The sequence below is a fragment of the Acidovorax sp. 22279 genome (assembly GCF_052045435.1).
GTDB classification, from domain to species: domain Bacteria; phylum Pseudomonadota; class Gammaproteobacteria; order Burkholderiales; family Burkholderiaceae_C; genus Acidovorax; species Acidovorax delafieldii.
Genome location: NZ_JBQEOV010000015.1, coordinates 1 through 111,903, shown reverse-complemented (window position 1 = coordinate 111,903; position 111,903 = coordinate 1). Strand labels below are relative to the sequence as shown.

The window sequence follows — 111,903 nt, the reverse complement described above, 5'->3', positions numbered from 1 at the left end:
CTGCGCTTTGCCGTGCTGGACCGCGACCAGACCGCGCTGAGCCGCGCCTACACCCTGAACCTGGCGGGCTCGCGCTACTTCACCGAGCAGCCACCGATCACCACCTATGCCGAGCTGGACGCGCGCATGCGGTCCGCCGAGATATCGCTGGCGCTGGAGATCCCGCCCGGCTTTGCCCGCGACGTGGCACGCGGCCAGCCGGTGCAGATCGGCGCCTGGGTGGATGGCGCCATGCCGCAGCGTGCCGAAACCGTCATCGGCTACGCCCAGGGCCTGCACCAGCAATGGCTGGTGGAGCAAAGCCGCAGCCGCACGGGCGTGGTGCCCCGGGGCCTGCTGGAGGTGGAGCCGCGCTACCGCTACAACCCCGACGTGCGCAGCCTGCCGTCCATGGTGCCTGCCGTGATCCCGCTGCTGTTGCTGATGCTGCCCGCCATGCTCACGGCCCTGGCGGTGGTGCGCGAGAAAGAGCTGGGCTCCATCATCAACCTGTATGTCACGCCCACCACGCGCACCGAATTCATGCTGGGCAAACAGCTGCCCTATGTGCTGCTGGCGCTGTTTAATTTTGGCCTGATGTGCCTGGCGGCGGTGACGGTGTTTGGCGTGCCGATGACGGGAAGTTTTGCCACGTTGACATTGGCCGCCGTGGTGTTCAGCCTGTGCTCCACGGGCATGGGCCTCCTGGCCTCCACCGTCACGCGCAGCCAGATTGCGGCGATGTTCTTTGCCATGGTGGGCACGATTATTCCGGCCGTGCAGTTCGCCGGGCTCATCAACCCCGTGTCGTCCATGACGGGCTTTGCGCGCCGGTTCGGAGAGGCCTACCCGGCCAGCCACATGTTCACCATCAGCCGGGGCGTGTTCAACAAGGCGCTGGGCCTGCAGGATTTGCAGGCCGAGTTCTGGCCCATGCTGGTGGCGGTGCCGGTCATCGTCGGTACTGCGATCTTGCTGTTACGCAAGCAGGAGACCTGACATGGCGCTGCGTGGACGGTGGTCGAACATCTTTCGGTTAGGCATCAAGGAGCTGTGGAGCCTGTGGCGCGACCCGGCCATGTTGTTCCTCATCGTCTACACCACCACGCTGGCGGTGTATTCGGCGGGCATGGCGCAGCCCGAGACGCTGTACCACGTGCCGATCGCCATCGTGGACGAGGACGACTCGGCCTTGTCCCAGCGCATCGCCACCGCGTTCTACGCGCCCCAGTTCACACGCCCCGCCATGATCAGCATGCGCGAGGTGGACCCGGGCCTGGACGCTGGCCGCTTCACGCTGGTGCTGCACATCCCCGCCCATTTCCAGCGCGACGTGCTGGCGGGCCGGGTGCCGCAGGTGCAGCTCAACATCGACGCCACGCGCATGGGGCAGGCGTTTGCGGCCAATGGGGCGGTGCAGCAGATCGTGCAGCTGGAGGTGGCCGAGTTCGTGCAGCGCGACCGCACCGTGGCCGAGCAGCCCATCGAGCTGACGGTGCGCGCACGCTTCAACCCGGCGCTCAACCCTGCGTGGTTTGGGTCGCTGATGGAGTTGATCAACATCGTGACCATGCTCTCCATCATCCTCACCGGCGCCGCGCTGATCCGCGAGCGCGAGCACGGCACGGTGGAGCATTTGCTGGTGATGCCCGTCACCCCCGGCGAGATCATGCTGGCCAAGGTCTGGGCCATGGCGCTGGTGGTGCTGGTGGCTACCTGGGTGTCGCTCACGGCGGTGATCCGCTGGGCGATTGGTGTGCCCATCGAGGGCTCGGTACCGCTGTTTCTGCTGGGGGCCACGCTGCATCTGTTTGCCACCACGTCCATGGGCATCTTCATGGCCACGGTGGCGCGCAGCATGCCGCAGTTTGGCTTGCTGATGGTGCTGGTGATGATGCCGCTGCAGATGCTGTCGGGCGGCGTCACCCCGCGCGAGAGCATGCCGCTGTGGGTGCAGTACGGCATGGCCCTGGCGCCCACCACGCACTTCACCGAGCTGGCCCAGGCCATCCTCTACCGGGGCGCAGGCTGGGCGGTGGTGTGGCCGTCGCTGGTGTGGCTGCTGGGGATTGGGGCGGTGCTGTTCAGCCTGGCGCTGGCGCGGTTTCGCAAGACGATTGCGCGCATGGCCTGAATGTCAGGATGACTGTGTTTGCTATCGAATATATAGCTGCCAACGCATGATCCACTAGCGCTTGAGGCTAGTTGGACGCAAAATCCACGCTGCCGGGCCGCCCCAGCAGGTGCAGCTGCGCCACGGGCGCCGGGCTGCTGGCCACCCGCTGGCCACGCCGCCACACACCCAGGCGCGTGGCCCGCAGGCGGATGGCGTCCACCGGGTTGCGCGCATGCAGTAGCACCAGGTCGGCATGGCAGCCGGGGGCGATACCGTAGCCCTCCAGCCCCAGCAGCTTGGCGGGATTCACCGTCACCGCATCAAAACACTGCCGCATGGCGGCCTGGCTGGTCATCTGGCCCACATGCAGGCCCATGTGCGCGGCCTCCAGCATGTCGGCGCTGCCGCCGCTGTACCAGGGGTCCAGCACGCAGTCGTGGCCAAACGCCACCGTCAGGCCTGCAGCCATCAGCTCGGGCACACGGGTCATGCCCCGGCGCTTGGGGTAGGTGTCGTGGCGGCCTTGCAGCGTGATGTTGATGAGCGGGTTGGCCACCACGCCCAGGTCGGCCTCGGCCATCAGCGCCATCAGCTTGCTCACGTAGTAGTTGTCCATGCTGTGCATGGAGGTGAGGTGCGAGCCCGTCACGCGGCCCTGCAGGCCCAGGCGCTGGGTTTCGTACGCCAAGGTTTCCACGTGGCGCGAGTGCGGGTCGTCGGATTCGTCGCAGTGCATGTCCACGCGTTTGCCGCGTTCGGCCGCCAGTTCGCAGAGGATCTTCACGCTCTCGGCCCCTTGGGCCATGGTGCGCTCGAAGTGCGGAATGCCGCCCACCACGTCCACACCCATGTCCAGCGCGCGCTTCAGGTTGGCCAGCCCTCCGGGCGCGCGCAGCACGCCGTCTTGCGGGAAGGCCACCAGTTGCAAATCCAGGTACGGCGCCACGCGCTGCTTTACATCCAGCAGCGCCTGCACCGGCAGCAGGCTGGGGTGGCTGGTGTCAACATGGCTGCGGATGGCCAGCAGCCCGCGCGCCACGGCCATGTCGCAGTACTGCAGCGCGCGCTGCACGATGGCGTCGTGGGTCAGCGTGGGCTTGAGTTCGCCCCACAGCGCAATGCCTTCGAGCAGCGTGCCGCTCTCGTTCACGCGCGGCTGGCCGTAGCTCAGGGTCGAATCCATGTGGAAATGCGCGTCCACAAACGGTGGGCTGACCAGCAGGCCGCCTGCATCCACCGTTTCATGCGCGGGGGCTTGCAGACCTTCGGTCACTTCGGTGATGCGGCCGCCCTGCACGGCGATGGACATGTTCTGGCGGCCGTCGGCCAGGGTGGCGTGGGTGATGAGCAGGTCGAGCATGGTGGGGAGTGTAGATATTCGTCGGGACGCGCTGGCACACTGCGGGGTCTCAAGAAGAAAGGGTCATCCGATGAACGCACATGAAAAGCTGAACTACGTCGAATTTGCCGCGCGCGATGTGCCCGCCACGAAGTCGTTCTTTGAAAAGGCCTTTGCATGGACCTTTGTGGACTATGGCCCCGAATACACGGCCTTCTCGGGCCAGGGGCTGGACGGCGGCTTCTTTCAGGCCAGTCTGTGCTCCACCCCGGCCACTGGCGGCGCCTTGCTGGTGTTCTACAGCGCAGACCTCGAAGCTACCTTGGCCAAGGTGGAGGCGGCGGGTGGCCATGTGGTCAAGCCGGTGTTCGACTTTCCGGGAGGACGGCGCTTTCATTTCACAGAGCCCAGCGGCAACGAGTTTGCGGTGTGGTCCGATCACCGCTCCCCCTTGCGGTAGGGCTTCATCAGCGCCTGCGGATACGCCGCCTTGCGTGCCACCAGCACCAGCGCCAGGATGGACAGCAGGTACGGCAGCATCAGATACACCTGGTACGGGAGCCACGCATCGCCCGCCTGCTGGAGGCGCAACTGCAGCGCGTCAAAAAAGGCAAACAGCAGCGCACCCAGCAGCGCCTTGCCGGGCCGCCACGACGCAAACACCACCAGCGCCACGCAGATCCAGCCCCGACCATTGATCATGTTGAAGAAGAAGGCGTTGAACGCCGACAGGGTGAGGAAGCTGCCCGCCACGCCCATCAGCGCCGACCCGGCCACGATGGCGCCGGTGCGCATGGCCGCCACCGAGATGCCCTGGCCCTCGGCCGCCTGCGGGTTCTCGCCCACCATGCGCACCGCCAGGCCCAGCGGGGTGCGCATCAGCACCCAGGCCAGCAACGGGACCAGCAGCAGCGCCAGCAGCGTGAGCGGCGTCTGTGCCGACAGGATGGGCGCGCCCAGCCACTCCATGGGCGCAAAGGGCTCGATGGTGGGAGGCGTGTTCACCTTGGGGAAGCTCACCCGGTACCCGTAGTAGCTGAGCGCTGTGGCAAGCAGCGTGATGCCCAGGCCGGACACATGCTGCGACAGTGCCAGCCCCACGGTGAGCCAGGCGTGCAGCAGGCCAAACACCGCACCGGTGAGCGCCGCCACCAGCACCCCAGTCCACAGCCCATGGCCCGCATACACCGTGAGCCAGCCGGTGAAGGCACCTGCCACCATGATCCCTTCAATGCCCAGGTTGAGCACCCCGGCGCGTTCGCACAGCAAAACCCCCAGCGTGCCCAGGATGAGCGGTGTGGCGACCCTCAGGGTGGCAATCCAGAACGCGGGGTTGGCGAGGATATCGAGCAGCTCGGTCATGCGGCTGCTCCGTGGAAATTTGCTTTCATTTCGATAGCATCTGGCGCATGATTCACTAGCGCTAGAGGCCTATTGGGCTTGAAATTTTGATGTGTATGGGTTGTCATGGCTGCTTCACTTCCACCGCACGCGGTACTGCGTCAGCAGCCCGGCCACCAGCACCGCAATCAGCGAAGTCGCCACGATCACATCCGCAATGTAGGTAGGCACGCCCACCGCGCGGCTCATGCTGTCAGCCCCCACCAGCACGCCCGCCACGAAGGTGCCCGCTGCAATCACGCCCAGCGGGTGCAGTCCGGCCAGCATGGCGATCACAATGCCGCTGTAGCCGTAGCCGGGCGACATGTCGAGCGTTACATAGCCAGTGCGACCGGCCACTTCGATGGCGCCAGCCAAGCCTGCGAGCCCGCCGGAGAGCAAGGCGACCAGCACCACCGTGCGGGTGATGGGCACGCCCGCAAAGGCAGCAGCGCGTGCATTGGCTCCCGCAGCACGAATGTCAAACCCCGGCACCGTGCGTGCCAGCAGCGCCCACAGCATCACGGCCAGCGACACGGCCCACAGCAGCCCCGTGTGCAGCCGCGTCTGAGGCACCAGCTTGGAGAGTTCCAGGTCGCCCTGTAATGCCACACTCTGCGGCCAGCCCATGGAGAGCGGGTCTTTCATAGGCCCATCCAACAGGGCCGACACCAGCAGCAGCATGATGAAGTTGAGCAGCAGTGTGGTGACCACCTCGTCCACGCCCAGCCGCGCCTTCATCAGCGCCGGGCCCAGCAGCAGCGCTGCGCCTGCCAGCGCGGCCGCCAGCATCATCAGCGGAAAGAGCACGTAGGGCGACCACTCCAGCCCCGTGCCCCCGTGCATGCCGCCCACGGCCACGGCGGCCAGCGCCCCGGCGTAAAGCTGCCCCTCGGCCCCAATGTTGAACAGCCGCGCCCGGAAGGCCACGGCCGCTGCCAGTCCAGTCAGGATCAGTGGCGTGGCGCGGGTGAGGGTTTCGGTCAGTGCAAACACCGAGCCGAACGCGCCCTGCAGCAGCAGCGCATAGGTCTGGCCCACGGGCGCCCCGGCCCACAGCACCAGCAGGGCGCTGACGATCAGTGTGAACACCACGGCGCCCACCGGCGCCAGCAGGTAGGCGGCGGGGGAGGTGTGGTTGCGTTTTTCAAGTCTCATGCTGGGTTGTTCTTGTTGTTGTCGCTCAATGGGCAGCGCCCGCCATGGCCAGGCCGATGGCTTCGCGTGTCCAGTCTTCGGCGCGTCGCGCCTCGCTCAGTTGTCCGTCGTGCATGACGGCCACACGGTCACCCAGCGCCAGCACTTCGTCCAGATCGTCCGAGATCAGCAGCACGGCCGCTCCCGCATCGCGTGCGTTGATGAGCTGCTGCTGCACAAACATCACTGCGCCAATGTCCAGCCCCCAGGTGGGCTGGTGGGCCACGATCAGCATGGGTGCCCCCACGCTCCCCGCTGCGCGTGGTTCGCTGCCCCCCAAGGGGGCTGCATCGCCTTGGGGCGGCCCGGCGGCGATGCGTGGGGCTTGTGCCGAGTTACCCGCTGCGTCCTGTGGCGGCATCAGCGCCCGGCCCAGGATGAGCTTTTGCATGTTGCCGCCCGACAGCGACCGGGCGGGGGTGTCCGGCCCGCCGCCGCGCACGTCAAAGGTCTCGGCCACGCGCCGTGCATGCTGGCGCGCAGCGCGGCGTTTGACCCAGAAGGCACGGAACCACGTGTGCGCAAACCAGGGGCCGCGCAGGCGTTCGGCCACAGCGTTCTCCCACACGGGCAGGTCGCCCACCACGCCCACGGCGTGGCGGTCTTCGGGGATGCGGGCCACGCCCTGGCTGACCAGCCATGCGGGGCGGGCTTGCAACGGTGCGCCACGCAGCGTGACCTGGCCCGTGGAGGCGCTGCGTACGCCGCACAGCAGGTCGGCCAGTGCCACCTGGCCGTTGCCGCTCACGCCCGCAATCGCCACGATCTCGCCTGCGCGCAAGCTGAGGGACACATCGTTCAGCCGGTCGCGCCCCGTGGGGCCGGTGCTGACGTTGGTCAGGGTGCAGATGGGCTCGCCCACCTTCTTGGCGGGGCGGCGCCCGGCCGCCTCGATCGCATGGCCCACCATCCATTGCGCCAGTTGCCCCTGGGTGGTGCCCTGCGCAGGCGCCTCTGCCACCAGCTTGCCCTGGCGCAGCACGGCCACGCGGTGCGATACACGCAGCACCTCGCCCAGCTTGTGGCTGATGAAGATGATGGACAGGCCCTGCGCCACCATCTGCGCCAGGGTGTCGAACAGCGCCTCGCTCTCCTGCGGGGTGAGCACGGCGGTGGGTTCGTCCAGGATCAGGATCCGGGCACCTCGGTAGAGCGCCTTCAGGATTTCGACGCGCTGGCGCTCGCCCACCGAGAGGCTGCCCACCTTCGCATCGGGGCTCACGGGTAGGCCAAACTGCTGCGACACGGCCAGCAGCTTTGTGCGCGCCTCGCTGCGGCGCGAGAAGGGCTGCCACAGCGGCTCGCTGCCCAGCAGCACGTTGTCCAGCACCGTGAGGTTGTCGGCCAGCGTGAAGTGCTGGTGCACCATGCCAATGCCCGCCGCCAGCGCTGCACGCGGCTGGCCGGACGGCAGGGGCTGGCCAAAGACTTCGATGCTGCCTTCGTCGGCCACGTAGTGCCCGAACAGGATGGACATCAGCGTGGACTTGCCTGCGCCGTTTTCGCCCAGCAGGGCCAGCACCTCGCCGCGTGCCAGGGTAAGGTTGATGCTGTCGTTGGCGACGAGCTTGCCGAAGCGTTTGGTGATGCCCGACAGGCGCAGGACGGGTTCCATGTCAGGCCTCCGCAGTGCTGCGCGCTGGCTGCGGTGGGCTCTCACTCCCTCTCCCTTCGCGGGAGAGGGCTGGGGAGAGGGGGCTCCGCGCTAAAGCCAGGCAGAGCGCGTGCTTCCACGCGCCCCCTCTCCCCAACCCCTCCCCCGCGAGGGGGGAGGGGCTACCGGCGCATCGCGATGGCCGTTGTGGGTTCATTGCGCTCATTTCCAGGCCGCCAGAAACGCCCGCAGCACCTTGGCCGAATTGGCGGCCGCCAGGCCCATGAAGGTATCCATTTCGTTCTCGCCATCACCACCACCGGCGAGATCGCTCAGCGACCGGAAGGCGATGTAGGGCACGCCGTTGCTGTGCGCCACCATGGCGGTGGCGGCGGTTTCCATGTCGAGCACGTTGGCCTCGAAGGTCTTGAAGGCGTATTCGCGGAAGGCCTTGTTGTCCACAAAGGCCTGGCCCGACACGCCGTTGCCGCCCACCACCAGCTGCGGGTGCTGCTTGAGGCAGGTGGCGGCCAGGCAATGCTCCAGGCCCACGTTCTGCAGGCTGCGGGCAGTGGCCAGCATCTTCGGGTCGGCCTCAAACCAGAACTTCTTGATGATCTGGGGGTTGGCGGCCGTCCGAACCTCTACCGGGCGTGGGTGCATCATGCCGAAGGCGGGCATCGTCAGCTCGCTTTTCATCCAGGCGGGGGCACTGTACTGGCCGGGTTGGTCTTCGCGCGCCATGAGCCATTCCATGTACTGGCCCCACTGTGCAGGCACCGTCACGTCGCCAATGTGCAGGCTCGGGTTCACGCCACCGGCAATGCCGCTGAACACCACGTGGCTCACATTGAAGCGGTCCAGCACCAGCTGCGTGTTCATGGCCGCGTTGGTCATGCTGATGCCGGAGAGGAACACCACCACCGGCTTGCCTTCGAGCGTGCCAGTGGTGAATTCGACGCCGTTGATGCTGTGTTTGGCGGGCTGTTGCACCTGGGGCAGCAGCATGGTCAGCTCGGGCGCAAAGGCGGAGATGACGGCGATGCGGGGTGTGTCGTCCAGCCGCACGGCTGTTTTGCCAGGCGAGGTGGCGGCACAGCCCGCGACCACGGCGGCCAGGGCCAGGGCGCCCAGCAGGCGGGTGCACCGGGTTGTCAGAGTCGGCTTTGTGGTGTGGTGTGAAAACATGGTGGGTGAGCCTTGTCGGTGTGCAATAGCGGTGAGCATCAAAACAAACAGGCCACCGCTTTGCTGGGGTGGCCTGTGCACAGAAGTTGAGGACGCGGGCAAGGCGCCCGCTGCACCGGTGCTTACTTGGCCGTGGACTTGGGCTGGCTGTCGTCCACCTTCACGGTGAACTTGCCGGCCAGGATGTCGGCCTCCTTGGCCTTGACCTTGGCGACGATGTCGGCCGGCACCTTCTTCTCGAATGTGCCCAGGGGCGCGAGTTCAGAGCCCTTGTGCTTCATCATCGAATAGGGGCCGTAGTCCTCGGCGGCGAACTTGCCGTCCTTGACCAGCTTGAGTGCGCGCTCGATGCTGGGCTCCATATGCCACAGGGCCGATGCGACCACGGTGTCGGGGTACTGCTCTTGCGTGTTGATCACGTTGCCAATGGCGAGCTTGCCTTTTTCCTTGGCGGCGTCGCTCACGCCAAAGCGCTCGGCGTAGAGCACGTCGGCGCCCTTGTCGATCATGGCGAAGGTGGCTTCCTTGGCCTTGGGCGGGTCGAACCAGCTGTTGATGAAGGTAATGGTGAACTCGACCTTGGGGTTGGTCTCTTTGGCGCCCGCCATGAAGGCGTGCATCAGGCGGTTGACCTCGGGGATGGGGAAGCCGCCCACCATGCCGATCTTGTTGGTCTTGGTCATGCCGCCAGCCACCATGCCGCTGAGGTAGGCAGGCTCCTGGATGTAGTTGTCGAACACGCTGAAGTTGGGCGCCTGCGGCTTGCCCGACGAGCCAAGCAGGAAGGACGTCTTGGGGAAGTCCTTGGCCACCTTGCGGGCGGCGGCTTCTACCGCAAAGGCCTCGCCCACGATGAGCTGGTTGCCGCCGGTGGCGTACTCGCGCATCACGCGCTCGTAGTCGGCGTTGCTCACGTTTTCGCTGGCCTTGTATTCGATCTCGCCGCGTGCTTCGGCGGCCTTGAGTGCCTTGTGGATGCGGCTGACCCATTGCTGTTCAAAAGGCACCGTGTAGATCGCCGCGACCTTGAGCTTGGACTGCGCGAAGGCCAGAGAGGGCGCCATCGCCATGGCGGCCGAGAGGGCCATGGAGGTGCAGAGCAGGCGTCCGGTGAAGATGCGGCGAGTGGTCATGGTGGGGTTCCTTCAGACAAGCGAACAAGGGGTTGAAGATGTCTTGGTGAAGCAAGGAGCGCGCCAAGTGGCTCCCTCCAGGCGGCAAACCGCTGGCAAGTCTGCCAGAGGAAAGCCACCAAGTGGTAAAAATTTGCGGACGCGAACGAACCACCATGAAAAAAGCCACCGCCGGGCACAACGGCCCTGCGGTGGCTGGTGCATGCCCCGGCGGCTATGCGCTTATTTGGTGCCGAAGATCCGGTCACCCGCATCGCCCAGGCCCGGCAGGATGTAGCCGTGGTCGTTCAGCTCGCGGTCGATGGCGGCGGTGAAGATGGGCACGTCGGGGTGGGCCTTCTGCAGCGTGGCCACGCCTTCAGGGGCGGCCAGCAGGCAGACGAACTTGATGGAGCGGGGGTTGAGCTTCTTGAGGCGGTCCACGCAGGCGGCGGCCGAGTTGCCAGTGGCCAGCATCGGGTCCACCACGATGATGTCGCGCTCGTCCATCTCGGACGGCATCTTGAAGTAGTACTCCACGGGCTGCAGCGTGGCCGGGTCGCGGTACAGGCCGATGTGGCCCACGCGGGCGCCGGGCACCACGTTGAGCATGCCGTCCAGAAAGCCGTTGCCCGCGCGCAGGATGGAGACCAGCACCAGCTTCTTGCCATCGATCATCTTGCCGGTCATGGTCTCCAGCGGGGTTTCGATCTGCACATCCTGCAGCGGCATGTCGCGGGTCACTTCGTACGCCATCAGCGTGGACAGCTCGCCCAGCAGGCGGCGAAAGCTGTTGGTGCTGGCGTCTTTCTTGCGCATCAGCGTGAGCTTGTGCTGGACGAGGGGGTGGGTGATGACGGTGACGTTGCTCATGGGGAACCTGAAAGGAGAAGGGCAGAGGCCTTTGCGCTGACGAACAGGCGCGCTCTGCCGCGCGGTGAGTGAAAAAGTGGGGGCTAGTCTGCCAGAAACCGTGCCAGGCGCGACAAATCGACGTTGCCACCGCTGATGAGAATGCCGACGCGCGCGCCGTGGATGTCCACGTTGCCATGCTGGGCCCCGGCGAATGCCAGGGCGCCCGTGGGCTCGACCACGATCTTCATGCGCTCGGCAAAAAAGCGCAGGGATTCGACCAGCTGCTCGTCGGTAGCGGTGACCATGTCGTCGGCCAGGCGCTGGATGATGGGGAAGGTGAGCTGGCCCAGCGCCTGGGTTTGTGCGCCGTCGGCAATGGTGTGGGGCGTGGGGATCTGCACGACATGCCCGGCCTTGACCGACTGCTGGCCGTCGTTGCCCGCTGCGGGCTCCACCCCAACCACCCGGCATTGCGGCGCCAGGGCCTCGGCGGCCAGCAGGCTGCCCGCCAGCAGGCCGCCGCCACCGACGCAGACGAAGAGGTAGTCCAGGTCGGGCACTTCTTCAAAAAGCTCCTTGGCCGCCGTGCCCTGGCCCGCGATCACATGGGGGTGGTCGAACGGTGGGACCAGCGTCATGCCGCGCTCCAGCGCCAGGCGGCGGCTGATGGCTTCGCGGTCTTCGGTGTAGCGGTTGTAGGTGACGACCTGGGCGCCATAGTCGCGCGTGGCGGCCATCTTGGAGGCGGGGGCGTCCTCGGGCATGACAATGGCAGCAGGCATGTCCAGCAGCCGGGCCGACAGTGCAATGGCCTGGGCGTGGTTGCCCGCCGAGAAGGCGAGCACACCGCGTTCGCGCTGCTCGTCGGTGAACTGGGCCAGGGTATTGAACGCGCCCCGGAACTTGAACGCGCCGGTGCGCTGCAGGTTCTCGCACTTGAAGAACAGCTGCGCGCCCAGCCGCTCGTCGGCGGTGCTGGAGCGCAGCACGGGCGTGCGGTGCGCCATGCCCTTGAGCCGGTGCGCGGCAGCGGCCACATCGTCGTAGGTGGGTGGGGTCAGGCTGGGCAGCGTCATGGTGGCGGCATCCTTGTGGACAGGGCTGGAAGACGGCCATACCTGGCGCAGCCCTTGAAGCCTGATGATAGCCCTTTGCCTCGCCATTTCAAGCAAAAGGGCTTGCAAGCGCTAGTGCTGCATGCCTGGGCAGCTATACATTTTGATGTGGCACATGCCCGTGCGCGCACCACAACCCGGGCCGCATGGCGCGGCCCGGCGGCGCTCAGCCCAGCTCGCTGAACCGCTGCAAGGGTGTGAGCGCCGGGAACTCGCCCGCTCGTTTTTGCTTCATGGCCGTGACCGATTCGCGCACATGCTGGTTGCTCCAGATGGCGCCTTGCAGCCAGCCCATCTGGCGCAGGCTGTCTTCCACGCTGTGGTCGCGCGCGTAGTTCACGGCCTGCTTGGTGCCCCAGATGGCCACCGGGGGTTTGGACGCGATCTCTTTGGCGCACTGCAGCGCGGCAGCCAGCATGGCCTCTTGCGTGTCGAACACCTCGTTGACGAGGCCATAGTCCAGGGCGTTGGCGGCGCTCAGGCGGCGGCCGGTGTAGGCCAGTTCTTTGACCACACCCAGCGGAATGAGCTTGGGCAGGCGCTGCAGCGTGCCCACGTCGGCCACCATGCCGATGTTGATCTCCTGGATGCAGAAGAACGCATCCTGCGTGGCATAGCGGATGCAGCCTGCGGTGACCATGTCCACCGCGCCGCCGATGCAGCCGCCGTGGATGGCCATGATCACGGGGATGCGCAGGTTGTCGATGCGGGTGAAGGTGGCCTGCATGTCGGTCAGCAGGTCGAAGATGGCGGCCCGGCCTTCGGGGCTCTGGTCGTCCATCGTGATGGCGCCGCCAAAGGTCTCCAGCGCCATCCCGGCGCTGAAATGTTTGCCGGTGCTGCTGATGACCAGCGCCCGCGCCTCGCCCGCCTGGTGCAGCTGGGCCAGCACCGCGTCCAGCTCGCGCCAGAAGGTGGGATGCATGGTGTTCATGGCCTCGGGTTTGTTCAGAACCAGATGGGCCACGTGGTCAGTGATGCTGAGGGAAAAGCAGGTGAGGGTGTTCATGGGGTGCCACTGTAGACCGGTGGGTGCAGGCCCGGTCGTCGCCTGGGTGACTGGGCGTGATTTCAGGCCATTTTGGCTGCATGCGCTAGTGCATCATGCCTGGGTAGCTATCAAAAAGAGAGTGATTGGGGTTGGCGTTGTGCCGCCCGTGGGGCCGGTGGACCAGGCGCTCAGTCCCCGCCGCCACCACAACCGCCGCCGTCGCCCCCGCCATCCCCGCCGCCGTCACTGCCGGCATCCGAACTCTCGGCGCCGCCAAAGTCGCCCGAGCTGCCGCTGTAGCTGCCGTCCGAAAAACTGGTGCCGCAGTAGCTGTCGCCGCCGCTGCCGCCCGCGTCGCTCTTGCGGGCAATGTCGGAGCAGTCGGGCACGTAGGTGAAGCCCCCGGCAATGGCGAACTTGGCGTCCAGTGCAAACAGCAGGGGCAGGCGGCTGGGCGCCTTGGGGTCGATGGATTCTTCCTTGCACACCCAGTACCAGCAGCGGCGCAGGCCGTCGTTGTGGCGCGCCTTGTGGCCCAGCGCCTCGGCGGGTGTGTGGTGCAAAAAGAAACCCAGTGCGTTCTGGCACCACAGTTTGTACGCCTGCGTGTGCAGGATGAATTCGTGCCACAGCGCATCGACCGCCTTGGAGGGCATGGCCACAAACTGCTGGTTGCTGCGCAGGCAGGCCATGAAGAACTGGCGAAGGCCGCGTTCCACCAGCTCACAGTCGCGGGTGCTCAGGTGGGGGTAGGTTTCGCGCAGCTTGCGCTGCAGAAAGCGGGGCAGGGGAGCCTCGCGGATGTAGCGCTGGCGCACTGCGTTGGTCCACTGGATCACCAGCGCCGTGAATATCACGGTGGCAATGAAGTACAGGACCCAGGGCCAGCGCAGGCGCCAGGCGCCTGCAAAGATCCCGAGGATGGCTGCCACCCACACCCCAATGGCCAGCAGCATGACCTTGCCGCCCCAGCGCAGCAGAACGTTTTCAATGCGTGTCATCGTCCCTCCTTCTTTTTGTTGTTGTGTATGGCGATTTCACGGCGGTCATGTGACTGATTTGTGACGAATTGCGCAGTGTCGCCAAACAGTCACAGGCGCCTGGTGATGCGCTTTGGCAGGGGAGGCAAGCCGCCAGGGGCGCAGGCGTATTGTGGCGCCGGTCTGGGACACCTGGCGCCGTATCACCGAGGTCAGCGGCGCTTGCTGCCGCCGCCAAAGATGCCGCCGAGCACGCCCCGCAAAATCTCCTTGCCGATCGTGGTGCCCATGGTGCGCACGGCGGACTTGGCCATGGTCTGCGCCAGGCCGTCACGTTTGCCGCCGCGCGGCCCGGTGCTGCCAAACAGCACATCGTTCAGCCCGCCCAGCAGGCCGCCGCCTTCTTCGGCGGGCGCACCGGTGGCCTCCTTGCCGTTGCCTCCGCCCGCTGCGTTACCCGCCTGCCCGCCGGCTTCGGCGGCGCGGCCCTTGAGTTTTTCGTAGGCCGACTCGCGGTCCACCACCTTTTCATACACACCCGCGACCAGAGAACTGGCCATCAGGGCCTGGCGCTGCTGCGGGGTGATGGGGCCCAACTGGCTGCCGGGAGGCAATACAAACACGCGCTCGGTCACGCTGGGGCGGCCCTTGGCGTCCAGAAAGCTCACCAGCGCCTCGCCCACGGCCAGCTCGGTGATGGCGGTTTCAATGTCCAGGCCCGGCTTTTGCCGCATGGTGGTGGCCGTGGCCTTCACGGCCTTTTGGTCGCGCGGGGTGAAGGCGCGCAGCGCGTGCTGCACGCGGTTGCCCAGCTGGGCCAGCACGCTGTCGGGGATGTCGAGCGGATTCTGGGTGACGAAATACACGCCCACGCCCTTGGAGCGCACCAGTCGCACCACGAGTTCGATGCGCTCGATGAGCACCTTGGGCGCCTCGTTGAACAGCAGGTGGGCCTCGTCGAAGAAGAACACCAGTTTGGGCTGCTCGGGGTCGCCGATCTCAGGCAGCTGCTCGAACAGCTCGGACAGCATCCACAAGAGGAAGGTGGCATACAGGCGCGGCGAATTCATGAGCTTGTCGGCCGCCAGGATATTTACCACGCCGTGGCCGTCCACGGTCTGCATGAAGTCCTGGATGTTAAGCATGGGCTCGCCAAAGAACTGCGTACCGCCCTGCTGCTCGATCTGCAGCAGTCCGCGCTGGATGGCGCCCACGCTGGCGGCGCTCACGTTGCCGTACTCGGTGGTGAAGTCCTTGGCGTTGTCGCCCACATATTGCAGCATGGCGCGCAGGTCCTTCAGGTCCAGCAGCAGCATGCCGTTGTCGTCGGCGATCTTGAAGACCAGGTTGAGTACGCCCAGCTGTGTTTCGTTCAGGTTGAGCATGCGGCCCAGCAGCAGCGGGCCCATGTCCGACGCCGTGGCGCGCACCGGGTGGCCCTGTTCGCCAAACACATCCCACAGCGTGGTGGGGCAGGCCAGCGGCGTGGGCAGGTCAAGGCCCCGCTCCTTGAGCACGCCGGCCAGCTTGTCGCCAATCTTGCCGGGCTGGCTGGCGCCCGTGAGGTCGCCCTTCACATCGGCCATGAATACTGGCACGCCGATGCGGGAGAAGTTTTCCGCCAGGGTCTGCAGGGTGACGGTCTTGCCCGTGCCGGTGGCTCCGGTGATGAGCCCGTGGCGGTTGGCCAGGCCGGGAAGCAGGTGGCATTCAATCGTGTCGTGCTTGGCAATCAGCAGGGGTTCGGCCATTTCGGGTTTCCTCGGGGGTACGGGTTCGGCAAAAAGTAAAATCCATCGACTAGATTAAATCAATACAAAAGGACTTCTCGTGGCAGGACACAGTAAATGGGCGAATATCCAGCACCGCAAAGGGCGCCAGGATGAAAAACGCGGCAAGATCTGGACCCGCATCATTCGTGAAATCACTGTGGCCGCCCGCGCCGGTGGCGGCGACCTGTCAGCCAACCCCCGCCTGCGCCTGGCGGTGGACAAGGCCAAGGCGGCCAACATGCCCGCCGACCGCATCAAATACAACATCGATAAGGCCACGGGCAACGCCGAAGGCCTGACCTACGAAGAAATCCGCTACGAAGGCTATGGCATTGGCGGCGCAGCCATCATGATCGACACCATGACCGACAACCGCGTGCGCACCGTGGCCGAAGTGCGCCATGCGTTCAGCAAACACGGTGGCAACATGGGCACCGAAGGCTCGGTGGTGTTCCAGTTCAAGCACTGTGGCCAGCTGATTTTTGCCCCCGGTACCAGCGAAGACAAGGTGATGGAAGTGGCGCTGGAGGCGGGCGCTGAAGACGTGGTGACCGACGAAGACGGCGCGGTGGAGGTGCTGACCGCCCCAGCCGACTTTGAAGCGGTAAAGAACGCGCTGGAGGCCGCAGGCCTGACGGCCGAGGTGGCGGGCGTGACTATGCGGCCCGAGAACACGATCGAGCTGACCGGCGAAGATGCCGCCAAGATGCAGAAGCTGCTGGATGTGCTGGAAGACCTGGACGACACGCAAGAGGTCTACCACAACGCGGCGCTGTGACTTTGCATCCGTTGATCACCGCTTTTTTCTTGCCCTGACCTGTTTTCCGACTGATATTCCCCCGAATCCCGCCCAGCAGCGCAGCTGCTGTGAGCCGGATTCACAAAAGGTTCCTATGAAAGTACTTGTGATTGGTGGCGGCGGCCGTGAACACGCGATGGCGTGGAAACTGAGCCAGTCCCCCAAGGTGACCAAGGTGTTTGTGGCACCCGGCAACGGTGGCACGGCCCTGAACCCCAAGCTCGAAAACGTGGCGATCTCCGATGTGCGCGAACTGCGCGCGTGGGCCCAGGCCGAAAAGATCGCGCTGACGGTGGTGGGCCCCGAGGCCCCACTGGCGGCAGGTGTGGTCGACGAGTTCCGTGCCAACGGCCTGCGCATCTTCGGCCCCACCAAGGCGGCAGCCCAGCTCGAAAGCTCCAAGGCCTTCTCTAAGGCCTTCATGCGCCGCCATGGCATCCCCACGGCCGACTACGACACCTTTACCGACCCGGTCGCCGCCCACGCGTTTGTGGACCGGCTGGGCGCACCCATCGTCATCAAGGCCGACGGCCTGGCAGCGGGCAAGGGCGTGGTCGTGGCCATGACGCTGCAGGAGGCCCACGACGCGGTGGACTTCATGCTGGTGGACAACAAATACGGTGTGACGCACAACGAAGGCGGCGCGCGCGTGGTGATCGAGGAGTTCCTCGAAGGCGAAGAAGCCAGTTTCATCGTGCTGTGCGACGGCAAGAACGTGCTGGCCCTGGCCACTAGCCAAGACCACAAGCGCTTGAAGGACGGCGACGAAGGCCCCAACACCGGCGGCATGGGTGCGTATTCGCCCGCGCCCGTGGTCACGGCCGATGTGCACGCCCGCGCGATGCGTGAAATCATCCTGCCCACCATCCGGGGCATGGAAAAGGACGGCATTCCCTACACCGGCTTCCTGTATGCCGGCCTGATGATCGACGCCAAGGGCCAGCCCAAGACGCTCGAATTCAATTGCCGCATGGGCGACCCCGAGACGCAGCCCATCTTGATGCGCCTGAAGAGTGACTTCAGCGACGTGATGGCCGCTGCTGCTGACGGCAAGCTCGACCAGATGGAACTGCAATGGGACCGCCGCACCGCGCTGGGCGTGGTCATGGCCGCCCATGGCTACCCGGAGAACCCGCGCAAGGGTGACCCCATCACTGGCCTGCCTGCTGAAGCGGACGATGCCGTGGTATTCCATGCGGGCACGCAGCTGAAGGATGGTGTGGTCAGCGTGACCGGTGGCCGGGTGTTGTGCGTGACGGTGCTGGCCGACAGCGTCAAGCAGGCGCAGCAGCGTGCGTATGACGTGGCACGCGGCATCCAGTTTGATGGCGCGCAGTACCGCCGCGACATTGGCTTCCGTGCCCTGAAGAGCTGATGGCAGACGCTCAGACCTTGAACTCCTCCGATACGGTGACCCGCGTGCGCGGCTACCTGGTGGGCCTTCAGGCCCGCATCACCGATGCGCTGGAAGCCGTGGAAGCCGCTGAAGGCGAGGGCGGCGCACGCTTTCTGGCCGATGCCTGGAGCAAGCCGCCCGGCGAGCCGCTGCAGGGTGACGGCATCACCAAGATCATGGAAGGCGGCCGCGTGTTCGAGCGCGCGGGTTGCGGCTTCAGCCACGTACGCGGCCCGCAGCTGCCGCCTTCGGCCACGCAGCACCGGCCCGAGCTGGCGGGTGCGCCGTTCGAGGCCATGGGCGTGTCGCTGGTGTTCCACCCGCGCAACCCGTATGTGCCCACGGTGCACATGAACGTGCGCATGATCGCCGCCGGCCACCCCGGTCAGGCGCCCACCTGCTGGTTTGGCGGCGGCATGGACCTCACGCCTTACTACGGGTTTGAAGAGGATGCGGTGCACTTTCACCGCACCTGCCGCGATGCGCTCAGCGCCTTTGGCGACGACAAGTACCCCCGCTTCAAGCAATGGTGCGACGAGTACTTTTATCTCAAGCATCGCAGCGAGCAGCGCGGCGTGGGCGGCGTGTTCTATGACGATTTCTCGGAGCTGGGCTTTGAACAAAGCCTGGCGATGACGCAGTCGGTGGGCGATGCCTTTCTGGGCGCCTACCTGCCCATCGTCGAGAAACGTCGGGGCATGCCTCACGGCGAGCGCGAACGCGACTTCCAGCTGTATCGCCGGGGCCGCTATGTCGAGTTCAACCTGGTGTGGGATCGGGGCACGCACTTTGGCCTGCAGTCGGGCGGGCGAACCGAGTCCATTTTGCTGTCCATGCCGCCGCTCGTGTCTTGGTCTTACCAGCGCTCTGACCCAGCCGATTCGGCCGAAGCCGACCTCACGCAGCGTTTTCTGGTGCGGCGCGACTGGCTGGCTGGCGAGTCCGCTGCAGCGGTGTAAAAGCCTTGAAAAGCGCAAAAGCTATAATTTCAATAGCTGCCCGCGCTTTTCACACCAGCGCAAGAGGCCAAAAGCACCTCAAACTCACGCAGCGCCACCGCGCAACAGCTGCGCAACACCCAAGGCGCAGCCCTACTGGTTGCGCGCTGCGTTGCACGCTATATTGATTCCATTTCCTCTCTAATCACCGCCTGATGACCACCTCCACCAAATCGGAAACCGCTGCCAAAAAAGACGTCACCAAACTCCAGCGCGCCATCGTTGATGGCCTGGAAGACGTCAAGGCGCAAGACATCCAGGTCTTCAACACCGAGCATCTCTCGCCGCTGTTTGAACGGGTGATCGTGGCATCGGGTACCTCCAACCGCCAGACCAAGGCCCTGGCCGCCAGCGTACGCGACGCGGTCAAGGAGGCTGGGTTCTCCAAGCCCCGCATCGAAGGCGAAGACAACGGCGAATGGATCATTGTGGACTGTGGCGCGGCTGTGGCGCACATCATGCAACCAGCCATCCGCCAGTACTACCGCCTGGAAGAGCTGTGGGGCGACACCCCCGTGCGCCTGAAGCTCGGCGCAGCCAAGCCGGTGTCCAGCGCGGCAACAGAGTTGGCCGAGAAGAAGTCGGCCCAGAAGGCGGCCAAGTCTGACGCCAAGGCGGCAGGCAAGGCGCCCGCCAAGAAGGCGGCGGCCCCCACCGTAGCCGCCCGTTCGGGCAAGGCCACCGTCAAGGCGGTCGCCAAGACCGCTGCGAAGACTGCTGCCAAAACAGCCCCCAAGCCCGCTGCAAAAACTGCGGCCAAGGCCGCACCTGCCAAATCGGCTGCCAAGACAAGCACCGCCAAGCCAGCCAGCAAGACCACTGGCGCAGTTGCCACCAAGAAGCCCGCAGCCACCAAGACCCCTGTCAAGACGGTGGTGGTCAAGCCCGGTGGCGCCAAGAAGCCAGCGGCCAAGAAGTCGCCAACTGCCAAGTCCCCTGCGCGCGCAGCTGCCAAGCCAGCCTCCGTATCGGGCTCCAAGCCCGCGGCCAAGAAGGCACCTGCTCGCAGCAAGGGCTGATCCGTTTCAGCTGCCGCGCGCTCCATCGCTTGCGCGCGGCAGCGGTGACTCCCTCACGCATCCAGGTTGATCCATGAAGCTGCTGATAGTGGCGGTCGGTCAGCGGGTGCCCGACTGGGCGCAGACCGCGTACGACGATTACGCCAAACGTTTTCCACCTGAACTCAAGGTCGAGCTCAAGGCCGTCAAGACCGAGCCGCGCGGCTCCAAGACGCTGGAGACGCTCTATGCCGCCGAGCGCGAGCGCATCGAGGCGGCCATCCCGCGCGGCACGCGCGTGGTGGCACTGGACGAGCGTGGCACCAACCTCACCACCAAGGCCCTGGCCGAACGGCTCAAGGGCTGGCAACTGGGCGGTGACGACGTGGCATTGGTCATCGGTGGCCCCGACGGGCTGGACCCGGCCTTTCGCCAGGGTGCGCACGAGCGTATCCGCCTCTCGGACCTGACTTTGCCGCACGCCATGGTGCGGGTGCTGCTCATCGAGCAGCTGTACCGCGCCTGGTCGGTGAACGCCGGGCATCCTTACCATCGTGAATGAAGCAGACCCTTTGTGATGATGGTCTGTGCTACTCCTGTTTTCATAGCTGCTGGCGCGTGATGAATAAGCGTATGGGATGTCCTGCATCACTCCCCGCGGTCTGTGATAGCGCGGCCTCGGGCAGTCCGCTGCGTTGCTTTTCTTGCCAATAGCCCGGCTATTGGCTGCAAAAAGACGCCTTGCGGCCTATCCCGATCCGCACTACCACCGACTTGCGAGGGTGATGCAGGACATCCCTAGCCGATTTTTATTCAAAATCCGTTCATGCCCGACTTCATCTACCTCGCCTCCCAGAGCCCGCGCCGCCGCCAGTTGCTTGAACAGTTGGGCGTGCGCCACGAACTGCTGCTGCCCAACGTGGATGGCGACGAGCCCGAAGACGCTGAAGCCATCGAGGTGGTGCTGCCCGGCGAAGCGCCCACAGCGTACGTGGAGCGCGTGACGGCCCTCAAGCTCGACGCGGCCGTGGCCCGGCGTGCACGGCGCCAGTTACCGGATGCGCCCATCCTGTGTTCCGACACCACCGTGGCCCTGGGCCGTACCATCTATGGCAAGCCCGACGATGCCGCGCATGCGGCACGCATGCTGGCTGAACTGGCAGGGCACGAGCACCGCGTGCTCACCGCCGTGGCTCTGCAGGTAGGCACCAAACGGCTGACGGCCCTGTCGGTATCGCGCGTCACTTTCGCGCCCATGGCACCTGTGCAAATCGAGGCGTATGTGGCTACGGGCGAGCCGCTGGGCAAGGCAGGCGCCTACGGCATCCAGGGCCGGGCGGCGGCGTATGTGGAGCACCTGGCGGGCAGCTATTCGGGCATCATGGGGCTGCCGATGTACGAGACCGCGCAGCTGCTGCGCGCAGCGGGCTTTGCGATCTGAGCGACGCCAACCAAAGACAACAACAACGCCATGCAACAAGACATCCTGATCAATTGGTCCCCCCAGGAAACCCGGGTGGCCGTGGTGGAGCACGGCGCCGTGCAGGAGCTGCACATCGAGCGCACGCTGGAGCGCGGTCTGGTCGGCAATGTCTATCTGGGCAAGGTCTCGCGCGTGCTGCCAGGCATGCAGTCGGCCTTTATCGACATCGGGCTGGAGCGTGCCGCCTTCTTGCACGTGGCCGATGTGTGGCAGCGCCAGCCCGATGGCGAGCCGCCCGCATTTGCCCGCAAGAACGAGCCGCAGGTACCGATCGAAAAGCAGGTGTTCGAGGGGCAGGCGCTGATGGTGCAGGTCATCAAGGACCCGATTGGCACCAAGGGCGCGCGGTTGTCCACGCAGATCAGCATTGCCGGTCGCCTGCTGGTGTTTTTGCCGCAGGACGACCATGTGGGCGTGTCGCAGAAGATCCCTCCCGCCGAGCGCGATGCGCTGCGCGCGCGACTGCAGGCGCTGGTGGGCGACAAGTCCACGGGCGGTGGCGGCGGCTTCATCCTGCGCACCAACGGCGAAGATTCCACCGATGCCGAGCTGGCCGAAGACATCGCCTACCTGCGCAAGACCTGGGCGCGCATCAAGGAGGCATCGCTCAAGCTGCCCGCCATGTCGCTGTTGCACCAGGACCTGGACCTGCTGCAGCGCGTGCTGCGCGATCTGGTGGGCGACCACACGCAGACCATCCGCCTGGATTCGATGGAGCAGTTCCAGCGCCTGCGCGCGTTCGGGCAGGAGTTCATGCCCGCAGCCGCGGGCAAGCTGCAGCACTACAAGGGCGAGCGGCCGATTTTTGACCTGTACTCCATTGACGAAGAGGTGGCCAAGGCCCTGGGCCGCCGGGTCGATTTGAAATCGGGCGGCTACCTCATCGTGGACCAGACCGAGGCGCTGACCACCATCGACGTGAACACCGGCGGCTACGTGGGTGCTCGCAATTTTGACGACACCATCTTCAAGACCAACCTGGAGGCTGCACAGGCCATTGCGCGCCAGCTGCGTCTGCGCAACCTGGGCGGCATCATCATCGTGGACTTCATCGACATGGTGCGGGACGACCACCAGCAGGCCGTGCTGTCGGAGTTCAAAAAGCAGCTGGCCCGCGACAGGGTCAAGACCATGTCATCTGGCACCTTCTCGCAACTGGGTCTGGTGGAGATGACGCGCAAGCGCACCCGCGAATCACTGGCACACATGCTGTGCGAGCCCTGCGAGGTGTGCCAGGGCAAGGGCAGCGTCAAAACCGCGCGCAGCGTGTGCTACGACATACTGCGCGAGATCCTGCGCGAAGCTCGCCAGTTCAACCCGCGTGAGTTCCGCGTCGTGGCGTCCGCGCGGGTGGTGGAGCTGTTCCTGGACGAAGAAAGCCAGCACCTGGCCGGCCTCTCGGACTTCATCAAAAAACCCATCTCGCTGCAGGCCGAAAGCGCAATGGGGCAGGAGCAGTACGACATCGTGCTGCTGTAGCAGCACTCCTGATCGACTGAGGGCGTCAGGCCTCTATTTGCATCGCTGGGCGCGCCTGCACCCGCGCCAGCCAGGCCTGCACATGCGGGTGTGCATTGACGGGTGCACCCAGGTACACGCTGTAGCCCAGCACCGACCCCACCACCAGATCCACCAGCGAATAGTCCGCGCCCAGCATCCAGGGCTGGGCGGCCAGGCGGGCATCCAGCAGGGTGAGCAGGTCGTTCAGCCCCGCTGTGGCTGCCTGTGCATGGGCAGGGCTGCGCAGCGCCTCTTCGCCCTGCGTGGCCAACTGCAGGCGCACCAGCACCGTGCCATAGGTCACGTACGCCCAGGTGCACCACGACAGCGCCTGCAGCGCCTCGGGCGTGCCGGCGGCAGGCCACAGGCCACGCTCGATGCCGTAGCTGTGGCCCAGCCACAGGTGGATGGCCAGGGCCTCGAACATGGGCGCACCGTCCACCGTCAGCGTGGGGACCTTGCCGTTGGGGTTCAAGGCGAGATATTCGGGGCGGCGCTGCTCGCCGGTGCGGATGTCGATCTTCACGCGCTCGTGGGGCACGCCCAGCTCGGTGAGTGCGCAGGCAATCGGGGTGGCGCTGGACATGGGGTGCCAGTAAAGGACGATGGACATGGAAAACTCCTTGGTCGTGGTGGAAGAAAAGGTGGAGTCACTGTAAGAACCATTGCGGACAATTTCAGTCCTCGATTCAACGTACAGTGGCGGCATGCTCAGTTCTTCCACACGCCTGTTGCGCCTGCTGTCCCTGCTGCAAACCCGCAGCCACTGGATGGGCCCCGAGCTGGCCGAGCGGCTGGAAGTGCATCCGCGCACGCTGCGGCGCGACATCGATCGCCTGCGCCAGCTGGGCTACCCGGTGCAGGCCAGCAGTGGCGTGGCGGGCGGCTACGCCTTTCGCGCGGGGCAGGCGTTGCCCCCGTTGCTGCTCGACGATGAAGAAGCCCTGGCCGTATCGATTGCGCTGCGCACCGCCACTGCGGGTGCCGTGGGCGGCATTGAAGAGCCCGCCTTGCGCGCCTTGGTGAAACTGGAGCAGGCCATGCCTCTGCGGCTGCGTGAGCAGGTGGACGCGTTGCGCTCCACCATCCTGCCGCTGGACCGCACCGGGCCGGTGGTGGAGGCCTCGCTGTTGGCCACGCTGGCATCTGCCTGCCGCGACCAGTTGCGGCTTGGCTTCTCGTACGAAGACGGCAAGGGGCGCGCTACCCAGCGCTCGGTGGAGCCACAGGGCGTGGTGCACACCGGCATGCGCTGGTACCTGGTGGCCTGGGACTGCGACCGTGGCGACTGGCGCACCTTTCGCATCGACCGCATGGTGGCAAAGCCCGAAGTCGGCGCGCATTTTTCACCGCGCCCCGGGCCGGACGGCGGCGACCTCAAGGCGTATGTGTCCCGCTCCATCACCGCAGCGCCGCACCCCGACCAGGCGCGGGTGGTGCTGCATGCACCTTATACAGAAATGGCGCGACGCATTCCGCAGTCGGCCGGTGTAGTGACGACGCTGGCCAACGGGCAGCAGTGCCAGCTGGAATGCGCGGCCAGCGATGCCCTGGTGTTCTGGCTCATGGCGCTGGATGTGGAGTTTGAGGTGCTGGCGCCCGCGTCGCTGCAGGAGCGGCTGCGCGTGGCGGGAGAGCGGGCGTTGCGTTGCACTGGTTAGGCCTGCGCCGGTGTGGTGCATTTGACTTACCATCCACCGCGGCAGCGCCTCGAGTCTGGCGGGTGTGCGTTGCTGAATATCAAAAATTTGGAGGGAGAAAATATGATCCGTTCCACGAAGGAAGGGCGCTGGTACGCGCGAGGCGCGCTGGCGGGAGTTTTGGCGCTTTCATGGTGCGTCGCCATGGCGCAATCGGGCGATGCGTCGTCTGTGCCGGTGATTTCAAGGCAGCTTCACACGACCTATGACGTTGCCGCAGACGGAAAGTCTTCGGTCACCTTCGCTACAGTCAATCAGATCGTGCATTCCAGTGCGTTGGAGAGGATGAAGTCCTTTTCTTTCTCCTACAGCAGCAGCATTCAGCAGGGCCAGATCGTTGAAGCTTTCACGGAGAAGCCCGACGGCCGCCGCATCGTGGCTCCGCCCAACAACTACCAGACTGAAGTCAGCGACGGGCGCGACGGCAACAAGCCCATGTTCTCGGACCGCTCGCGCATCTCGGTGGTCTTTCCTGATGTGGCCGTGGGTGACTCGGTGGGCGTGATCTACAAGATCGAGGACAAGGTTCCGATGTTTCCTGGGGCATTCTCGACGGTGCAAAGCTTCTCGCCCTACGGTGTGCACCAGGATTCCCGTATTACCGTGCGTGCCCCTCAGGGTTTGAACTTGCGCTTTGAGGCACATGACCTCAAGGAGCAATCCGCCACCGTGCAAAGTGATGTGGTGGTGCGCGAATGGCGCTATCAGAACCCTGTGCCGCGCAGATGGGACGAGGCGGATGCCGGAATCTGGCGGCTGGAAGAGACGCCCGTTTTATTGGTCAGCACCTTCCCGGACTACGAGAGCATCGCCAAGGCCTATGGCGACCGCGCACTGCCCAAGGCGCAGCCCACACCGCGTGTCCGGGCGCTGGCTGAATCAATTGTTGGCAACCAGGCAATTCCGCGTGAGCGCGCGAGGCTGCTGTACGAGTGGGTCTCCACCCAGATCACTTACGGTGGCAACTGCATTGGCGTGGGTGCGGTGGTCCCGCGTGATGTCGATGTGGTGCTGGACAACAAGATGGGTGACTGCAAGGACCACGCTACGCTCCTGCAGGCGCTGCTGGCCGCCGTTGGCGTCCACAGCGAGCAGGTGCTGATTAACTCGGGAAGCCTTTACGACCTGCCCGCAACGCCCGTCGTTTCCACCGTGAACCATGTCATCAACTACCTGCCTGATTTCGGCGTGTATTTGGACGCAACGGCGAAGCAGATTCCGTTTGGCTACCTGCCGGAAGATGCTTACGCAAAGCCTGTGATCCACGTGCGTGAGGGCAAGGCGCTGGCGCAGATTCCTGCGGGCAACCCAGCCCACACGGAACAGCGGATGCACATGGCGCTGAAGCTTGCGGCCAACGGCGGCGCGACAGGCACGCTGCAGGTGCAGATGAAAGGCGCCAAAGCTGCTTACTTGCGTGATTACATGCGCAAATTGCAAGGCGAGAGTGAGCGTGACTTCGTGAAGAAAGTCCTGTCTTCGTCCGGCTGGAAGGGCAAGGGGACGGTCGACAAGGGCGACCTGTCTGGTAGCAAGCTGCTGTCGGACCAGTATGCCTTCAGCATTGCTTTCGATATCGACAACTACCTGTCGTCCAGCGCGCAAGGGGCCTTCCACCTCGGGCCTGTGATCTCCCTGCCCTTGTCGATCTCCAGGCTGGGCGGTGAGCACGAGGACGTCGCGCCGCGCCGCCGCAGCACATGCTTTGGGTACTCGAGCTACGAGACCTACGATCTGGAGCTGGTGCCCGGCGTGGCCTTCACGCAGGTACCTCCCAATATGAAGACGCGAAACAAGCTGATCAATTACAACAGCTCGTATCAGCGAACCAAAAGCGGCTTCAAGGTTGTGCGCGAGCTCAAGGACGCGACGCCGGACGGTATCTGCAGCGCAGAGTACTTGGCGCAATGGAATACGGAGGTCAAGCCGATTTCGGACCATCTACAGCAACAGGTCTTCTACAAGCGTAAAAGCCGTTAACGCCGCTCAAGCCCTGGTCTGCATGCTGCAGGCCGAGCGCGGCATGGTGGTGCTGGTGTAACTCTTGAAGGCCGGGCTTTAGGGTACGAACCGGTACCCGATACCCGCCTCAGTCCGCAAGTGCCGGGGCATGGAGGCGTTGTCCTCCACCTTCTTACGCAGGTTGGCCATGTGCACGCGCACGTAGTGCGTGTCCTCGGCATGGCCTGGGCCCCACACGGCTTTGAGCAGCTGGGCGTGGGTGATGACGCGGTCGGGCTGGGAGGCCAGGTAGGTGAGCAGCTTGTATTCGATGGGCGTGAGGTGCAGGGCCTCGCTGCCATCGCCTTCGCCATTGCTTTGCGTGCGGCGCTCTACCGTGCGGCGGGCCAGATCCACGGTGATGTTGCCGAACTGGATGACGGGTATCGCCTCTGGGCTGGAGGCCCGCTGGCTGCGCCGCAGCTGCGCGCGCACGCGTGCCATCAGCTCGCCGGAGCCAAAGGGCTTGACGAGGTAGTCGTCGGCCCCTGCGTCCAGCGCCGCGATCTTGCTGGCCTCGGCGCTGCGGGCCGAGAGCACGATGATGGGCATGGCCGACCAGGTGCGCAGGTCGCGGATCAAATCCACGCCATCCCCATCTGGCAGGCCCAGGTCCAGCACCACCAGGTCGGGGCGGCGGGTGCCCGCTTCGATCAGGCCGCGCTGCAGGGTGGCGGCCTCGTGCACGGTGTGGCCTTCGGTCTCCAGCGTCAGGCGCACAAAGCGGCGAATATCGGCTTCGTCTTCAACGATGAGGATGTGCGTGGGCAGGTCGGTCATGGCATGGCATGGATGCAAGGGTGTCAGGCGTCGGCGTCATCGCCCAGGTCGGTGGGCGGTGTGCCGCGTGGCAGCAGCAGCGTAAAGCGCGCCCCGGCAGCCTGGCCTTGAGCGTTCAAGATCGTATCGCCCCGAATGCTGCCACCATGCGCCTGAACGATGGCGCGGCAAATCGCCAGCCCCAGGCCCACACCGGGCGTCGCGCTCTCGCGGGCGCCGCGCTCGAACTTTTCAAACAGCAACTCTTCGCGGCCTTTGGGCAGGCCGGGGCCTTCATCGGTGAGGGTCAGTGCCACCGCGTCGCTTTGGGGCTGCGCGCTGATGTGGATGGTGGTGTCTGCGGGGGTGTACTTGGCGGCGTTTTCCAGCAGGTTGACCAGCACGCGCTCCATCAGCACGGCATCGATTTGCAGCAATGGCAGGTCGTCGGGCAGTGTCACTTCAACCCGGTGCGCAGCGATGGCCGGGGCACTGGCGGCGAGGGCGCTGCCCACCACTTCTTCCAGCGGCTGCCAGGCCTTGTTGAGTTGTACGGCCCCGGCCTCCAGGCGGGCCATGTCCAGCAGGTTGTTGACCAGTGCGCTCATGCGCTGGGCCGATTGCTGGATGGCGCCGGTCAGTTCTTGTTGATGGGCAGGCAGGGGCGGCTGCACCATGGCCAGTGATTCGGCCAGGCCGACCAGTGAGGCCAGCGGAGTGCGCAGGTCGTGCGAGATGGCCGAGAGCAGCGAGTTGCGCAGCCGCTCGGACTCGATCTGCACCGTGCTCTTTTGTGCCACGTCGATGTAGTGGATGCGTTCCAGCGAGATGGCCAGCAACGAGGCGCAGGTCTGCAGCAGGCGGCGCGGTTCCACCCCAGGCACCTCTCCTTGGGGCATGGCCACCACCAGCACGCCACGGATGCGCATGGGCGCCTTGAGCGGCAGCACCAGCGTGGGGCTGGAGTGCAAGGTGTCGGTGCCCCGGCCTGCGGGCTCGCCGCGCTCGAATGCCCATTGCGCCACGGCCATGTCCACGGGGGCGGTGCCTCCGGGCAGCACCTGCAGGCGGTTGTCATCGTCGGCCACCACCAGCGTGCTGCCTGCGCTGAACTCGCCCGTGATAAAGCGTGCGCCAATCTCGGCCACCTGCTCGGGCAGCAGGGCTGCAGACAGGTCACGCGCCATGTCGTATAGGCTGCGCACGCGGTGTTCGCGGTCGGTGGCGGCCTCGGCCTGCACCTTGAGCCCGGCGGTGAGCTGGCCCACCACCAGGGCCACCACCAGCATCACCGCAAAGGTGACGACGTACTGCGCGTCGCTCACCGCAAAGTTGAAGCGGGGCGGCACAAAGAAGAAGTCAAAAAACCCCACGCCCAGGAACGCCGCCATGATGGCCGGGCCGCGACCAAAGCGCAGCGCCACCCCCACCACCACCAGCAAAAACAGCATGACGATGTTGGTCAGCTCCAGCACGTTGGCCAGCGGTGTGGCAATGACGGCGGCAATGCAGCAGGCCAGGGCGGCGGCGATGTAGCCGGGCCAGAATGCAGCGCGGGGGGCTGCGGTGCTGGTGCGGGTGGTTTTGCGTTCGGTGGTATCGGCGCTGCGGCTGGGCAGTGTGCCCACCTGCAGCAGGTCCAGGTCGCTGGCACTTTGTCCGATCTGCTCGGCCAGCGTGGCCTGCCACGGCCAGCGCCGGGTGCTGCGCCCCATGACCACACGCACAAGGTTGTGTTCGCGCGCATAGCGCACCAGGGCCTGGGCGGGCTGGGCTGCGGGCAGCACGGCGCAGGCGGCGGCGCCCAGTTGCTGCGCGATCTTCAGCGTACGCTCCACCTGCGGGTGCAGGGTGGCCGACTGGCCTTGCTGCTCGGGCGTTTCCACATGCACGGCGTGCCACGGCAGGTCGAGCTGGGCGGCCAGGCGGGCGCAGCTGCGCACCACCTTTTCGGCGTTGTCGCCCGTGCCCACGCAGGCCAACAGGGCTTCGCGGTTGGGCCACACGGCCTCTGGCGTGGTGGTGCTGGCGCGGCGGTAGGCGCGCATTTCGTCGTCCACGCGGTCGGCGGTGCGGCGCAGGGTCAGCTCACGCAGGGCCAGCAGGTTGCCTTTGCGAAAGAAGTTGGCAGCGGCACGCTCTGCCTGCTGGGGCAGGTAGACCTTGCCGGCTTTGAGGCGCGCCAGCAGCTCGTCGGGCGGCAGGTCGACCACCACCACTTCGTCGGCAGCGTCAAAAAACTGGTCGGGCACCGTCTCCCACACGCGGATGCCGGTGATACCGCTGACGATGTCGTTCAGGCTCTCCAGGTGCTGCACGTTCATGGTGGACCACACGTCGATGCCTGCGGCCAGCAGTTCTTCGGCGTCTTGCCAGCGTTTGGGGTGGCGCGATCCGGCCACGTTGCTGTGGGCCAGCTCGTCGAGCAGCACTAGGCCTTCGGGGTGCGCGGCGCCCCAGGCCAGGGCGGCGTCCAGGTCAAACTCGGGCAGGGTGCGGTCTTTGTAGGGCAGGGCGCGCAGCGGCAGGCGCGGCAGGTGTGCGGTCAGCGCCTCGGTGTCGGTGCGGCCATGCGTTTCGACCACGCCGATGGTGACGGGCAGGCCCTGCGCCTGCGCCGCCCGGGCGGCGGACAGCATGGCAAAGGTCTTGCCCACCCCGGCGCAGGCGCCAAAAAACACCTTGAGCCGCCCGCGCTGCTGCTGGGCCTGCTCTTGCTGGATGCGCTGCAGCAGCGCGTCGGGGTCGGGGCGATCCTGCATGGGCACAGTGTATCCACCAATTTGATGTCGAATAGGCCTCAAGCGCTAGTATCAATTGCGCTGATAGCTATTTATTTGATAGCGAATCGAGTGCCAGATTCAAGGCCAGAACGTTCACACGCGGCTCGCCCAGCAGGCCCAGCCAGGGGGTGTCGGTGTGCTGCTGTACCAAGGCTTGCACTTGTCCCACGGGCAGGCCTCTGGCACGGGCCACGCGTTCGCTCTGGTAGGCCGCGGCTGCCGGGCTGATGTGTGGGTCCAGCCCGCTGGCCGACGCGGTGACCAGGTCCACGGGCACGGGGCGGGTGTTGCCCGGGTCGGCGGCACGGAGCGCTTCAATGCGCGCCTTGACGGTATCGGTCAACGCCGGGTTGGTGGGGCCCAGATTGGAGCCACCCGAGGCCGATGCGTTGTAGGGCATGGGCGCTGTGGCCGATGGGCGGCCCCAGAAGTGGCCAGGCTCGGTGAACGACTGGCCGATCAGCTCGGAGCCCACTGCCTTGCCACCCTGGGTGATGAGGCTGCCGTTGGCCTGGTGCGGGAAGGCCGTTTGTGCGACACCGGTCACGGCCAGCGGGTAGAGCAGGCCGGTGACGATGGACAGCACGACGAACAGCGTGAGGGCAGGGCGCAGCAGGCCGCCTGGGCTGGCGGGCACGTCGTCGCGGGGAATACGGATAGGCATACGATTTTCCTTGTCAGTGATTAGGGCGCTGTGTTGGCGAATGGGCAGCGATCAGGTCAACCCGGCTGCGGCCAGCACCATGTCAATCAACTTGATGCCAATGAATGGCACCACCATGCCCCCCAGCCCATAAATGGCCAGGTTGCGGCGCAGCAGCGCGGCGGCACCCACGGCGCGGTAGGCCACGCCTTTCAAGGCCAGCGGGATCAGGAAGATGATGATCAGCGCGTTGAACACCACGGCGGACAGGATGGCCGACGAGGGGCTGGCCAGGTGCATGAAATTCAGCGCCGACAGCTGCGGGTAGGTGGTGACAAACGCCGCCGGGATGATCGCGAAGTACTTGGCAATGTCGTTGGCAATGCTGAAGGTGGTGAGCGAGCCGCGTGTCATTAGCATCTGCTTGCCGGTCTCCACGATCTCGATGAGCTTGGTGGGGTTGCTGTCCAGGTCCACCATGTTGCCCGCCTCCTTGGCGGCTTGGGTGCCGGTGTTCATGGCCACGGCCACGTCGGCCTGGGCCAGGGCGGGCGCATCGTTGGTGCCGTCGCCGGTCATGGCCACCAGCTGGCCATTGGCCTGGTAGCTGCGGATGAGCTGCAGCTTGGCCTCGGGTGTGGCCTCGGCCAGGAAGTCGTCCACACCCGCTTCGGCCGCGATCGCGGCGGCCGTCAGGCGGTTGTCGCCCGTCACCATCACGGTCTTGATGCCCATGCGGCGCAGCTCGGCAAAACGCTCCTTGATGCCGCCCTTGACCACGTCTTTGAGCTCCACCACGCCCAGCACGTGGGCGCCATCGGCCACCACCAGCGGGGTGCTGCCACGGCGCGATACATCGTCCACTGCGGTCTGTACGGCGGTGGGGAAGCGCCCGCCCAGGGCTTCCACATGCTTGCGGATGGCGTCGGCCGCGCCCTTGCGCAGCAGGCGAGGGCCGGGCAGATCGACTCCGCTCATGCGGGTTTGCGCCGTAAAGGGCACAAACACCGCCTGCAGGCTGGAAAGGTCACGTTCGCGCAGGTTGAACTTCTGCTTGGCCAGCACCACGATGCTGCGGCCTTCGGGGGTTTCGTCGGCCAGCGATGCAAGCTGGGCGGCGTCTGCCAATGCCGCATCGGTCACGCCGGGCGCAGACACGAACTGGCTGGCCTGGCGGTTGCCCAGGGTGATGGTGCCGGTCTTGTCCAGCAGCAGCACGTCCACATCGCCCGCAGCCTCCACCGCGCGGCCCGAGGTGGCGATCACATTGGCCTGCATCATGCGGCTCATGCCCGCCACACCAATGGCGCTGAGCAAGCCTGCAATGGTGGTGGGGATCAGGCACACCAGCAGCGCCACCAGCACCACCAGGCTCACAGGCTCGCCCGCGCCGCTGGCCTGCACGCTGAACAGCGAGAACGGCAGCAGCGTAACCACCACGCCCAGAAACACGATGGTCAGCGCCACCAGCAGGATGGTCAGCGCGATCTCGTTGGGTGTCTTGTGGCGCTTGGCGTTCTCCACCATGGCGATCATGCGGTCGACAAAGGTCTCGCCAGGGTTCACGGCCACGCGCACCACGATCCAGTCGGACAGCACGCGGGTGCCACCGGTCACTGCAGAGAAGTCGCCGCCCGATTCGCGGATCACCGGGGCCGATTCGCCCGTGATGGCACTTTCGTCCACCGACGCCACCCCGTCGATCACCTCGCCGTCGGCGGGAATGGTGTCACCGGCTTCCACCAGCACCACGTCGCCCTTGCGCAGGTTGGCGGCCTCCAGCGGCAGCCAGGTCATAGCCGTGCGTGGGGTGGTGCGGTCAAACTGGCCGTCCAGCTTTTTGGCCCAGGTCTGCTTTTTCAGGCCGCGCAGCGAGGCCGCCTGGGCCTTGCTGCGGCCTTCGGCCATGGCCTCGGCAAAGTTGGCGAACAGGACGGTGAACCACAGCCACAGGGCGACTGCAGCCGTGAAGCCCTCGGGCTTGCTGGCGGCCAGCGCGGTGGTGAAGGCGCTGCCCACGTACACCACAAACATCACCGGGTTGCGCCATTGCACGCGCGGGTCCAGCTTCTTGAAAGCCTCCAGCAGCGCGGGGCGTACCAGGGCGGGGTCGAACAGGGTCAATGTTTTGCGAGTCATCACAATCTCCCAGCCATTTATCAACGGGGTGTGAGCACGAGATGCTCTACCACCGGGCCCAGCGCGAGGGCCGGCACATAGTTCAGCAAGCCCACCAGCAGCACCACGCCAGCCAGCAGCGCCACAAACAGCGGGCCGTGGGTGGGCAAGGTGCCATCGGTGGCGGTAGCGCGCTTCTTGGCGGCGAGGGACCCGGCCATGGCCAGCACCGGTACGATCACGCCAAAGCGGCCCAGCCACATGGCCACGGCCAGCAGCACGTTGTAGAAGGGGGTGTTGGCCGACAGGCCTGCGAAGGCGCTGCCGTTGTTGTTGGCGGCAGAAGACAGCGCGTACAGCACCTGGCTGAAGCCGTGTGCGCCGGGGTTGGAGAGGCCTGCGCGGCCTGCCTCGCTCATCACCGCCACGGCGGTACCGAGCAATACGAGCAACGGCGTGACCAGGATGGCGATGGACACGAGCTTCATCTCATGCGTCTCGATCTTCTTGCCCAGGTACTCGGGTGTGCGGCCAATCATCAGCCCGGCGATGAACACCGCCATGATGGCGAACACCAGCATGCCGTACAGGCCCGAGCCGACACCGCCAAACACCACCTCGCCCATCTGCATCAGCACGAGGGGCACCATGCCGCCGAGGGGGGTGAAGCTGTCGTGCATCGCAATTACCGCGCCGCAGCTGGCCGCCGTGGTGATGACGGCGAACAGGGCCGAGGTGGCGATGCCAAAGCGCGTTTCCTTGCCTTCCATATTGCCGCCTGCCTGCAGGGCGCTGGCGGCCTGGTCCACACCCAGCGATGAAAGCAGCGGGTTGCCCTGCTGCTCGAAGGCGGTGGCTGCCACTACTGCGACCACGAAGAGCAGACTCATCGTTGCCAGAATCGTCCAGCCCTGGCGCTCATCGCCCACCATGCGGCCAAACACCAAGCACAGCGCAGCTGGGATCAAGAAGATCGCCAGCATCTGCAACAGGTTGCTCGCGGCCGAGGGGTTCTCGAACGGGTGGGCCGAGTTGGCGTTGAAGAAGCCGCCACCGTTGGTGCCCAGCATCTTGATGGCCAACTGCGAGGCCAGGGGGCCCATGGCCAGCGTCTGGGTGGTTTGTGTGGCGGGCTCGGTGACCTGAGCGCCTTGTGCGTCGAGCACGGGATGGCCCGCGCTATCGAGCTTGGGGGCGTCGTAGTGCACGGGCTCCAGCGTCTGTACCTCGGTATAGGACGACAGGTTCTGAATCACGCCCTGGCCTGCAAACACCACGGCCAGCACCAGCGACAGGGGCAGGAGCACCCACAGTGTGGCACGGGTCAGGTCAGTCCACACATTGCCAATGCTCTGCGCTGAATGCCGCGCGAACCCGCGCACCAGTGCAATGACGACGACCAGGCCCGTGGCGGCAGACAGAAAGTTCTGCACCGTCAGCGCCAGCATCTGCGTGAGGTAGCTCATGGTGCTCTCGCCGCCATAGCCTTGCCAGTTGGTGTTGGTGACAAAGCTGATGGCCGTGTTGAAGGCCGAATCGGGTGCCACCGCAGCCATGCCCTGAGGGTTGAGCGGCAGCACCGCTTGCCAGCGCTGCAGCGCATACACCGCCAGCACGCCCAGGCCGTTGAACACCAGCAGGCCCAGCGCGTAGCGCAGCCAGCCGGTCTCTTCATCGGGCCGCACGCCAGCCAGTTGGAACAGCGGGCCTTCCAGCCGCCGCCCGAGGGCAAAGCGTCCCGCCATCACGGTGTCGATGTAACGCGCCAGCGGCCAAGCCAGCGCCAGCAGCAGTGCCATGAACACCGCCAATTGCAGCCAGGCACCGGTGCTCATGAAAAGTCCTCCGGCCGCAGCAGCACGGCGATCAGGTACACCAAAAGCGCAGCGGCGAGCACGGCCGCCAGAATCATCCAGCCGCTGGTCATGACCGCCCCCCTTGTGCTTGGCGTTGCAGCAGCGCGCAACCCTTGGCCAAGCCATAGACGGCCAGCCAGAGCAGGCCTCCCACCGCCATCAATATCCAGTCCATAGCGTCCTCCTTGAGACATGGACCGATGCTAGGAACGGCCGCATCAAGATGGGCGCAAGAGTGCGGTGTGGGGTATCAAGATCGCATCAAGATGCGCGGGCGCCAGGCTTGGCTGGCATAAAGATGTATGGCAATTTGCTATTAAATTTATAGCTGTATGCGCATGATATTCAAGCGCTACAGACCATTTCTATTCAGAGTTTTGCCCTGTAGCGCGGGTTTACTGGTTCTTGCACCGGTTTCGGGCGTCAGCACGCCCTGCAGGTGTGGCGCCCCTTGAGGTCTGTCCGTTCTCCCAACGGGTCATTTGAGAACGCTCACATTGGCCTGCAGCAAAAGCGCTCGCAAGCTGCGATCATCCCCACCCTGCATCACGCTTCTGTTCTCCATGACCCAGGCCACACCGCTCCGTCCCAGCGCTTCCAGTCCGCTCGATTCCCTCGTCCCCCTGCTGTTTGTGGCGCTCTGGAGCACCGGCTTTATCGGCGCCAAGCTGGGGCTGCCCTATGTGGAGCCGCTGACCTTTCTGGCGCTGCGCTTTGCCATTGTCATCGTGCTCATGCTCGCGGTGGTGGCCGTGGCGCGTGCGCCGTGGCCGCCGTCGGGCAGGGCCTGGCTGCACATCGGGGTGTCGGGCCTGCTGGTGCACGGTGTGTACCTGGGCGGGGTGTTCATGGCCATCGGGCACGGGCTGCCGTCGGGCATTACCGCGCTGGTGGTGGGGTTGCAGCCGCTGCTGACAGCCCTGGTGGCCGGGGCTTTGCTGGGCGAGAAGGTGCGGCCTGCCCAATGGGCGGGCCTGGCCCTGGGCTTCACCGGCGTGGCGCTGGTAGTGGCCGGCAAGGTGGCTACCGTGCCGGTGGGTGCTTTGCTGGGCATGCTGCTGCCGGCGGTGGTCGCGCTGCTGGGCATCACGGCGGGCACGCTGTACCAGAAGCGGTTCTGCTCCTCGTTCGACTTGCGCACGGGCTCGGTCATTCAGTACCTGCCCTGTGCGGTGGCCATGGCCGTCGTCGCCTACGCCACCGAATCCATGGCCATATCGTGGACCGGCGAGTTTGTGTTTGCGCTGGGCTGGCTGGTGCTGGTGCTCTCACTGGGGGCCGTGAGCCTGTTGAACCTGCTCATCCGCCGGGGCGGCGCGGTCAATGTGGCCAGCCTGTTCTACCTGACCCCGCCCACCACAGCGCTGATCGCCTGGGCCATGTTTGGCGAGACGCTCAGCGGCTGGGCGCTGGCGGGGATGGGGTTGGCGGCGGCGGGTGTATGGTTGGCAAGGCAGACCCGGTAGCAGTCGCATGCCCTGTACATGGTGATGCCTGTGATCAATCTTTGACCCTCCTGATGCTCCTGAGAGCGCTGCGACCACTCTATGCAGGGCCTCAGCGGGGTCGGAAGTCATGCGCCCAAGAAAATGCTCGCAGGGTGGGCTGGGAACCGGGAATGCTTGCATCTTCGTATTCGAAGTGAAGGGTGATTCCTTCGGCTGTCGTGAGTGTTACTGCGAGCGGCGGATCAGTGGGAACAGTCGAACGGATTCCGAGGCCTCTTGATTTCGCCAAGATCAAGAATTCATCGATTGGCCTGTTGTGGCGCAGCAGGGCTGTGTCCGTGAGTTTTAAGGGGCCGCCGCGAGGGTGCCCCGAGAAGAAACGATCCGAGAACAAGGTGTACAGCAGTGAAGGTGCATCGAAGTGGAACTCGATGTCGCCGTAGGCCAGGATGATTGGAAAACAGCGTTCGTCTCCTGGACGATATGGACCGCCGGGACCGACAGGCCCATAGACCTCGATGCTGTCAGGTTGGCCGAAAATTTTCGTAATTTGTTCGGGCGAACAATCTCTGCGCGGCGTGAAAGGACCAAACCGGCCGGACTGAAGAAATTCGAAAAGCGATATCTGAAGCTTCTTGTTTTTCATCTTCGAGTGGGGGCGCAATTCAGTGCATCACAGCTTGCGCAGCCGTTCCAGCGCAGCCCGCAGCGTCTCATTCTTCTTGGCGAAGCAGAACCGCACCACGCGCTGGTCAAACCCGTCGCCATAAAACGCCGACAACGGAATCGCCGCCACGCCCACCTCGCGGGTGAGCCATTGGCAGAAATCGGCTTCGTTCAAATCGCTGATGGCCGAGATGTCCACGCACTGGAAGTAGCTGCCGGTGCTGGGTAGCAGCTTGAAGCGCGAGCCTGCCAAGCCCTCGCGGAACAGGTCGCGCTTGGCTTGGTAGAACGCTGGCAGTTGCAGGTAGGGCGTGGGGTCTTGCAGGTAGGCGGCCAGGCCGTGCTGCACGGGGGTGTTGACGGTGAACACATTGAACTGGTGCACCTTGCGGAACTCGGCCGTCAGCGCGGCAGGGGCCGCCACGGTGCCGACCTTCCAGCCGGTGACGTGGAAGGTCTTGCCAAAGCTGGACACGATGAAGGCGCGGGCGGCCAGGCCTGCAAAGCGCGCGGCGCTCTGGTGCTCGGCGCCGTCGAACACCATGTGCTCATACACCTCGTCGCTGATGAGCAGGATGTCGGTGGGGGCGAGCAGGTCTTCGAGCTGGCGCATTTCCTCGGCCGTCCAGATGGTGGCGCTGGGGTTGTGCGGGCTGTTGATGAGGATGGCGCGGGTGCGGGGCGTAATGGCCGCGCTGATCTTGGCAAAGTCAGGGCGGAAGGTGCCGGGCGTCAGCGGCACGCGCACGGCGTTGCCACCGGCCAGCTCGATGTTGGGCACATAGCTGTCGTAGCATGGGTCGAGCACGATCACCTCGTCGCCCGCGTGCACGATGGCCAGGATGGCGGTGATGATGGCCTGAGTGGCGCCCGCGGTGATGGTGATTTCGGTGTTGGGGTTGTAGGCGCGGCCGTGCAGCGCCTCGATCTTGCGGGCCACGGCTTCGCGCAGGGCGGGCACGCCGGTCATGGGCGGGTATTGGTTGTGACCAGCTTGCATGGCGACGGTGACGGCGTTCACCAGTTCGGGCGCGCATTCAAAGTCGGGGAAGCCCTGGCCCAGGTTGACGGCCTTGTGCTCGGTGGCCAGGGCGGACATCACGGTGAAGATGGTGGTGCCGACGTTGGGCAGCTTGCTCGGGAAGGCGGGTGTGCGGGCGGTGGTGGAGGTCATGGCGCAGCAGCTTGGAAAACGGGGAAATTCTGGAAGAGGTCGGGGTGTTTCGGATCTGAATGTAGATCGGAACGCAGGTCAGAGTTCGTAGTCGTTGACATGGCCCGTCATCGCGCGGGCAATCAGCTCGCGGCTCAGGCGGTCGCTGAGCAGCTCGGCAAACTTGTAGACAAAGTTGCGCAGGTAGGCGCCGCGCTTGAAGGCCACGCGGGCCACGCTCTGCCCGAACAGGTGGCCCACGGGGCGCACGGCCAGGTCGCCCACCGGGTCATCGCGCATGGCCATCTCGGCCACGATGCCGATGCCCAGGCCCAGGCGCACATAGGTCTTGATCACGTCAGAGTCGATGGCTTCGAGCACGATGCGGGGCGTGAGCTTGCGCGCTGCGAAGGCGTGATCGATCTTGCCGCGCCCGGTGAAGGAGGGGTGGTAGGTGATCAGCGCCTCGTGCGCGAGGTCGTCCAGACCGATGCGTTCCTTTTGCGCCAGAGGGTGGTCGTTGGGCACCACCAGCACGTGCTGCCATTCGTAGCAGGGCAGGGTGACAAGTTCGGGGTAGTCGGCCAGGGATTCGGTGGCCATGCCGATCTCGGCCACCTCGTCGATGATCATGCGGGCCACTTCGTGCGGTGTGGCCTGGTGCAGGCTCACGTTGACCTTGGGGTAGGCCTCGCGCAAGCGGGCCACAGGCACCGGCAGCACATAGCGCGCCTGGGTGTGGGTGGTGGCGATGCTGAGGGTGCCGCTGTCTTGCGCACTGAACTGCTCGCCAATGCGCTTGAGGTTGCCCACCTCGCGCATGATGACTTCGATGCTTTTGAGCACATGCTGGCCGGGCTCGGTGATGCGCTTGAGGCGTTTGCCGTGCCGGGCGAAGATGTCCACGCCCAGTTCTTCTTCCAGCTCGATGATGGCTTTGGAGACGCCTGGCTGCGAGGTATGCAGGGCCTTGGCGGCCTCGGTCAGGTTGAGGTTGCGGCGCGCAGCCTCTTGAACGAAGCGGAATTGGTGCAGATTCATATCGAATATCGCCTAAAGGATTGCATCATTATGCTGCAATCATCTAAGCGAATGAACCGCACCCCAGAAATTTCAGAGCGGCGGGCTTTCGCAGGCGATCTCTGCCATCAAGGCCGTCATGCGTGGATCCTCCCCGATGGCGGCCTGGACGTGGAATTGCACGGCGGGGTGGGCGGTGCGCAGCTCCTGCACCAGCAGGGGCAAATCCTCCCGGGCGTGTTTGCCGGTGCCCAGAAACATCGGAACCACTGTGACGGCGGTGGCCCCACCGGCCACCAGTTGCCGGACGGCGTCCGGCAGGGCTGGTTCACACAGTTCCAAGTAGGCACAGATGGCTCGGCGGCCCGGACTTTGCGCTGCAATGCGCGTTGCGACTGCCTCCATGGGGGCGCGCCACAGGGGGTCTCGGGACCCGTGGGCAAACAGGACGATGGCGTGGGTCATGGGGCGGGGCGAGGTCAGAGTGTCAGCGTCTCAGCACCAGCCAGCCAAAGGCCGCTAGCGAGAGCAGGGAGTAGATCAGGCCGGGCGCCGCTGCTGTCAGCCATGGCGACCAGTTTTGCAGATTGCCCGCATAGCCAAAGACGTTGTTGAGCAGGAAGAAGCTGATGCCCGCCATCACGCCGCCGAACACGTAGCCCGCGATGCCGCCCGAGCGGAAATGCAGGTAGGCAAAAGGCAGCGCCAGCACCACCATCACCAGACAGCTCAAGGGGTAGAACACCTTGCGCCAGAACTCGATCTCGTACTTCTGGGCGGACTGGCCGTTGGCGTTCAGGTGCCGAATGAACTGAAAGAGGTCCAGGGTGGCCATGCGGTCGGGCTTGAGCAAAGAGGCCGCCACCATGTCGGCACTGATCTTGGTCGGCCACTGCAGGGAGGGGCTTTCCAGGTGCTCCACGCGGGCCTCGTTCTTGTCGCTTTGCTGTTCAAAGTGGCTTCGCTGCACCTTCTCCAGGGTCCACGATCCATCGGTGCCGAACTGCCCCGACGCAGCCCGGGTCTGCGACGCCAGGCGCCCCTTCTCGTCAAACTCGAAGATGCGCACGTCCAGCATGCCGCCATTGGGGGTGAGTGCGCGCACGTTGACGGCAAACGAATGGTCTTCTTGCCGTTCTTTGAGCCATGCGCCTGTGGCGCCCGCCGTCAGCCGCCCCAGGTAGCGCACTTTGATGAGCTGCGCGGTGCGGTCGGTCAAGGGGGCCAGGTAGTCACCGACAGCGAAGGTCAGCATCACAAAGACGCCGCCGAGCGTGAGCAGGGTACGCAGTGCGCGCCAAGGGCCCATGCCGCTGGTGCGCATGATGGTGAACTCCGAGCTTTGGGCCAGGCGCGCCATTACGAAGATGGTGCCAATCAGTACCGTGATGGGCAGCAGTTCATACAGGTGACTGGGGATGCTGAGCACCACAAACAGCAGCGCGTGCGATAGCTGGTAGCCATCTTCCCCGGCACGGCCCACCCAGCGGAGCTCATCCACCAGGTCAAAGAAGAAGAAGAGGGCCAGAAAACCTACGGTGACGAAGGTGACGGCGCCCAGGGCCTCGCGGTGGATCAGGCGGCGGATGGTTTTCATGCGGACTGCCCTCCGGTGCGCAGGGACTGCCATAGCCGGCCCATCGTCCATTGGTTGTGTCGGACAGCAAGCACCAGCAGTGAGGCCGCCAGCATGCCGCCGTGCAGCAGCACCATGAAACTGGTCAGGCCCAGCCGGTCCGCGCCCACCCAGCTCTGGCCCAGGGTCATGAGGTTGTAGTAAACGATGAAGGCAAACAGCGCAAACACCATGCTCGTGCTGCGCGCGGCGCGTGGGTTGACGCTGGCCACAGCCAGACCCAGCAGCACAAAGTTGAGCGCGGCCAGTGCCAGGCCCAGGCGCCAGCCCAGCTCGGCGCGGTAGGCCGGCAGCGGCCGCATCACGAGGTCGTAGGTCGTGCGTGTCTTCACCGCCAGTTCTTCCGCCGCACTTGGGGCTGCACTACCGATGCGGGTGCCGTACAGGCTGAACTCGCTGATCTTCACGCCGGGCTTGTCCCGCGAGGTCTCCAGGCGCTGACCGTCGCTCAGCAGGGCCATGCGTTCACCGCCCTGGGTCTCCAGCCGGGCGCTGCGGGCGGAGGTGACGGATTCGCGTTTGCCGTCATTGGCGGCAATGAAGACGTTGTTGGCGGCCTGCGTGTCGGGGGTGTCCTTGTCGATGAAGAACACCCGGCTGCCGTTGGACGACTCCTGGAACTCGCCCGGTGCAATGCGGTCGATGTCGCTGCGTTGCTCGTAGCGGGTCTTGAGCTCCTGGATCTGGGAGTTGGCCCAGGGCCACACCAGCAGCGACAGTACGGCAATCACCACCATCACCGGCCAGGCAAAGCGCAGCAGGGGTCGCACCAGACTGATCAGGCCGCGCCCGCTGGCGAACCAGATCACCATTTCGCTGTCACGGTACATGCGCGATAGCGTGCCGACCACCGCAATGAACAGACTGAGGCTGAGAATGGTGGGCAATTGCCCCAAGACAGTGAAGCCCATGACGAGCATCACGTCGGACGGGCTGACACTGCCCTTGGAGGCCTGGCCCAGCGTGCGGATGAGCATCATGGTCATGACCACGGTCACCAGCACCACAAGGGTCGCGCCGAAGCTGCGCGCCAGCTCCTTGCGGATGGATGAATCGAATAACATTGGCTGGAAGGAAAACACCAATTATGAACTTTGATCTCAAGACCCTTGAACTTGCTGCGGCAGCCTCGGAGAAATGCGACCTGCTGATCGTCCTGCTTCCCGAGGGCTTCAAGCCGGGCAAGGACGCGCTGTCTGCCCTGGCGGCTTTGGCACTCAAGAACGGAGATCTGACCACCAAGGCGGGCAAACACCTGCAGCTGTACCAGGTGCCTGCCGTTGCAGCCCGCCGCGTGGTGCTGGTGGGGTTGGGCGATGGGGCGGCTCGCGCAACGCGCCAGGCGCTGCAGGCACTGGGTGGTGTCATCAAGGCGCCCCTGACCAAGCGCGTGGTGCTGTGTTTTGCCGGCGCAGCCCCGGCGGCGTCTGTCAGCGCGGCTGTGCAGGCGGTGGCAGACGTGAGCTATGTCTACACCACCACCAAGACCAAGGTGGAAGCACGCAGCCTGAGCCGCTGTGTGGTGGGTGTGCCGGATGCTGCCAGTGCGCGTGACGGGTTTGACAGCGGGGTCGCCCTGGTCGCTGGTGTGGAGTTTGCCAGGGAGTGGGGCAACCGCCCAGCCAACCACGCCACCCCCAGCCTGCTGGCGGATGCAGCCAAAACCCTGGCCAAGCTGCCACGCATCCAGTGCAAGGTCCATGGCCCGGCAGAGGTGGCGCGTCTGGGTATGGGCGCCTTCAAGGCTGTGGCAAAGGGCTCTGAAGAGCCCCTGCGTTTCATCGAGCTGCGCTACAACGGCGCTGCCAAGGACCAGGCACCCATCGTGCTGGTGGGCAAGGGCATCACCTTTGACACCGGCGGCATCTCGATCAAGCCCGCGCCCGAGATGGACGAGATGAAATTCGACATGTGCGGTGCTGCCAGCGTGCTGGGAACGTTCCGCGCGCTGGGCGAACTGCAGCCTGCCGTCAATGTGGTGGGCCTGATCCCCGCATGCGAAAACATGCCGGACGGGCGTTCTGTCAAACCTGGCGATGTGGTCACCAGCATGAGCGGCCAGACCATCGAGATTTTGAACACCGATGCGGAGGGGCGCCTGGTGTTGTGTGATGCGTTGACCTATGCAGCGCGATTCAAGCCTGCCGCCGTGGTGGATATTGCGACGCTGACCGGCGCCTGCGTGATCGCCTTGGGGGGCGTACGCAGTGGTTTGTTTGCCAATAACGACGGTCTGGCGGAGTCCTTGCAGGCAGCTGGTGAGGCCGCGCAAGACCTCTGCTGGCGCATGCCGCTGGACGATGACTATGCAGATGGCTTGAAGAGCAATTTTGCCGATATGGGCAACGTGGCGGGCCGTGCGGGTGGCTCCATCACCGCTGCCAAGTTCTTGCAGAAGTTCGTCGGCGACATGCCCTGGGCTCACCTGGACATTGCGGGTACTGCCTGGAAGGGAGGCGCGGCCAAGGGTTCCACAGGACGCCCGGTTGGCCTGCTGGTGCACTATGTGCTCGAGCAGTCCAGGTCGCAGGTCCGACAAGCCAAGGCACCCAAGTCCGCGTCACGCTCCGTGACCAGGACGGCCGCTGCTGGAGCTGTGGGCAAACCAGCCGCCAAGCGGTCCTCCAGCACCAAGGCTGCGTGACGCGTCATGACCGAGGTAGCCTTTCACTTCAACGCACCCGACAAGCTGGCCTACGCATGCCGGTTTGCGCGCAAGGTGCAGCGCAGCGGGGCTCGTTTGGTCATTGCCGCGCCTGCGGATGCGCTTCAGGCGCTGGACCGCATGCTCTGGTTGTTGGCCCCGCAGGACTTTGTGGCCCATTGCCACGCCGACTCGGACGAGGAGCTGGTTCAGGCCTCTCCGGTGTTGCTGGCGCAGGATGCACGCCTGGCACCGCATCACGAAGTGCTGTTGAACCTGAATGCGGAAGTCCCGGAAGGTTTTGGTCGGTTTGACCGTCTGGTCGAAGTGGTAAGCGCCCAGGACGACGCCGACCGTGCTCAGGCGCGTGCGCGTTGGCGCCATTACGCGTCCCGGGGTTATGCCATTACCCGCCATGATCTGGTGCTGAAAGCGGGCTGATGGCGCTCCCACCCAAAACCCCTCCGCGGTTTGTACCCACGCTCACCGAAGTGGTGCAGGTGCCTGGCGTGGCGCCCCTCGCGCCGGGGGCTTCAAATCCGGCGGTCCGCACCACCGTCCTGTCACCGTCGCAGTCTGTGGCGTTGGCCAGGCCTGCATTGCCCGCTGCGCGACCGGCTGGTGCGGCGCAAGTCGCTCCCCCCGCCACAGAGCGTCCTGTGGCCTCTCCGGTGGCTGCGCCAATCCCTGTGGCCGCTCCCCTGGCATCACGTTCTACGGTATCCCATGTCCAATCTCGCCCGGCGGTTCATGCTGCCACCCCTGCTGGCCCAAAGCCAGGGGCTGCGCCCGTTGCGGCCCGCGCCTTGCCAGATGGGATGGAGGAGTACATGGTGCACCGCGTCATGCAGCGCGTGGATGTAGTGCTGGACCAGCGCTTGCGGGAAGCAATCGCCACAGTGGTGCAGGAGCAGACGCGGTCAGTGCTTCCGCGTCTGCGCGAAGAGATCGAATCGGTGGTACGGCATGCGGTGTACGAGGCGGTGGCGGACGAGCTGGCCAGTGGTGCGCCCCCTGGGGCCAAGGGATGACAGGGTATTCCCCTGTGGTTTCTCTTGCGTTTAATCGTGTTCCCTAATGATCTGGCCCGTAAATTGCGATATGTTCGCCTGCGTTGAGACACAAGAAGATTCTCAGCGTTTATCTTTACTGGAGATTTGATATGCAATTGAAGTTGAAACTGACCGTGGTTGCTGCTATCGCGGCTGTTGCTGGTGTGGCCTCTGCACAAGAGCAGGTGGTCAAGATCGGCCACGTGGCTCCGGTTTCCGGCGCCCAAGCCCACTACGGCAAGGACAACGAAAATGGCGCCCGCATGGCCATTGAAGAGCTGAACGCTCAAGGCGTCACCATCGGCGGCAAGAAGATCAAGTTCGAGCTGCAGGCTGAAGATGACGCTGCCGATCCAAAGCAGGGCACTGCTGCCGCACAAAAGCTGTGCGACTCCAAGGTCGCTGGCGTTGTCGGCCACCTCAACTCCGGTACGACGATCCCCGCCTCCAAGGTGTACAACGATTGCGGCATCCCCATGGTGACGGGCGCTGCGACCAACCCCAACCTGACCAAGCCTGGCTACAAGACCACGTTCCGTATCATCGCCAACGACAACGCCCTGGGCGCTGGTCTGGCTTTCTACGCTGTGGACACGCTGAAGCTCAAGACCGTTGCCATCATCGATGACCGTACTGCTTACGGCCAAGGTGTTGCCGACGTGTTCAAGAAGACCGCTACGGCCAAGGGCATGAAGGTGGTGGACGAGCAGTTCACGACCGACAAGGCCACGGACTTCATGGCCATCCTGACCGCCATCAAGGCCAAGAACCCTGATGCCGTGTTCTACGGTGGTATGGACCCTCAAGCCGGTCCCATGCTGCGCCAGATGGAACAGCTGGGCATGGCCAACGTCAAGTACTTCGGTGGTGACGGCGTCTGCACGTCCGAAATCGCCAAGCTGGCTGCCGGTGCCAAGACCCTGGCTAACGTGATCTGCGCGGAAGGCGGCTCCTCGCTGGCCAAGATGCCTGGCGGTACGGCCTGGAAGGCCAAGTACGACGCCAAGTACCCCAACCAGTTCCAGGTGTACAGCCCCTACACCTATGACGCCACGTTCCTGCTGGTGGACGCTATGAAGCGCGCCAACTCCGTGGACCCCAAGGTGTACGTGAACGAACTCGCCAAGTCCAACTTCAAGGGCGTGACCTCCACCATCGCCTTCGAACCCAACGGCGAAATGAAGAACCCAGCGATCACGCTGTACGTCTACAAGGACGGCAAGAAGACACCTCTGTAATTGGAGTGTTGCTTTCTGCTGCGGGGCATTTCGGTGCCTTGCAGCAATCGCAAAAAAGGCTTCCCTCGGGAAGCCTTTTTTAATTGCGCGGTGTAGTCAGCGTTGCCAACGCCGCAAAGGTTGGATCTGTTAGCGCCTGACTTGTAGCGAGCCAGGATTCACGATGTTGGTAGGCGTGCCTTTGATGAAATTCACCACATTGTCGAAAGCTGCACCAAAGTAGAGCTCGTAGCTGTCCTGCTCCACGTACCCGATGTGTGGCGTGCAGATGCAGTTTTCCAGGCGGAGCAGGGCGTGGCCTTGCAGGATGGGTTCGCTCTCAAACACGTCCACGGCCGCCAGGCCCGGGCGACCCCGGTTGAGTGCTGCGATGAGCGCGTCGGGTTCAATCAATTCTGCACGTGACGTGTTGACCAGCAGCGAGGTGGGCTTCATGCACGAGAGGTCTTCAAGCGAGATGATGCCGCGCGTTTCGTCGTTCAGGCGCAGGTGCAACGAGATCACGTCGCACTGCGAAAAAAACTCTTCGCGCGTGGCGGCGGCCTGGTATCCATCCGTCAGCGCCTGCGCGCGCGAGGCTTCACGCCCCCAGACGCGCACGTTCATGCCAAACGCCCGTCCATAGCCGGCCACCAGTTGTCCGATGCGACCATAACCCCAGATACCCAGTGTTTTACCCCGCAGTACGCTGCCGACTCCGAAGTTGGGGGGCATGGATGCGGTCTTGAGACCGGACTGCTGCCAAGCGCCATGCTTGAGGTTGGAGATGTATTGGGGCAGGCGGCGCATGGAGGCCATCACCAGGGCCCAGGTCAGCTCGGCGGGAGCCACAGGGGAGCCGACCCCTTCTGCCACGGCGATCCCCCGCTCAGTACATGCCGCTACATCAATATGGCTCCCAATCTTGCCAGTTTGGGCGATGAGCTTGAGGCGCGGGAGCTTTTCAACCAGTTGGCGTGTGATCTGGGTCCGTTCGCGGATCAGCACAATGATGTCGGCGTCTTTGAGTCGCACCGAAAGCTGCCCCAGCCCTTTGACCGTGTTGGTGTACACCTTGGCGGTGTATGCGTCGAGCCGAGAGGCGCAATGCAGCTTGCGCACTGCATCCTGGTAATCGTCGAGGATCACAATATTCATGCCGACATTGTGCCTTGGCGGGCGCAGGGGAATGCCACAGGGGCCGGGCTGGGCATACCAAAGTCTGCGGTTTTTTGGTGACTGAGTGCTGCATGGGCCCCGTGGACGTACTTCTTGCACTGCGCGTGCACGGAAGTCCGCACTCAGAGAGTGCCATGCACCACGACTGCTGCAGCCTGGTGCTGTTTTTTGGACCTGCCGGTGCCCCGGTGTTAGCCGTTTGCGGATCGAGCACTGCCTGACATTGCCGCAGCCTTGGTGCGTGGGGCGTAGAAGAGGGCTTGGCGCTCGTGCCGCCTGCTGCGCTCTGCGAATCAGGCCCGGAGCGCCTCGGATGCTGCCAGGCGGTCCAGCTCTGCGCACACATCGGCCATGCGGCCGGCAATTACCAGGCGGCAGGTGCCTGTGTCAGAGGCCCGACGCAGCACCCGGGTGGATTGTGGTGGGCAGTTGTCTGCACCCACTGACGCCAAGAAGGCCTGTCGTTTGCTGCCGGCCATGTGTGTTGGCAGGAAGGAGCGGTGGGTGGCAGCGGATCTGGTCGGGCTTTCCGGCGTTCGTGCTGGAGGTTTGGCGGTAAAGGGCCAATTTCCGCGCAATGGACGTTGCGCCTGTGGCTCTGTGGAGTTGCTGGGAACCAGGGCTTGGGCGTCGTCGCTGCGGGAGGCCGATGCTGGGGCGTTGCCTGGCCTGGCACGTCTCATGCCGACTGGCTGTGCCCGCAGGTCCAGTCTGTCTTTGGGGGCACCGGCTGGGTTGGCAAGCAGCTTTTTAAGACTGCGAAGAGGGTTCTGCACAGCAGACAGGGTGAACAAAGCAATTCCCATGTGAAAACTCCGAAAGTCGGGGGTTGAACATAGGCAGGATTGCAAAGTGGTCGAACACCAGTGCAGACAGACGCAGTGCGAGTTGATCCCTCGACAGTGCAGCCAGCTGCTCCGCCGATCCATCAAGCATTGCCTGAGAGGCCTTGGCATTCAACGGGACCTGCACCGCAGGGCTGGTGAATCGGTTGTATACGTTCACCAAACGCCCGCCACCCACGGTGCGGCCCCTGGGGCACAAGCTACATCAGCATGGTGTTGCGGATAAGTCCCACTGCCAGTCCTTCGATTTCGAAAGGCTCGCCGGGCTGCACCACGATCACAGGATAGTCGGGGTTTTCGGGCAGCAACTCGATGGCAGTGGCCGTGCGGCGAAGTCGCTTGACGGTGACATCATCGCCCAGGCGGGCCACGATGATCTGACCATTGCGAGCCTCACGGGTGGACTGCACGGCGAGCAAGTCACCGTCCATGATGCCGGCGTCGCGCATGGACATGCCCCGCACCTTGAGCAAGTAGTCGGGCTTGTGTTGGAAGAGGCTGTTTTCCACGCTGTAGGTCTGGTCCACATGTTCCTGCGCGAGAATGGGCGACCCCGCAGCCACCCGACCTACCAGGGGCAAGACCAGCTGCGACAGACCCGGGATGGGCAGACTGAATTGGTTGCCACGGGCTGCGTTGATGGAGCGAACTGTGTCTCCGCGCAAGCGGATGCCGCGCGAGGTGCCGCTGACCAGTTCGATCACCCCTTTGCGGGCCAGGGCCTGCAGGTGCTCTTCGGCCGCGTTGGCTGACTTGAAACCCAGCTCGGCCGCGATTTCTGCGCGGGTGGGAGGCGCGCCGGTGCGTGCGATGGCGGTCTGGATGAGATCCAGAATCTGCTGCTGGCGGGCGGTGAGTTTGGGGTTGTCGAGCATGGTGGTTTCCGGTGCAGGCGGTTACAGTGGCGAGCAACTGTTTTTTAATCCAGTAACTGTATTTTTCACCAGTTTTTCGGAGTATGCAAGTGAGTGGGCAAAAAATTGTGGTTTTGGGCACCGGTGGCACGATCGCGGGCACCTCTGCACAGGCGGGAGACAACATCGGCTACACCGCGGCCCAGGTGGGGGTGGAGCAACTTCTGACGGCCGTGCCAGGCTTGCAGGCACTGGCAGGGGGCGCCTTGGCTGCAGAGCAGGTGGCGCAGATCGACAGCAAGGACATGGATTGCGAGGTGTGGCGCACGCTGGCACTGCGGTGCGCGCACCATTTGAGCGACCCGGAGGTGAGAGGTGTGGTCATCACCCATGGCACGGACACCCTGGAAGAGACCGCGTGGTTTTTGCACGAGGCGCTGGATGCGCGCAAGCCCGTGGTACTGACCTGTGCCATGCGGCCCGCCACAGCCCTGACCCCCGATGGACCCCAGAATCTGCTGGACGCTGTGGCAACGGTATTGGCACCCGGTGCCACAGGTGTGCTGGCCGTTGCTGCGGGTGAAGTGCATGGCGCACGGTATGTGCAAAAGGTGCATCCCTACCGCGTCAATGCCTTCAGCTCGGGCGAGGCCGGTCCTTTGGGATGGGTGGAAGAGGGCGTGGTCCGCTGGGCATGCAATAGCCCGATAGCGCATGTCAATCATGCCGATAGCGCTATGAAGAATATAGTGAACGCTGTGGCTTGGCCGTGGGTGGAAATCGTCATGAACCATGCGGGGGCATCGGGCAGGGCGGTAGATGCGCTGGTGCGAGAGGGCGTGCAGGGCCTGGTGGTGGCCTGCACCGGCAATGGCACGATCCACTACGATCTGGAGGCCGCTTTGGTGCGTGCGCAGGAGGCCGGGGTGCGAGTGGTGCGCTCCACCCGCTGCGCGGAGGGGCAGGTGCTGCCCAAGCCGGGGGATGCGCTGCCCGCCTCGCAGGGCCTGTCGCCGGTCAAGGCGAGGGTTGCTCTGATGCTGGATTTGCTGCGGGCGGATTGATCGAAAAGGACTGCCGGCCGTGTTCACCGCACTCAAAACACACGCCTGGGCTTATCCCGCGCTCGAAGTCGTCCACATTGTGGGCATTGCGCTGTTGCTGGGCAATCTGGTGTTGCTGGAGTTGCGGGTGTTTGGGCGCGGTGCGGCCTTGCCGATGAAAGACCTCGCGCGGCTGGGCCTGACTTTGGCCGCGTGCGGCTTTGGATTGGCGGCAGTATCGGGTCTGTTGATGTTTGCCACCCAGCCTCCGGAGCTGCTCAGCAACCGCGCCTTTACCTTGAAGATGCTGTTGTTAATGCTTGCGGGCTGTAACGCGGCGTGGTTTCATGCACGCGGTTCGCTTGCACGCCTGGACGGGTTGGCACGTCTGCAGATGCTGGTGTCCACCGTGATCTGGCTGTCGGTGGTGGCCTGTGGCCGCTGGATTGCGTACCTTTGATATGCCCCCTTGAACCGGGTTTTATTCCTACGGGAGTCTTTATGGGCTTGCAACGTCGCCATGTGCTGATCGCCGTCAGTGCCTTGCCTTTGGGGGTGCACGCCCACCATGGCTGGAGCAGTTTCGATGCAGACCGACCGCTGTATCTGGAGGGCACAGCGCGCAAAGTGCGCTGGCAAAACCCGCACGCAGAGCTGGAGCTGGAACTGCCCGTTGCGCTCCGGTTGCCAGCGGACCTTGCGCAACGCGCCATCCCCGCGCAGACAGCGCCAGTGGATGGCCGCGCGCTGCTGGCCAAAACGGTGCTGCCGACCCGCAAGGACCGCGTCTGGGAGATTGAGCTGGCGCCGCTAACCCGCATGCAGGCGTGGCAGGTGCCAGAGATCAAGCCAGGCACCGCCGTATCAGTCGTAGGTTTTGGCCTGTGGGACGAAAAGGGCGAGGCGGTACTGCGCGCCGAGTACCTGTTTGTGGACGGCAAAGCCTACGGCCTGCGGTCCAGTCCTGCCTGAGTCAACGCACACGACCATAGCAGGCGGCTGTCGCGGCTGCCTTGCTTCAAAAGGCGGCCCATGAAAAAAGCGACGCCCTGGTGCGGTGCGTCGCTTGGTGGGGGCTTGACCGCCCAACGTGTGTCAGGCGGTTTTTTGTTCCTGGTTCAATGTATCAGCTGGCCAGCGCCTGCAGCGCGCGTGCGGTGATCTCGTCCACACTGCCGGTGCCGCTGATGGCGCGGTACTTGGGCGCCACAGCGGGTTCGTCCTTGGCCCAGTTGCTGTAGTAATCCACCAGGGGGCGCGTCTGGTCGCTGTAGACCTGCAGGCGCTTCTTGACGGTTTCTTCCTTGTCGTCTTCGCGCTGGATCAGTTCTTCGCCGGTCACGTCGTCCTTGCCTTCCACCTTGGGGGGGTTGAACTTGACGTGGTAGGTGCGGCCGCTGGCGGGGTGCGAGCGGCGGCCGCTCATGCGCTCAATGATGGCGTCAAAGGGCACATCGATTTCGAGCACATAGTCCAGCTTGACGCCTGCGGCCTTCATGGCGTCGGCCTGGGGAATGGTGCGGGGGAAACCGTCGAACAGGAAGCCGTTGGCACAGTCTGCCTGCGTGATGCGCTCCTTGACGAGACCGATGATGATGTCGTCACTGACCAGGGCGCCCGAATCCATCACTGCCTTGGCCTGCAGGCCCAGGGGGGTGCCGGCCTTGACCGCTGCGCGCAGCATGTCGCCGGTGGAGATCTGGGGGATGCCGTACTTCTGGCAGATGAACGTGGCTTGCGTGCCCTTTCCGGCGCCAGGCGCGCCCAACAGAATCAGTCTCATGGATGTCCTCGAAGGTTAGAAATCGGGTGGCGCCGCTGGCGGGGACGTTCGAAGGGCGCCTGAAGCCGTTCTGTGCGCCCGGGATGCGGTGCTCTCGTTACAGTTGAGGATAGCATGTGACCACCTTGCGCTGACTTACATGGGTGACCGTTTCTAGGTCAGCGCCTCCACGTGCCCACCACGGCGCTCCGCTGTACGTCCCCAGTGCGTTGAGAGTGCGCCCGCAGTGCACACCGCACGGCGGCGCCAGAGAGCTTTCAGCGAAACAGCGCGCGTACCCGCTCCAGGTCCTCCGGCGTATCCACGCCAGGGCCGGGCGCTGCGTCTGCCAGGTGCACGGCGATGTGGTGGCCATGCCAGAGTGCGCGCAGCTGCTCCAGGGCCTCCACCGCCTCGGTCGGTGCTGGCGCCAGCTGCGGAAATTTCCGCAAGAACCCTGCGCGATAGCTGTAGATGCCCACATGCCGCAGCGGTGCAAAGCCTTGCAGTGCCTTGACGCCGGGCTGGGCGGCCTGTGCCGCGCCCTCCCACCAGGCCGTGCCCGCGTGGTCGCGGCCAAAAGGGATGGGTGCACGGCTGAAGTAATGGGCCAGACCCCGCGCGTCCAGCACCACCTTCACCACATTGGGGTTGGTGTAGTCGGCCAGGGACGCAATGGCATGGGCAGCGGTGCCCATGCTGGCTTCGGGGCGCTTTCCATCTCGGTCTTGCAGCAGGCTTGCCACGGCATTGATGAGGCCGGGGTCTATCAGCGGCTCGTCACCCTGCACATTGACCACGATGTCGTCGCCGTCCAGCCCCAGCTGTAGGCAGGCCTCGGCCAGCCGGTCGCTGCCGTTGGCGTGGTCGGTGCGCGTCATGACGGCATCCACGCCGTGCACTGCGCAGGCTTGCAGGATGCGGGCATCGTCGGCCGCCACCACGACGCGGGTTGCGGCGCTCTGCGCAGCACGCCGGGCCACGCGCACCACCATGGGCAGGCCCGCAATGTCGGCCAGAGGCTTGTCTGGCAAGCGGCTTGAAGCCATGCGTGCCGGGATCAGCACGGTGAAGGGGGTGTGGGCTAAGGCGGGCACGGGTGCGCTCACTGCTCCAGTTCCTCGTCGGTCAGGGTGCGAGCTTCGTTTTCCAGCAACACCGGAATTCCGTCGCGCACCGGGTAGGCCAGCCGCGCGCTGCGCGACACGAGTTCCTGCGCCTCGCGGTCATAGGTCAAGGGGCCTTTGGTGACGGGGCAGACCAGCAGTTCAAGCAGTTTGGGGTCCATGGGGGATGCGCTTTCCGGGAGGGTTCGTTCAGGCAGGGGCAGATGATAGCGGCGGCCTTTGGGCTCCTGGGCCGGTCGCAACTCGATGGAGCCAGGCATCGAGGGCGGTAAAAAATTGCGGGTCCATCTGCGCGACCAGGGGAACAGCCAGTGCGTCAGGATGGCGGGTCCAGAGCTTTACGGCGTCTTTTTCAGTGCAAACAAGCTGCATGCGCTGGTCGGATATGCGCTGCCAGCTATCAAAATCATAGTGATCTGGCAGGGCCTCGGTGCGCTCCAGCGCCAGGCCCTGGGTGCGCAGCATGGCAAAAAACTCGCTGGGCCTGGCCACGGCTGCCACCGCATGCAGCGGTTGCCCCTGCAATTGGGCCAGTGGCACCTGCTGGCCGTTCGACCGCAGGGCATAGGGCGCCAGGCTACGCTGCAGCTCAAATGCAGGCGCGGTGGTCCCGTGCGGTGGCGCACTGCCTGCGTGCAGCACGATGTCCACGGCGCGGGGCCAGGGCTCCCGCAGCGGGCCGGCAGGCAGCAGAAATCCGTTGCCGATGCCCTGGTCATTGAAGATGCAGATCTCCAAGTCCCGCTGCAGCGCCAGGTGCTGCAAGCCGTCATCGCAAATGAGGACGTCGGTGTCAGGGTGAGCGGCCAGCAGCGCGCGTGCGGCAGCGATGCGGCGCGGGGCCACAAACACAGGCACTGTGCCACCCGCCGCCACGCTGCGGGCAATCAGGGCGGGCTCGTCGCCCACCTCACTGGCCAGGCTGTCAGGCAGCACCGCACGGCAGTCGTGCGTGCTGCGGCCATAGCCGCGCGAAATCACGCCCACGCGCAGGCCGCACGCCTGCAGGTGTTTGGCGAGTGCGATGACTACCGGGGTCTTGCCGGCGCCTCCGGCAATCACGTTGCCTACCACGATGACGGGGCGGCCCGGGTGTTCGGAGCGAAGCCAGCCCCTGCCATACAGCCAGCGGCGCAGCGCCACCAATGCGCCATACATCAGGGAGACGGGCCACAGTGCCCAAGCCGCTGGACCCCGGGACTGCCAGATGTTGTGAAGCCGTTGTTCGGCCGTGGGCGGAGAGACCTGCGGGGCCGAAGCCCGGGGCGGCTGCGGCCCGGAAGCGGCCATGCCCGTCAGCGGCTGGCCGCGCGTCCCGACGCGGACGACTGCGTGGCAAACGTGATCTGCGTGAGGCCCACGCGGCGCGCGGCTTCCATCACGGTGACCACGGACTGGTGTGGCGACATGGCGTCGGCGCTGATGATGACCACGCTGTCGCGGCCTGCGGTGGCGGCACTGCGCAGAGCCTGGGCGATGGCATCCACACTCTTGCCTTCCACGCCGGTCTTGTTGACGGCGTAGCGGCCGTCTGCGGCCACCGACACGATCACTTCCTTGGGATGGTCGCGCTGCTGCTCGGCATCGGCCACGGGCAGGGTGAGTTGCAGCTCCGTGAACTTGCTGTAGGTGGTGGTGAGCATCAGAAAGATGAGGATCACCAGCAGCACGTCGATGAACGGGATCAGGTTGATCTCAGGCTCATCCTTGGCGCGGGGACGAAAGTTCATGGCGCTTACTTGGCTTTGCGCAGGCGCAGGATGTGGCGAACGAATTGCTCCGACGCCAGCTCCAGCGTGAGCAGATACGCGTCCACGCGGGCCCGGAAGTAGCGCCAGAAGATCAGCGAGGGGATCGCCACGATCAGGCCAAACGCGGTGTTATAGAGCGCGATGGAGATGCCATGCGCCAGCTGGGCCGGGTTGCCGCCACCCATGGCCTGGCCCACACCGCCGCCGCCAGCCTGCGAGCCAAAGATTTCGATCATGCCGATGACGGTGCCTAGCAGGCCCAGCAGCGGCGCGGCTGAAGCGATGGTGGCCAGGGCCGACAGGTACTTCTCCAGCCGGTGCGCTACCGCGCGGCCGGTGCCTTCCATGGCGGCGCGCAGGTCGGTTTCGCTGCACTGGGGGTTGCTGTTGAGGGTACGCAGGCCGCTGGCCAGCACTTCACCCAGGGCCGAGTTCTGGGCCAGCTGGTTCACCACGTCGGGGGTGGGCAAGGCCTTGGACGACACTGTGATGGCTTCGTCGAGGAGTTTGGGGGGGGCCACGCGGGCCGTTTTCAGGGCCAGAAAACGTTCAAAAATCAGTGCCAGTCCCAGGACGGAACACGCGATCAGGGGCCAGATGGGCCAGCCTGCGGCTTGTATGATGGACAGCAAATCTCTCTCCGCGCAGATGAAAGCAATCGGCGATTATGGCCTAGCTTGCGGCGGCCACCGCGTCACAAACCGTTACGTTATCGCGCACGCCACCCATCACCGCGTTCACCCACAAAAACTGTGGATAACTTTGTGGGCAACCCATATCCACAGCCTCGCAAAGTGGCTTCGCGCCGTGCTTGCAACAGATTGATGAAAAATTGTGCAGTGAAAAATGTATATAAATCAATGGCTTGCACGTGCTCTCGTGTTTTGCGGCCGATTGGGGTGCCCAGTTTGAAGGCGACTCCCGCTGGCTCGAAACTGTGGAGTACTCGCAGGGGGGGCGCGGCGCCAACGCGCGCCGTTTCTCATGTTTGATCGTTCAAGCCCAGCAGCGGCGCCCCGTATCTGGGAAGTTGGCGCGCTGTGCCGCGCCATTGCTGATGCCCTGGAGGCGCGCTTCAATCCTGTCGCGGTGCGCGGCGAGATTACGGGCTTCTCGCGCGCGTCCAGCGGGCATTGTTATTTTTCGATCAAGGACGCCAACGGGCAGTTACGCTGCGCCATGTTCCGACGCGCAGCCACGTTGCTTGACTTTTCGCCGCGCGATGGTGAATTGGTGGAAGTGCGCGGGCGTCTCGGTGTGTATGAGGCACGGGGCGACCTGCAGTTCATCGTGGAAAGCATGCAGCGCGCGGGGCAGGGCGCGTTGTTCGAGCAGTTCCTGCGGCTCAAGGCGCAGCTTGACGCCGAAGGCCTGTTCGACACGGCGCGCAAGCGCCCGCTGCCGCTGCAGCCCCGCGGCATTGGCCTGGTCACGTCAGCCGGCGCAGCCGCGCTGCACGATGTGGTCACGGCGTTGCGCCGGCGTGTGCCGCACATTCCGGTGGTGCTGGTGCCCGCGCAGGTCCAGGGTGTGGCCGCCCCGCCTTCGATCATTGCGGCGCTATCAAAACTGTATCTGCTCGCGCAAGCGGGGCAGGCGCCTGGGGCTGATTCGAACCGGCATCCGCCCATTGACGTGATTTTGCTGGTCCGTGGAGGCGGCTCCATCGAGGACCTGTGGGCCTTCAACGACGAGCAGCTGGCCCGCTCCATCGTGCAAAGCCCGGTGCCCCTGGTCAGCGGCGTGGGGCACGAGACCGATTTCACCATCGCTGACTTTTGCGCCGATCTGCGCGCTCCCACGCCCACCGCGGCGGCCGAGCTGGTGGCCCAGCCGCGCGAGGTCTGGCTGGGCGCGCTGGATTTGCTGGCAGGCCGCCTCGGCGATGGTGTGCAGCGCCAGCTCGATACCCGCCACCAGCGGCTGGACCAGGCCGCAGCCCGCCTCGGCCGTCCCTCGGGCCTGGTGGCGCGCCAGCAGCTGCAACTGGCGCGCCTTGCGCAGCGCATGCGCCATGGGGTGCTCCTGAAAATGCAGCGCCTGGCGCAACGCCAGCAAACACTGGAAACCCAATTGCCCCAGGCTTTGCAACGCAGTGCTGCGCAGCACGCTGAGCGGCTGGACCGCGCTGCCTTGCGGCTGGAGCTGCTGGACCCACGCTTGGTACTGCAGCGCGGTTATGCGCTGCTGACCGACACCAGCGGCCAGGCGGTGACCAGCGTGCGCCAGGCCCAGCCGGGCGAAGCGCTGCGGGCCACGCTGGCCGACGGCGCCGTGGATGTGACTGTGTCGCAGCCACGGTTGCTGTGAGCGGATTGCGGAGTGAGAGGGCGGCAGGGGCGTTTTTGTAGGACAGCGGCGGTTTGTGGCATTGCGGGTGGGGAACCGGGAGCCCACATGCTGCACAGGTCACCTGATGTTCCTACAATGCCCCCTTCGCGCTGTGTCCGACTGCATCGCTCAGGAAAGCCCGCGTTGCAGACGGCATCCCAGAATTTCAAACCACGAGGAAACACCACCATGGAACACACCCTTCCCCCGCTGCCCTACGCCATCGACGCCCTGGCCCCGCACTACAGCCAGGAAACCCTGGAGTACCACCACGGCAAGCACCACAACGCCTACGTGGTGAACCTCAACAACCTGCAAAAGGGCACCGAGTTCGAATCCCTGACGCTGGAAGAGATCATCAAGAAGGCCAGCGGTGGCATCTACAACAACGCTGCGCAAATCTGGAACCACACCTTCTTCTGGAACTGCATGGCTCCCCAGGGTGGCGGTGAGCCTTCTGGCGCGCTGGCCGCAGCCATCAACGCCAAGTGGGGCAGCTACGCCGCCTTCAAGGAAGCCTTTGTGAAGTCCGCAGTGGGCAACTTTGGCTCGGGCTGGACCTGGCTGGTGAAGAAGGCTGACGGCAGCGTGGACATCGTCAACACCGGCGCCGCCGGCACGCCCCTGACCACCGCCGACAAGGCCCTGCTGACGGTGGACGTGTGGGAACACGCGTATTACATCGACTACCGCAACATGCGTCCCAAGTTCGTCGAAACCTTCCTCGACAAGCTGGTGAACTGGAAGTTTGCTGAAGCCAACTTCGCCTGATCGACCCGCGCAGTCGCGGTGTGGCGCCCACATCGCGCAGGCAACAAAAAACGGCCCGAGGGCCGTTTTTTGTTGCACGACAGAAAATTTGAAGTGTTTTCGGCTGGATGCGCTAGTGAATTATGGTTCTATTGCTATTAAATATATAGCATTAGCAGCCCTTGGCGTCACTGCCGGGCAAACGGAGTCCCACTGAGTTTGGCCCCGGCCTTGATGCCCTTCTTGGCAAACCAGCCCTGGTTCATCTCCAGCACGTAGCGCACGGGCTTGGCCGAACAGTGTGAATCCAGTGTCTGGGGCTTCATGTCCTCCAGGTTCACGATGGTGCCGTCATCGGCAACGAAGGCCGCCGTGAGCGGCAGCAAGGTGTTCTTCATCCAGAAGCATTGCTGGGAGGGTTGCTCAAACACAAAGAGCATGCCTTCGTGCGCGGGCATTTCCTTGCGGTGCATCAGGCCGGTCTGGCGCTCCTGGGGGGTGAGGGCGACCTGGGCGTCGATGCGGTGCATGCCGGCCGTCAGTTCCACGCGCCGCAGGTTCATCTGCGGGCCTTCCTGCGCCTGGGCGACCCCAGCGGGCGCGGCCAGTGCACATGCCGCCAGCCAAACCCCCCAGGCCCCGACGGCGCGGCGGGCACGGCTGGGAACACCGGTCGCCCCGCCCAGGGCGGCGAGCGGGAAGGCTGGGAGGGCGCGTGAGGCGGTCATGGGCGGGACTTTCTGGCAAAAAAAGACAACACAGGGTGCGGCAGCTGCGCCAGGGACGGACTGCAGCGCTCGCAAAAAGTTCAGGCGGTGCGCAGAGTATGCGAGGCACCAAAGAAAACGCCCGCAGGAGCGGGCGGTTTTTGAATCGGCGAAGGCCTGAGGGCCCCGTGGTGGGTATGTCAGGCCTTGCGATGTTTCAGGCGGCCTTGTGGGCGGTTTTCTTCTTGGCGACCTTTTTGGTGGTCTTTTTCTTGGCGACCTTCTTGGTGGCCGGTGCTGCTGCCTGGGCCGTCATGGGAGCGGCTGCGGGAGCGGTGGTGGCAGGGGCGGCTGCGGGTGCCTGTGCAAAAGCACCAGCAGTGAACAGACCGGCCACGAGGACAGCGAGGAGTTTTTTCATATATGCCGTTTCCAGTGTGAACGAAGGTTGAAGGGCCGGACGAATTCCGTACGGCTCCACTCGCAACGATAGCAGCGCGCGGCCCGTTGACAGGGTCTTGGACGAAATTTTTTGTCATTAGAATGGTTTGAAACCACACTGGCGCGCCTGCGGCGGTGCTTCTTTTCCTCGCTTTGCCCCTCATCGACCGAATCAGACTCGGCGCACATCGGAGACTCCCCACCCATGACCACCTACCAGCACATCGTGGTGCCTGCCGAAGGCCAGAAAATCACCGTCAACGCCGACATGTCCCTGAATGTGCCGGACGAGCCCATCATCCCCTTCATCGAAGGTGACGGCACCGGCTTGGACATCACGCCCGTCATGATCAAGGTGGTGGACGCAGCCGTGGCCAAGGCCTACGGCGGCAAAAAGAAAATCCACTGGATGGAGGTGTACGCGGGCGAAAAGTCCACCAAGGTGTACGGTCCCGATGTGTGGCTACCCGATGAAACCCTGCAGGTGCTGCGCGAGTACGTGGTGTCCATCAAAGGCCCGCTGACCACGCCCGTGGGCGGCGGTATCCGCTCGTTGAACGTGGCGCTACGCCAGGAGTTGGACCTGTATGTGTGCCTGCGTCCCGTGCAGTATTTCAAGGGCGTGCCCTCGCCGCTGAAGGAACCCGAAAAGACCAACATGGTCATCTTCCGCGAGAACTCGGAAGACATCTACGCCGGCATCGAGTTCGAGGCCGAGTCGGACAAGGCCAAGAAGCTCATCAAGTTCCTTCAGGACGAGATGGGGGTAAAGAAGATCCGCTTCCCTAACACGTCCGGCCTGGGCGTGAAGCCCGTGTCCATCGAGGGCACGGAGCGCCTGGTGCGCAAGGCCATCCAGTACGCCATCGACAACGACAAGCCCAGCGTGACCATCGTGCACAAGGGCAACATCATGAAGTACACCGAAGGGGGCTTTCGCGACTGGGCCTATGCCTTGGCACAGAAGGAGTTCGGTGCTGAGCTCATCGACGGCGGGCCCTGGTGCCGTCTCAAGAACCCCAAGAACGGCAAGGAAATTACCATCAAGGACAGCATCGCCGATGCCTTCCTGCAGCAGATCCTGCTGCGCCCGGCCGAGTATTCGGTCGTGGCCACGCTGAACCTGAATGGTGACTACATCTCTGACGCGCTGGCGGCACAGGTGGGCGGCATCGGCATTGCCCCCGGCGCCAACATGTCCGACTCGGTGGCGTGCTTTGAAGCCACCCACGGCACGGCGCCCAAGTACGCGGGCAAGGATTACGTCAACCCTGGCTCCGAGATCCTGTCGGCCGAGATGATGCTGCGCCACATGGGCTGGACAGCGGCCGCCGACCTGATCATCAGCTCGCTGGAGAAGTCGATCGCATCCAAGAAGGTGACCTACGACTTTGCCCGCCTGATGGAAGGCGCCACGCAGGTCAGCTGCTCGGGGTTTGGGCAGGTCATGATTGACAACATGTAGTCGCATCCGCCTTGGCTTCGGGGCGGTTCAAAACGTCTCCATAAAAAAAGAACCCTGGTGCGTCATTCGGACCAGGGTTTTTTGTTTGCGCCTCAGTGTCCCAGCGCGCGTACCAGATAGTCGATGAGCACCCGCACCCGCAGGGGCATGTGCCGGTTGCCTGGGTAGATCAGCGAGAACGGGCGTGACGCGCCCGCATGCCCCGCCAGCACTTCGACCAACTGGCCGTTGCGCAGATCCTCCTCCACCAGAAAACGGTACGTTTGTACCAGGCCTGCTCCTGCGCGGGCCAGCGTGACCTGACCCAGGATGTCATCAGCACAGCGCAACTTGCCCTGGGTCGGCCATTCCATGGTCTGGCCCTCGTGCACCAGCAACCAGGGAACGACCTGCCCGCTGCTCGGCAGCACGAACTGCACGCATTCATGTCGTTCCAGCTCGTCTGGCGTAACGGGTGCGCGGTGGCGTTTCAGGTAGGCCGGGGCTGCGACAACGATCAAGGCCGCATCCTCCAACTTGCGAGCCACCAGGCTCGAATCTGGCGGTGTTCGGCCGCGGATGGCGAGGTCAAAACCTTCCTCGGTGAAGTCCACGTTACGGTTGGACAACTGCAGTTCTATCTCTATGTCGGGGTACTTCTTGCTGAACGAGGGCAAGAGAGGCAGTACGCGATGGTGGCCGTACGAAGTGGGCAGGCTCATCCGCACAAGGCCTGCTGGCTTGAGTTGCTGGCCCGACGCCTCACGCTCTGCCTCGCTGAGTTGCGTCAGCGCCTGCCGGCATTGGTCGTAATAGCGCTGCCCAACCTCCGTCAGGCGCACTTGGCGCGTAGTGCGCATGAGAAGGCGCACGCCCAGACGCTCCTCCAGCCGTGCCACTGAACGGCTCACGGCAGCCGCCGTGAGTCCTGTGGCCTTGGCTGCCGCAGTGAACCCCTGGTGCTGCGCCGTCAGGCAGAACAACTCAATGCTGCCCAGGCGAAGGTTGTCGAATTGCCGGTTCATTGTTGATTCTTATGTAATTAGTGATTTGAAATTAATCTAGTTTATTGTCAATTTCATCGCAAATACAGTTACTGCATCACCAACCACGGACGTAAGGAGTCCCCAGATGCAGAACTCGATCAAGCTTTACTACTCTCCCGGCGCATGCTCGCTGGCGACGCACATTCTTCTGCGCGAAACCGGCACGCCATTCACGCTGGAGAAGGTGGATACCCACAAACACACCACCAGCACTGGCGGCGACTTCTATGCCATCAGCCCCAAAGGCCAGGTGCCTGTGATCGAACTTGCTGATGGGACACGGATCACCGAAGGGCCGATAGTTGCTCAATATGTGGCGGACCGGGCGGACGCACGCACCCTGATGCCCCCCGCAGGCAGTCTGGAGCGCTACCGGGTCATGGAGTGGCAGAACTACGTGACGGCGGAACTGCACAAGTCTTTCACCCCGCTGTTCCACAGCGATGTGGATGCCAATGCCAAGAAGGCGCTGGCTGCTGTGCTTTACAAGAAGCTGGTCTGGCTCGACGGACAACTGGCTGGCAAGAGCTACCTCACGGGCAGCGATTTCACTGCCGCTGATGCCTATCTGTTCGTGGTGCTGGGCTGGGCCAAGTTTGTTCAGATCGACCTGGGGGAACTGCAGCACATCGGCAGCTTCATGGCGCGTGTGGCAGCCCGCCCCGAGGTCCGTGCCGCGATGCAGACCGAAGGCCTCGTAGCCTGAGGAATACTCCCATGCCTTACATCAAGATCCAGATCACCCGCGAGGGTGCATCGCGCGAGCAAAAGGCCCAGCTGATTCGGGGCGCTACCGACCTTGTCGTGCAGGTGCTCGACAAGAACCCTGCCACTACTTTTGTTGTGATCGAAGAAGTGGATACCGACCACTGGGGCATCGCGGGCGAAACCGTGACCGTGCTGCGTGAGCGGGCGAAGAAAGGCGGTGCGCAATGAGTAGCGCCGCTGACTTTGCCGCCATCCATTCGGTGCTGGAGCTGTACCTCGACGGCCTTTACCACAGCGACACAACGCGCCTGGCCAAGGTGTTTCATCCGCAGGCCCTGTACGCCACGGCGGTGGGAGAGCAACCCATCTTCTGGCGCCTGGACGAGTACTTCCCGGTGGTGGATGCTCGCCCAGCCCCTGCGGCGAGCGGCCAAGCGCGCACCGACCGCGTGCTCTCCATCGACCTGGTAGGCCCCGTCACGGCACTGGCCAAACTCCAGTGCTCCATTGCGCCCAAACATTTCATCGACTTGCTGACGCTGCTCTGGCTGGACGGACGCTGGCAGATCGTCTCCAAGGTCTTTCATTACGACATCAGAGATTGACATGAATATTCTTCGACCTTTCTCCAAGCCGTTTCTCTCTTCAGTGGGCGGGCTAGCGCTGTATTGCGTCACTGCATTGCTGCTGGGTTTTTCTGCCAGCGCATCGGCTCACCAAGAGTGCGCGGCCCCAGGGTGTGCTGCTTCGGAGCCTTACCATGGAATGCCCGCGATTGCGGCCATTGGAGCACGCACCGGCAAGTACATGGAAATCCCCGAAGCTGCCAAGGGGCCCAGCATTGACCCCGCGAAGGGTTATCGAATCCAGGAACTGGGGCGCGGCCTGTACATGGTGACCGACAACGTCTACCAGGCGATGTTTGTGGTGCACGAAAAAGGCGTAGTGCTGGCTGACGCACCGCCCCCGCTGGCCGGATTTATCGCGAAAGCCATCCGTGAAGTCACGGGCAAGCCGATCACACACATCATTTACAGCCATGCCCATGTTGACCACATCGGTGCAGCAGGGGAGTTGCTAGCCACGCTGCCGCGCCGACCTGTGATCATTGCGCATGAAGCAACCCAAACCATCCTGGCGCGTGCACGTGATCCCAAACGCCCGCTGCCCGGCGTCACCTTCCGCGACAAGTACACCCTCAAAGTGGGCGGGCAGCGCCTGGACCTCTCGTACCACGGCAATGGTCATGAGCCGGGGAACATCTTCATCCTGGCACCTGAGCAACGTACGTTGATGGTGGTGGACGTCATCTTTCCCGGATGGATGCCGTGGAGACGCCTTGCGCTGGCGCAGGACATCCCGGGCTACTTCAAGCAGGTCGAGAAGATCAAGTCGATGGACTTCGACTGGCTGGTTTCTGGCCATGTTGCACGCGCCGGTACCAAGACCGATGTCGCCATGCAACACGAGTTTTTGCAAGATCTCAAGGAGGCTGCCGGCAAGGCACTGCAGAACACGGCCTTGGGCGAGGGCATGGATGCCCGCGACCAATCCAACCCCTGGGCCGTCTTTGACAATTACATAGACCGTGTGGCGGCCCAATGTGTGAACGCGTTGACACCCAAGTGGGCTTCTCGCCTGGCGGCTTTTGATGTGTACATCTGGGACCAGTGCTTCACCATGGAGCAGAGCCTGCGGCTGGATTGAGCATGGCACTCAGAAACTACATCTACCTCATGTTGCTCGCGCTGGCCGTTGGGCAGCCGATGGCGGTAGTAGCCCAACCATTGACAGAGTCTGTGGACGCATTGGAGGCGTTGTTTGGCAAACACGCTGGCGTGCGTCGTACGCAGACGAAGGGGCTGTGTGCGAAGGGCTTCTTCATCGGAACTGCCGAGGCACGAGCACTGAGCAAAGCGACTGCATTTTCGGGAGCCCAAGTGCCAGCCCTCGCTCGGTTTTCGGTGGGTGGGGGCAATCCCGGCGCGTCGGACAAAAGCCGCTCAACACGTGGTCTGTCGCTCAAGCTGGACCTTCCCGATGGGGCAGTCTGGATGCAGGCCAACCTGTCTGCTCCGGTATATTTTGTGAAGGACCCGGCGGACTTCGCTCCGTTTGTCCGATCCCGCGTCCCGGACCCGGTGACCGGCAAACCATCTCCAGAACGCTTGGCAGCATTCAACCTGGCTCACCCCGAGTCGTTGCGCCAGGGGAAATATCTGGCCGAGCGTTCTGCGCCTGCGAGCTATGTCACGACTCCTTATTGGGGCGTGAACGCATTCATCTTCCGGGCTCCGGATGACCAACGCCGCTTTGTGCGTTGGCGTTTTGAGCCGGAGGCGGGAGAGCAGCGGCTGAGTGAGGAGCAGAGCATGCAGCTACCCGACGATTTTCTCGCGGCAGAGCTGAAGGAGCGACTTGCCAGAGGACCCGCTTCCTTCCGGTTTTTGGTGCAGTTGGCTGAAGACGCCGACGATCCCAGCGACCCGACCGTCGCGTGGCCAGAACAGCGTCGGCAGGTCACTGCAGGGCGTTTGGTGATTGAGAGCTTGTCCGAGTCTTCGACCTGCGAGCCCGTCCTTTTCAATCCCCTGGCTCTGCCGGATGGCATCGAACCTTCTGCCGACCCGGTGCTGCTGGCGCGTCCAGCCGCATATGGAATTTCATTCGGGCGCCGAATGGCGGAGCGCCAATGAACGCCACCGCCAGCGAGCGACACCGCTTGGTGTTTGTGGGAGACCCCATGTGTTCATGGTGCTACGGCTTCGGACAAGAACTGTCCGAGGCACTGGCCCAGCGGCCCGAAATGCGGCTCGACATCGTCACTGGTGGTCTGCGTGCAGGGGCTACTGAGGTATTGGACGATGCCGGCAAGCGCTTGAGGTTGTTTCACTGGGCGAAGGTGGAAGCAGAGACAGGCCTGAGCTTTGACCGAGAGGCCCTCCTGGCTCGGCGAGGCTTTGTACACGACACAGGGCCTGTCTGTCGCGCGGTGGTTGCCGCTCGGCTCAGTCAGCCGGGTGCAAACCTGTTGGCCATTTTTCGGGCGCTGCAAAAGGCTTTTTATGCCGACGGCTTGGACACGACCGATCCAGAAGTGCTGGTCGCCGTAGTGACTCAGGCTCTGTCGGTACAGGCGTTGGATGCCCAAGGGCTGCAGGAGTGCTTCGTGGCCGATGCAACCCTCCAGGTGACTCAGAGGGACTTTGCGCAAGCGCGTCGCTGGGGCATCACCAGCTTTCCCGCACTTCTGGGCAAACATGGCGAGCACCTGGTCCGCCTGGTGGATGGTTTTGCCAAAGCGCCCGTGTTGCTTGCGACCATAGATCGTTGGATGGATCAGACATCGATGACAGTCACACCCCGTGGCTAGCGGGGGAAAGTATGTGCAACGCCACAGATGGTGAGGCCCACTTTGTGCAGCAGCGCTATTGATCAGCCCCTGTTGCATGCTTTCCGATTCTTCCCACAGCCTGCATGATCGCGCTGGCAATTCAGAGTTGGCTTTTTGAATCTTTCCCTCCTAAGATGGCCTGACGCTTCGGCATTGCTGGCATAAGCCTGATGTGTGCTTTGCCGAATGTGGCGAGCGTTGAAGGTCCCTGGAGCAGCTGACTCTCCAGGAAGCAGAAAGCGAGAGGGCTGCATGGCGACTGACTTTTCTGCCGGGTACTGGGAGCAAAACCCCGATGCATTGCTGGTGCTATCACCCCAGGGCGTGGTGCTGGAGTGGAACCCGGCGGCCGAGCTGATCTTTGGCTATTCGCAGGCCGAAGTGCAGGGGCGCTCAATCCTCGACCTGATCGTGCCCCAGGGCCGCGCACACGAAGAGGACCTTTTCCGTGCCGAGGCCCTGCGACTGGGCACTTCGGTGCAGGAGGCTGTGCGCCGTCGCAAGGACGGCTCGCTGGTGCATGTCAATGTATCGACCAAGGCCGTGTGCGATGCGGCCGGGCAGGTGCTGTACTTCTTGTCGAGCAAGAAGGATGTCACCCAGCTCAAGGTGCAGCGCGATGCCAAGCTGCTGGAGGCGCGGTTTCGCGACCTGCTCGAATCCACCCCCGACGCCATCGTGATGGTCAACGTGACCGGGCGCATCGTGCTCGTCAACTCGCAGGCCGAGCGCGTGTTTGGCTACCCCCGCTCCGAGTTGTTGGGCCAGGCGGTGGAGGTGTTGTTACCCCACCGCTACCGGGGTGCCCACCTGGGCCACCGCAGTGGGTTTTTTGGCCAGCCGCGCACGCGCACCATGGGCGCGGGGCTGGAGCTGCATGGCCTGCGCAAGGACGGTGGCGAGTTCCCGGTCGAGATCAGCCTGAGCCCCATCGACACCGAAGAGGGCACCATGGTGATGAGCGCCATCCGCGACATCACCGACCGCAAGCGCGCAGACCAGAAGTTCAAGGACCTGCTGGAGGCCGCACCCGACGCCATGGTCATCGTCAACCGCGAAGGGCGCATCGTGCTGGTCAACTCCCAGGCGGTCAAACTGTTTGGCTGGAGCCGCGATGAGCTGCTGGGCCAGCCCATTGAGTTGCTGGTGCCCCAGCGCTTCAGCGCCCGCCACCCCGACCACCGGCGCAATTTTTTTGCCGAACCACGTACCCGATCCATGGGCGCCGGGCTGGAGCTGCACGGTTTGCGCAAAGACGGCAGCGAGTTTCCGGTCGAGATCAGCCTGAGCCCGCTGGAGACGGAGGAAGGCCTGTTTGTCTCCAGCGCCATCCGCGATGTGACGGAGCGCAAGCGCATCGAGCAGGTGCTGCGCGACAAGAACCTGGAGCTGGAGAACGCAGCGCTGGTGAAAGACCGTTTTTTGGCCAGCATGTCCCACGAGCTGCGCACACCGCTCAACGCCATCATTGGCTTTACCGGCACGCTGCTCATGAAGCTGCCCGGCCCGCTCAATGCTGAACAGGACAAGCAGTTGCGCATCGTGCAGACCGGCGCCAAGCACCTGCTGTCGCTCATCAACGACCTGCTGGACGTGGCCAAGCTCAGCGCCAACAAGGTCACGCTGAACCTGGAACCCGTGGACTGCAAGACCCTGATCGAAGAAGTGTCTGCGACACTGGAACTCGAGGCGCGACGCAAGGGCTTGGCCTTTGCCGTGCATGCGCCGCCGGTGGATGTCTTGTTGCTCACCGACCGGCGCGCGCTCAGTCAGATTCTCATCAACCTCGTGGGTAACGCCATCAAATTCACGCAACAGGGGAGGGTGGATGTGGTGCTGCAGGAGTTGCTGTTGCCCACCGGCCGCGCCGTTCAGCTGCGGGTGCAGGACACCGGGCCAGGCATACCGCTGCAGGAGCAGCCCCGGCTGTTCGAGGCGTTTTCGCGGGTGGAAAGTGCGGACCGCCGCCACCATGAGGGCACAGGCCTGGGCTTGCACCTGAGCCGCAAGCTGGCCGAAGCACTGGGAGGCACCCTGGGTTTTGACAGCACCGAAGGCCTGGGCAGCACCTTCACTCTGCAATTGCCGGAGCCCCAGGCATGACAACCACCATCCATCCCGCCACCATTCTGGTCATCGAGGACGATGACGCAAGCCGCCTGCTGGTCACCTACCTGCTGGAAGCCGCTGGCCACCGCGTGCTGGCAGCCGAAAACGGCGCCGTGGGGCTGGACCTGGCCCTGGCCGAGAGTCCGGACATTGTGTTGTGCGACCTGCAGATGCCGGTGATGAACGGCTACGAGGTGGCTCGCGGCCTGCGCGCCAGCCCACGCTGGCGGGTGGTGCCACTGGTGGCGGTGACTGCGTTCTCGATGCCCGGTGACCGCGAAAAGGCCCTCGAAGTCGGCTTTAATGAACACCTGTCCAAGCCCATCACGCCCGAGACCTTTGTGCAGCAGATCGAGGCGTTTTTGGCTGGTGCCCACCCGGCTCTGCCCCAATCAGGTTGAATATCCAGCACGTACAGCATGGCAAAGATCCTCGTCGTCGATGACCTCCCCGCGAACCGCGCCCTGGTGGTGACCCTCATCGGGCACAGCGGCCACCAGGCGCTGGAGGCGGCCGATGGCGCCGAGGCGTTGGCCGTGGTCCGTGCCGAACGCCCTGACCTGGTGATCTCCGACATCCTGATGCCGACCATGGACGGTTTTGAGTTTGTGCGGCAACTGCGCTCTGAACATGGCCTGGCGGCCACGCAGGTGATTTTTTGCAGCGCCCACTATCACGAGGAAGAAGCCCTGCGCCTTGCCAAGGCCTGCGGCGTGACCCAGGTGCTGTTCAAGCCCTGCGAGCCGCAGGACATCCTGGCCGCCATCGAGCAGGCGCTCACGCAGATCCGCCACCAGCCCTCGGTGGCGCTGGAACACAGTTTTCAGACCCGCCACCTGCAACTGATGACCGACAAGCTCACCGGCAACATGGCCGAGCTGGAGGCCATGAACCGGCGCCTGTCCGCGCTGACCGATCTGAACCTGCAGCTGGCCTCCGAGCGCGATCCGCAGGTGCTGCTGGCCAATGTGTGCCGGGGTGCGCGCGAGCTGGTGGGTGCGCAGTACGCCGTGTTGTGCGTGGTGCGCAAGCACAGCGACGGTGCCATCACCTGCACCAGCGGCATGGACCCGGCCCTGCAGAACGGACCGCTCGATCTGCCTGTGGTGTCGCATGGACTGTTGGGGCAGCTGCGGGCCGAACGCCGCCCGCAGCGCCTGGTCAATGCCGGCGGCGACCCTGTGGCGCTGGGTTTGCCCGCTGGCTATCCGCTGGCGCATTCGGCGGTGATCGCACCCATCGTGTCGTTGTCGTTCTCCTATGGCTGGCTGTGCCTGGCCAACAAGCTGGGGGCCGATGCCTTCAGCGCCGATGACGAAAAAGTCCTCGCCATCCTGGGCGCGCAGGTGGGCCGCATTTACGAGAACGGCAGCCTCTACCTGGAGATCCAGCAGCACGCCGACCAATTGCAGGTGCAGGTGCAAGAGCGCCAGCGGGCCGTGGATGCCCTGCGTGCCAACAAGGCCAGCCTGCGCCGGGCCCAGGCGCTGGCCAAGATATCCCACGTCATCAGCGGGCCCGATGGCGCCTTCGAGAGCTGGCTCGATACCTTGCCCGACATGCTGGGCCTGGACGAAAGCGCCATGCCCCGCTCGGCCCGCGAATGGCTGGCGCTGGTACACCCCGACGACCGCGACATGTTCCGCCGCCATGCGCTGCAGGCCGCCCACCTGGGGGCGCGCATGGATTTCACCTACCGGGTGCTGCGTGGCGACGGCCAGCCGCTGTACTTGCGCCAGGTGATGGAGCCGCTGGAGGACGAGGCGGGCCGTGGAGAGCAGGGCCGCTGGTTCAACACCATCCAGGACATCACCAAGGAAAAGCGCGCCGAAGAAGAACTGCACGAAAGCGACCGCCGCTTCAACGACATGCTCGACAAGGTCGAGATGATTTCGCTGATGCTCGACTGTGAAGGACGCATCACCTATTGCAACGACTACCTGCTGCGCCTGACCGGCTGGCAGCGCGACGAGGTATTTGGCCGCAACTGGTTCGATCTGTTCGTTCCACCCGAGATGGGCGATGTGCGCAGTGTTTTTGCGGACGTGCTAGCCGATCGGCCGTCGGCCTGGCACTACGACAACGAGATACTGACCCGCTCTGGCGGGCGGCGCCTGGTGCACTGGAACAACACCGTGTTGCGCTCGGTGGGCGGGCAGGTGACCGGGGTGGCAGCCTTGGGAGAAGACATCACGGCGCGCCGGGATGCCGAGCGGCGCATCAAGCGCCTCAACCGCGTGTACGCCGTGCTCAGCGGCATCAACACCTTGATCGTGCGCGTGCGCCAGCGCGACGAGCTGTTCCGCGAGGCCTGCCGTGTTGCGGTGGAGCACGGCCAGTTCAAGATCGCCTGGATCGGCCGCGTGGACCATGCCCTGCAAGAGGTGGTGCCGGTGGCGCTCGCCGGGGCCGGGGCGGAGTTCCTCATGCATGTGCGGCGCCGGTTGTGGCTCAGCGAAACCCCCAGGGAGGGCGAAAGCCTGAGCGCCAGCGTGGTGCGCACCCAGCAGGCCGCGGTGTGTGAAGACATTCAGAGCGACCCGCGCATTCTGGTGCCGCAGGAGCTGGCTGCGCGCGGCGTGGCATCCATGGCAGTGCTGCCCTTGCTGGTGGCGCACGAGGTGGTGGGCGTGATCGCCCTCTTTGCAGACGAGGCCGGGTTCTTTGACGATGACGAGATGCACCTGCTGACCGAGCTGGCGGGGGACATCGGCTTTGCCATGGACCACCTCGACAAGGAAGAGCGGCTGAACTACCTGGCGTACTACGACGACATCACCGGTCTGCCCAACCGTACCCTGTTCCTGGAGCGCAGCGGCCAGCACCTGCGGCCGCGCGAAGGGGCCAAGGCGCTGCTCGGCATGGGGCTCATGGACATCAGCCGGTTTCGGTTCGTCAACGACACCCTGGGGCGCCAGGAGGGGGACGAACTGCTCAAGCAGGTGGCGCAGCGCCTGCAACAAGCGGCGGGCGACGCCTACGACGTGGCGCGCATTGGCGTCAACAGCTTTGGCATCGCCGTGACCGACGCGCGGGATGCCGGCGCGGTGGCGCTGGCGCTGGATGGGTTGATGCGGGCCTGTTTTGGCGCCCCCTTTGTGCTGGGCGGCACCGAGCTGCGCATGGCGGCCAAGGCCGGTGTCGCGCTGTACCCCATGGATGGTGCCGATGCAGAAACCCTGCTGCGCAACGCGGAGGCAGCCCTCAACAAGGCCAAGGCCTCGGCCGACAGCCTGCTGTTCTACACCTCGGAGATGAACACCCGCGTGGCGGAGGCCCTGAGCCTGGAAGGCCGCCTGCGCGACGCACTGGAGCAAGGCCAGTTCGTGCTGCACTACCAGCCCAAACAGCACCTGGCCACGGGTGCTATCGCCGGGGCCGAGGCCCTGATCCGCTGGAACGACCCCCGCCGGGGGCTGGTGCCACCCGCGCAGTTCATCCCCATTCTGGAAGAAACCGGCCTGATCTACGACGTGGGTCGCTGGGCGCTGCGCCAGGCCCTGGCCGACAACCTGCGCTGGCGCCAGGCGGGGCTGGCGCCCCTGCGGGTCGCCGTCAATGTGTCGTTCTTGCAGCTGCGGCACCGGGGCTTCATTGCCGAGGTGCGCGACGCCGTGGCCCACGACGCAGGGGCGGCCGCTGGGCTGGAGCTGGAGATCACCGAAAGCATGGTCATGGACGATGTGCAGCACAGCACCGCCAGCCTGCATGCGCTGCGCGAGATGGGCATCACCATTGCCATCGACGACTTCGGCACAGGTTTCTCGTCACTGAGCTACCTGGCCAAACTGCCGGTCGATACGCTCAAGATCGACCGGTCCTTCATCCTGAACATGGCCTCAGGCCCGCAGGGCGTGGCGCTGGTGTCCACCATCGTCAACCTGGGGCACTCGCTGGGCCTCAAAGTAGTGGCCGAAGGTGTGGAGACCGAGGACCAGTCCCGGCATCTGGCGCTGCTGGGTTGCGACGAGATTCAGGGGTACCTGCTGAGCAAGCCGGTGCCTGCCGAGGTGTTTGAGGCGCAGTTTCTTCAGTCAGCGGTGGCCGATTGACAGAGCATGTCTTCGGCGTGTTTGCGCTTTAGTCCACAACGGGCTGTCTGGTCATCTGTTAAGGCCATTCGCGCATATGCAGCGTGTGCGTTGCAACGACATTTGCCAGCGCCTCATCATGGGTGACCAACACTAAAGCAGCCCCGGACTCGTGTACAGCATCTAGCAGTACCTGTATAGCCTCTTGCTGCGTGATCGGGTCCAGGCGCGAGGTAGGCTCGTCGGCAAACAGCAGCGCTGGTTGTGCCACCAGCACCCGCGCCAGCGCAATGCGCTGCAGCTCGCCGCCCGACACCTGGTCGGGCCTGCGCGCCAGCAGGTCTTCGGGCACACGCAGTTGGGCCATGCGCTGCTGCACCGCCTTCCAGTCGCAGCGGTGCAGGCGGGCGGCATCGCGCAGCGACTGGGCCAGGCTGATGTGTGGGGCGAACGAGCTGACCGGGTCCTGATAGAGCTTTTGGAATGCATGCGGGCGCAGCCGGGCGCTGCGCTCCACACGGCCCGTGTCGGGCGCCACCAGGCCCAGCAGCACATTGCCCAGCGTGCTTTTTCCGGTGCCGCTGGGGCCTTGCACGGCGATGCGATCGCCGCCGCGCAGCTCCAGGTCCAGCGGCGCAAACAGCTGCTGCGCGCCATAGGCTTTGGAGATGCCGCGCGCCTGCACGACCGGCTCGCCCAGCGGAGGCGCTGCAAACGGCAGCCATCGCGCCGGGTCGGCCTGAAGCAGCTGGCGGGTAAAGGCGTGCTGCGGCGCGGCGGCCACGGTGTGGATGTCGCCTTGCTCCACCGCCTGCCCGTGGCGCAGCACGATGACCTGGCCGCCCAGCGCCTGCGCCACCTGCATGTCGTGGGTGATGGTGAGCAGGCAGCCGCCTGCCTTCAGCACGCCTTGGAACAACTCCACCATGCGGCCGCGCCAATGCGCGTCCAGCCCTTTGGTGGGCTCATCCACCATCAGCACCGGGGCGCCTCCGGCCAGGGTGATGACGGCCACCGCGCGCTGGGCCATGCCGCCCGACAGTTGCCAGGGGTAGTGGCTGCCTGCGCCGCCCAGGCCCGCAGCGCCCATCACCTGTTCGGCCTTGGCGCTGGCGGCGCTGGGGGGCTGCTGGTGCAGCAGGCGGTACACCTCGGCCAGCTGCGGTGCCGCGCGGGCCAACGGGTTGAGTGCCAGCGAGGGCTCCTGCGGCAGCAGCGCCAGCTTGCGGCCCCACAGGGCGCGGCGCGCGGCGGCGTCCTGGGCGCGGGTGCTGGTGCCATCCAGCGTGATCTGGCCTGTGGCCTGCAGCGCAGGCGGCAGGTTGCCCATGATGGCCTGGGCCAGCAACGACTTGCCAGCGCCGCTTTCACCCACCAGGGTCAGCGCCTCGCCCGGCCGCAGGCTGAAGCCGATGTCGCGCAGCAGCTGTTTGCCGCCCACCTGGATGCCCAGGCCCTCCACGACCAGCAGGGCGTTGGATTTCAAAGGCGTGGTCATGCGGTCTCCCGGTCGGGGTTGAGCAGCATCATCGCGGCCACCAGCCACACCAGCAGGGCGGTGGGTGCGGCAATGAGCCACGGGGCTTCTTCGTAGTAGGGCATGGCCTCGGTCATCATCAGGCCCAGCTCGGGTGTGGGCGGCTGCATGCCCACGCCCACAAAACCCAGCGCGGCCAGCGCCAGCACGGCTTGCGATGTGGTGAAGGCCAGCAGCGTGCCCAGCGTAGGCGCCAGCGCGGGCAGCAGGTGGCGGCGCAGCACATAGCCGCGCCCAAAACCCAGCAGGCGCGATGCCTGCACCGCGTCGCCTGCCAGCACGGGCCGGGCCACCGCACGGCTCACGCGAAAGTATTCGACCCACAGCGCAGCCGACAGGCCCGCATACAGCGCCCACAGCGCGCCGGGCGCCAGGGCGGCAATCAGCAACACCAGCAGGAGGCCGGGGATGGCGAGCACCGAGTCCGACAGCATGAGCAGCGCCCGCTCGGTGCGCCCGCCGCGCCATGCGGCGACGATGCCCAGCAGCGTGCCGGGCACGGCGGCGCTCACGGCCGCCAGCAGCGCCATGCCCAGCGACAGCTGCGCGGCATACGCCAGCCTCGCCAGCGCCGATCGGCCCAGCACATCGGTGCCCAGCCAGTGCTGGGCGCCGGGGGGCGCCAGGGCGTTGCGCAGGTCTTGCACCACCGGGCTGGCGCCCACCAGCCAGGGGCCGAGCAGGGCAAACAGGGCCAGCAGGCTGAGCAGGGCCAAGCCCAGCATGGTGCGCAGCGGCCAGCGAGGCTGGGCTACCAAGCCGCCAACTGGCGAGGAAAGAGTGGAAGGCACGGCACTCATGCAGCTACCTTTTGCGCATGCCGAGGGTCCAGCGTCAAGCACGCCGCATCCACCAGCAGGTTGAACACCACAAACAGCACACCCATGCACAACGCCGTGCCCTGCACCACCGGGATGTCGCGCCCGAACACGGCGTGCACCAGCGCATGGCCGATGCCGGGCCAGGCAAACAGCGTCTCCACCACCAGCGCGCCCTCCACCAAAAACAGCGCCTGCACGCCCAGGTAGGCCGTCACCGGTACGGCGGCATTGCGCAGGCCGTGGTGCACCAGCGCCTGCCAGTCGCTCAGGCCCTTGGTGCGCGCAAATTCAAAAAAGGGCGACACCACCACCTCCAGCATCGCAGCGCGGGTCACGCGCGCCAGCCCGGCGGCCAGGCCCAGCCCCAGCGTGAACGCAGGCAGCACCAGGCTGGCCTGGCTCTCGTCACCTCCCGCAGGCAAAAAGCCCCACTGCACCGCCACCAGCAGGATGAGCAGCACCGACAGCAAAAACGGCGGCAGCGCGCGCAGCACCACGGCCATCAGCCAGCTGGCCTTGTCCACCCAGCCCTGGGGGCGCAGCCCAGCCCACACGCCCAGCGGCACACCCACGGCAAAGGCAATGGCCAGCGCGGCGGCCGACAGGCGCAGCGTGGCGCCCAGGTGGTGCGTGACCTCGTGCCACACCGATCGCTGCGACACCAGCGACTGGCCCAGGTTGAAGGTGGCCATGTCGCGCCACCAGTGCAACAGCGCCAGCCAGCCGGGGCGGTCCAGCCCCAGCTCCGCGCGCACCGCGTCGGCGGCGGCGTTGCTCACCAGGTCATAGCCATAGCGGCCCGCCGCCACGCGCATGGCCAGGTCGCCGGGCAGGGCGCGCACCATCAAAAAGCACAGCGTGCCGATCAGCAGCGACACGGCCAGCACCTGCACCAGCCTGCGGCCGAGCAGGGCGGCCCAGGGTTTTGAAATCAAGGGGTTCATGGGTTGCTCCACTCCGTGCCGGTCAGGCGGTAAGAACGCTCCAGCGGGTCCAGCGTGACGCCCGCCAGCCGGGGGGCCACGGCCACATGCTGGCGGTACCACGCCACGGGGATCACGGGTAGCTCCGTTTGCAGGGTGTGCGTGATGGTTTGCCGCAGCGCGCGCGTGCGCTCGGGCGGCGTCTGGGTGCGCGTCAGCTCGTGCAGGGCCTGCACCACGGTGTCGCTGTGCCAGCCCATGGCGCCCCAGTCGCCGCCCTGGGCGGCAAAGTCGCCCGCCAGCGTGCCTGTGGGGTCGGGCACGTTGGCGTAGTTGCGCGCAGCCAGCGCCAGTTGCAGGCTGCCGTCGCGGTGGCCCCGGGGCACGTCGCCCGAGTTGCCAATGCTCACCTTCACCGCGATGCCCGCCAGCCGCCACTGTTCCTGCAAGGCGGTGGCAATCAGCGGCAGCTCGGGTCGGTCCACGAAGGTGCGGATCACCAGGTGCAGCGGCTGGCCTTCGGCATCGCGCAGGCCGTCGCCGTGGCGCTGCCAGCCCGCGGCGCGCAGCAGGCGTGCAGCGGCTTCGGGGTCGTGCTGCAGCGGGGGCAGGTCGGGGTTGTGCCACGCGCCCAGCGTGGGCGGCAGCAACTGCGTGGCCGCCAGCGCCTCGTCGCCCATCAGCGCCAGCGCAATGCCCGCGCGGTCGATGGCCAGGCTCAGCGCCTGCCGCACGCGCACATCGCGCAGCGCAGGCAGGCCCGCATTGAGCTTGACGATGACGGTGCGCGGCAGCGTGACCGAGGCAATGCGCACTGCGGTGCGGCGTGCCAGTGCGGGGCTTTGCGCGTGGCGCTGCAGCCGCCGCAGGCTGGCCGGGTCCAGCCCATAGGCCAGATCGGCCTGGCCGCTCTCAGCCATCAGCGCGCGGGTTTCGGCACGGCTGGCGGCCAGGTAGCGCACGGCGGCAATGGCGGGGCGCGGGCCGTCGTAGGCATCAAACACCACCGTTTCGACCTGCTGCGGCGGCACCAGCCCCGCAATGCGGTAGGGGCCGCTGCCAATGATGCTGCGCACCTTGCCGTCGGCCCCATAGCTGGCCGGGGCCAGCACCATGGTGCTGGAATGCGCCAGCAGCGCGGGCAGGGCGGTGTGGGGGCGTTGCAGGCGGATGAGCACCGTGCCTTCGTCAGGCGCAGTGATGGACTCAATGGGCGCCTGGCTCAGCAGTGCAGGCGCCACCTGCGCGGCCTGCAGGCTGCGCACCACGGCGGCGGCAGTCACCGGCGTTCCGTCATGAAAACGCGCCCCGGGCCGCAGCTCAAACTGCCACACCAGCCCATCTGCCGACCGGCGCCAGAGCCGCGCCAGCGCGGGCCGTGGCTGGCCGTCGTCTGCAGCGTCCAGCAGGGTTTCGGTGACCTGCAGGCGCGTGAACACATAGCCGCTGCTGGCGGGCGCCAGGCCGCTGATCTCCCACGGGCCGACGATTTGCAGCGGCGCGGGTGCGGAGGCGGGTGGTGTGCCCTGCGCCCAGGCAACGGGCAGGGCGCCTGCCGCCAGCGCGGCCATGGGGGCCTGCAAGGCGCGGCGCCGCGTCAGCGGCCTAAGAAAAGTCGAGGAAGTGTTCATTTTTCAGTTTTCCATAGCCCTGCGCGTTCGCCGCAACCGACGAAACTGGCGCTGCCAAAGACCAGTGCCCCCGCGCAAGGGCCGCCCCGCCGCGCTGGGGGCGTCCCCCTCCCGCGTAGCGAGAGAGGGGGAAGGCGCGAAGCGACTCAGGGGGTGCTTCATCAAAACTTGGCCTGCAGCCCGACGGTAACGGTGCGCGCCGCCCCCGGCGCCACCCACACGCGGCTGTACGAGCTGGTGTAGTGCACCTTGTTGAACACGTTGTCCACGTCCAGCGACAGGTTCAGAGTGGGGCTCAGGCGCCAGTACGCCATCAGCTTGGCCGTGGTGTAGCTGGGCAGCTCAAACGCGGCGGTGCCTGCATTGGCCTCGGCCTGCGTGCGGGCCTGGCCCAGGCGTTTGCCCATGTGGGTCACGCCGCCGCCCACGCCGTAGCGCTGGCCGTTGGCCAACTGGTTTTCGTACACCGCCAGCACGCTGCCGTTGATGCGCGGCACGTTCAGCAGGCGGCCACCCACCTCCAGCGTGTTGTCGCGGGTCACCTCCACGTCGTTGACCACCAGGCTCGCATTCAAGCGCCAGTGGGTGCTCAGGCGGCCCGCCAGGTCCAGCTCCAGGCCCCGGCTGCGCATCTCGCCTGCGGCCACCGAGAAGCCTGCGTTCAGCGGGTCGCTGGTCAGCACATTGCGCTTGGTGATGTCGAACAGCGCCGCCGTGGCGCCCAGGCGCTGGTCGGCGCTCTCCCACTTGGCGCCTAGCTCCAGCGCACGGGATTTTTCCGGGTCAAAGCCGTTGCCCGCCACATTGCTGCCCGTGTTGGGGCGGAACGAACTGCCCGCATTGGCATACACCGTCCACCCCGGCGTGGGCAGCCAGCTCACGCCCAGGCGTGGCGACACGGCCGAAGGGCTTTGCGCCGTGGTGCGGTTGGTGATGCGGTTTTGCAGGCTCTGGTCATAGTGGTCGGCCCGCAGCCCGGCCATCACGCGCCATTGCTCGCCCAGCTTGAGGGTGTCCTGCACATACAGCGCCGTGTTGCGCTGCTTCTCCAGCGTGTCGGTGTTGCGCCCCGGCGTGGGCTGCGCCTGGCCGTACACGGGGTTGAAGATGTCGATGGCATACGGCGTGGCGGCGCTGGGGTTCACGCGCAGCATCACCGAATCCATGCTGAAGCGGTAGCTCTCCACGCCCACCAGCAGCTCATGCTCCAGCCCGCCCGTGCGCAGGGTGCCCTGCAGCTCGGCCTGCACGGCCACATCGTCCGACTGGAAGTCGCGATGCCGCCGCTGGCGCGTCAGCGTGCGGCCATTGGCCTGCAGCGCGGTGGCCTCGGTCGAGAAGCCTTCCATTCCCGTCTCGCGGTACGACAGCCCCACGCGGCTCCGCCAGTCGGGGTTCCACTCGTGCGACAGCGCCAGCTGGTGCGTCTGGTTGGTCACCGTCACATCGCCATCGGCAGGCTCGCCCAGAAAGCGGCTGGCAGGCACCGCGCCCAGGCGGTTGTTGACGGCCACCACGCCCCGGTCCAGCGGCGTGGCGTGGCGCAGAAATTCGGCCGTGTACTCCAGCACCGTGTCGGGCGAGAGCTTCCAGGTCAACGCCGGTGCCACTACCTGCCGCTGCGCGCGCACATGGTCGCGAAAGCTGCCCTTGTCTTCCACCGCCACGTTCAGGCGGTAGGCCAGCCGGTCGTTGATGGGGCCGGTGGTGTCCAGCGCCGCGCGGCCCAGGCCGTAGCTGCCCGCGTAGGCCTCCACCGAGTGGGCGGCCTTCCACAGCGGCTTTTTGCTCACGATGTTGAGCGTGCCACCGGGCTCGCTGCTGCCATACAGGGCGGCGGCGGGACCCTTGAGGAACTCCACCCGTTCCACCCCCGCCAGATCGCGCGGCGCGTTAAAGCCCCGGTTGGACGAAAACCCGTTGAGCAAGGTCGCCATGCCCGTGTTCTCGTTGCCCGGCAGCCCCCGGATGGCGATGTTGTCCCACAGCCCGCCAAAGTTGTTCTGGCGCGAGACCCCGCCCACATAGTCCAGCACATCATCCAGCCGCGTGGCACCCAGGTCGTCCAGCGTCTGGCGCGACATCACGCGCACGGATTGCGGCAGCTCGCGCAGCGGCAGGCTGGTCTTGGCGCCCTCGGCCTCATCGGCGTAGTAGGTGCCCGAGGCGCTGCGGCCCACCACGTCCACGGCAGACAGGGTGGGTGGGGTGACCACATCGCCGTCTGCGGCCCAGGCGGGGTGGAGGGAGGCCAGCAGGGCTGCCGCTGCCATGGCCGTCAATGTGGAGCGCGGCAGGGGCGCAGTGCGTGAAGAAGAATCAAGAGAAGACGAAGAACGCATGGCAAACCAGTCCAAAAGCGGTGAATGCAAAAGCCAGGAGCAACGCGGCCCACACCCGCCTGGGTAATGGCGGGCGCACAAAGCAGCGTGCCCACACCCGCCCCAAGGGGGTGAATGCAAGGGCAAAAACGAAAAGGGGATGCGCTGGGGAGCGCAGGCTGGCTGGAGCCTGACGCGTGTCAGGCCCGCTGGGCTGGCGGAGGATCGCGTGCAGCAAACGGCCAGCGCACCTGTTGGGCCGTGAAGGGGTCTGCGCTGTGCGGCGCGATGGCGCTGGGTTCTGCGGGGACTTGCGGTTGGCGGGCCGGTGCATGCGCCAGCCCCGCCTCCAGCGCGTGGGTCAGGCACCAGGCGCAGGTGGTCGCGTGTGTCTCTTCGCCGTGCTCGTCGCTCGCTGCGGAGCTGGTTGCCAATGCATCCACATCGCCTGCGGCTGCCGAGGCCGTGTCGCTGCGCACCAGCTCCTGGATGTGCCGCGCCTCATGCAAGGGCGCGCCCGCCAGCGCGTTGAACAACGCCACCAGCAGGAGCACGATGTGGAAGGGCAGGGCGGGGATGGTGCGACGCAGCATGAGGGGATGCGAATCATACTCAAATGGAGGTCGCAGCTTGGTGAATCAGTCTGGTGGTCTCCATCCCAAGCGCTCTCGCTGCGCGAAAGCAATTTATAAAATTTAATATAATTCGGTGCGATGGGTAGTATTTATTTTCCAATGGGTGCGTATTTTGGTGTCTAGTATTGAAATTATAGAAAAAAACTATAGTTTCAGCTAATAGAATACGCCAAAGAGAAATGCTGTCATTTTAGCTTGACTTAAGGAAATATTTTCTAGGTCAATCTTAGTGCATAATTTTATGCTAGATTAACTGGCTTCAATTCTGCTTGCAATCGAAATCGCTCGTTCTGCCAGATTGTCTCGCTCTTCATGTCTGCCAATATTGAATTGATTTAGATAAGAGAGAAATGCGGATTTATCTTTTTTGATTGCCATTAGTGCATAAGCCAGGTAAAAAATTCCCACTCCCATTGGGAGTTTGTCATATTTTCCATCTATCCACTGGGCAGCAAAATTTGTTGCAAGTTCATGATTTTCTCGGGTTGCTTGTTCGAGTTGTGAAATATTCTTAATTCCTAAAAATAGTAAACGCCCGGCAGCGCGCTCAAGTGTGTCGCTAGGTTCGACAGATATCTGCGCCCCCGCTTTTTCTGCGATGGCGCGGTCCAAAGCCGTCACTGCTAAATTGCTTGCGTAAGCGGCTTTTAAAGAGGGTAAATCTATTTCCAAGCTGCCTAGGCTTGATATATTTTTCTCTTTGATTTCTTGTTCATAATTTCTTAGTTTTAATCGTAGCGCTTCAAACTCATCATCTGCTATTTCCAATAAGCCTGCTATTCGAGCAAAGCGTCGTCGAATCTCTTTTGGGATGCCGGTTGCAGATTTATAACCGAGATCGTGTTCAATCTCTGCCCAGGCGTGCTGAAGTATAGATCGCACTTGAATTTCGAACTTTTTTCCTTCATAACTTTTATACTCAATGAGCGCCGATCTGCTGATTTTTAGTTGGGCGATATAGTGTAAGGATTGGTATCCAAATTTATCGGGATCAAGGGCTATGCGTTTATCAATCGTATTGTTTTTGTCAATCTGAAATTCTTGCTCTATCAGGCGCGCCACTCGGTCCACATCTTTGGGGAAATAAGTGGTCACTCGTATGCCAGCGAGATCGGTAATCTCCGCTAGACTTTGGTAGTTTTTTTCAGGCCTAGCAAGTTTTTTTGAAAGACTAGCAATTTCTTTGCAGCGATGAGTTATGGAGTGAACTGTTAAGTGATTGCTTGATATAATTTGCGAAAGCAAATGGGCAACTGCTCCACTCATGCGAGCATATGTATCTGCCTCAGAGGTGAATTTTGCAATGATTTGGTCGATTTGGTTGGGTGTATTCATTTCTTAGACAGAATTTATGGAAAGCACGCCAGATTCGCGCCAAAAGAGCGTTGTTGAGGGCGGAGCTGGTTCGTTACAGAATCCATTTAAGGCCTTTGCTGTTGGCGGAAGCTGCTTGCGGTTCGAAAACTCTTTGAGTTTTTTGGGCAGATGGTTTGGAATGAATATGGCTCTGACCTGCCCATCCACCCTATTGTGGCTAGCTGCATCAGTGCCGATCAAGCTTGATTTTGTACACTTCGCTTAGGCCTGTCAAAGAAAAACGCCAGCAAGCGCTGGCGTTTTTATGACGGAAAAGAGATTACCCCTTCTGCACCATCTTAATAATGCTGGAAAAATCCAGCCCCCCATGCCCCGCCAAGCTGTGTGCCGCATACAAATTCCGAGCCATCCCACCCAGCGGCGTGGCAGCCTTCACCGCCATCGCGTTCTCCTGCGCCAGGCCCAGGTCCTTGAGCATCAGGTCCGTGCCAAAGCCGCCCGCATAACCCTTGCTGGCAGGCGCAGTTTCCATCACGCCGGGGAAGGGGTTGTACTTCTCCAGCGCCCAGTTGCCGCCCGAGCTGCGGCGCATGATTTCGCTCAGCACCTTGGGGTCCAGGCCGTTGGCTACGCCCAGGGCAATGGCTTCGCTGGTGCCTGCCATCAGGATGCCCAGCAGCATGTTGTTGCAGATCTTGGCCGTCTGGCCTGCGCCCACGCTGCCTGCGTGGAAGATGTTGGCGCCCATTTTTTCGAGCACGGGGCGGGCGCGTTCCAGGTCGGCGGCGTCGCCACCCACCATGAAGGTGAGGGTGCCTGCAATGGCGCCGCCGGTGCCGCCCGAGACGGGCGCGTCGATAAACGCCACGCCCTTGGCCTTGGCGGCTTCGGCCACCTTGCGGGAGGTGGCTGCAGCGATGGTGGAGCAGTCGATGATCAGCGTGCCCGCAGGCAACTGGGCCAGCAGTTCGCCCGCGCCGAGGAACAGGCCTTCCACGTGTTGGCTGGCGGGCAGCATGCTGATGACGACTTCGGCGCCTGCGACTGCCGCCTTGGCATCGGTGGCGATGGGCACGCCGTCTGCGGCCAGCTTGTCGCGGGCGGGTTGCGAGAGGTCGAACGCGCGCACTTCGTGGCCTGCCTTGTGCAGGTTGTGTGCCATGGGGCCGCCCATGTTGCCGAGGCCGATGAATGCGATTTTCATGCTGTGTTGCTCCTGGATGTCGTTGTGATGTGAAAGAAAAGGGTTCGGGTTTGGTATGAATTTGATAGCTACCAACGCATATTCATCTACCGCTTGATCCAAAAAACATCTGAAATCAATCGGTGATGTCTGCTCCGCGGCTCGCCAACTCAGCGCGGAGCACCGACCGGTGGCAGCGCGCTTCGTCCTCGCAGTAGCAGCCCAGCGACATTGCGCTGTGGTGCGACAGGGCGGCCAGCAAATCGAGCGTGCGGCTGGCCTCGGGCTGGGCCAGTTCCTTGCGGAACTGTTTGGCGAAGGCGTCCCACGCCTTGTCGCCTTCTTGGCCGGGGGGCACCTGCTGGCCCTGGGCCATGAGGTCGGCGCTGGGGGAGAGCAGGGGGTACCACACGTCGTAGTAGTCGCGGCTGGCGAACTCGGCCTTGGGCACGCCACGCGGCGGGCGGCGCACGGTGCCGATGCGGGTACCTTCCCCGGCGGCGCGCGGGGTGCCAAGGCGGACGATGCGAAGGGGCATGGTGATGGGCTCCGGGGTGGGCGATGGAAAGGGCGGGTCAGTCGTCGGCTTCGAAGATGCTGTGCTTCTTGGCGGTCGGCTTTTTGGAGAGGGGCTTTGCGGCTTTGGCAGCGGCACCTTTTGTGCGCGCGCCTGTTGCTGTGACTTTCTTCGGCGTGGCGGGCTGGGCTTTGGCGACACCCCTTTTTTTCTTGGGCGGTGCAGCCTTGGCGTGCGGGTTGTAGGCCAGCGCTTCGTCAATCCAGAAGCTCCACTGCGTCCGGGTAGAAAACCCATTGGGCTCCACCCAGAAATAGCCCTTCATCCCGCCGCCCGGAGAGAGTTCGCGCGTGTTCTGCATCTCCTGCAGCTCGCCGTGCCGCTCCGGCGGCAAGCGCACCAGCAGCTCCTCGCCCTTGACGGCGATGCACATCTTTCCGTCCACGAAGAAGGCGTGCGTTCCAAACAGGGCGCGTTCTTCCACGTCACTGCGGTGGGCGAGCGCCGTGCGCACGGCGTCGATCAGGTGCAGGGTTTCGTCAGACAGCGGGCGGGCGGGCATGGTGAGAGCTAAAAATGCCGGTAGCGCTAGCGCAATATGCCTGGGTAGCTATGAATGTTGTAGCTACCGGATGGCCTCGGTGGCATCTCCATCCAGCATGCGCCGCGCAATGATCACCCGCATGATTTCATTGGTGCCTTCCAGAATCTGGTGTACGCGCGCGTCGCGCAGCAGGCGCTCCAGCGGGTATTCGCGGATGTAGCCGTAGCCGCCGTGCAACTGCAGGGCGTCATTGATGACGGTAAAGCCTGCATCGGTGGCAAAGCACTTGGCCATGGCGCAATAGGTGGATGCGTCGCGCGCCCCGGCGTCCAGCTTGCTCGCGGCCAGGCGCACCATCTGGCGGGCGGCGACGAGTTCGGTCGCCATGTCGGCCAGCTTGAACTGCAGGGCCTGGAAGCTGGCGATGGGTTTGCCGAACTGCTTGCGGTCTTGCATGTATTGCTGGGCGGCATTGAGCGCGCCTTGCGCCGCGCCCACCGAGCAGGTGGCGATGTTGATGCGGCCGCCGTCCAGGCCCTTCATGGCGATCTTGAAGCCTTCGCCCTCGCGGCCCAGCAGGTGGTCGGCAGGGATGCGCACGTTGTCAAAGCTGATGGTGCGGGTGGGCTGGCTGTTCCAGCCCATCTTCTGTTCCTTCTTGCCGTAGCTGATGCCAGGTGTGTCGGCGGGCACGGCAAACGCGCTGATGCCGCTGGCGCCCGATGCTGCATCCCCAGTGCGGGCCATGAGCACCAGCACGTCGGTGCTGCCTGCGCCGCTGATGAAGGCCTTGGCGCCGTTAATGACGTATTCGTTGCCCACCAGCTCGGCGCGGGTCTTGAGCGAGGCGGCGTCGGAGCCCGCGCCGGGCTCGGTGAGGCAGTAGCTTGCGAGCTTTTCGCCGGTGGTGAGCAGCGGGCCCCAATGGTCGCGCACGGCGGGCGTGGCCCAGGTGCCCAGCATCCACGTGGCCATGTTGTGGATGGTGATGAAGGCGGTGGTGCTGGGGTCCACGGCCGCCATTTCTTCAAAGACCAGGGTGGCGTCCAGCCGGGGCAGGGCGAGGCCACCGGCGGCTTCGGGCGCGTACAGGCCACAAAAGCCCAGCTCGCCCGCCTTGGCGATCGCCTCGCGCGGGAAGATGCCTTCCTCGTCCCAGTGCGCGGCGTGGGGTGCGAACTCAGCTCGTGCAAAGTCGCGGGCCGTCTGGGCAAAGGCGCGTTGTTCTTCGGTGAGTTCAAAGTCCATGGTGTTCTGTCTCGTCGTCGGTTCTTGTTGTTCTGGGGGCCTTGCTCAGGGCTTGGCGGACGGGTGGTCCAGCGTCAGCCAGCGCATCAGGCCTTTGCGGCGCGCCTGGGTTTCGGCCGTCAGGCAATCGTGGTACAGACGCGGCCACTGGGGTTGCGATTCGTTGCTGCGCTGCGCCTGCTTGCAGCGGGTGGTGCGCTCGCGCTGCCAGGCGGTGTGCTCCTGCCGCAGCTGGGGCCGTTCGTGGGCCGACAGGGCGCGCATCACATCGCCGTAGAGGACGGCGATTTCGGTATCGGCCGCCTGGAAGGCTTGCACGGCGCAGGCGTTGGTTTCTTCCACCGTGCCGCCGGGTTTGCAGGCAGCACCGGCCTGTGCGTGGGCATCGGCACCCATCAGCATCGCGCAAGCAGCACCGAAGACCATGGCCCATCCCCGCATCGTTGTCAGATCAATTTGCATGCCCCGCTTTTACCACCGCGCGCAGTCGTTGAAACCGGCGCGGCCCAGGCCAGTGCCACCGTGCAAGGGCCGCCCCGCCGCACGGGTGGCGTCCCCCTTCCCGCGCAAAGCGCGAGAGAAGGGGGAAGGCGCGCAGCGCCTCAGGGGGATGTCACTTCAAGCTAATCGTCGTGTTCACACCATGCGAGATGGTGCTGTCGTCAAACCAGCGCGCCGTCACCGTCTTGGTCTGCGTGTAGAACAGCACGACCTGCTTGCCGTAGGGGCCCAGGTCGCCCAGCTTGGAAGCGCGCGAACCCGAGAACGAGAACAGCGGCACGGGCACAGGGATTGGCACGTTGATGCCGACCTGGCCCACGTCGATCTCTTCCTGGAACTTGCGGGCTGCCGCACCCGACTGGGTGAAGATGGCGGTGCCGTTGCCGTTGGGGTTGTCGTTGATGAAGGCAATGGCTTCGTCAATGTCGGCAGCGGCCGACAGGCAGAGCACGGGGCCAAAGATTTCCTGGTCGTAGATGCTCATGCCGGGCTTCACGCCGCTGAACACCGTGGGGCCCACAAAGTTGCCCTTTTCATAGCCAGCCACCACGGGGTTGCGGCCGTCCAGCTCCAGCGTGGCGCCGTCGGCAATGCCGCGCTCGATCAGGCTCTGCACGCGGTCCTTGGCGGCGCAGGACACTACGGGGCCCACGTCCGTGCCTTTTTCGACACCGGCGCTCACCTTCAGGGTCTTGGCTTTGGCCACCAGTTCGGGGATCCACTTTTGCGCTTCGCCCACCAGCACCACCACTGACAGCGCCATGCAGCGCTGGCCTGCGGCACCGAAAGCAGCACCGGCCAGGGCGTTCAGGGTCTGTTCTTTGTTGGCGTCGGGCATCACGATGGCGTGGTTCTTGGCGCCCATCATGCATTGCACGCGCTTGCCGTTGAGGCTGGCGCGGTTGTAGACATGGGTGCCCACCTTGGTGGAGCCCACAAAGCTGATTGCCTTGATGTCCTTGTGGTCGCAGATCGCGTTCACGGCCATTTCGCCACCGTGCACCACGTTCAGCACGCCGGGGGGGATGCCGGCTTCCAGGGCCAGTTCGCACAGGCGCATGGTCACCATGGGGTCTTGCTCGGAGGGCTTGAGCACGAAGGTGTTGCCCGTGGCAATGGCCATGGGGAACATCCACAGCGGGATCATGGCCGGGAAGTTGAAGGGCGTGATGCCCGCGCACACGCCCAGGGGCTGCAGCAGGGTGTAGGTGTCCACGCCACCGGCCACGTTGTTGGCCAGCTCACCCAGCTGCAGGTTGCCGATGCTGGCTGCGTGCTCGACCACTTCGAGGCCACGGAACACATCGCCTTCGGCATCCGGCAGGGTCTTGCCTTGCTCTGCCGTGAGGATGGCGGCCAGCTCGGCCATGTTTTCGCGGATGAGCTGTTGGTACTTGAGGAAGATGCGGGCGCGGGTGCCGATGGGGGTCTTCTTCCAGGTCTTGAACGCTTCCTTGGCCGAGGCCACTGCGGCATTGATTTCGTCGGCCGTGGCAAACGGCACGCGGGCCAGCACTTCTTGCGTGGCGGGGTTCACCACATCACGCCACTCGGTGGACTTGGATTCGACGAACTGGCCGCCGATCAACAGCTTGACGGTGGGGGCCAGCACGGCCTGAGAGGTGGGTGCATTCATCGGTTTGTCTCCTGGAAAAAGCGGGCAAAGGTGCGGGCAGGGTGCCCAGAACTTCGCCATCCTAATTGTGCAGAATTGTCTGCACAATAGACAATGGTGCGCACAAGGTTTGCAAAAATGCACATCGCTGCTTTTGCCTCCGACCTTTGCATATCCTTGTTTGCGTAATGCTCACTGATTCAAGGACTACCCCATGGACTGGGACAACCTGCGCTACTTTCTGGAGCTGGCCCGCGCCGGCACGCTGGTGGGGGCTGCGCGCCGCTTGGCCGTAGACCACACCACGGTGGCGCGCCGCCTGCAGGCGCTCGAAAAGCAGGTGGGCTCCGCCCTGTTTGCGCGCGAGGCGGGCGGCCACCGGCTGACCGAGGCCGGGCGCGCACTGCTGCCCCAGGTCGAGGCCATGGAAGCCGCCTTTCTGGCGGTGGAAAACGCCGCCCCCGGCGTGCGCCAAGGCCTACATGGCCTGGTGCGCATTGGAACCACCGAGGGCTTTGGCAACCTGATCCTGGCGCCCCAGTTGGCCCGGTTTGCGCTGGACCACCCCGGTCTGGTGGTGGACCTTCTGGCCCTGCCGCGCCTGGTGCACCTGTCGCGCCGCGAGGCCGACATCGTCATCTCGCTGGAGCGCCCGGCGCGCGGCGCGGTGGTGGTCGTGAAGCTCACCGACTACGTGCTGCAACTGTATGGAGCGCGCAGCTACCTGCAGCGCCATGCCCCCATCCACACGCCAGACGACCTGCGGGGCCACACCTTCATCAGCTACGTGGACGACCTGCTGTTTAGCAAGGAGCTGCAGATCCTGGACGAGCTGCACCGCCCCGCGCATTTCGCACTGCGCAGCACGAGCATCCTGGCCCAGTACGAAGCCGCCCGCGTGGGGGCGGGGCTGGCTGTGCTGCCCGCCTTTGTGGCAGCGCAAGACCCATCGCTGGTGCCTGTGCTGCCGGGGGTGGCACGCTTTCAGCGCACCTTTTGGATGTCCATGCCCGGTGACAACAAGCACGTGGCCCGCATGCAGGCCACGTGGGCGTTTTTGCGGGAGGCGGTGGCGGCTCAGCAGGGGTTGTTGTTGCCTGCGGTGATTGCTACTTAATTGATAGCTGATAAGTCAATTTCGACTAGCACTACAGCCCGTTGGATTCCATTTCCTGATTTTTGGGGGCGCTACCTGTGCGGCTGGAGTCCATGGCTCAGGACACGTTTCGAGGGCGCTCGTGTCGGGGCGGGTATTGGGTGTTTGTCCCCAGCTTTTGGGCCGACCTATCGACGCAACACTTGCCCCGGCGTCCGCCACTGCAGCGGTACCAGGTCATACAGCGGGCTGGGCTCGCACTGCCAGCCGCTGGTGGGTGCAGCGTTGGTCATGCCGGTGGGCGAGCTGTTGGTGCCGATGTGGAGGCCTGCGAGCTGCTGCATCCACGCGACGTCGATGGCGCCGCCTTGCAAGGGTCTGGAGAAGATCAGCTCCAGCATCTTGCGGCCCTGTGGGTCGCCGCTGCTGGCTGCTACCTGGTACAGGCGCACGGCCTCGGTGTAGTTGGCAGGTACGCCGTCGCCGCGGTGGTAGCGCTGGGCCTCCGCGTACCAATCTGCAGCGCTGTAGCGGGCTGATCGGGTGCGGGCGTTGGGACCGCTCTGGATGCGGCGGGCCAGAAGGCGGGCGTTGGCAGCGGCGGCCTCGGATTTTGCAGACGCTGATTGAAACTGGACCATCGCCTGTTCGAGATCGCCGCTGGCGATGAACTCCAGCCCCAGTTCGTTGCCGGCCTGCGCGTTGCCGGCCCGCACAGCTTGCGTCAACAGTTTTTGAAGCGATGGGCTGGTCGTGGCTGGGGACGCTGAGCCGGGATATCGGTCAGGTGAGGGCAAATGGGGCTCGGCCAATGGGGCCAATGCCTTGGCCGCATGCCATTCGAGGTATTTGGCAAGCCCCGGATCGGCCCGGCCCACCAGCGCAATCCAGTGCATGGCGGTTGAAGGATTGGGTGCTGCCACGCACCCGCTGAGCTGGCACCACGCAAGGCCCGCAGGAGCCAGGGGGTGGCTGAGCATTTGCGCACGTTCAAACCAGTGCTGGGCCTGCGCCGGGTCAGCTGGCATGGCCAGGCCATGCAACGCCAGCAATCCCAACAGCCACGCCGCATCGGCAGGCGTCAGGTCGCCCGTTGATCGCGTCGTGGGGGCAGGGGGGGCGCGCGGCTTGCGCGTCGGCACCCCATCGCGTTGCGCGGCGCTGCGAAGTTTTTGCAACATCTTCTCCTGCATGGGGTCGTCAGATCCGGGCACTTGGGGGGACGCGGCGTTCAGGCTGGCGCGATCGATGTCGGTGATTTCCGCGAGCGTGGGCAGCGCCCGCACCGATGCCAGCGCAGGTGCTGCAGTCACCACCGCCATTACCAGGCACGCTGCAGCCGAGGCCTGCGCCACTGCGCCATGGATGGCGCGCCATATGCCCTGCGGTGCGTGTACCCCACCAAGGGTGGAATACGTGCGCGCCGTGGTCGCCGGGGTGGTGGTCATCGCGTTCGCCTGCGCAGTGCTTTACCGACGGTGTGTCACTTGCGTGGGGCGGGTTGGGCAGGCGCACTGGCTGCGGCGGGTAGGGCGCGGCGTGGAATGACTTGCCAGTACACGGCATTGCCGGTGTAGCCATCGGTGCCCCAGGCGGTGGCGAAGGCTTCGTTCAAGCGCTCCAGCGCCCGGTAGTTCGGGATGGGCTTGAGCGGCGGTCCGCGCAGTGCCTCGGGCAAACGGGGCGTGCTGTCCTCGTCGGTGGCAAAGCAGGCCACACCTTCGGTGCCGGGGCTGGCTGCGTCCATGATGAAGCCGGGGTTGGGGCTCATCCAGTCGGGGATGCGTATGGCCTGGTTGGCAGACACCCAGCCGGTGGTGTTGGCCTGGTTGGGCAGCAGGCGGATGACTGTGCCGGTGGCATCGGCCAGAAAACACTGCAGGTAGGAGGCGCGCGACACGGTGGCCGACAGGAAGACCTGTTCCCCCACCTCGAATGCGGTGCGCTCCAGCAACACGTTCTCGATCTGCAGATCGATGCTGCGCGCAGGCGGCGGGTCTCCGTACTTGGCAGCCCCAGGATTGGTACTCACCACCTGCACTGCTGCATCTGGTGTGGCAGGACTGGCTGCGATCTGCGGCACAGGCTCTGCGTGTGTGCTGGCCCAGCCAATGCGGGCCAGGGTGCCGTCTGCGGACAGCCCGACAAAGTGGCGCAGCGCCCGTTCGTAGGTCGCAAAGTCCACCACGCCCGTCACCACCATGCCGTTGTCCGCCTGGAAGCGCGCCAGGGCTTTACGCAGCGCCGGGTCGTTGTCCGGCTGGGGTTGCGCGACGGGGGCGAGGTAGCCCCGGCTGACCAGCGAGCGTGCGATGAGCTGGGTGCGCACGGCGGGCGATCCTTCATCAAACCAGTCGCGCAGCTGCCGCTGAAAGTCCGGGTGGTTTTGCTCCAGCGTCAGGCATTGCCAGTAAGGCACCCGGGCCCATTTGCCAATGAGTTCTATGGTGGCCAGGTCCACCAGTGTGCGCACTGCACTGCCAGAGCCCTGGGTGTAGTCACGCCCCACGTTGAACTGAACGCCATAAGTGCCGATGCGCCCGGCCAGGTCCACGCCCTGTCCGCCGTTGCCAATGATGACTTCGTTGGCGGAGTCCAGTCCGGGAATCAGAGTGCGGGTGCGAAAGTCGCCCAGGTGCATCTCCAGGCCAATGATGGTGGCGTTGCGGCTCTGGCTGTAGCCCATGTCGATGCGGGGGCCGGAGAGCCCGGTGTCAAACCGGTTGTTGATCACGTTCTGGTCCACGAACGAGATGGCACCCGACAGGTACAGCGCGGGCCGCTGCAGCTGCATCTGGTTGTTGTTGAGCAGGATGGTGGTGAGGTTCTGCACCGTGTCCTGGCGCGCGATGTCCACCTCGTAGTCCACAAAGCGGAAGGCATTGCTCAGGCGCGACATCTGCGACAGGGCCGTGATCACCATGTCCTTGGTGGCCACGGTGACGCGGGTGGAGTAGTCGGGAATCTGCTTGCTCGTGATCAGTGTGGTGGGCAGCTGTGCATCGCGCAGCATGTGGTCCATGCACATCAGCGAGTCGGAGAAGCTGGAGATGGAGCGTGTGGGTCGCACCACGGGGCGGTCGGTGATGGAAGCCAGGCTCTGAAAGGCCTGGTCCTTGCGCGGATCCCTGGGCGTGGCACAGCCAGCCAGTCCCAGTCCGACGACAAGCCAAAGCGCTCCATGGATCGCGCGCATCACAGGGTGTGGGGAGCGTGGGCGCTGGGGGCGAGAGCATGCAGGCATGGCGGGGCTCGGCGGGGTGGGCGGCATGTTCTCTCTCCTGGCGGCCGGGCGTATGGCGCCTGGCCTGTTATTTGCAGATATTGACGAGATCGCCGCGCAGCACCACCACCTGCGGCGCCTGGTTGGGACCGTACTTGGCCGATCCCGTGGTGTTGGCAGACACGGTGTTGCTGCCCACCTCCTGGACGCAGGTCTTTTGCATGCCCTGTGCATTGGCAGTGGTGACCACGTCGTTGTTGGTCAGCACGCCAGTGGTGTCGTCTGAGAAAGCCTTGGCTTCGTAGCGGGCGATGCGGGCGCGTAGCCACGATGGCATGGTGTTGCTGCCGTCCAGTCCCGTCGAGGCTGCCACTGGCCCTGTGGGCTGCATCTGGACCGAGAGCTTCTTGGTCAGGATGACCGGGTCTTCCCCGGGGGCCTGCGCCCACGCGGGGCCTGGCAGCAGGCCGCAGACCGTGAGCAACGCTGCGCATGGCGCCAGAAAACGTGTGTTCATGGAACACCTCCTATGGTGAGAATGAGGGGCCCACCCGCGCTGCTGTTTGCAGCCTTGCCGGTGTGCCCCTGGCACGAACTCATCCGGGCACTGATGTGCTGCCGGAATCAGACCCTCGCAGGTCTATTCACCAGCCGAGCTGGTGCCGATCTCAGTAGGGCCAGCCGGCGGGCTTGGTGGGCTGGCAGGTGAAGCAGGCGTTGTTGGAGGCGATGTTTTGCACCGCCTTGCTGTTGCTGCCGCTGGAGAGGTTGTTGACCGACGAGTTGATCATCGAGGTGAATTGGCTGGAGTTGCCAATGATGGTGACTTCGCCCACGTTGGATGACAGGTTCTGGCTGGCGTAGGCTTCGCTGCCGCTGGCGGTGTTGGTCAGATTGCCGCCAAAGCCCGTTACCGTCTGGGTCGAATTGCCACTGATGGTGACGTTGCCGGTGTTGGAGGCCAGGTTCTGGAAGGCTTCGCTCTTCGAGCCCGTCGAGTTGTTGTTGACGGACACCGACGTCAGGGATACCGACTGCGTGGAATTGCCGGTGATGGTGATGTCCGGAGTGGAAGGGACCGGACCGGTGGCCATGGCGGCGGAGGCGATGACGCTGAGCGTGATGAAAGCAAGGGTTTTCATGACAGATCCTTCAAGGATGACTTTTACACTGGCTGCAACCGCAGCGAACCTGCGGTGCAGAGGGGGTTGGACGGCGCTTTCAGGCCTGGTTTTTTGAGAACCGGTGGTCGTTAGGCGCTGTCGGAGTTCAGTGTGCGAGCCGATGCGATTCGTGCGAATACGCCGGGCGGGCTACCTCATACGGCGGAGCAGTTCAACCCTTGGACCCGCGCAAAGCCTTTGCCAGCGCGGCTTGGCCGCCCGCACCACATGAGATCGGCCGAAGAAAGGCAGGTAGTAACCAATTGCTACTTGGGCAACATTGCCAAATATATTTGGACCTTGAAATTTATTTGGCGCACTGTGTGCGCTGCCGTACAGAGAGGCATGAGTGCGTTGGAGAACATGCATGTGAACGCAAGAGTTGCATGCAGATGCGTCATCCGAAAGACCCAGTCCATCGGGGCCCACCACCACGTCCGCAGGAGTTCACCCATGAGCAGCAGTTGGCAGGTCGATACACCATCGCAAACGTTGACGTCTTCAGCGTTGCTTTCAAAGCAGAGTGCGCGCGACCTTGCATCGCTTCCGTCGGGCCAGTTTGAAACCTATTCCAATCCGCCATCGGTCTGGCCCGCCTTCCTCACTGGGCAGGAGGCCAATCCGGTGCGGGTCTTGCTGGTGGACGACGATCCGCACATCCGTCTGGTGATTGCACAGGAGCTCATGGCCGATGCCCGCACGTTACTGGTGGCGCAGGCGGGCAGTGTCCGCGAGGGGCGCAAGGCCATCAAGAATCACGATTTTGATGTGCTCCTGGTAGACCTGAACCTGGGCGACGGTGACGCCTTTGACCTGTTGCACTACGTGAAGCCTGTGCGCCCATCAGCCCAGACGGTCGTGATCTCGGTCATGGAAAACGACGAGCAGGTCCTGCGGGCCTTTGAACTGGGGGCCACGGGGTATGTGGGCAAGAACTCGTGGTTCGGCAACTATTCGCAAGCCGTGTTGCAGGTGGCCAATGGTGGCGCCTCCATCACCCCCAACCTGGCGCGGCGGTTGCTGCAGCGGTTTGACCGTACCCACTCGGCCGAAAACAAGCGACGGCAGCCCGATGAGGCTGATCGGCTGTCCACACGGGAAAAGGAAATCCTGCGCATGGTGGCCAGCGGCTACACCAGCGTCGAGGTGGGGGCGCGCCTGCTCATCAGCAGCATGACGGTCAACACCCACTTGCGCAACATCTACCGCAAGTTGCAGGTGCGCACCCGTGCCCAGGCGGTGCGCTTCGCCTCGCTGCGGGGGCTCTTTTGACGGAGTGATGCAGGTGGCTGCCGCGTGTGTGGGTTGTGTTGTCACCAGGTGTGCTCTCGGTTGCCCACGCCACCTATAAAGCCAGGATTGAGCGGTGTTTCGCACACGTCCCCCGTTGTTCGCCATCGCTTGCATGTGCATGTGGCTGCTGCAATGGGCGCTCCTTGCGACGGCGTTTTATGGCTATGACGAGGAGAGGCCGTCGGATCGGCAATGGTGGGAGCTGGCCGCCCTGGTGATCTCGGTGGGCCTGGGGGCCCTGCTGCTGGTGCAACTGCCGCGGGCCCTGCAGTGGCGCCCCCGGCTGCGGCTGCGCGCCAGTGCCGAGGTGACGGCAGAGCGGCGGCGCATTGCGCAGGACTTGCACGACAACCTGGGCGCACAACTGGTTTTTGCCATGGCGCTGCTGGAGACCGAGCCGCCCGCAGTGCGTGAACTCCGTTCGCTGCTCGACAAGTGCATGCTGGACCTGCGACTCGTGGTGGACTCCATGGATGCGGCGGACGAGCCATTTGCTGACCGCCTGGCCCGGCTTCGGCACCGCATCCAGCCCGTGCTTGATCGACGTGGCATTCGCATGGTGTGGGATGTGCAAATTCCGCCGTTGTCCAGTTTTCCGTATGCCGACAGTGCCATGCACCTGGTTGCCATTGTTCAGGAGGCCTTGAGCAACGTGTTGCAGCATTCGGGCGCCACTGAGGTCGCGGTGGGTGTGCGTTACCGTGCGGGTGCCGAGTCCTGGTGTGCCGAGGTCAGCGACAACGGGCGCGGCATGATGCTTCACGCTGGCGAAGGCAGCCCACTGGGAGGCCATGGGGTGGCAGGCATGAACCACCGTGCGCAGATGGCGGGCGGTGACTTGTTGGTGCTGCAGCGTCCGGGTGGGGGCACCTGCATTCGGGTGGTGATGCCGGGCAGAGGGAGTGCCTAGGATCACGTGCGACTCCCGGGCGCGCAGCCTCCAGCCCGCTGTCCATTCGCAAAACTGGCGTGAAAACTGTTGGCTTATTCGCCCACCGTACGGGCTGCTGCCCGCTACCCTTGGTGCATCTGGGCGATGCGGTGACTTGCGGACAGGTCAAAGGTACCGGGCTGTCGCCACACAGGAGTTCATGGCGATGTCCCCTCTCATTTCCGGCCTCGCATCGGTGGCGTCGATGATTTTCAATGCGGCCTCCAGTGGCGCGGGCAAGGCGTCCGCGCGGCGTGGGGGTGAGGCGGCGTCGCCCGAGCCCTCGGCCGTGCTCACGCTCAGCCCCGAGGCGCAGACGCTGGCGGGGATGGCCGGGCAGGGCGCTCTGGCCACCCAGGGCCAGCCTTCTGGCGCGGGGATGACCGTGGGGCGTTCGTCCGGTCAGGCCACTGCGGCATTGCCCGGTGGCCGTGCGGCAGGGGCCGTGTCCGAGGACGATTTCCAGGCGTTGCTGACCCGGTTTGGTGCCACCGAGGATCAGAAGCAGCAGCTCACGGCGGGCTTTGACGCGGACAAGGATGGTGCCATCACCCACGATGAATTCCTCAAGGCGCTGGCCCGCACCAAAGGCCAGCAGGCGGGCAACGATCCGTTTGCGCAAGCCGTGCTGCAGGTGATGGACCGTGCGGGTAACGCCGATGGCACCGTGGCCAAGGACGAGTTTGCAGCGCTGACTTCGGCGTTCGCTCTGGCAGAGCGGCGTGCGCCCTCGACACGGACTGCCTGAACAGCCTGAACCGTAAGGGTGCACCGGTTACATGCCACCTGTGCTGTGAGCACGCGTATTGGTGCTGGAACCGTATCAGGTGACCTTGGGCAGCGGCAGCGACACCCAAAAGCTGCTGCCCTTGCCCGGTTCGCTCTCCACCCCCAGGCTGCCCCCCATGCCCTCCACGAGGCGTTTGCACAGCGCCAACCCCAGTCCCGCACCCTCAAAGCTGCGCGTGGATGATCCGTCGACCTGTTCGAACAACGTGAAGATGCGGTGCTGGTCACCGGCCGCAATGCCAATACCCTCGTCCGTCACGCGCAGCCGCCACACCGTCGCATCAGGGGTGTCCTGCTCGGTCTCCAGGGTCAGCTGGATGTGACCTGAGAGGCTGAATTTCACGGCGTTGTCCAGCAGGTGGACCAGCACCTGCTGAATGCGGTCTGCGTCCCCCACGTGGCTGGCGTCGGTGCCCACGCCATCGAGGGCCAGGAAGATCTGCAAGCCTTTTTGGCGCGCCTGCGGCTCCAGCAATTGCACCGCATCTGCCGCCAGCTCTGGCACCGATAGCGGCGCAAACTGGAACGCTACCTGGCGTGTTTCCAGCGCAGCCAGATCGATCAGGTCGTTGAGCATGCGCATGAGGCCTTTGGCCGCATCCATCACATTGTTCAGCACGGGCTTCAGGCGCTCATCCTGCGAGCGGTTGCGCACCAGTTCGGTCATCCCCAGGATCAGTGTCATGGGGGTACGCAACTCGTGCCCAATGTTGGCGAGAAAGATGCTCTTGGTGCGCAGGGCAGCCTCTGCGGCTTCCTTGGCGAGAGACAGCGCCGCCGTTCGTTCCTTGACCCGGGCCTCCAGATGCTCGCGCTCGGCCTGCAATGCCTGCTCCAGCTCCCTCCGGGCGGTCACGTCGCGGCCGATGCTGTGGTAGCCGGCGGGCTGGCCCGAGGCGTCGCGGTACAGGCGGCTGGACATCTCGAACCAGCGGACGCTGCCATTGGCACAGCGCATGGGCAGCGTCAGCAGTTGCCGCCGCTCGCGCACTGCCTGTCTCAGTGCCTCGGCACCCTCGGGCGTCAGGGCCTTGAAGATGGATCTTCCGATGACGTCGCGGGCGGGCACGCCGCGCGCCCGTTCGTCGGCGGGGCTCACGTACGCCACCGTCATGTCGGGGTTGATCCGCCAGATGACCTCTTCGGCGCCCTCGGTCAGCAAGGTGTACTGCTGGTTCCGCTCGGACAGGTGCCGGTACAGGCGGAGGGCTTCACCGACGAACAGGTAAAAACACAGGCTGCTCAGCGACAGCGCGAGCGTGAAGATGATGAGCGCGTGCAGCGAATACGGCGCGCTTTGCATACCGTTGCTACCCAGCACGATGACCAAGGTCATGGCGGTGTAGCCGACGCCCGCCGCGCGCCCCAGCAGCAGGTAGGCTGCACCCACCCCAATCAGGAACCACACGGCGCGCAGCTCGTGCCCCAGGGGTTGCCACAGGGCATAGGTAAAAAGTGCCATCCCGATCAGGGTCTGGATGAGTGCTACCGGAACATAGACCTGGGGCCAACGGCGCAGGGCCCACCACAGCGCCGCCATGAACGCGGTACCAGCCCCCAGGGTGAGGTTCCACGACCCGGGTGTGGCAACCAGCCCGGCGGCGCCCGCTGCCAGCAACAGCAGTTCAAAAGCCACATTGGCCAGCAAGACGCCCTGCAGCAGGCGGATCTGAAACTGCCGCATGTTGCCAACGTCGGAGGGGGAAAAGGGCATGGTCGAGGTGGTGCGGCGATGTTTTGTATTTATCGTTTATATCAAATAAATGATTAAAATGCCAATAATATCAATTTGATTGTATTTTTGATGCAAATTGATCATTTGCGTGTTTCTGGCCGAGTCCGGGTGGCCGCCATGCCGCGCCACCCTCCTACAAAGCGCCAAAGACAAAGGGCCCTCAGAAGGGCCCTGTGTGTGCATTTGAAAACTTCCTCTCGCAGACGCTGTGTGGCCTGCACCGGAAGTTCAGCTACCGGTCATATCCGGCCCATCAGCAGCAGGATCACCAGGATCAGCACCACCAGGCCAATCCCGCCGCTGGGTCCGTAGCCCCATGAGCGGCTGTGGCCCCAGGTGGGCAGGGCGCCGACCAGGATGAGGATCAGAACGATCAGAAGAATCAGCGAGAGTGACATGGCAGTTCCTTGTTGGAGTGGTTTGCGGTGAGTGCATTGTTGGGTGCACCCCGCGAACTGCCCGCAGGTGCCGCGCCCGCCGCTGGGTCAGGGATTTCCGACACCCACTGTGGGATGCGCGGGTTGTGCCCGGACGAGACCCCGCAGATTCATGTCAAAAATGATAGCTGCAGGCGCATGTTTGACTAGCGCTTGCAGCTGTTTTTTCTCCAAACCTGTGCCGAAGCTTCTCAGTGGGCCCCCGCTGCGTCTGCCGCGCCCGCGCCGCCGGTGCGTGCTGGGCGCTTGGTCAGCCAGATCAGCCCGATCAACAGCAGGAACAACCCGGCCGAGCCCAAAAAGATGTCATTGGCCGCGCGGGTGAACGCCTGCTGGTCGATCAGCCGGTTGATCTGCGCCAGCGCCTGCATCTGCGTGAGGCCCGAGGCCACCAGGCCGTCCAGCGTCTGCGCGAACACCCCCTGGCCTTGCACCAGCCCTTCGGTCAGGTGCGCGTGGTGCATGGCGGCGCGGCTCTCCCACAGCGTGGTGGCAATCGACGTACCCATGGCACCGGCGGTGATGCGCACAAAGTTCGACAAGCCTGCTGCCGCCGGGATGCGGTCTGGCGACACACCCGCCAGCGTCAGCGTGGTCAGCGGGATGAAGAAGAACGCCATGGCCGCGCCCTGCAGCAGGGTGGGGATCAGGATGTGGATGAAGTCCGTCTGCACCGTGAACTGCGAACGCATCCACAGCACCGTGCTGAACACGATGAACGCACCCGTGGCCATGCGGCGCGGGTCCCACTGGCCGACCTTTTTGCCCACCAGCGGCGTGAGCAGGATGGCGAACACGCCCACCGGCGCCAGCGCCATGCCGGCTGAGGTGGCCGTGTAGCCCATCCACTGCTGCAGCCACAGCGGCAGCAGCACCACGTTGCCGAAGAACAGTGCGTAGGCCACCGACAGCGCCAGCGCACCAAATGTGAAGTTGCGGCCCTTGAAGAGCTTCAGGTCCACCACCGGGTGCTTTTCGGTCAGCTCCCACACCAGGAAGACAGCAAACGCCACCACCGCGACCACGGCCATGGTGATGATCTCGCCCGAGGCAAACCAGTCCAGCTCCTTGCCCTTGTCGAGCATGAGCTGCAGCGCGCCCACCCACAACACCAGCAGGCTGAGGCCCACGGTGTCAATCGGCAGCTTGCGGATGGGGGTCTCGCGCTTGCGGTAGATGCCCCAGGTCAGCACCCCGGCCAGCAGGCCCACGGGCACGTTGATGTAGAAGATCCACGGCCAGGAGATGTTGTCGGTGATCCAGCCGCCCAGGAGCGGCCCCACCACCGGCGCGACCAGCGTGGTCACGCCCCACAGGGCCAGGGCCGTGCCGGCCAAGGCACGCGGGTAGCTCGCCAGCAGCAGCGTTTGCGACAGCGGAATCATCGGCCCGGCCACCAGGCCCTGCAGCACGCGGAAGAACACCAGCATCTCCAGCGACGACGCAAAGCCGCACAGCCAGGAGGTCAGCACGAACAGCAGCACGCTCATGGTGAACAGCCGCACCGCGCCAAAGCGCTGCGTGAGCCAGCCGGTGAGCGGCACCGAGATCGCATTGGCCACACCAAAGCTGGTGATGACCCAGGTGCCCTGGCCGGGGCTCACGCCCAGGTCGCCGGCAATGGCCGGGATGGAAACGTTGGCGATGGACGAGTCCAGCACGTTCATGAACGTGGCCAGCGACAGCGACAGTGTGCCCAGCAGCAGGGCGGTGCCCTGCAGCGGCGGATAGGCAGCAGGCGGCCCTGGGGGGGCTGCTGGTGGCGACACCGCAGCAGGCGCCGCCGGAGCGGGGGCCTGGCCTGCGGTGTCTGCAGTGGGGTTGGCGGCAGTCATGCTCGGTCAACCCCGCTTACTGCACCACCGGGGATTGCACGGCGGGCTGCGCCGGGGCCGATGCATGCTTTTGCGCCTGCACTGCGGGCTGGCTGCTCACCTTGGGCGACGCCACGGCCAAGGCGGCCTTGCCATTGCGGCCCAGGTTGGCGGCGATGATGTGCGCCACTTCGTCGTCGGCCGCCTTGAATTGCTCGTCGAACACAGCGGTGGCGGCCACGGGCGTGGTGCGCTGGGTGTCGGCCAGCGTCTTGCCGCTCTGGTCGGCGGTGTCCACCTTGACTTCCATCGACAGGCCCACGCGCAGCGGGTGCTCTGCCACTTCCTTGGGGTCGAGCGCAATGCGCACTGGCACGCGCTGCACCACCTTGATCCAGTTGCCCGTGGCGTTCTGTGCGGGCAGCAGCGCAAAGGCAGCGCCAGTGCCTGCGCCCAGCCCGGTCACCGTGCCGTGGTACGTGACCTTGGTGCCGTACACGTCGGCTTCCAGCTCGGCGGTCTGGCCGATGCGCAGGGTCTTGAGCTGGCTTTCCTTGAAGTTCGCGTCCACCCACAGGTCGTTCAGCGGCACCAGCGTCATCAGCGGGGCGCCGGCCTGCACACGCTGGCCCACTTGCACGCCGCGCTTGGCCACGTGGCCGTCCAGCGGGGCGACCAGCTGGGCACGCTGCACGGCCAGGTAGGCCTCGCGCACGCGGGCCGAGGCGCGCTGCACATTGGGGTGCTGCTCGACCGAGGTGCCTTCTGTCTGTGTCTGGCTGGCGGCCAGTTGTTCTTGTGCGGCCAGCACGGCCGACTGGGCGGCGGCCACGGTGCTCTTGGCGGCGGCCAGCTGCGCGGTGGCGTGCTGGAACTCTTCCTTGCCCACGGCTCCGCTGGCCATCAGCGGGGTGCGGCGGTTCACGTCGTCCTGGGCGCGGGCAGCATCGGCCTGGGCACGGGCCAGGTCGGCGCTGCGCAGGCTGACCTGGGCCTTGAGCGTGGAGTTGTTGGCATACAGGGTGCGCACTTCGCGCACCGTCTGTGCAAGCTGGGCCTCGGCCTGCTCCAGCGCCACGCGGGCGTCAGCGGGGTCGAGCTTGACCAGCAACTGGCCGGCCTTCACATAGTCGGTGTCGTCAGCGCCGATGGACACCACCGTGCCGCCGATCTGCGGCGTGATCTGCACCACGTTGCCTGCCACGTAGGCGTTGTCGGTGGTCTCGACATGGCGGCCATTGGCCCAGTGCCAGCCACCCCAGCCGATGGCCACCAGCGCGACGGCTGCGGCGATGAGGGTGAGGCCGCGGCGGCGGGCGGTGTTGGCTTCGTTGGCGGTGAGGGGTTCGCTGTTGGCGGTCATGGCTGTGGTCTTTCAGGAATGTGTTGTTATGTGTTTTGGAATGAGTGCGGTCCGGTGGGCCTGTCAGTGCGCGGCGGCGGTGTGCAGCACGGCCGTGTCGTCCGTCCAGCCGCCACCCAGGGCCTTCATCAGCACCAGGCGGGTGTCGAGCTGGCGGGCGCGCAGGTCCACGGCCAGGCGGCGCTGGGCCAGCACCTGGCTTTCGGTGGACAGGACCACCAGGTAGTTGCCCAGGCCCGCGCGGTAGCGCTCCTGCGCAAAGCGGTAGGCTTTTTCGGCACTGGCCACGGCCTCGTCCTGCAAGGCCTGCTGGCGGGTGAGCGACTGGATGGAGGCCACGGCATCGCCGGCTTCCTTCACCGCGTCGAGCACGGCGCCGTTGTACTGGGCGATGGCCACGTCCAGCTCGGCGGCGCGGCCGCCCAACTGGGCGCGCAGGCGGCCCCCGTCAAAGATTGGCAGGCGCAGCGCGGGCGTCACGCCCATCTGGCGCGAGCTACCGTTGAACAGCCGGTCCAGCCCCAGCGAGTTCAGGCCAATAAACGCGCCGATGTTGATGTTGGGATAGAACTCGCTGCGCGCGCTGTTCACACCTTGCGTTGCAGCTTCCACGCGCCAGCGCGCGGCCACCACGTCGGGGCGGCGGCCCAGCAGGTCGGCACCCAGCACCTCGGGCACGGCGGTGGGCTGCAGGGCGGCAAGGCGGGGCGTGAGCTGGGGCAGGGCGTCGGGCGCCTGGCCGGTCAGCACGGCCAGTTGGCGGCGGCCCAGGGTGATCTGCTCTTCGAGCGCTTCGATTTGTGTGCGGGCATCGGGCACAGCGGCCTGGGCCTGGGTCAGCTCGACCTGGCTGTCCAGGCCGGCAGAGGTGCGCTCTTGCGTGAGCTTGCGCTGTTCTTCCCGTTGCTCCAGCGCGCGCGTGGCCACGTCGCGCTGGGCCACCAGCCGGGCCAGCGCCACATAGCTGCGCCCCATCTGGGCGGCCAGGGTGTTGGCGGCGGCTGCGGCATCGGCCTGGGCGGCGCGGGCCTGGCCCAGCGCAGCCTGCAGTTCGGCAGCGTGCTGGCCAAAGAAGTCGGGCGACCAGCTCAGTGTGGCCTGCACGGTGCCGCTGTTGTAGGTGTTGCCTGCGACCGGCGCGGGTACCAGACCGTTGGCGGTGTAGCGCTGGCGGGTGGCGTCCACGCCCAGCGTGGCCTGCGGGCCGTTGGCGGCCTCGCGCACCTGGCTCAGTGCCACGGCCTGTTCCAGGCGGGCGCGGCTCACGGCCAGGCTGGGGCTGCCTTGCAGGGCGGTGTCGATCAGGGTGTTGAGCTGTTCATCGCCCAGCGCCTTCCACCATTGGCTGGTGGCCACCACGTCGGTGGTGGCTGCGTTCAGGCCGGCGGCGGCCGGGGTGGTTTGCGCGAGCGGTGTGTGGGCCGGGCCGGGGTTGGCGCAGCCCACCAGCAGCAGCGCGGCGGCCAGGGCAACGGCCGATACCGCCAGATGGGCGGCGAGGGCAGTGCGGGTGGACAGGGAGGTGGGGGCAGTGGCGGTCACGGAAATCTCCAGGGGGCAGGGCAACAGGGCGGGGTCAGCCGGCTGCGGGTTCGGTGGGTGAGGGGGGCTGCTGGCGCAGCGCTTCGCCGTTGGCCAGCATGCGGCGCAGCATGGACAGCAGCAGCTGCCACTCGTCATGGCTGAAGTCGCTGAGGTGGCCGTTGAGCACGTCGGCCAGCACGGGAGGCACCAGGGCTGCAATGCGCTGGCCTTCCGGTGTGAGCCTGAGCTGCACGACGCGGCGGTCCACGGTGGAGCGCTCCCGCACCACCAAGCCCTTGGCTTCCATGCGGTCGAGCGACCGGGTCATGGAGGCGGGGTCGGTCTCCAGGTCACGCGCCAGGCTGGCCACGGTGGCGGTCTCGCACAGCGACAACTTGAACAGTGGCAGCCACTGGGCGTAGGTGAGTTCGTGCAACGACAGCTGGGCATCGGCCTGCGTGCGGATGGACGACATCACCTTGCGCATCAGGTAGCCGACGCTGTTTTCGGGCACCAGCTTGCTGGGGTCGTAGTGCTCGGCGTTATAGAACGCGGGGGCTTGGCTGGGTTCGGGAGGGGCTGACATGGGTGGGAAATTTAATTGACTAGACAATTATTGTCTTTGCATTGATTAAATTCCTGACACTGGAGAGGGGCCTTTGAGCGGGGTGGGATCCCACGAACGGGAGGTAACGGACGGGGGTTCGCGGTGCTGGAAATGGCGCGAGTGAAGGGAGTGCGCCCCTGCAAGCAGCCTTGCAGAAGGTCAATTTGCTACGTATTTGATAGCTGATAAGGCATGTTCGACTAGCGCATCAGCCCAAAAAACCTTGATTTTTGGTGCGCAGGCTGCCACCGATATAGTGGGGCGCCTTGTGACCGACCCTTCTGTGCCTTGCCCACCGGGACACCGCCATGACCGCTGCTGCTGATTCATCTGCCTCCCTGCCCACTGCCTTGGACATTGCACCGCCCCTGCGCTTTGCCGTGATGGGCGCGGGTGCCGTGGGCTGCTACTTTGGTGCCTTGCTCGCCCGGGCGGGCCATGCCGTCACGCTCATCGGGCGGCCCGCCCACGTGCTGGCCGTGCGCGACAACGGGTTGCGGCTGCAGACGGCGGCGATGGATGTGCAGGTGCCCCTGGCGGCCAGCACCGAGGCCAGCGCGGTGCACGGCGCGGACGTGGTGCTGTTCTGCGTGAAGTCGTCCGACTCGGAAGACGCCGCGCAGCAGATCCGCCCTCATTTGGCCCCTGGCGCGCTGGTGCTGACCTTGCAGAACGGTGTGGACAACGACGAGCGCGTGCGCGCCGTGCTGGACGCCAGCACCCCCGTGGCAGCCGCGGTGGTCTATGTGGCTACTGCCATGGGCGGCCCTGGGCATGTGGTGCACCATGGCCGGGGCGAGCTGGTGATTGCACCTTCGCCGCGCAGCAACGAGGTGGCCCGTCAGCTGACGGCGGCGGGCATTCCCACCCAGGTGTCAGACAACGTGCGTGGCGCGCTCTGGGCCAAGCTGGTGCTCAACAGCGCCTACAACGCGCTGTCGGCCCTGTCGCAGCAGCCCTACGGCCCGCTGGTGCAGGTGCCGGGCGTGACGCAGGTGATTGCCGACATCGTGGCCGAATGCCTGGCGGTGGCGGCGGCCGATGGGGTGACGATTCCGGGCGATCTGCAGGCCGCCGTGCGCGGCATTGCCAGCACCATGCCCGGGCAGTATTCGTCCACCGCGCAGGACCTGGCGCGTGGCAAACCCACCGAGATCGACCACCTGAATGGCTACGTGGTCAAGCGCGGCGCCGCTTTGGGAGTGCCGACGCCGCTGAACCACGCGCTGCAGGTGCTGGTCAAGTTGGCCGAGATGAAGCGGGCGGCAGGCTGAACCGGGGATCGGTCAGGCCAGCGCCGCCTCTTCCAGCAACCGCTCGCGCACTTCCTGCGCGGCCTGCACCATGTGGCGCAGCGCGGCTTCGGTCTCGGGCCAGCCCCGGGTCTTGAGGCCGCAGTCGGGGTTCACCCACAGGTGCTCCACGGGCACGACCTCGGCGGCTTTTTCCAGCAGCGCGGCCATCTCTTGCACGCTGGGCACGCGGGGCGAGTGGATGTCGTACACGCCGGGGCCGATCTCGTTCGGATATTTGAAGTCGCCAAAACCTTGTAGCAGCTCCATGTCCGAGCGGCTCGTCTCAATCGTGATCACATCGGCATCCATGGCCGCGATGGCGGGCAGGATGTCGTTGAACTCGCTGTAGCACATGTGCGTGTGGATCTGCGTATCGTTGCGCACGCCGCTGGCGCTGATGCGGAAGGCGCGCGTGGCGCGCTCCAGGTAGCTCTTCCACCCCGCGCGGCGCAGCGGCAGCCCTTCACGGATGGCGGGCTCGTCGATCTGGATGATGGCGATGCCGGCGGCTTCCAGGTCGCAAACCTCGTCGCGGATCGCCCAGGCGATCTGGTCGGCCGTGGTGGCGCGGGGCTGGTCGTCGCGCACAAAGCTCCATTGCAGGATGGTGATGGGACCGGTGAGCATGCCTTTCATGGGTTTGGCGGTGAGGCTCTGCGCATACTGCGTCCAGGCCACCGTCATGGGCGTGGGGCGGGCCACGTCGCCGTAGATGATGGGCGGCTTCACGCAGCGCGAGCCATAGCTTTGCACCCAGCCGTTGGCGGTGAAGGCAAAGCCGTCGAGCTGCTCGCCAAAGTATTCGACCATGTCGTTGCGCTCGGCCTCGCCGTGCACCAGCACGTCCAGCCCCAAGGTTTCCTGCTTGCGCACGGCCAGGGCAATTTCAGCTTCCATCTTCTGTTGGTAGTGGGCCGCATCGAGTGCCCCGCGCTTGAAGGCGGCGCGTGCGGCGCGGATCTCGGCGGTCTGCGGGAACGAGCCAATCGTGGTGGTGGGCAACAGCGGCAGCCTCAGCCGTGCGCGCTGGGCCTTTTGCCGGGCGGGGAAGGCGCTGGCGCGCTGGTCGGCCCCAGGTGCGGCCGCGGCAATGCGGGCCGCCACGGTGGCGCGGTGCACACGCGGGCTGGCACGGCGGGCGGCCAGGGCGGTGCGGGCGGCGTGCAGTTCGTCGTCCACCGCCGCCTCGTCTTGCGACAAGGCGGTAGACAGAACACGCATTTCGTCCAGTTTTTCCACCGCAAACGCCAGCCAGGACTTCACCTCGCCATCCAGCTGCGTTTCGGCCTCTAGGCTGAACGGCACATGTAGCAGAGAGCACGATGGCGCCAGCCACAGCTCGCCCTGGTGCTTGTCGGCCACGGGGCGCAGCTTTTGCAGCGCCGCATCCAGGTCAGTGCGCCAGATGTTGCGGCCGTCCACGATGCCCACCGACAGCACTTTGTGCGAGGGCAACCAGTCGGCCACGCCCACCAACTCGTCGGGGGCGCGCACGGCGTCCACATGCAGGCCGGCCACGGGCAGCTGGCAGGCAAGGCGCAGGTTCTCGGCCAGCGGCGAGAAGTAGGTGGCCAGCAGCAGCTTGGGCGCGCTGCGGGCGAGTTGCCAGTAGCTGGGCTCAAAGGCATGGCGCCACGCATCGGGCAGGTCCAGGCCCAGGATGGGCTCGTCGATCTGCACCCATTCCACGCCCAGGGCCTTCAGGCGTGCCAGCACGGCCTCGTACACGGGCAGCAGTTGCTCCAGCAGACTGAAGCGGTCAAAGCCCGCCGCCTTGGATTTGCCCAGCCACAAAAAGCTCAGCGGCCCCAGCAGCACGGCCTTGACGCGGTGGCCCAGCGCCTGGGCCTCGGCCACCTCGGCAAACAGGCGCTCGCTGGCCAGGTGGAACTGGGTGTGGGCGCTGAACTCGGGCACGAGGTAGTGGTAGTTGGTGTCAAACCACTTGGTCATCTCCAGTGCGGGTTGGCCGGTGGTGTGGTGCTGGGCTGTGCAACCGGCGCTGCAGCCTTGGTGGTTTTCAGCTTGGGCCGACACGCCCCGGGCCATAGCAAAGTAGCGCGCCAGCTCGGGCGCTTGGGCGTCAAAGCCAAAACGCGCAGGCTCGCAGCCCAGCAGCTGGATGTGGTTGGCCACATGGTCGTACAGCGCAAAGTCGCCCACGGTCACAAATCCCAGGCCCGCATCGGTCTGCGCCTGCCAGTGTTGCTGGCGCAGCTGGGCGGCGGTGGCTTGCAGCTCGGCCTCGGTGCTGTCGCCCCGCCAGAAGGATTCGAGCGCGAATTTCAGCGCACGCTGCGCCCCCATGCGCGGAAAGCCCAGGGTGTGCGTGCGCACAGGGCGGCGGGTGGTTGGAGCGGCGAGCGACATGGTGATTTCCTTCTTCTGAATGGAGCAATGCAATGAAGGCACCGATGGTCGCGCGGGCTCGTTTATTATTCAAACGAAAGTTTTAGTCGATCAACTTGAAAATTAATAATGAACCAGTCGATTCTGGAAGTGCGCCACCTGCGCACGCTGGTGGCCTTGCGTGACAGCGGCAGCCTGGTGCGGGCCGCGCAGCTGCTCAACCTCACGCAGTCGGCGCTGTCGCACCAGATCAAGCTGCTGGAAGACCGCTACGGCCAGCCGCTGTTTGAGCGCAAATCGATGCCACCGCAGTTCACCGCCGTGGGCGAACGCCTGCTGGCGCTGGCCGATGCCGTGCTGCCGCAGGTGGAAGGGGCCGAGCGCGACATTGCCCGCCTGGTGCTGGGGCAGGGCGGGCAGATGCGCATTGCGGTGGAATGCCACACCTGCTTTGACTGGCTGATGCCCGCGATGGACGCGTTTCGCACCCGCTGGCCCGAGGTGGAGCTGGACATCGTGAGCGGCTTTCATGCCGACCCCGTGGGCCTGCTGCACCAGGGCCGGGCCGATGTGGCCATCGTGTCCGAGGTGGATGCCGACGAGGCGGGCGTGGACTATCACGCGCTCTTTGGTTTCGAGATCCGCGCGCTGCTGGCCAACACGCACCCGCTGGTGGCCAAGCCGCATCTGGTGGCGCAGGACTTTGCCGACCAGACCATCATCACCTACCCCGTGCCCGACGAAATGCTCGATTTGATCCGCCAGGTGCTGGAGCCCGCCGGCGTGCGCCCCTCGCGTCGCACCACCGAGCTGACGGTGGCCATGCTGCAGTTGGTGGCCAGCGGGCGCGGCGTGGCGGCGCTGCCGCTGTGGGCGGTGCAGAGCTACCTGGACCGGGGGTATGTGACGGCGCGGCCCATCGGTGAAAAAGGCCTGCGCGGCGAGCTGCACGCCGCCTGCCTGCCCAGCCTGTCGGCCAAGCCGTATCTGCAGGACTTTGTGCAGGTGACGCGCGAGACCAGTTTTGTCACGCTCAAGGGCGTGGAGTTGTTGTGACTGGCTCAGGCGCGTACTTGTCGCCCACTTCTTCGCGCAGCGGGTGGGTGTCGTAGACGATGTTCATGTCGCGGATGCGAGTGCTGCCCGCGTCGAAGGTGAACACATCCACGCAGGTGAACGTCACCTCGCGCCCATCGTTCAAAGCCCAGTCGTAGCGGAAATAGGCGGCGACCCGCACGGCGCCGCCGTTGTCTGGTTGCGCGGAGACGAACAGATCCAGCACGGTGATCACGCTGCCGCTGGAAGCCTGGGCGAGCTTTTGGAAAAAGTCGCTTGCGCGCATCGTGCCCAGAAAGGGCGAGTGCACCACGCCATCGTCTTCAAAGCAGGCGATCAGCCCCTCGGTGTGGCTGGCGTGCAAGTGGGCGAGGTAGGTGCGGACGGTATCGATGGGGGTATGGCTCATACGCGGCGTTGCAAAGGTCGTGGAATGGAGTGCGTAGCTTCGCCAAGTCCGCGCCGTGCGACAAGAGACAATGGTGGCTTATACATAAAAGATGTTTATGTATCTGCGCTACCTGCAATACCTCCATGCGGTCATCGAGCAAGGCTCGTTTGCCTTGGCGGCCAGGGCCTGCGGCGTGTCGCAGCCCGCGATAAGCCATGGCATGAAAGCACTGCAAGCCCACTTTGCGCAGCCCTTGCTGGTGCGGGAGGGGCGCCGCCATGTGCCCACCGATCTGGCCCGGGCCGTAGCCGCGCAGGCCCTGCCCCTGGCACAAGGGGTGGAGGCTCTGCCCCGCGCTTCGGTGACTGCGGCAGACCAGCATCGGCTGCGGGTGGGTCTCACGTCTTCTGCGGCGCTGGTCTGCGGTCCGCTGCTGTATGCCAGCTGGTGCCTGCCCAACGCCCGGCGCTCCCTGGAGATGGCGACAGCCGATGAAGGCAGCCTGCTGGAAGGCCTGCTGCAGCGGCGCTTTGATGCGGTCATTGCCCCCAAACCGCGCAAGTTTGCGCACCCCGACGTGGTGGAGCGGCGCCTGTACGAGTTGCATCCCCAGGTCTATGCGCGCAAAGGCCACCCTTTGGCCCATGCCCGGTCACTGGCGCAACTGCAGGGCGCCGCGTGGGCGTGTGTGGGGCCCAGTGTCAGCGGGCCGGTGGATGTGTTGACGGAAGCGCACCGCGTGCGCCGCATGCCCGCGCCCAAGATGTCCGTGCGCTGCCCCGACTTTGCCAGCCTGTTGCACCTGGTGGCGCAGTCCGACCTGCTGGCTGTTGTACCGCACCCTGCGTTGCTGGGCGGTGCGTCCACGCTGGTGGTGCCGTTTCGGCTGGCGGAGTCTCTGCCGCTGTATGGCATGTGGCTGTTCGAACCCCGGGGCCACAAGTCACGACTGGGCCCCGAGGTGTTTGCGCCTGCGGGCTGAGTCTGGCGCGCAGGCGCTGACCGAAACATTGCAAGGGGGATCAGTGTTTGAAATTGGTGTTGCAAGACTCCATAATCGCTTTCCTCATCCCTTCACCGAGCCTTTGCACCATGCACCATCCGCAGCGCCGCCCACACTCAGCCCCTTCGTTTGTCCGCCCCCTGATGGCCTCGCTGGCGCTGGCGTTTGCCGCCGCCGTGGCCCACGCTGCGCCGGTGGCTGATGTCCATGCGCTGGCCCAGAAGGAGCAGCAGCCGCTGCTCGACACCCTGCGTGACCTGGTGCATATCGAGTCGGGCAGCAAGGACATCGAAGGCCTGAACCAGATCGCCGAGCGCATTGGCAGCCAGCTCAAGCAACTGGGGGGCACGGTGGACGTGCTGCAAACCAGCGACATCTACCGCCTCGACGATACCCCCGAGAAGGTGGGCCCTGCTGTGCAGGCCGTGTTCAAGGGCACGGGCAGCAAGAAGATCATGCTCATCGCGCACATGGACACGGTGTACCTGAAAGGCATGCTCAAGGGCCAGCCTTTCCGCATCGATGGTGACAAGGCCTATGGCCTGGGCATCTCGGACGACAAGCAGGGCATCGCGCTCATCATCCACACCGTGGCCTTGCTGCAAAAGCTCAACTTCAAGGACTACGGCACGCTCACCGTGCTGATCAACGGTGACGAAGAAATCAGCTCGCCCGGCTGGCGCAGCACCATCACCCGTGTGGCGTCTGAGCAGGACGTGGTGTTGTCGTTCGAAGGCGGCGGCACCGACGGCACGCTGCGCCTGGCCACCAGCGGCATTGGGGCGGCCTACCTCACGGTGCAGGGCAAGGCATCGCACGCCGGGGCCAAGCCCGAGGATGGCGTGAACGCGCTGTATGAGCTGTCGCACCAGCTGCTGCAAATGAAGGACTTGTCCAAGTCCGACGAGGGCCTCAAGCTGAACTGGACGGTGTCCAAGGCAGGTACCAACCGCAACGTGATTCCGGCCGAAGCCACGGCCCAGGCCGATGCGCGCGCGCTGCGTGTGGCGGACTTTGACGGGCTGGAGAAAGGCCTGCAAGAGAAGGTCAAGAGCAAGCTGCTGCCCGCATCCAAGGTGGATGTGAAGTTTGAAGTGCGCCGCCCGCCGCTGGAGGCCAGCGACGCATCCCGCCGCGTGGCGGGTTACGGCAAGGTCATTTACCAGGAGCTGGGCATGTCGCTCAATGTGGTGGAGAAAGCCACGGGCGGCGGCACCGACGCAGCGTTTGCGGCGCTCAAGACCAAGGGCGCGGTGGTGGAGGGCATGGGCCTGTCGGGCTACGGCGCGCACTCCAACGATGCGGAGTACGTGCAGATCAACACCATCGTGCCGCGCCTGTACCTGGCCACGCGCATGATCATGGACATCTCGCGCGACCGCGTGAAGTGACACGCTGAGCCGCTCCACACCCTCCCTGTGAGGGCAGCTGCGTCACGCAGGGCGCCGTGGCGGGCTCAAGCGCCCGGCGTGCCCGGCACCGGCGTGCGCACGGAGCCCGTCGCAAAGAAGGATGCCAGGTTCTCCAGCACCAGGTCTGCCATGGCGCGGCGGGTTTCGTGGGTGGCGCTGGCGGTGTGCGGGGTCAGCACCACGTTGTCCAGCGCCATCAGCGCGGCGGGCACGCTGGGTTCGTTCTCAAACACGTCCAGCCCGGCGCCGGCAATGCGGCGCTCGGTCAGCGCATCGATCAGTGCCGCCTCGTCCACCACAGTGCCACGCGCCACATTGATGAGAAATCCGTTGGGGCCCAAGGCCTCCAGCACATCGCGGTTGACGAGGTGGCGCGTTGCAGCGCCGCCTGCAACGGTGAGCACGAGGTAGTCGGCCCACTGCGCCAGCGCGGTCACCGACTCGAAGTAGGGCAGTGCGCATTCCTGCGCCGGGCGGCGGTTGTGGTACCCCACCTCCATGCGAAAGCCGCTCGCACGCTCGGCCACGGCCTGCCCGATGCGGCCCATGCCCACGATGCCCAGCCGCTTGCCGGACACGCGGGTGCCCAGTGCGTATCTGGCCTTCGGCCATTCACCACGGCGCACAAAACGGTCGCTGGCGGCCACGTGGCGTGACACATCCAGCATCAGTGCGAACGCCATGTCGGCCACACAGTCGTTGAGCACGCCGGGTGTGTAGCCCACCTGCACACCACGGGCCTTGGCTGCATCGATGTCCAGCGCATCAAAACCCACGCCAAAACTGCTGATGACCCGAAGGTTGGGCAATGCCGCAATGACTTCGCCCTTGAGGCCGATGGCTGCGGTGGTCACCACCCCCGTGAACTCCGCACCGTGCGACGCCAGAAAAGCCGCCGGATCGGTCTGGTCGGCCAGGCAGGCGACGCTGTAACGGGCAGCCAGTTCGACTTCCAGTGCGGGAAGGGGCAGGCGGCCGATTTGCAGGATGCGATGGGGGGTCGTGGTCATGGTTTCGTGGGGCAACGGTGCCAAAAAATGCAAGGGGCGGCACACGGCGGCACACAGCCGCCCCGATGTGCCTACATCATGCCGCGACGCGCACGGCCTGGCGCGCCAGCAGCTTCCACTGGCCCCCTTGCTGTTGCCACACGCCCAGGATCTTGATCTGCACCTTGCCGGGCTTGCCCGAGTCGTTGGTGTCGGCCGTGAGGGTGTGGCGCACGATGGCGGTGTTGCCCACCACCTTGATGGTCTGGTCGGTGATGGCGATGGTCACGAAGTCGGACTTGCCAGCGATCAGGTCGCCGATGAAGCTGTCCTTGGTGTCCACGCGGCCGCCTGAATGGCCGTAGCTCAGGTCGTCGGCGACGAGGGCGGTCAGTGCAGCGGGCGTGGGGTCAATCATGGCCACGCGCAGCTTTTCTGCGGCGGCAGCCACTGCCTGTTCGGTCGATGCCGAGGAGGCTGTGGCTGCCGCACCCGTGGCGCAACCTGCGAGCGCGGCAATGGTCACGGCGGCGGCCGCGGCGAGAACGATTTGCTTGAACATTTTGTCTGTCTCCGTTGTTGTGTTGGGGTTTTGGGAATGGGCGTGCCACGACTGACTCCGGACCTGTGCACGGCCGGGCCCGGGGTGTAAGGGTGTCTGCAATGGGAGCAAAAAACGAGGGCCTGGTGAACCAGGCCCTGCGCCAGGCCGCGCTTACTGCGGCCCGAGCTTGTCAATCAGCGCCTTGAGTTCTTCCATCTCATGGGGCTTGAGGTCCGTCAGCGGCGCCCGCACCGGCCCGCCGTCATGGCCCACGATGCGCGCCCCCGCCTTGATGATCGACACGCCATAGCCCTCCACCCGGTTGCGGATGGCCAGGTACGGCATGAAGAACGACTTGAGCAGCCGGTGCTGCGTGGCCGTGTCATCGCTGGCCACCGCCTGGTAGAACTCCATCGCCGTCTTGGGGATGAAGTTGAACACCGCCGACGAATACACCGGGGTGCCCAGCGCCTTGTAGGCAGCGGCATACACCTCCGCCGTGGGCAGACCGCCCAGGTACGAGAAGCGGTCCCCCATCTTCATGTAGATGGAAGACATGGTCTCGATGTTGCCCACACCGTCCTTGAACCCCACCAGGTTCGGACAACGCTCGGCCAGGATGGCCAGGGACTCGGCCGTCAGCTTGGTGCGGTCGCGGTTGTAGACGATCACACCGAACTTCACGCTCTTGCAGACCTGCTCCACATGGGCGATCAGGCCTTCCTGGCCAGCTTCGGTCAGGTAATGCGGCAACAGCAGGATGCCATGGGCGCCCAGGCGCTCGGCCTCCTGGGCATGGGCAATGGCCGTGCGGGTGGGGCCACCGGCCCCGGCAATGATCGGCACCTTGCCCCGGCAGGTATCCACGGCCGTCTTGATGACCTCGCTGTATTCGGGGCCCGAGAGCGAGAAGTACTCACCCGTGCCACCGGCGGCAAACAGGGCGCTGGCGCCGTAGGGGGCGAGCCACTCCAGGCGCTCGATGTAGGTCTTGGGGCGGAAGTTGCCCTGCTCGTCGAAGTCGGTGATGGGGAACGAGAGCAGGCCGGAGCCCATGATGGTTTTGAGTTCTTGCGGGGTCATGGT

General features: G+C 64.9%; 103 protein-coding genes (1 of these 103 only partly in view). 40 read left to right on the top strand and 63 right to left on the bottom strand.

Going from position 1 to position 111,903, the window contains the following annotated elements:
• Together rbbA and ACTJKQ_RS19090 are read left to right on the top strand one after the other, a co-directional pair.
• On the top strand, positions 1 to 978 hold the end of the coding sequence (rbbA, locus tag ACTJKQ_RS19095) for a ribosome-associated ATPase/putative transporter RbbA (RefSeq protein ID WP_440597746.1). It extends 1,827 nt beyond the left edge of the window; 978 of the gene's 2,805 nt are visible here — the last part of the coding sequence; its start codon lies off the left edge, out of view; the stop codon is at positions 976 to 978.
• Between the two features lies 1 nt (position 979).
• A complete protein-coding gene (locus ACTJKQ_RS19090; protein ID WP_440597745.1) occupies positions 980 to 2,113 on the top strand; it encodes an ABC transporter permease in 1,134 nt (377 codons plus the stop codon).
• Between the two features lie 67 nt (positions 2,114 to 2,180).
• On the opposite strand, the gene ACTJKQ_RS19085 is transcribed toward ACTJKQ_RS19090, so the two are convergent.
• Positions 2,181 to 3,455 carry an amidohydrolase family protein gene (locus tag ACTJKQ_RS19085; protein WP_440597744.1) on the bottom strand — a complete coding sequence of 425 codons (1,275 nt, stop codon included), beginning with the start codon at positions 3,453 to 3,455 and terminating at the stop codon, positions 2,181 to 2,183.
• Positions 3,456 to 3,525: 70 nt separating this feature from the next.
• Here ACTJKQ_RS19085 and ACTJKQ_RS19080 point away from each other — a divergent pair, with 70 nt between their 5' ends.
• Positions 3,526 to 3,894: a VOC family protein gene (locus ACTJKQ_RS19080; RefSeq protein WP_440597743.1), complete on the top strand. Its 369-nt coding sequence runs from the start codon at positions 3,526 to 3,528 to the stop codon at positions 3,892 to 3,894.
• Here ACTJKQ_RS19080 and ACTJKQ_RS19075 read toward each other — a convergent pair.
• The 10 genes from ACTJKQ_RS19075 to ACTJKQ_RS19030 all read right to left on the bottom strand — a co-directional run bounded on the left by ACTJKQ_RS19075 (position 3,873) and on the right by ACTJKQ_RS19030 (position 15,597).
• Complete coding sequence (locus tag ACTJKQ_RS19075) at positions 3,873 to 4,796, bottom strand: ABC transporter permease (RefSeq protein ID WP_440597742.1); 924 nt, start codon at positions 4,794 to 4,796, stop codon at positions 3,873 to 3,875. The genes ACTJKQ_RS19080 and ACTJKQ_RS19075 overlap by 22 nt on opposite strands.
• A 114-nt stretch (positions 4,797 to 4,910) precedes the next feature.
• Complete coding sequence (locus ACTJKQ_RS19070) at positions 4,911 to 5,972, bottom strand: ABC transporter permease (protein WP_440597741.1); 1,062 nt, start codon at positions 5,970 to 5,972, stop codon at positions 4,911 to 4,913.
• A gap of 25 nt (positions 5,973 to 5,997) precedes the next feature.
• Positions 5,998 to 7,626, bottom strand: a complete 1,629-nt coding sequence (locus tag ACTJKQ_RS19065; protein ID WP_440597740.1) for an ABC transporter ATP-binding protein — start codon at positions 7,624 to 7,626, stop codon at positions 5,998 to 6,000.
• A gap of 201 nt (positions 7,627 to 7,827) precedes the next feature.
• The gene (locus ACTJKQ_RS19060) at positions 7,828 to 8,793 is read right to left on the bottom strand and encodes a 5'-methylthioadenosine/S-adenosylhomocysteine nucleosidase (RefSeq protein ID WP_440597739.1); all 966 of its coding nucleotides are present in this window, start codon (positions 8,791 to 8,793) and stop codon (positions 7,828 to 7,830) included.
• Between the two features lie 122 nt (positions 8,794 to 8,915).
• Positions 8,916 to 9,926, bottom strand: coding sequence for a BMP family protein (locus ACTJKQ_RS19055; RefSeq protein WP_440597738.1), 1,011 nt, complete (start codon positions 9,924 to 9,926; stop codon positions 8,916 to 8,918).
• Between the two features lie 222 nt (positions 9,927 to 10,148).
• On the bottom strand, positions 10,149 to 10,778 hold the full coding sequence (gene upp, locus ACTJKQ_RS19050; RefSeq protein WP_056062295.1) for a uracil phosphoribosyltransferase: 630 nt from the start codon (positions 10,776 to 10,778) through the stop codon (positions 10,149 to 10,151).
• An 83-nt stretch (positions 10,779 to 10,861) separates the two neighbouring features.
• Positions 10,862 to 11,836, bottom strand: a complete 975-nt coding sequence (locus ACTJKQ_RS19045; protein WP_056062298.1) for a threo-3-hydroxy-L-aspartate ammonia-lyase — start codon at positions 11,834 to 11,836, stop codon at positions 10,862 to 10,864.
• Between the two features lie 205 nt (positions 11,837 to 12,041).
• Positions 12,042 to 12,884, bottom strand: a complete 843-nt coding sequence (locus tag ACTJKQ_RS19040; RefSeq protein WP_440597737.1) for an enoyl-CoA hydratase-related protein — start codon at positions 12,882 to 12,884, stop codon at positions 12,042 to 12,044.
• A 170-nt stretch (positions 12,885 to 13,054) separates the two neighbouring features.
• Complete coding sequence (locus tag ACTJKQ_RS19035) at positions 13,055 to 13,867, bottom strand: glycine-rich domain-containing protein (protein ID WP_440597736.1); 813 nt, start codon at positions 13,865 to 13,867, stop codon at positions 13,055 to 13,057.
• Between the two features lie 191 nt (positions 13,868 to 14,058).
• Positions 14,059 to 15,597, bottom strand: coding sequence for a helicase HerA-like domain-containing protein (locus tag ACTJKQ_RS19030; RefSeq protein ID WP_440597735.1), 1,539 nt, complete (start codon positions 15,595 to 15,597; stop codon positions 14,059 to 14,061).
• A gap of 79 nt (positions 15,598 to 15,676) precedes the next feature.
• On the opposite strand from ACTJKQ_RS19030, the gene ACTJKQ_RS19025 reads away from it, so the two are divergent.
• The 7 genes from ACTJKQ_RS19025 (at position 15,677) to rng (ending at position 22,771) form a co-directional block, all read left to right on the top strand.
• A complete protein-coding gene (locus ACTJKQ_RS19025; RefSeq protein WP_015014275.1) occupies positions 15,677 to 16,396 on the top strand; it encodes a YebC/PmpR family DNA-binding transcriptional regulator in 720 nt (239 codons plus the stop codon).
• Positions 16,397 to 16,511: 115 nt separating this feature from the next.
• Positions 16,512 to 17,792, top strand: a complete 1,281-nt coding sequence (gene purD, locus ACTJKQ_RS19020) for a phosphoribosylamine--glycine ligase (RefSeq protein ID WP_056062310.1) — start codon at positions 16,512 to 16,514, stop codon at positions 17,790 to 17,792.
• On the top strand, positions 17,792 to 18,772 hold the full coding sequence (gene hemF, locus ACTJKQ_RS19015) for an oxygen-dependent coproporphyrinogen oxidase (RefSeq protein ID WP_440597734.1): 981 nt from the start codon (positions 17,792 to 17,794) through the stop codon (positions 18,770 to 18,772). Before purD ends, hemF begins: the two co-directional genes overlap by 1 nt.
• A gap of 194 nt (positions 18,773 to 18,966) precedes the next feature.
• The gene (gene rsfS, locus ACTJKQ_RS19010; protein WP_440597733.1) at positions 18,967 to 19,830 is read left to right on the top strand and encodes a ribosome silencing factor; all 864 of its coding nucleotides are present in this window, start codon (positions 18,967 to 18,969) and stop codon (positions 19,828 to 19,830) included.
• Positions 19,831 to 19,903: 73 nt separating this feature from the next.
• Entirely contained in the window at positions 19,904 to 20,371 is a 468-nt protein-coding gene (gene rlmH, locus ACTJKQ_RS19005) for a 23S rRNA (pseudouridine(1915)-N(3))-methyltransferase RlmH (protein ID WP_010458753.1), read from the top strand.
• 264 nt (positions 20,372 to 20,635) lie between these two features.
• The gene (locus tag ACTJKQ_RS19000; RefSeq protein WP_440597732.1) at positions 20,636 to 21,250 is read left to right on the top strand and encodes a Maf family protein; all 615 of its coding nucleotides are present in this window, start codon (positions 20,636 to 20,638) and stop codon (positions 21,248 to 21,250) included.
• Positions 21,251 to 21,280: 30 nt separating this feature from the next.
• Positions 21,281 to 22,771: a ribonuclease G gene (gene rng, locus ACTJKQ_RS18995; RefSeq protein ID WP_056062322.1), complete on the top strand. Its 1,491-nt coding sequence runs from the start codon at positions 21,281 to 21,283 to the stop codon at positions 22,769 to 22,771.
• A gap of 25 nt (positions 22,772 to 22,796) precedes the next feature.
• On the opposite strand, the gene ACTJKQ_RS18990 is transcribed toward rng, so the two are convergent.
• Positions 22,797 to 23,405 carry a glutathione S-transferase family protein gene (locus ACTJKQ_RS18990; protein ID WP_440597731.1) on the bottom strand — a complete coding sequence of 203 codons (609 nt, stop codon included), beginning with the start codon at positions 23,403 to 23,405 and terminating at the stop codon, positions 22,797 to 22,799.
• Between the two features lie 94 nt (positions 23,406 to 23,499).
• Between ACTJKQ_RS18990 and ACTJKQ_RS18985 the strand changes: the two genes are divergently transcribed.
• Both ACTJKQ_RS18985 and ACTJKQ_RS18980 read left to right on the top strand, forming a co-directional pair.
• A complete protein-coding gene (locus ACTJKQ_RS18985) occupies positions 23,500 to 24,453 on the top strand; it encodes a helix-turn-helix transcriptional regulator (RefSeq protein ID WP_440597730.1) in 954 nt (317 codons plus the stop codon).
• 102 nt (positions 24,454 to 24,555) lie between these two features.
• Complete coding sequence (locus tag ACTJKQ_RS18980; protein WP_440597729.1) at positions 24,556 to 26,472, top strand: DUF3857 domain-containing transglutaminase family protein; 1,917 nt, start codon at positions 24,556 to 24,558, stop codon at positions 26,470 to 26,472.
• 78 nt (positions 26,473 to 26,550) lie between these two features.
• Here ACTJKQ_RS18980 and ACTJKQ_RS18975 read toward each other — a convergent pair whose 3' ends face one another.
• The 6 genes from ACTJKQ_RS18975 to kdpF all read right to left on the bottom strand — a co-directional run bounded on the left by ACTJKQ_RS18975 (position 26,551) and on the right by kdpF (position 34,723).
• Entirely contained in the window at positions 26,551 to 27,273 is a 723-nt protein-coding gene (locus ACTJKQ_RS18975) for a response regulator (RefSeq protein ID WP_440597728.1), read from the bottom strand.
• A gap of 23 nt (positions 27,274 to 27,296) precedes the next feature.
• Entirely contained in the window at positions 27,297 to 30,014 is a 2,718-nt protein-coding gene (locus ACTJKQ_RS18970; protein ID WP_440597727.1) for a DUF4118 domain-containing protein, read from the bottom strand.
• Between the two features lie 67 nt (positions 30,015 to 30,081).
• Complete coding sequence (gene kdpC / locus ACTJKQ_RS18965) at positions 30,082 to 30,699, bottom strand: potassium-transporting ATPase subunit KdpC (protein ID WP_108496989.1); 618 nt, start codon at positions 30,697 to 30,699, stop codon at positions 30,082 to 30,084.
• Between the two features lie 51 nt (positions 30,700 to 30,750).
• Positions 30,751 to 32,817, bottom strand: coding sequence for a potassium-transporting ATPase subunit KdpB (gene kdpB / locus ACTJKQ_RS18960; protein WP_440597726.1), 2,067 nt, complete (start codon positions 32,815 to 32,817; stop codon positions 30,751 to 30,753).
• A gap of 20 nt (positions 32,818 to 32,837) precedes the next feature.
• Positions 32,838 to 34,631 (bottom strand): potassium-transporting ATPase subunit KdpA, encoded by a 1,794-nt coding sequence (kdpA, locus tag ACTJKQ_RS18955; protein ID WP_440597725.1) that lies wholly within the window; start codon positions 34,629 to 34,631, stop codon positions 32,838 to 32,840.
• Complete coding sequence (gene kdpF, locus ACTJKQ_RS18950) at positions 34,628 to 34,723, bottom strand: K(+)-transporting ATPase subunit F (protein WP_056062349.1); 96 nt, start codon at positions 34,721 to 34,723, stop codon at positions 34,628 to 34,630. The genes kdpA and kdpF overlap by 4 nt, the downstream gene beginning before the upstream one ends.
• A gap of 492 nt (positions 34,724 to 35,215) precedes the next feature.
• On the opposite strand from kdpF, the gene ACTJKQ_RS18945 reads away from it, so the two are divergent.
• On the top strand, positions 35,216 to 36,118 hold the full coding sequence (locus ACTJKQ_RS18945; protein WP_440597724.1) for a DMT family transporter: 903 nt from the start codon (positions 35,216 to 35,218) through the stop codon (positions 36,116 to 36,118).
• A 91-nt stretch (positions 36,119 to 36,209) separates the two neighbouring features.
• Here the strand turns inward: ACTJKQ_RS18945 and ACTJKQ_RS18940 are convergent, their stop codons facing one another.
• The 6 genes from ACTJKQ_RS18940 to lptF all read right to left on the bottom strand — a co-directional run bounded on the left by ACTJKQ_RS18940 (position 36,210) and on the right by lptF (position 41,639).
• Complete coding sequence (locus ACTJKQ_RS18940; RefSeq protein WP_440597723.1) at positions 36,210 to 36,746, bottom strand: hypothetical protein; 537 nt, start codon at positions 36,744 to 36,746, stop codon at positions 36,210 to 36,212.
• Positions 36,747 to 36,773: 27 nt separating this feature from the next.
• Positions 36,774 to 37,940, bottom strand: a complete 1,167-nt coding sequence (locus ACTJKQ_RS18935; RefSeq protein WP_440597722.1) for a pyridoxal phosphate-dependent aminotransferase — start codon at positions 37,938 to 37,940, stop codon at positions 36,774 to 36,776.
• Between the two features lie 78 nt (positions 37,941 to 38,018).
• Entirely contained in the window at positions 38,019 to 38,960 is a 942-nt protein-coding gene (locus ACTJKQ_RS18930; RefSeq protein ID WP_056062356.1) for a CysB family HTH-type transcriptional regulator, read from the bottom strand.
• A gap of 72 nt (positions 38,961 to 39,032) precedes the next feature.
• Positions 39,033 to 39,404: a sirohydrochlorin chelatase gene (locus ACTJKQ_RS18925; protein WP_440597721.1), complete on the bottom strand. Its 372-nt coding sequence runs from the start codon at positions 39,402 to 39,404 to the stop codon at positions 39,033 to 39,035.
• Between the two features lie 22 nt (positions 39,405 to 39,426).
• A complete protein-coding gene (gene lptG, locus ACTJKQ_RS18920; protein ID WP_291435629.1) occupies positions 39,427 to 40,536 on the bottom strand; it encodes an LPS export ABC transporter permease LptG in 1,110 nt (369 codons plus the stop codon).
• Positions 40,533 to 41,639 carry an LPS export ABC transporter permease LptF gene (gene lptF, locus ACTJKQ_RS18915; protein WP_291435627.1) on the bottom strand — a complete coding sequence of 369 codons (1,107 nt, stop codon included), beginning with the start codon at positions 41,637 to 41,639 and terminating at the stop codon, positions 40,533 to 40,535. The genes lptG and lptF overlap by 4 nt, the downstream gene beginning before the upstream one ends.
• 23 nt (positions 41,640 to 41,662) lie before the next feature.
• On the opposite strand from lptF, the gene ACTJKQ_RS18910 reads away from it, so the two are divergent.
• The 4 genes from ACTJKQ_RS18910 to ACTJKQ_RS18895 all read left to right on the top strand — a co-directional run bounded on the left by ACTJKQ_RS18910 (position 41,663) and on the right by ACTJKQ_RS18895 (position 45,509).
• Positions 41,663 to 43,219, top strand: coding sequence for a leucyl aminopeptidase (locus ACTJKQ_RS18910; protein ID WP_440597720.1), 1,557 nt, complete (start codon positions 41,663 to 41,665; stop codon positions 43,217 to 43,219).
• Between the two features lie 6 nt (positions 43,220 to 43,225).
• Positions 43,226 to 43,660, top strand: coding sequence for a DNA polymerase III subunit chi (locus tag ACTJKQ_RS18905; RefSeq protein ID WP_291435623.1), 435 nt, complete (start codon positions 43,226 to 43,228; stop codon positions 43,658 to 43,660).
• A complete protein-coding gene (locus ACTJKQ_RS18900) occupies positions 43,660 to 44,250 on the top strand; it encodes a hypothetical protein (RefSeq protein ID WP_440597719.1) in 591 nt (196 codons plus the stop codon). Before ACTJKQ_RS18905 ends, ACTJKQ_RS18900 begins: the two co-directional genes overlap by 1 nt.
• A gap of 131 nt (positions 44,251 to 44,381) precedes the next feature.
• Complete coding sequence (locus tag ACTJKQ_RS18895) at positions 44,382 to 45,509, top strand: branched-chain amino acid ABC transporter substrate-binding protein (protein ID WP_056062370.1); 1,128 nt, start codon at positions 44,382 to 44,384, stop codon at positions 45,507 to 45,509.
• A 129-nt stretch (positions 45,510 to 45,638) separates the two neighbouring features.
• Here ACTJKQ_RS18895 and ACTJKQ_RS18890 read toward each other — a convergent pair whose 3' ends face one another.
• Positions 45,639 to 46,646 (bottom strand): D-2-hydroxyacid dehydrogenase family protein, encoded by a 1,008-nt coding sequence (locus ACTJKQ_RS18890; RefSeq protein ID WP_056746014.1) that lies wholly within the window; start codon positions 46,644 to 46,646, stop codon positions 45,639 to 45,641.
• A 1,066-nt stretch (positions 46,647 to 47,712) separates the two neighbouring features.
• On the bottom strand, positions 47,713 to 48,387 hold the full coding sequence (gene lexA, locus ACTJKQ_RS18885) for a transcriptional repressor LexA (protein ID WP_056062380.1): 675 nt from the start codon (positions 48,385 to 48,387) through the stop codon (positions 47,713 to 47,715).
• Between the two features lie 83 nt (positions 48,388 to 48,470).
• Between lexA and ACTJKQ_RS18880 the strand changes: the two genes are divergently transcribed.
• The 3 genes from ACTJKQ_RS18880 to ACTJKQ_RS18870 are packed head-to-tail and all read left to right on the top strand — an operon-like array spanning position 48,471 to position 50,381.
• Entirely contained in the window at positions 48,471 to 49,430 is a 960-nt protein-coding gene (locus ACTJKQ_RS18880) for an asparaginase (protein ID WP_440597718.1), read from the top strand.
• A gap of 19 nt (positions 49,431 to 49,449) precedes the next feature.
• Positions 49,450 to 49,869 carry a hypothetical protein gene (locus ACTJKQ_RS18875; protein ID WP_440597717.1) on the top strand — a complete coding sequence of 140 codons (420 nt, stop codon included), beginning with the start codon at positions 49,450 to 49,452 and terminating at the stop codon, positions 49,867 to 49,869.
• A 41-nt stretch (positions 49,870 to 49,910) separates the two neighbouring features.
• Positions 49,911 to 50,381 carry a DUF6152 family protein gene (locus tag ACTJKQ_RS18870; RefSeq protein ID WP_440597716.1) on the top strand — a complete coding sequence of 157 codons (471 nt, stop codon included), beginning with the start codon at positions 49,911 to 49,913 and terminating at the stop codon, positions 50,379 to 50,381.
• Between the two features lie 154 nt (positions 50,382 to 50,535).
• On the opposite strand, the gene adk is transcribed toward ACTJKQ_RS18870, so the two are convergent.
• From adk to ACTJKQ_RS18840, 6 genes are all read right to left on the bottom strand, one after another.
• A complete protein-coding gene (adk, locus tag ACTJKQ_RS18865; protein ID WP_056062394.1) occupies positions 50,536 to 51,192 on the bottom strand; it encodes an adenylate kinase in 657 nt (218 codons plus the stop codon).
• A gap of 257 nt (positions 51,193 to 51,449) precedes the next feature.
• The gene (kdsB, locus tag ACTJKQ_RS18860; protein ID WP_440597715.1) at positions 51,450 to 52,280 is read right to left on the bottom strand and encodes a 3-deoxy-manno-octulosonate cytidylyltransferase; all 831 of its coding nucleotides are present in this window, start codon (positions 52,278 to 52,280) and stop codon (positions 51,450 to 51,452) included.
• Positions 52,277 to 52,459 (bottom strand): Trm112 family protein, encoded by a 183-nt coding sequence (locus ACTJKQ_RS18855; RefSeq protein ID WP_056062396.1) that lies wholly within the window; start codon positions 52,457 to 52,459, stop codon positions 52,277 to 52,279. The genes kdsB and ACTJKQ_RS18855 overlap by 4 nt, the downstream gene beginning before the upstream one ends.
• Before the next feature lie 28 nt (positions 52,460 to 52,487).
• Entirely contained in the window at positions 52,488 to 53,588 is a 1,101-nt protein-coding gene (lpxK, locus tag ACTJKQ_RS18850) for a tetraacyldisaccharide 4'-kinase (protein WP_440597714.1), read from the bottom strand.
• A gap of 5 nt (positions 53,589 to 53,593) precedes the next feature.
• On the bottom strand, positions 53,594 to 54,028 hold the full coding sequence (locus ACTJKQ_RS18845) for an ExbD/TolR family protein (RefSeq protein WP_056062402.1): 435 nt from the start codon (positions 54,026 to 54,028) through the stop codon (positions 53,594 to 53,596).
• Positions 54,029 to 54,033: 5 nt separating this feature from the next.
• Positions 54,034 to 54,681 (bottom strand): MotA/TolQ/ExbB proton channel family protein, encoded by a 648-nt coding sequence (locus ACTJKQ_RS18840; RefSeq protein ID WP_056062406.1) that lies wholly within the window; start codon positions 54,679 to 54,681, stop codon positions 54,034 to 54,036.
• Positions 54,682 to 55,033: 352 nt separating this feature from the next.
• Between ACTJKQ_RS18840 and xseA the strand changes: the two genes are divergently transcribed.
• Together xseA and ACTJKQ_RS18830 are read left to right on the top strand one after the other, a co-directional pair.
• Positions 55,034 to 56,359 (top strand): exodeoxyribonuclease VII large subunit, encoded by a 1,326-nt coding sequence (gene xseA, locus ACTJKQ_RS18835; protein ID WP_440597713.1) that lies wholly within the window; start codon positions 55,034 to 55,036, stop codon positions 56,357 to 56,359.
• A 210-nt stretch (positions 56,360 to 56,569) separates the two neighbouring features.
• Positions 56,570 to 57,151 carry a superoxide dismutase gene (locus ACTJKQ_RS18830; protein ID WP_056062412.1) on the top strand — a complete coding sequence of 194 codons (582 nt, stop codon included), beginning with the start codon at positions 56,570 to 56,572 and terminating at the stop codon, positions 57,149 to 57,151.
• Between the two features lie 167 nt (positions 57,152 to 57,318).
• Here ACTJKQ_RS18830 and ACTJKQ_RS18825 read toward each other — a convergent pair whose 3' ends face one another.
• Both ACTJKQ_RS18825 and ACTJKQ_RS18820 read right to left on the bottom strand, forming a co-directional pair.
• On the bottom strand, positions 57,319 to 57,858 hold the full coding sequence (locus tag ACTJKQ_RS18825) for a DUF192 domain-containing protein (RefSeq protein WP_440597712.1): 540 nt from the start codon (positions 57,856 to 57,858) through the stop codon (positions 57,319 to 57,321).
• Positions 57,859 to 58,054: 196 nt separating this feature from the next.
• Positions 58,055 to 58,258: a hypothetical protein gene (locus tag ACTJKQ_RS18820; protein WP_056644838.1), complete on the bottom strand. Its 204-nt coding sequence runs from the start codon at positions 58,256 to 58,258 to the stop codon at positions 58,055 to 58,057.
• A gap of 225 nt (positions 58,259 to 58,483) precedes the next feature.
• Between ACTJKQ_RS18820 and icd the strand changes: the two genes are divergently transcribed.
• Positions 58,484 to 59,743 (top strand): NADP-dependent isocitrate dehydrogenase, encoded by a 1,260-nt coding sequence (gene icd / locus ACTJKQ_RS18815; protein WP_015014237.1) that lies wholly within the window; start codon positions 58,484 to 58,486, stop codon positions 59,741 to 59,743.
• 92 nt (positions 59,744 to 59,835) lie between these two features.
• On the opposite strand, the gene ACTJKQ_RS18810 is transcribed toward icd, so the two are convergent.
• Complete coding sequence (locus ACTJKQ_RS18810) at positions 59,836 to 60,747, bottom strand: LysR family transcriptional regulator (RefSeq protein ID WP_440597711.1); 912 nt, start codon at positions 60,745 to 60,747, stop codon at positions 59,836 to 59,838.
• Positions 60,748 to 60,853: 106 nt separating this feature from the next.
• Between ACTJKQ_RS18810 and gstA the strand changes: the two genes are divergently transcribed.
• The 9 genes from gstA to ACTJKQ_RS18765 all read left to right on the top strand — a co-directional run bounded on the left by gstA (position 60,854) and on the right by ACTJKQ_RS18765 (position 71,031).
• The gene (gene gstA / locus ACTJKQ_RS18805; protein WP_235511613.1) at positions 60,854 to 61,474 is read left to right on the top strand and encodes a glutathione transferase GstA; all 621 of its coding nucleotides are present in this window, start codon (positions 60,854 to 60,856) and stop codon (positions 61,472 to 61,474) included.
• A gap of 11 nt (positions 61,475 to 61,485) precedes the next feature.
• On the top strand, positions 61,486 to 61,704 hold the full coding sequence (locus tag ACTJKQ_RS18800) for a tautomerase family protein (protein ID WP_056062421.1): 219 nt from the start codon (positions 61,486 to 61,488) through the stop codon (positions 61,702 to 61,704).
• On the top strand, positions 61,701 to 62,081 hold the full coding sequence (locus ACTJKQ_RS18795) for a nuclear transport factor 2 family protein (protein ID WP_440597710.1): 381 nt from the start codon (positions 61,701 to 61,703) through the stop codon (positions 62,079 to 62,081). The genes ACTJKQ_RS18800 and ACTJKQ_RS18795 overlap by 4 nt, the downstream gene beginning before the upstream one ends.
• Positions 62,082 to 62,241: 160 nt before the next feature.
• Entirely contained in the window at positions 62,242 to 63,183 is a 942-nt protein-coding gene (locus ACTJKQ_RS18790) for an MBL fold metallo-hydrolase (protein WP_440597709.1), read from the top strand.
• A 2-nt stretch (positions 63,184 to 63,185) separates the two neighbouring features.
• On the top strand, positions 63,186 to 64,172 hold the full coding sequence (locus ACTJKQ_RS18785) for a catalase family peroxidase (RefSeq protein ID WP_146870998.1): 987 nt from the start codon (positions 63,186 to 63,188) through the stop codon (positions 64,170 to 64,172).
• Entirely contained in the window at positions 64,169 to 64,849 is a 681-nt protein-coding gene (locus ACTJKQ_RS18780) for a DsbA family protein (protein WP_440597708.1), read from the top strand. The genes ACTJKQ_RS18785 and ACTJKQ_RS18780 overlap by 4 nt, the downstream gene beginning before the upstream one ends.
• 273 nt (positions 64,850 to 65,122) lie before the next feature.
• Entirely contained in the window at positions 65,123 to 66,973 is a 1,851-nt protein-coding gene (locus tag ACTJKQ_RS18775; RefSeq protein ID WP_056062435.1) for a PAS domain S-box protein, read from the top strand.
• On the top strand, positions 66,970 to 67,380 hold the full coding sequence (locus tag ACTJKQ_RS18770) for a response regulator (protein ID WP_440597707.1): 411 nt from the start codon (positions 66,970 to 66,972) through the stop codon (positions 67,378 to 67,380). Before ACTJKQ_RS18775 ends, ACTJKQ_RS18770 begins: the two co-directional genes overlap by 4 nt.
• Before the next feature lie 18 nt (positions 67,381 to 67,398).
• Positions 67,399 to 71,031 carry an EAL domain-containing protein gene (locus tag ACTJKQ_RS18765; protein WP_440597706.1) on the top strand — a complete coding sequence of 1,211 codons (3,633 nt, stop codon included), beginning with the start codon at positions 67,399 to 67,401 and terminating at the stop codon, positions 71,029 to 71,031.
• Positions 71,032 to 71,089: 58 nt separating this feature from the next.
• On the opposite strand, the gene ACTJKQ_RS18760 is transcribed toward ACTJKQ_RS18765, so the two are convergent.
• The 13 genes from ACTJKQ_RS18760 to ACTJKQ_RS18700 all read right to left on the bottom strand — a co-directional run bounded on the left by ACTJKQ_RS18760 (position 71,090) and on the right by ACTJKQ_RS18700 (position 85,824).
• Positions 71,090 to 72,508: an ABC transporter ATP-binding protein gene (locus ACTJKQ_RS18760; protein WP_440597705.1), complete on the bottom strand. Its 1,419-nt coding sequence runs from the start codon at positions 72,506 to 72,508 to the stop codon at positions 71,090 to 71,092.
• Positions 72,505 to 73,347 (bottom strand): ABC transporter permease, encoded by an 843-nt coding sequence (locus tag ACTJKQ_RS18755; RefSeq protein ID WP_440597704.1) that lies wholly within the window; start codon positions 73,345 to 73,347, stop codon positions 72,505 to 72,507. The genes ACTJKQ_RS18760 and ACTJKQ_RS18755 overlap by 4 nt, the downstream gene beginning before the upstream one ends.
• Positions 73,344 to 74,312, bottom strand: a complete 969-nt coding sequence (locus tag ACTJKQ_RS18750) for an ABC transporter permease (RefSeq protein ID WP_288851210.1) — start codon at positions 74,310 to 74,312, stop codon at positions 73,344 to 73,346. The genes ACTJKQ_RS18755 and ACTJKQ_RS18750 overlap by 4 nt, the downstream gene beginning before the upstream one ends.
• Positions 74,309 to 75,922, bottom strand: coding sequence for an ABC transporter substrate-binding protein (locus tag ACTJKQ_RS18745; RefSeq protein ID WP_440597703.1), 1,614 nt, complete (start codon positions 75,920 to 75,922; stop codon positions 74,309 to 74,311). Before ACTJKQ_RS18745 ends, ACTJKQ_RS18750 begins: the two co-directional genes overlap by 4 nt.
• Before the next feature lie 161 nt (positions 75,923 to 76,083).
• A complete protein-coding gene (locus ACTJKQ_RS18740) occupies positions 76,084 to 78,195 on the bottom strand; it encodes a TonB-dependent siderophore receptor (protein WP_440597763.1) in 2,112 nt (703 codons plus the stop codon).
• 248 nt (positions 78,196 to 78,443) lie between these two features.
• Positions 78,444 to 78,836: a DUF2946 family protein gene (locus ACTJKQ_RS18735; protein WP_440597702.1), complete on the bottom strand. Its 393-nt coding sequence runs from the start codon at positions 78,834 to 78,836 to the stop codon at positions 78,444 to 78,446.
• Positions 78,837 to 79,127: 291 nt separating this feature from the next.
• Positions 79,128 to 80,213 carry a GTP pyrophosphokinase gene (locus ACTJKQ_RS18730; RefSeq protein ID WP_440597701.1) on the bottom strand — a complete coding sequence of 362 codons (1,086 nt, stop codon included), beginning with the start codon at positions 80,211 to 80,213 and terminating at the stop codon, positions 79,128 to 79,130.
• Positions 80,214 to 80,514: 301 nt separating this feature from the next.
• Positions 80,515 to 81,417 (bottom strand): 3-hydroxyisobutyrate dehydrogenase, encoded by a 903-nt coding sequence (mmsB, locus tag ACTJKQ_RS18725; RefSeq protein WP_440597762.1) that lies wholly within the window; start codon positions 81,415 to 81,417, stop codon positions 80,515 to 80,517.
• Between the two features lie 97 nt (positions 81,418 to 81,514).
• Positions 81,515 to 81,916: a DUF488 domain-containing protein gene (locus ACTJKQ_RS18720; protein ID WP_440597700.1), complete on the bottom strand. Its 402-nt coding sequence runs from the start codon at positions 81,914 to 81,916 to the stop codon at positions 81,515 to 81,517.
• A gap of 37 nt (positions 81,917 to 81,953) precedes the next feature.
• Entirely contained in the window at positions 81,954 to 82,457 is a 504-nt protein-coding gene (locus ACTJKQ_RS18715; RefSeq protein ID WP_436075249.1) for a TfoX/Sxy family protein, read from the bottom strand.
• 63 nt (positions 82,458 to 82,520) lie between these two features.
• A complete protein-coding gene (locus ACTJKQ_RS18710; RefSeq protein WP_440597699.1) occupies positions 82,521 to 83,687 on the bottom strand; it encodes an acyl-CoA dehydrogenase family protein in 1,167 nt (388 codons plus the stop codon).
• Between the two features lie 45 nt (positions 83,688 to 83,732).
• A complete protein-coding gene (locus tag ACTJKQ_RS18705; protein ID WP_440597698.1) occupies positions 83,733 to 84,149 on the bottom strand; it encodes a lysozyme inhibitor LprI family protein in 417 nt (138 codons plus the stop codon).
• A gap of 151 nt (positions 84,150 to 84,300) precedes the next feature.
• Positions 84,301 to 85,824, bottom strand: coding sequence for a CoA-acylating methylmalonate-semialdehyde dehydrogenase (locus ACTJKQ_RS18700; protein ID WP_440597697.1), 1,524 nt, complete (start codon positions 85,822 to 85,824; stop codon positions 84,301 to 84,303).
• Positions 85,825 to 86,017: 193 nt separating this feature from the next.
• Between ACTJKQ_RS18700 and ACTJKQ_RS18695 the strand changes: the two genes are divergently transcribed.
• On the top strand, positions 86,018 to 86,920 hold the full coding sequence (locus ACTJKQ_RS18695) for a LysR family transcriptional regulator (protein ID WP_056062476.1): 903 nt from the start codon (positions 86,018 to 86,020) through the stop codon (positions 86,918 to 86,920).
• A gap of 167 nt (positions 86,921 to 87,087) precedes the next feature.
• Here the strand turns inward: ACTJKQ_RS18695 and ACTJKQ_RS18690 are convergent, their stop codons facing one another.
• The 4 genes from ACTJKQ_RS18690 to ACTJKQ_RS18675 form a co-directional block, all read right to left on the bottom strand.
• The gene (locus tag ACTJKQ_RS18690) at positions 87,088 to 88,347 is read right to left on the bottom strand and encodes a hypothetical protein (protein ID WP_440597696.1); all 1,260 of its coding nucleotides are present in this window, start codon (positions 88,345 to 88,347) and stop codon (positions 87,088 to 87,090) included.
• 35 nt (positions 88,348 to 88,382) lie between these two features.
• Positions 88,383 to 90,095 carry a DUF4384 domain-containing protein gene (locus ACTJKQ_RS18685; RefSeq protein ID WP_440597695.1) on the bottom strand — a complete coding sequence of 571 codons (1,713 nt, stop codon included), beginning with the start codon at positions 90,093 to 90,095 and terminating at the stop codon, positions 88,383 to 88,385.
• A gap of 115 nt (positions 90,096 to 90,210) precedes the next feature.
• Complete coding sequence (locus tag ACTJKQ_RS18680) at positions 90,211 to 90,639, bottom strand: hypothetical protein (protein WP_056062486.1); 429 nt, start codon at positions 90,637 to 90,639, stop codon at positions 90,211 to 90,213.
• A 151-nt stretch (positions 90,640 to 90,790) separates the two neighbouring features.
• Positions 90,791 to 91,264, bottom strand: a complete 474-nt coding sequence (locus tag ACTJKQ_RS18675; RefSeq protein ID WP_056062488.1) for a hypothetical protein — start codon at positions 91,262 to 91,264, stop codon at positions 90,791 to 90,793.
• A 474-nt stretch (positions 91,265 to 91,738) separates the two neighbouring features.
• Here ACTJKQ_RS18675 and ACTJKQ_RS18670 point away from each other — a divergent pair, with 474 nt between their 5' ends.
• From ACTJKQ_RS18670 to ACTJKQ_RS18660, 3 genes are all read left to right on the top strand, one after another.
• Complete coding sequence (locus tag ACTJKQ_RS18670) at positions 91,739 to 92,557, top strand: LuxR C-terminal-related transcriptional regulator (RefSeq protein ID WP_395454790.1); 819 nt, start codon at positions 91,739 to 91,741, stop codon at positions 92,555 to 92,557.
• Between the two features lie 115 nt (positions 92,558 to 92,672).
• Positions 92,673 to 93,488, top strand: a complete 816-nt coding sequence (locus tag ACTJKQ_RS18665) for a sensor histidine kinase (protein ID WP_440597694.1) — start codon at positions 92,673 to 92,675, stop codon at positions 93,486 to 93,488.
• A gap of 187 nt (positions 93,489 to 93,675) precedes the next feature.
• Positions 93,676 to 94,257, top strand: coding sequence for a hypothetical protein (locus ACTJKQ_RS18660; RefSeq protein ID WP_440597693.1), 582 nt, complete (start codon positions 93,676 to 93,678; stop codon positions 94,255 to 94,257).
• Positions 94,258 to 94,332: 75 nt separating this feature from the next.
• Here the strand turns inward: ACTJKQ_RS18660 and ACTJKQ_RS18655 are convergent, their stop codons facing one another.
• The 6 genes from ACTJKQ_RS18655 to ACTJKQ_RS18630 form a co-directional block, all read right to left on the bottom strand.
• Complete coding sequence (locus ACTJKQ_RS18655) at positions 94,333 to 96,012, bottom strand: sensor histidine kinase (protein WP_440597692.1); 1,680 nt, start codon at positions 96,010 to 96,012, stop codon at positions 94,333 to 94,335.
• Between the two features lie 260 nt (positions 96,013 to 96,272).
• A complete protein-coding gene (locus tag ACTJKQ_RS18650) occupies positions 96,273 to 96,431 on the bottom strand; it encodes a DUF3309 family protein (RefSeq protein WP_007856361.1) in 159 nt (52 codons plus the stop codon).
• Positions 96,432 to 96,661: 230 nt separating this feature from the next.
• Complete coding sequence (locus tag ACTJKQ_RS18645) at positions 96,662 to 98,305, bottom strand: DHA2 family efflux MFS transporter permease subunit (RefSeq protein WP_056745940.1); 1,644 nt, start codon at positions 98,303 to 98,305, stop codon at positions 96,662 to 96,664.
• Between the two features lie 16 nt (positions 98,306 to 98,321).
• Entirely contained in the window at positions 98,322 to 99,647 is a 1,326-nt protein-coding gene (locus tag ACTJKQ_RS18640; protein ID WP_260667646.1) for an HlyD family efflux transporter periplasmic adaptor subunit, read from the bottom strand.
• Between the two features lie 63 nt (positions 99,648 to 99,710).
• Positions 99,711 to 101,189, bottom strand: a complete 1,479-nt coding sequence (locus ACTJKQ_RS18635; protein ID WP_440597691.1) for an efflux transporter outer membrane subunit — start codon at positions 101,187 to 101,189, stop codon at positions 99,711 to 99,713.
• Between the two features lie 34 nt (positions 101,190 to 101,223).
• Positions 101,224 to 101,757 carry a MarR family winged helix-turn-helix transcriptional regulator gene (locus ACTJKQ_RS18630; protein ID WP_056062509.1) on the bottom strand — a complete coding sequence of 178 codons (534 nt, stop codon included), beginning with the start codon at positions 101,755 to 101,757 and terminating at the stop codon, positions 101,224 to 101,226.
• 329 nt (positions 101,758 to 102,086) lie between these two features.
• Here ACTJKQ_RS18630 and ACTJKQ_RS18625 point away from each other — a divergent pair, with 329 nt between their 5' ends.
• Positions 102,087 to 103,052 carry a ketopantoate reductase family protein gene (locus tag ACTJKQ_RS18625; RefSeq protein WP_440597690.1) on the top strand — a complete coding sequence of 322 codons (966 nt, stop codon included), beginning with the start codon at positions 102,087 to 102,089 and terminating at the stop codon, positions 103,050 to 103,052.
• 12 nt (positions 103,053 to 103,064) lie between these two features.
• On the opposite strand, the gene metE is transcribed toward ACTJKQ_RS18625, so the two are convergent.
• Positions 103,065 to 105,443: a 5-methyltetrahydropteroyltriglutamate--homocysteine S-methyltransferase gene (gene metE, locus ACTJKQ_RS18620; protein ID WP_440597689.1), complete on the bottom strand. Its 2,379-nt coding sequence runs from the start codon at positions 105,441 to 105,443 to the stop codon at positions 103,065 to 103,067.
• Between the two features lie 108 nt (positions 105,444 to 105,551).
• Between metE and ACTJKQ_RS18615 the strand changes: the two genes are divergently transcribed.
• A complete protein-coding gene (locus ACTJKQ_RS18615) occupies positions 105,552 to 106,478 on the top strand; it encodes a LysR family transcriptional regulator (RefSeq protein WP_440597688.1) in 927 nt (308 codons plus the stop codon).
• Here ACTJKQ_RS18615 and ACTJKQ_RS18610 read toward each other — a convergent pair.
• Positions 106,456 to 106,887 (bottom strand): nuclear transport factor 2 family protein, encoded by a 432-nt coding sequence (locus ACTJKQ_RS18610; RefSeq protein WP_440597687.1) that lies wholly within the window; start codon positions 106,885 to 106,887, stop codon positions 106,456 to 106,458. The genes ACTJKQ_RS18615 and ACTJKQ_RS18610 overlap by 23 nt on opposite strands.
• Before the next feature lie 97 nt (positions 106,888 to 106,984).
• On the opposite strand from ACTJKQ_RS18610, the gene ACTJKQ_RS18605 reads away from it, so the two are divergent.
• Positions 106,985 to 107,851 carry a LysR family transcriptional regulator gene (locus ACTJKQ_RS18605; RefSeq protein ID WP_440597686.1) on the top strand — a complete coding sequence of 289 codons (867 nt, stop codon included), beginning with the start codon at positions 106,985 to 106,987 and terminating at the stop codon, positions 107,849 to 107,851.
• Between the two features lie 110 nt (positions 107,852 to 107,961).
• Entirely contained in the window at positions 107,962 to 109,263 is a 1,302-nt protein-coding gene (locus ACTJKQ_RS18600) for a M20/M25/M40 family metallo-hydrolase (protein ID WP_440597685.1), read from the top strand.
• A 65-nt stretch (positions 109,264 to 109,328) separates the two neighbouring features.
• On the opposite strand, the gene ACTJKQ_RS18595 is transcribed toward ACTJKQ_RS18600, so the two are convergent.
• The 3 genes from ACTJKQ_RS18595 to kdgD form a co-directional block, all read right to left on the bottom strand.
• Positions 109,329 to 110,294, bottom strand: coding sequence for a 2-hydroxyacid dehydrogenase (locus ACTJKQ_RS18595; protein ID WP_440597684.1), 966 nt, complete (start codon positions 110,292 to 110,294; stop codon positions 109,329 to 109,331).
• 76 nt (positions 110,295 to 110,370) lie between these two features.
• Positions 110,371 to 110,835, bottom strand: coding sequence for a nuclear transport factor 2 family protein (locus ACTJKQ_RS18590; RefSeq protein WP_056062526.1), 465 nt, complete (start codon positions 110,833 to 110,835; stop codon positions 110,371 to 110,373).
• A gap of 153 nt (positions 110,836 to 110,988) precedes the next feature.
• Complete coding sequence (gene kdgD / locus ACTJKQ_RS18585; RefSeq protein ID WP_440597761.1) at positions 110,989 to 111,900, bottom strand: 5-dehydro-4-deoxyglucarate dehydratase; 912 nt, start codon at positions 111,898 to 111,900, stop codon at positions 110,989 to 110,991.
• Positions 111,901 to 111,903 lie beyond the last annotated feature (3 nt).

Bases quoted from the DNA above. Each gene is read 5' to 3' on its own strand.
- ACTJKQ_RS19090 (WP_440597745.1), top strand. From the start codon at position 980: ATGGCGCTGCGTGGACGGTGGTCGAACATCTTTCGGTTAGGCATCAAG.
- ACTJKQ_RS19085 (WP_440597744.1), bottom strand. From the start codon at position 3,455: ATGCTCGACCTGCTCATCACCCACGCCACCCTGGCCGACGGCCGCCAG.
- ACTJKQ_RS19080 (WP_440597743.1), top strand. From the start codon at position 3,526: ATGAACGCACATGAAAAGCTGAACTACGTCGAATTTGCCGCGCGCGAT.
- ACTJKQ_RS19075 (WP_440597742.1), bottom strand. From the start codon at position 4,796: ATGACCGAGCTGCTCGATATCCTCGCCAACCCCGCGTTCTGGATTGCC.
- ACTJKQ_RS19070 (WP_440597741.1), bottom strand. From the start codon at position 5,972: ATGAGACTTGAAAAACGCAACCACACCTCCCCCGCCGCCTACCTGCTG.
- ACTJKQ_RS19065 (WP_440597740.1), bottom strand. From the start codon at position 7,626: ATGGAACCCGTCCTGCGCCTGTCGGGCATCACCAAACGCTTCGGCAAG.
- ACTJKQ_RS19060 (WP_440597739.1), bottom strand. From the start codon at position 8,793: ATGTTTTCACACCACACCACAAAGCCGACTCTGACAACCCGGTGCACC.
- ACTJKQ_RS19055 (WP_440597738.1), bottom strand. From the start codon at position 9,926: ATGACCACTCGCCGCATCTTCACCGGACGCCTGCTCTGCACCTCCATG.
- upp (WP_056062295.1), bottom strand. From the start codon at position 10,778: ATGAGCAACGTCACCGTCATCACCCACCCCCTCGTCCAGCACAAGCTC.
- ACTJKQ_RS19045 (WP_056062298.1), bottom strand. From the start codon at position 11,836: ATGACGCTGCCCAGCCTGACCCCACCCACCTACGACGATGTGGCCGCT.
- ACTJKQ_RS19040 (WP_440597737.1), bottom strand. From the start codon at position 12,884: ATGAACACCCTCACCTGCTTTTCCCTCAGCATCACTGACCACGTGGCC.
- ACTJKQ_RS19035 (WP_440597736.1), bottom strand. From the start codon at position 13,867: ATGACACGCATTGAAAACGTTCTGCTGCGCTGGGGCGGCAAGGTCATG.
- ACTJKQ_RS19030 (WP_440597735.1), bottom strand. From the start codon at position 15,597: ATGGCCGAACCCCTGCTGATTGCCAAGCACGACACGATTGAATGCCAC.
- purD (WP_056062310.1), top strand. From the start codon at position 16,512: ATGAAAGTACTTGTGATTGGTGGCGGCGGCCGTGAACACGCGATGGCG.
- hemF (WP_440597734.1), top strand. From the start codon at position 17,792: ATGGCAGACGCTCAGACCTTGAACTCCTCCGATACGGTGACCCGCGTG.
- rsfS (WP_440597733.1), top strand. From the start codon at position 18,967: ATGACCACCTCCACCAAATCGGAAACCGCTGCCAAAAAAGACGTCACC.
- rlmH (WP_010458753.1), top strand. From the start codon at position 19,904: ATGAAGCTGCTGATAGTGGCGGTCGGTCAGCGGGTGCCCGACTGGGCG.
- ACTJKQ_RS19000 (WP_440597732.1), top strand. From the start codon at position 20,636: ATGCCCGACTTCATCTACCTCGCCTCCCAGAGCCCGCGCCGCCGCCAG.
- rng (WP_056062322.1), top strand. From the start codon at position 21,281: ATGCAACAAGACATCCTGATCAATTGGTCCCCCCAGGAAACCCGGGTG.
- ACTJKQ_RS18990 (WP_440597731.1), bottom strand. From the start codon at position 23,405: ATGTCCATCGTCCTTTACTGGCACCCCATGTCCAGCGCCACCCCGATT.
- ACTJKQ_RS18985 (WP_440597730.1), top strand. From the start codon at position 23,500: ATGCTCAGTTCTTCCACACGCCTGTTGCGCCTGCTGTCCCTGCTGCAA.
- ACTJKQ_RS18980 (WP_440597729.1), top strand. From the start codon at position 24,556: ATGATCCGTTCCACGAAGGAAGGGCGCTGGTACGCGCGAGGCGCGCTG.
- ACTJKQ_RS18975 (WP_440597728.1), bottom strand. From the start codon at position 27,273: ATGACCGACCTGCCCACGCACATCCTCATCGTTGAAGACGAAGCCGAT.
- ACTJKQ_RS18970 (WP_440597727.1), bottom strand. From the start codon at position 30,014: ATGCAGGATCGCCCCGACCCCGACGCGCTGCTGCAGCGCATCCAGCAA.
- kdpC (WP_108496989.1), bottom strand. From the start codon at position 30,699: ATGCCTATCCGTATTCCCCGCGACGACGTGCCCGCCAGCCCAGGCGGC.
- kdpB (WP_440597726.1), bottom strand. From the start codon at position 32,817: ATGACTCGCAAAACATTGACCCTGTTCGACCCCGCCCTGGTACGCCCC.
- kdpA (WP_440597725.1), bottom strand. From the start codon at position 34,631: ATGAGCACCGGTGCCTGGCTGCAATTGGCGGTGTTCATGGCACTGCTG.
- kdpF (WP_056062349.1), bottom strand. From the start codon at position 34,723: ATGACCAGCGGCTGGATGATTCTGGCGGCCGTGCTCGCCGCTGCGCTT.
- ACTJKQ_RS18945 (WP_440597724.1), top strand. From the start codon at position 35,216: ATGACCCAGGCCACACCGCTCCGTCCCAGCGCTTCCAGTCCGCTCGAT.
- ACTJKQ_RS18940 (WP_440597723.1), bottom strand. From the start codon at position 36,746: ATGAAAAACAAGAAGCTTCAGATATCGCTTTTCGAATTTCTTCAGTCC.
- ACTJKQ_RS18935 (WP_440597722.1), bottom strand. From the start codon at position 37,940: ATGACCTCCACCACCGCCCGCACACCCGCCTTCCCGAGCAAGCTGCCC.
- ACTJKQ_RS18930 (WP_056062356.1), bottom strand. From the start codon at position 38,960: ATGAATCTGCACCAATTCCGCTTCGTTCAAGAGGCTGCGCGCCGCAAC.
- ACTJKQ_RS18925 (WP_440597721.1), bottom strand. From the start codon at position 39,404: ATGACCCACGCCATCGTCCTGTTTGCCCACGGGTCCCGAGACCCCCTG.
- lptG (WP_291435629.1), bottom strand. From the start codon at position 40,536: ATGAAAACCATCCGCCGCCTGATCCACCGCGAGGCCCTGGGCGCCGTC.
- lptF (WP_291435627.1), bottom strand. From the start codon at position 41,639: ATGTTATTCGATTCATCCATCCGCAAGGAGCTGGCGCGCAGCTTCGGC.
- ACTJKQ_RS18910 (WP_440597720.1), top strand. From the start codon at position 41,663: ATGAACTTTGATCTCAAGACCCTTGAACTTGCTGCGGCAGCCTCGGAG.
- ACTJKQ_RS18905 (WP_291435623.1), top strand. From the start codon at position 43,226: ATGACCGAGGTAGCCTTTCACTTCAACGCACCCGACAAGCTGGCCTAC.
- ACTJKQ_RS18900 (WP_440597719.1), top strand. From the start codon at position 43,660: ATGGCGCTCCCACCCAAAACCCCTCCGCGGTTTGTACCCACGCTCACC.
- ACTJKQ_RS18895 (WP_056062370.1), top strand. From the start codon at position 44,382: ATGCAATTGAAGTTGAAACTGACCGTGGTTGCTGCTATCGCGGCTGTT.
- ACTJKQ_RS18890 (WP_056746014.1), bottom strand. From the start codon at position 46,646: ATGAATATTGTGATCCTCGACGATTACCAGGATGCAGTGCGCAAGCTG.
- lexA (WP_056062380.1), bottom strand. From the start codon at position 48,387: ATGCTCGACAACCCCAAACTCACCGCCCGCCAGCAGCAGATTCTGGAT.
- ACTJKQ_RS18880 (WP_440597718.1), top strand. From the start codon at position 48,471: ATGCAAGTGAGTGGGCAAAAAATTGTGGTTTTGGGCACCGGTGGCACG.
- ACTJKQ_RS18870 (WP_440597716.1), top strand. From the start codon at position 49,911: ATGGGCTTGCAACGTCGCCATGTGCTGATCGCCGTCAGTGCCTTGCCT.
- adk (WP_056062394.1), bottom strand. From the start codon at position 51,192: ATGAGACTGATTCTGTTGGGCGCGCCTGGCGCCGGAAAGGGCACGCAA.
- ACTJKQ_RS18855 (WP_056062396.1), bottom strand. From the start codon at position 52,459: ATGGACCCCAAACTGCTTGAACTGCTGGTCTGCCCCGTCACCAAAGGC.
- lpxK (WP_440597714.1), bottom strand. From the start codon at position 53,588: ATGGCCGCTTCCGGGCCGCAGCCGCCCCGGGCTTCGGCCCCGCAGGTC.
- ACTJKQ_RS18845 (WP_056062402.1), bottom strand. From the start codon at position 54,028: ATGAACTTTCGTCCCCGCGCCAAGGATGAGCCTGAGATCAACCTGATC.
- xseA (WP_440597713.1), top strand. From the start codon at position 55,034: ATGTTTGATCGTTCAAGCCCAGCAGCGGCGCCCCGTATCTGGGAAGTT.
- ACTJKQ_RS18830 (WP_056062412.1), top strand. From the start codon at position 56,570: ATGGAACACACCCTTCCCCCGCTGCCCTACGCCATCGACGCCCTGGCC.
- ACTJKQ_RS18825 (WP_440597712.1), bottom strand. From the start codon at position 57,858: ATGACCGCCTCACGCGCCCTCCCAGCCTTCCCGCTCGCCGCCCTGGGC.
- ACTJKQ_RS18820 (WP_056644838.1), bottom strand. From the start codon at position 58,258: ATGAAAAAACTCCTCGCTGTCCTCGTGGCCGGTCTGTTCACTGCTGGT.
- icd (WP_015014237.1), top strand. From the start codon at position 58,484: ATGACCACCTACCAGCACATCGTGGTGCCTGCCGAAGGCCAGAAAATC.
- ACTJKQ_RS18810 (WP_440597711.1), bottom strand. From the start codon at position 60,747: ATGAACCGGCAATTCGACAACCTTCGCCTGGGCAGCATTGAGTTGTTC.
- gstA (WP_235511613.1), top strand. From the start codon at position 60,854: ATGCAGAACTCGATCAAGCTTTACTACTCTCCCGGCGCATGCTCGCTG.
- ACTJKQ_RS18800 (WP_056062421.1), top strand. From the start codon at position 61,486: ATGCCTTACATCAAGATCCAGATCACCCGCGAGGGTGCATCGCGCGAG.
- ACTJKQ_RS18795 (WP_440597710.1), top strand. From the start codon at position 61,701: ATGAGTAGCGCCGCTGACTTTGCCGCCATCCATTCGGTGCTGGAGCTG.
- ACTJKQ_RS18790 (WP_440597709.1), top strand. From the start codon at position 62,242: ATGCCCGCGATTGCGGCCATTGGAGCACGCACCGGCAAGTACATGGAA.
- ACTJKQ_RS18785 (WP_146870998.1), top strand. From the start codon at position 63,186: ATGGCACTCAGAAACTACATCTACCTCATGTTGCTCGCGCTGGCCGTT.
- ACTJKQ_RS18780 (WP_440597708.1), top strand. From the start codon at position 64,169: ATGAACGCCACCGCCAGCGAGCGACACCGCTTGGTGTTTGTGGGAGAC.
- ACTJKQ_RS18775 (WP_056062435.1), top strand. From the start codon at position 65,123: ATGGCGACTGACTTTTCTGCCGGGTACTGGGAGCAAAACCCCGATGCA.
- ACTJKQ_RS18770 (WP_440597707.1), top strand. From the start codon at position 66,970: ATGACAACCACCATCCATCCCGCCACCATTCTGGTCATCGAGGACGAT.
- ACTJKQ_RS18765 (WP_440597706.1), top strand. From the start codon at position 67,399: ATGGCAAAGATCCTCGTCGTCGATGACCTCCCCGCGAACCGCGCCCTG.
- ACTJKQ_RS18760 (WP_440597705.1), bottom strand. From the start codon at position 72,508: ATGACCACGCCTTTGAAATCCAACGCCCTGCTGGTCGTGGAGGGCCTG.
- ACTJKQ_RS18755 (WP_440597704.1), bottom strand. From the start codon at position 73,347: ATGAGTGCCGTGCCTTCCACTCTTTCCTCGCCAGTTGGCGGCTTGGTA.
- ACTJKQ_RS18750 (WP_288851210.1), bottom strand. From the start codon at position 74,312: ATGAACCCCTTGATTTCAAAACCCTGGGCCGCCCTGCTCGGCCGCAGG.
- ACTJKQ_RS18745 (WP_440597703.1), bottom strand. From the start codon at position 75,922: ATGAACACTTCCTCGACTTTTCTTAGGCCGCTGACGCGGCGCCGCGCC.
- ACTJKQ_RS18740 (WP_440597763.1), bottom strand. From the start codon at position 78,195: ATGGCAGCGGCAGCCCTGCTGGCCTCCCTCCACCCCGCCTGGGCCGCA.
- ACTJKQ_RS18735 (WP_440597702.1), bottom strand. From the start codon at position 78,836: ATGCTGCGTCGCACCATCCCCGCCCTGCCCTTCCACATCGTGCTCCTG.
- ACTJKQ_RS18730 (WP_440597701.1), bottom strand. From the start codon at position 80,213: ATGAATACACCCAACCAAATCGACCAAATCATTGCAAAATTCACCTCT.
- ACTJKQ_RS18720 (WP_440597700.1), bottom strand. From the start codon at position 81,916: ATGCCCCTTCGCATCGTCCGCCTTGGCACCCCGCGCGCCGCCGGGGAA.
- ACTJKQ_RS18715 (WP_436075249.1), bottom strand. From the start codon at position 82,457: ATGCCCGCCCGCCCGCTGTCTGACGAAACCCTGCACCTGATCGACGCC.
- ACTJKQ_RS18710 (WP_440597699.1), bottom strand. From the start codon at position 83,687: ATGGACTTTGAACTCACCGAAGAACAACGCGCCTTTGCCCAGACGGCC.
- ACTJKQ_RS18705 (WP_440597698.1), bottom strand. From the start codon at position 84,149: ATGCAAATTGATCTGACAACGATGCGGGGATGGGCCATGGTCTTCGGT.
- ACTJKQ_RS18700 (WP_440597697.1), bottom strand. From the start codon at position 85,824: ATGAATGCACCCACCTCTCAGGCCGTGCTGGCCCCCACCGTCAAGCTG.
- ACTJKQ_RS18695 (WP_056062476.1), top strand. From the start codon at position 86,018: ATGGACTGGGACAACCTGCGCTACTTTCTGGAGCTGGCCCGCGCCGGC.
- ACTJKQ_RS18690 (WP_440597696.1), bottom strand. From the start codon at position 88,347: ATGACCACCACCCCGGCGACCACGGCGCGCACGTATTCCACCCTTGGT.
- ACTJKQ_RS18685 (WP_440597695.1), bottom strand. From the start codon at position 90,095: ATGCGCGCGATCCATGGAGCGCTTTGGCTTGTCGTCGGACTGGGACTG.
- ACTJKQ_RS18680 (WP_056062486.1), bottom strand. From the start codon at position 90,639: ATGAACACACGTTTTCTGGCGCCATGCGCAGCGTTGCTCACGGTCTGC.
- ACTJKQ_RS18675 (WP_056062488.1), bottom strand. From the start codon at position 91,264: ATGAAAACCCTTGCTTTCATCACGCTCAGCGTCATCGCCTCCGCCGCC.
- ACTJKQ_RS18670 (WP_395454790.1), top strand. From the start codon at position 91,739: ATGAGCAGCAGTTGGCAGGTCGATACACCATCGCAAACGTTGACGTCT.
- ACTJKQ_RS18660 (WP_440597693.1), top strand. From the start codon at position 93,676: ATGTCCCCTCTCATTTCCGGCCTCGCATCGGTGGCGTCGATGATTTTC.
- ACTJKQ_RS18655 (WP_440597692.1), bottom strand. From the start codon at position 96,012: ATGCCCTTTTCCCCCTCCGACGTTGGCAACATGCGGCAGTTTCAGATC.
- ACTJKQ_RS18650 (WP_007856361.1), bottom strand. From the start codon at position 96,431: ATGTCACTCTCGCTGATTCTTCTGATCGTTCTGATCCTCATCCTGGTC.
- ACTJKQ_RS18645 (WP_056745940.1), bottom strand. From the start codon at position 98,305: ATGACTGCCGCCAACCCCACTGCAGACACCGCAGGCCAGGCCCCCGCT.
- ACTJKQ_RS18640 (WP_260667646.1), bottom strand. From the start codon at position 99,647: ATGACCGCCAACAGCGAACCCCTCACCGCCAACGAAGCCAACACCGCC.
- ACTJKQ_RS18630 (WP_056062509.1), bottom strand. From the start codon at position 101,757: ATGTCAGCCCCTCCCGAACCCAGCCAAGCCCCCGCGTTCTATAACGCC.
- ACTJKQ_RS18625 (WP_440597690.1), top strand. From the start codon at position 102,087: ATGACCGCTGCTGCTGATTCATCTGCCTCCCTGCCCACTGCCTTGGAC.
- metE (WP_440597689.1), bottom strand. From the start codon at position 105,443: ATGTCGCTCGCCGCTCCAACCACCCGCCGCCCTGTGCGCACGCACACC.
- ACTJKQ_RS18615 (WP_440597688.1), top strand. From the start codon at position 105,552: ATGAACCAGTCGATTCTGGAAGTGCGCCACCTGCGCACGCTGGTGGCC.
- ACTJKQ_RS18610 (WP_440597687.1), bottom strand. From the start codon at position 106,887: ATGAGCCATACCCCCATCGATACCGTCCGCACCTACCTCGCCCACTTG.
- ACTJKQ_RS18605 (WP_440597686.1), top strand. From the start codon at position 106,985: ATGTATCTGCGCTACCTGCAATACCTCCATGCGGTCATCGAGCAAGGC.
- ACTJKQ_RS18600 (WP_440597685.1), top strand. From the start codon at position 107,962: ATGCACCATCCGCAGCGCCGCCCACACTCAGCCCCTTCGTTTGTCCGC.
- ACTJKQ_RS18595 (WP_440597684.1), bottom strand. From the start codon at position 110,294: ATGACCACGACCCCCCATCGCATCCTGCAAATCGGCCGCCTGCCCCTT.
- ACTJKQ_RS18590 (WP_056062526.1), bottom strand. From the start codon at position 110,835: ATGTTCAAGCAAATCGTTCTCGCCGCGGCCGCCGCCGTGACCATTGCC.
- kdgD (WP_440597761.1), bottom strand. From the start codon at position 111,900: ATGACCCCGCAAGAACTCAAAACCATCATGGGCTCCGGCCTGCTCTCG.